The organism is Streptomyces sp. NPDC052721, assembly GCF_040678315.1.
Taxonomy (GTDB): Bacteria; Actinomycetota; Actinomycetes; order Streptomycetales; family Streptomycetaceae; genus Streptomyces.
This window is the reverse complement of record NZ_JBFATL010000009.1, coordinates 1-115343: the sequence shown is the minus strand read 5'-3', so window position 1 is coordinate 115343 and position 115343 is coordinate 1. Positions and strand designations below refer to the sequence as shown.

The 115343-nt window shown below is 71.1% G+C and carries 74 protein-coding genes and 1 pseudogene (1 of these 75 running past the window's edge); 44 read left to right on the top strand and 31 right to left on the bottom strand.

What is annotated here, in order from left to right; translation table 11 throughout:
- Both AB0L21_RS11810 and AB0L21_RS11805 read left to right on the top strand, forming a co-directional pair.
- A protein-coding gene (locus AB0L21_RS11810) for a hypothetical protein (protein ID WP_365701209.1) crosses the window boundary here: on the top strand, window positions 1–470 show its 3' end. It extends 1108 nt beyond the left edge of the window; the window shows 470 of its 1578 coding nt (coding positions 1109–1578); its start codon lies beyond the left edge, outside the window; it ends in the stop codon at window positions 468–470.
- Window positions 467–1207: a nucleotide-binding protein gene (locus AB0L21_RS11805; protein ID WP_365783604.1), complete on the top strand. Its 741-nt coding sequence runs from the start codon at window positions 467–469 to the stop codon at window positions 1205–1207. Before AB0L21_RS11810 ends, AB0L21_RS11805 begins: the two co-directional genes overlap by 4 nt.
- 85 nt (window positions 1208–1292) lie before the next feature.
- Here the strand turns inward: AB0L21_RS11805 and AB0L21_RS11800 are convergent, their stop codons facing one another.
- Complete coding sequence (locus AB0L21_RS11800) at window positions 1293–2207, bottom strand: macro domain-containing protein (RefSeq protein WP_365701213.1); 915 nt, start codon at window positions 2205–2207, stop codon at window positions 1293–1295.
- A gap of 101 nt (window positions 2208–2308) precedes the next feature.
- Between AB0L21_RS11800 and AB0L21_RS11795 the strand changes: the two genes are divergently transcribed.
- From AB0L21_RS11795 to AB0L21_RS11780, 4 genes are all read left to right on the top strand, one after another.
- Window positions 2309–3670, top strand: a complete 1362-nt coding sequence (locus AB0L21_RS11795; protein WP_365783602.1) for a macro domain-containing protein — start codon at window positions 2309–2311, stop codon at window positions 3668–3670.
- A gap of 165 nt (window positions 3671–3835) precedes the next feature.
- Complete coding sequence (locus AB0L21_RS11790; RefSeq protein WP_365783600.1) at window positions 3836–5077, top strand: arginine deiminase; 1242 nt, start codon at window positions 3836–3838, stop codon at window positions 5075–5077.
- Between the two features lie 54 nt (window positions 5078–5131).
- Window positions 5132–6154, top strand: a complete 1023-nt coding sequence (gene argF, locus AB0L21_RS11785) for an ornithine carbamoyltransferase (RefSeq protein ID WP_365701219.1) — start codon at window positions 5132–5134, stop codon at window positions 6152–6154.
- Window positions 6155–6264: 110 nt separating this feature from the next.
- On the top strand, window positions 6265–7710 hold the full coding sequence (locus tag AB0L21_RS11780) for an amino acid permease (protein ID WP_365783598.1): 1446 nt from the start codon (window positions 6265–6267) through the stop codon (window positions 7708–7710).
- On the opposite strand, the gene AB0L21_RS11775 is transcribed toward AB0L21_RS11780, so the two are convergent.
- The gene (locus AB0L21_RS11775) at window positions 7670–8122 is read right to left on the bottom strand and encodes an ATP-binding protein (protein ID WP_365701223.1); all 453 of its coding nucleotides are present in this window, start codon (window positions 8120–8122) and stop codon (window positions 7670–7672) included. The genes AB0L21_RS11780 and AB0L21_RS11775 overlap by 41 nt on opposite strands.
- A 308-nt stretch (window positions 8123–8430) precedes the next feature.
- On the opposite strand from AB0L21_RS11775, the gene AB0L21_RS11770 reads away from it, so the two are divergent.
- Both AB0L21_RS11770 and AB0L21_RS11765 read left to right on the top strand, forming a co-directional pair.
- Entirely contained in the window at window positions 8431–9258 is an 828-nt protein-coding gene (locus tag AB0L21_RS11770; protein ID WP_365783596.1) for an enoyl-CoA hydratase family protein, read from the top strand.
- Window positions 9259–9264: 6 nt separating this feature from the next.
- On the top strand, window positions 9265–11532 hold the full coding sequence (locus AB0L21_RS11765; RefSeq protein WP_365783594.1) for a bifunctional salicylyl-CoA 5-hydroxylase/oxidoreductase: 2268 nt from the start codon (window positions 9265–9267) through the stop codon (window positions 11530–11532).
- Window positions 11533–11782: 250 nt separating this feature from the next.
- Here the strand turns inward: AB0L21_RS11765 and AB0L21_RS11760 are convergent, their stop codons facing one another.
- Together AB0L21_RS11760 and AB0L21_RS11755 are read right to left on the bottom strand one after the other, a co-directional pair.
- On the bottom strand, window positions 11783–12595 hold the full coding sequence (locus AB0L21_RS11760; protein ID WP_365701229.1) for a PaaX family transcriptional regulator C-terminal domain-containing protein: 813 nt from the start codon (window positions 12593–12595) through the stop codon (window positions 11783–11785).
- 15 nt (window positions 12596–12610) lie between these two features.
- Entirely contained in the window at window positions 12611–14203 is a 1593-nt protein-coding gene (locus AB0L21_RS11755) for an AMP-binding protein (RefSeq protein ID WP_365701231.1), read from the bottom strand.
- A 208-nt stretch (window positions 14204–14411) separates the two neighbouring features.
- Between AB0L21_RS11755 and AB0L21_RS11750 the strand changes: the two genes are divergently transcribed.
- The 3 genes from AB0L21_RS11750 (at window position 14412) to AB0L21_RS11740 (ending at window position 16516) form a co-directional block, all read left to right on the top strand.
- Window positions 14412–15542, top strand: coding sequence for an acyl-CoA dehydrogenase family protein (locus tag AB0L21_RS11750; RefSeq protein WP_365783592.1), 1131 nt, complete (start codon window positions 14412–14414; stop codon window positions 15540–15542).
- On the top strand, window positions 15539–15937 hold the full coding sequence (locus AB0L21_RS11745; RefSeq protein WP_365783590.1) for a RidA family protein: 399 nt from the start codon (window positions 15539–15541) through the stop codon (window positions 15935–15937). Before AB0L21_RS11750 ends, AB0L21_RS11745 begins: the two co-directional genes overlap by 4 nt.
- A 147-nt stretch (window positions 15938–16084) precedes the next feature.
- Entirely contained in the window at window positions 16085–16516 is a 432-nt protein-coding gene (locus AB0L21_RS11740; protein ID WP_365701235.1) for a DUF6299 family protein, read from the top strand.
- Between the two features lie 19 nt (window positions 16517–16535).
- On the opposite strand, the gene AB0L21_RS11735 is transcribed toward AB0L21_RS11740, so the two are convergent.
- The gene (locus AB0L21_RS11735; protein ID WP_365701237.1) at window positions 16536–17354 is read right to left on the bottom strand and encodes a GntR family transcriptional regulator; all 819 of its coding nucleotides are present in this window, start codon (window positions 17352–17354) and stop codon (window positions 16536–16538) included.
- A gap of 302 nt (window positions 17355–17656) precedes the next feature.
- On the opposite strand from AB0L21_RS11735, the gene AB0L21_RS11730 reads away from it, so the two are divergent.
- From AB0L21_RS11730 to AB0L21_RS11690, 9 genes are all read left to right on the top strand, one after another.
- Complete coding sequence (locus tag AB0L21_RS11730) at window positions 17657–18937, top strand: extracellular solute-binding protein (protein WP_365783587.1); 1281 nt, start codon at window positions 17657–17659, stop codon at window positions 18935–18937.
- A 78-nt stretch (window positions 18938–19015) separates the two neighbouring features.
- The gene (locus AB0L21_RS11725) at window positions 19016–20014 is read left to right on the top strand and encodes a sugar ABC transporter permease (protein WP_365701241.1); all 999 of its coding nucleotides are present in this window, start codon (window positions 19016–19018) and stop codon (window positions 20012–20014) included.
- Entirely contained in the window at window positions 20011–20841 is an 831-nt protein-coding gene (locus AB0L21_RS11720; RefSeq protein WP_365701243.1) for a carbohydrate ABC transporter permease, read from the top strand. The genes AB0L21_RS11725 and AB0L21_RS11720 overlap by 4 nt, the downstream gene beginning before the upstream one ends.
- Window positions 20842–20849: 8 nt before the next feature.
- Window positions 20850–22361 (top strand): glycoside hydrolase family 3 protein, encoded by a 1512-nt coding sequence (locus tag AB0L21_RS11715; protein WP_365701245.1) that lies wholly within the window; start codon window positions 20850–20852, stop codon window positions 22359–22361.
- A 103-nt stretch (window positions 22362–22464) separates the two neighbouring features.
- Window positions 22465–23496: a phytanoyl-CoA dioxygenase family protein gene (locus AB0L21_RS11710; RefSeq protein ID WP_365783585.1), complete on the top strand. Its 1032-nt coding sequence runs from the start codon at window positions 22465–22467 to the stop codon at window positions 23494–23496.
- Window positions 23493–24782: a DUF6271 family protein gene (locus AB0L21_RS11705; protein ID WP_365701249.1), complete on the top strand. Its 1290-nt coding sequence runs from the start codon at window positions 23493–23495 to the stop codon at window positions 24780–24782. The genes AB0L21_RS11710 and AB0L21_RS11705 overlap by 4 nt, the downstream gene beginning before the upstream one ends.
- Window positions 24779–25978, top strand: coding sequence for a type III PLP-dependent enzyme (locus tag AB0L21_RS11700; RefSeq protein WP_365783583.1), 1200 nt, complete (start codon window positions 24779–24781; stop codon window positions 25976–25978). Before AB0L21_RS11705 ends, AB0L21_RS11700 begins: the two co-directional genes overlap by 4 nt.
- 1 nt (window position 25979) lies before the next feature.
- Complete coding sequence (locus AB0L21_RS11695; RefSeq protein WP_365701253.1) at window positions 25980–26483, top strand: GNAT family N-acetyltransferase; 504 nt, start codon at window positions 25980–25982, stop codon at window positions 26481–26483.
- The gene (locus AB0L21_RS11690) at window positions 26483–27658 is read left to right on the top strand and encodes an MFS transporter (RefSeq protein WP_365701255.1); all 1176 of its coding nucleotides are present in this window, start codon (window positions 26483–26485) and stop codon (window positions 27656–27658) included. Before AB0L21_RS11695 ends, AB0L21_RS11690 begins: the two co-directional genes overlap by 1 nt.
- A 278-nt stretch (window positions 27659–27936) precedes the next feature.
- Here the strand turns inward: AB0L21_RS11690 and sbnA are convergent, their stop codons facing one another.
- Genes sbnA through AB0L21_RS11665 form a run of 5 tightly spaced genes read right to left on the bottom strand, consistent with a single transcriptional unit; the run spans window position 27937 to window position 36953 of the window.
- Complete coding sequence (sbnA, locus tag AB0L21_RS11685; RefSeq protein ID WP_365701257.1) at window positions 27937–28959, bottom strand: 2,3-diaminopropionate biosynthesis protein SbnA; 1023 nt, start codon at window positions 28957–28959, stop codon at window positions 27937–27939.
- 37 nt (window positions 28960–28996) lie between these two features.
- A complete protein-coding gene (gene sbnB / locus AB0L21_RS11680; RefSeq protein ID WP_365701259.1) occupies window positions 28997–30067 on the bottom strand; it encodes a 2,3-diaminopropionate biosynthesis protein SbnB in 1071 nt (356 codons plus the stop codon).
- Window positions 30064–31068 (bottom strand): TauD/TfdA family dioxygenase, encoded by a 1005-nt coding sequence (locus AB0L21_RS11675; protein ID WP_365701261.1) that lies wholly within the window; start codon window positions 31066–31068, stop codon window positions 30064–30066. The genes sbnB and AB0L21_RS11675 overlap by 4 nt, the downstream gene beginning before the upstream one ends.
- Before the next feature lie 40 nt (window positions 31069–31108).
- Window positions 31109–34366, bottom strand: a complete 3258-nt coding sequence (locus tag AB0L21_RS11670; RefSeq protein WP_365783581.1) for an amino acid adenylation domain-containing protein — start codon at window positions 34364–34366, stop codon at window positions 31109–31111.
- A gap of 13 nt (window positions 34367–34379) precedes the next feature.
- On the bottom strand, window positions 34380–36953 hold the full coding sequence (locus AB0L21_RS11665) for a Pls/PosA family non-ribosomal peptide synthetase (protein WP_365783579.1): 2574 nt from the start codon (window positions 36951–36953) through the stop codon (window positions 34380–34382).
- Between the two features lie 366 nt (window positions 36954–37319).
- Here AB0L21_RS11665 and AB0L21_RS11660 point away from each other — a divergent pair.
- Window positions 37320–37755 (top strand): annotated as a pseudogene (locus AB0L21_RS11660) (oxidoreductase); the annotation flags it as partial.
- A gap of 114 nt (window positions 37756–37869) precedes the next feature.
- Window positions 37870–39525, top strand: a complete 1656-nt coding sequence (locus AB0L21_RS11655) for an N-6 DNA methylase (RefSeq protein WP_365783577.1) — start codon at window positions 37870–37872, stop codon at window positions 39523–39525.
- 19 nt (window positions 39526–39544) lie between these two features.
- Here AB0L21_RS11655 and AB0L21_RS11650 read toward each other — a convergent pair whose 3' ends face one another.
- From AB0L21_RS11650 to AB0L21_RS11640, 3 genes are read right to left on the bottom strand one after another with little or no spacing between them, the layout of a single operon-like run.
- Window positions 39545–41680: a UvrD-helicase domain-containing protein gene (locus AB0L21_RS11650; protein ID WP_365783575.1), complete on the bottom strand. Its 2136-nt coding sequence runs from the start codon at window positions 41678–41680 to the stop codon at window positions 39545–39547.
- A gap of 36 nt (window positions 41681–41716) precedes the next feature.
- Complete coding sequence (locus AB0L21_RS11645; RefSeq protein ID WP_365701271.1) at window positions 41717–42967, bottom strand: restriction endonuclease; 1251 nt, start codon at window positions 42965–42967, stop codon at window positions 41717–41719.
- Window positions 42964–44781 (bottom strand): AAA family ATPase, encoded by a 1818-nt coding sequence (locus AB0L21_RS11640; RefSeq protein ID WP_365783573.1) that lies wholly within the window; start codon window positions 44779–44781, stop codon window positions 42964–42966. The genes AB0L21_RS11645 and AB0L21_RS11640 overlap by 4 nt, the downstream gene beginning before the upstream one ends.
- A 304-nt stretch (window positions 44782–45085) precedes the next feature.
- On the opposite strand from AB0L21_RS11640, the gene AB0L21_RS11635 reads away from it, so the two are divergent.
- The 5 genes from AB0L21_RS11635 to AB0L21_RS11615 all read left to right on the top strand — a co-directional run bounded on the left by AB0L21_RS11635 (window position 45086) and on the right by AB0L21_RS11615 (window position 54221).
- On the top strand, window positions 45086–46534 hold the full coding sequence (locus tag AB0L21_RS11635) for a sigma-70 family RNA polymerase sigma factor (RefSeq protein WP_365783571.1): 1449 nt from the start codon (window positions 45086–45088) through the stop codon (window positions 46532–46534).
- A 36-nt stretch (window positions 46535–46570) separates the two neighbouring features.
- Window positions 46571–49720, top strand: coding sequence for a helicase-related protein (locus tag AB0L21_RS11630; protein ID WP_365783569.1), 3150 nt, complete (start codon window positions 46571–46573; stop codon window positions 49718–49720).
- Window positions 49717–51600 (top strand): DUF1998 domain-containing protein, encoded by a 1884-nt coding sequence (locus AB0L21_RS11625; protein WP_365783567.1) that lies wholly within the window; start codon window positions 49717–49719, stop codon window positions 51598–51600. The genes AB0L21_RS11630 and AB0L21_RS11625 overlap by 4 nt, the downstream gene beginning before the upstream one ends.
- A gap of 5 nt (window positions 51601–51605) precedes the next feature.
- A complete protein-coding gene (locus AB0L21_RS11620; protein WP_365701281.1) occupies window positions 51606–52718 on the top strand; it encodes a hypothetical protein in 1113 nt (370 codons plus the stop codon).
- 183 nt (window positions 52719–52901) lie between these two features.
- On the top strand, window positions 52902–54221 hold the full coding sequence (locus AB0L21_RS11615; protein ID WP_365783565.1) for a hypothetical protein: 1320 nt from the start codon (window positions 52902–52904) through the stop codon (window positions 54219–54221).
- Window positions 54222–54714: 493 nt separating this feature from the next.
- On the opposite strand, the gene AB0L21_RS11610 is transcribed toward AB0L21_RS11615, so the two are convergent.
- From AB0L21_RS11610 to AB0L21_RS11595, 4 genes are all read right to left on the bottom strand, one after another.
- Entirely contained in the window at window positions 54715–55095 is a 381-nt protein-coding gene (locus tag AB0L21_RS11610) for a hypothetical protein (RefSeq protein WP_365783562.1), read from the bottom strand.
- A gap of 165 nt (window positions 55096–55260) precedes the next feature.
- On the bottom strand, window positions 55261–59385 hold the full coding sequence (locus tag AB0L21_RS11605) for a DNA methyltransferase (RefSeq protein WP_365783560.1): 4125 nt from the start codon (window positions 59383–59385) through the stop codon (window positions 55261–55263).
- Window positions 59385–62333, bottom strand: a complete 2949-nt coding sequence (locus AB0L21_RS11600) for a DEAD/DEAH box helicase (protein WP_365783558.1) — start codon at window positions 62331–62333, stop codon at window positions 59385–59387. The genes AB0L21_RS11605 and AB0L21_RS11600 overlap by 1 nt, the downstream gene beginning before the upstream one ends.
- 41 nt (window positions 62334–62374) lie before the next feature.
- Window positions 62375–68710, bottom strand: coding sequence for a protein kinase (locus AB0L21_RS11595; RefSeq protein WP_365783556.1), 6336 nt, complete (start codon window positions 68708–68710; stop codon window positions 62375–62377).
- Between the two features lie 332 nt (window positions 68711–69042).
- On the opposite strand from AB0L21_RS11595, the gene AB0L21_RS11590 reads away from it, so the two are divergent.
- Window positions 69043–70083 (top strand): hypothetical protein, encoded by a 1041-nt coding sequence (locus AB0L21_RS11590; RefSeq protein WP_365783554.1) that lies wholly within the window; start codon window positions 69043–69045, stop codon window positions 70081–70083.
- A gap of 299 nt (window positions 70084–70382) precedes the next feature.
- On the opposite strand, the gene AB0L21_RS11585 is transcribed toward AB0L21_RS11590, so the two are convergent.
- Complete coding sequence (locus AB0L21_RS11585) at window positions 70383–71912, bottom strand: UDP-N-acetylglucosamine 1-carboxyvinyltransferase (RefSeq protein WP_365783552.1); 1530 nt, start codon at window positions 71910–71912, stop codon at window positions 70383–70385.
- A gap of 545 nt (window positions 71913–72457) precedes the next feature.
- Between AB0L21_RS11585 and acnA the strand changes: the two genes are divergently transcribed.
- On the top strand, window positions 72458–75175 hold the full coding sequence (gene acnA, locus AB0L21_RS11580) for an aconitate hydratase AcnA (RefSeq protein WP_365783550.1): 2718 nt from the start codon (window positions 72458–72460) through the stop codon (window positions 75173–75175).
- Between the two features lie 279 nt (window positions 75176–75454).
- Here acnA and AB0L21_RS11575 read toward each other — a convergent pair whose 3' ends face one another.
- The 5 genes from AB0L21_RS11575 to AB0L21_RS11555 form a co-directional block, all read right to left on the bottom strand.
- A complete protein-coding gene (locus tag AB0L21_RS11575; RefSeq protein WP_365783548.1) occupies window positions 75455–78184 on the bottom strand; it encodes a SpoIIE family protein phosphatase in 2730 nt (909 codons plus the stop codon).
- A gap of 319 nt (window positions 78185–78503) precedes the next feature.
- Window positions 78504–78953, bottom strand: coding sequence for a nucleotide exchange factor GrpE (grpE, locus tag AB0L21_RS11570; protein ID WP_365701302.1), 450 nt, complete (start codon window positions 78951–78953; stop codon window positions 78504–78506).
- 2 nt (window positions 78954–78955) lie between these two features.
- Window positions 78956–80839 carry a molecular chaperone DnaK gene (gene dnaK, locus AB0L21_RS11565; RefSeq protein ID WP_365783546.1) on the bottom strand — a complete coding sequence of 628 codons (1884 nt, stop codon included), beginning with the start codon at window positions 80837–80839 and terminating at the stop codon, window positions 78956–78958.
- A gap of 35 nt (window positions 80840–80874) precedes the next feature.
- Window positions 80875–81243, bottom strand: coding sequence for a J domain-containing protein (locus tag AB0L21_RS11560; protein ID WP_365783543.1), 369 nt, complete (start codon window positions 81241–81243; stop codon window positions 80875–80877).
- A gap of 74 nt (window positions 81244–81317) precedes the next feature.
- Window positions 81318–81722 (bottom strand): hypothetical protein, encoded by a 405-nt coding sequence (locus tag AB0L21_RS11555; protein ID WP_365701309.1) that lies wholly within the window; start codon window positions 81720–81722, stop codon window positions 81318–81320.
- 412 nt (window positions 81723–82134) lie between these two features.
- On the opposite strand from AB0L21_RS11555, the gene AB0L21_RS11550 reads away from it, so the two are divergent.
- Window positions 82135–85404 carry a GH92 family glycosyl hydrolase gene (locus tag AB0L21_RS11550; protein WP_365783541.1) on the top strand — a complete coding sequence of 1090 codons (3270 nt, stop codon included), beginning with the start codon at window positions 82135–82137 and terminating at the stop codon, window positions 85402–85404.
- 366 nt (window positions 85405–85770) lie between these two features.
- Here AB0L21_RS11550 and AB0L21_RS11545 read toward each other — a convergent pair whose 3' ends face one another.
- Window positions 85771–89574 carry a GH92 family glycosyl hydrolase gene (locus AB0L21_RS11545; RefSeq protein WP_365783539.1) on the bottom strand — a complete coding sequence of 1268 codons (3804 nt, stop codon included), beginning with the start codon at window positions 89572–89574 and terminating at the stop codon, window positions 85771–85773.
- 342 nt (window positions 89575–89916) lie between these two features.
- On the opposite strand from AB0L21_RS11545, the gene ngcE reads away from it, so the two are divergent.
- From ngcE to AB0L21_RS11495, 10 genes are all read left to right on the top strand, one after another.
- Window positions 89917–91362, top strand: coding sequence for an N-acetylglucosamine/diacetylchitobiose ABC transporter substrate-binding protein (gene ngcE / locus AB0L21_RS11540; protein WP_365783538.1), 1446 nt, complete (start codon window positions 89917–89919; stop codon window positions 91360–91362).
- 29 nt (window positions 91363–91391) lie between these two features.
- Window positions 91392–92318, top strand: coding sequence for a sugar ABC transporter permease (locus tag AB0L21_RS11535; RefSeq protein WP_365701317.1), 927 nt, complete (start codon window positions 91392–91394; stop codon window positions 92316–92318).
- Between the two features lie 4 nt (window positions 92319–92322).
- Window positions 92323–93249 (top strand): carbohydrate ABC transporter permease, encoded by a 927-nt coding sequence (locus AB0L21_RS11530; RefSeq protein ID WP_356341531.1) that lies wholly within the window; start codon window positions 92323–92325, stop codon window positions 93247–93249.
- A gap of 205 nt (window positions 93250–93454) precedes the next feature.
- Window positions 93455–94654, top strand: a complete 1200-nt coding sequence (locus AB0L21_RS11525; protein ID WP_365783536.1) for an ROK family transcriptional regulator — start codon at window positions 93455–93457, stop codon at window positions 94652–94654.
- A gap of 169 nt (window positions 94655–94823) precedes the next feature.
- Complete coding sequence (locus AB0L21_RS11520) at window positions 94824–95897, top strand: sugar ABC transporter substrate-binding protein (protein ID WP_365783534.1); 1074 nt, start codon at window positions 94824–94826, stop codon at window positions 95895–95897.
- Between the two features lie 201 nt (window positions 95898–96098).
- The gene (locus AB0L21_RS11515; RefSeq protein ID WP_171151880.1) at window positions 96099–96890 is read left to right on the top strand and encodes an ATP-binding cassette domain-containing protein; all 792 of its coding nucleotides are present in this window, start codon (window positions 96099–96101) and stop codon (window positions 96888–96890) included.
- Window positions 96887–98167, top strand: coding sequence for a sugar ABC transporter permease (locus AB0L21_RS11510; protein ID WP_365701323.1), 1281 nt, complete (start codon window positions 96887–96889; stop codon window positions 98165–98167). The genes AB0L21_RS11515 and AB0L21_RS11510 overlap by 4 nt, the downstream gene beginning before the upstream one ends.
- 194 nt (window positions 98168–98361) lie before the next feature.
- Window positions 98362–100290, top strand: a complete 1929-nt coding sequence (dxs, locus tag AB0L21_RS11505; RefSeq protein WP_365783532.1) for a 1-deoxy-D-xylulose-5-phosphate synthase — start codon at window positions 98362–98364, stop codon at window positions 100288–100290.
- A gap of 138 nt (window positions 100291–100428) precedes the next feature.
- Window positions 100429–101949: an amino acid permease gene (locus AB0L21_RS11500; RefSeq protein WP_365701327.1), complete on the top strand. Its 1521-nt coding sequence runs from the start codon at window positions 100429–100431 to the stop codon at window positions 101947–101949.
- A gap of 72 nt (window positions 101950–102021) precedes the next feature.
- On the top strand, window positions 102022–103476 hold the full coding sequence (locus AB0L21_RS11495) for a glycosyltransferase family 39 protein (protein ID WP_365783530.1): 1455 nt from the start codon (window positions 102022–102024) through the stop codon (window positions 103474–103476).
- A gap of 543 nt (window positions 103477–104019) precedes the next feature.
- Here AB0L21_RS11495 and AB0L21_RS11490 read toward each other — a convergent pair.
- Entirely contained in the window at window positions 104020–104415 is a 396-nt protein-coding gene (locus AB0L21_RS11490) for an NTP pyrophosphohydrolase (protein ID WP_365783528.1), read from the bottom strand.
- Between the two features lie 73 nt (window positions 104416–104488).
- Between AB0L21_RS11490 and AB0L21_RS11485 the strand changes: the two genes are divergently transcribed.
- The gene (locus AB0L21_RS11485; RefSeq protein WP_365783526.1) at window positions 104489–105505 is read left to right on the top strand and encodes a hypothetical protein; all 1017 of its coding nucleotides are present in this window, start codon (window positions 104489–104491) and stop codon (window positions 105503–105505) included.
- Window positions 105506–105515: 10 nt separating this feature from the next.
- Window positions 105516–105908, top strand: a complete 393-nt coding sequence (locus AB0L21_RS11480) for a hypothetical protein (protein WP_365701358.1) — start codon at window positions 105516–105518, stop codon at window positions 105906–105908.
- Between the two features lie 80 nt (window positions 105909–105988).
- Here AB0L21_RS11480 and AB0L21_RS11475 read toward each other — a convergent pair whose 3' ends face one another.
- The 5 genes from AB0L21_RS11475 to AB0L21_RS11455 form a co-directional block, all read right to left on the bottom strand.
- Window positions 105989–108118 (bottom strand): 3-hydroxyacyl-CoA dehydrogenase NAD-binding domain-containing protein, encoded by a 2130-nt coding sequence (locus AB0L21_RS11475; protein WP_365701335.1) that lies wholly within the window; start codon window positions 108116–108118, stop codon window positions 105989–105991.
- The gene (locus AB0L21_RS11470; protein WP_365701337.1) at window positions 108115–109332 is read right to left on the bottom strand and encodes an acetyl-CoA C-acyltransferase; all 1218 of its coding nucleotides are present in this window, start codon (window positions 109330–109332) and stop codon (window positions 108115–108117) included. Before AB0L21_RS11470 ends, AB0L21_RS11475 begins: the two co-directional genes overlap by 4 nt.
- Before the next feature lie 486 nt (window positions 109333–109818).
- Window positions 109819–111108: a ribonuclease D gene (locus tag AB0L21_RS11465; protein WP_365701339.1), complete on the bottom strand. Its 1290-nt coding sequence runs from the start codon at window positions 111106–111108 to the stop codon at window positions 109819–109821.
- Window positions 111109–111255: 147 nt separating this feature from the next.
- On the bottom strand, window positions 111256–111915 hold the full coding sequence (locus AB0L21_RS11460; RefSeq protein ID WP_014675646.1) for a response regulator transcription factor: 660 nt from the start codon (window positions 111913–111915) through the stop codon (window positions 111256–111258).
- Window positions 111916–112190: 275 nt separating this feature from the next.
- Window positions 112191–112868 (bottom strand): DUF3000 domain-containing protein, encoded by a 678-nt coding sequence (locus AB0L21_RS11455; RefSeq protein ID WP_365701341.1) that lies wholly within the window; start codon window positions 112866–112868, stop codon window positions 112191–112193.
- A 125-nt stretch (window positions 112869–112993) separates the two neighbouring features.
- On the opposite strand from AB0L21_RS11455, the gene hemE reads away from it, so the two are divergent.
- Entirely contained in the window at window positions 112994–114052 is a 1059-nt protein-coding gene (hemE, locus tag AB0L21_RS11450) for a uroporphyrinogen decarboxylase (protein ID WP_365783524.1), read from the top strand.
- A gap of 13 nt (window positions 114053–114065) precedes the next feature.
- On the opposite strand, the gene AB0L21_RS11445 is transcribed toward hemE, so the two are convergent.
- Window positions 114066–114890, bottom strand: coding sequence for a rhomboid family intramembrane serine protease (locus tag AB0L21_RS11445; protein WP_365701346.1), 825 nt, complete (start codon window positions 114888–114890; stop codon window positions 114066–114068).
- Between the two features lie 92 nt (window positions 114891–114982).
- Here AB0L21_RS11445 and AB0L21_RS11440 point away from each other — a divergent pair, with 92 nt between their 5' ends.
- Window positions 114983–115252 carry a hypothetical protein gene (locus AB0L21_RS11440; protein WP_365701348.1) on the top strand — a complete coding sequence of 90 codons (270 nt, stop codon included), beginning with the start codon at window positions 114983–114985 and terminating at the stop codon, window positions 115250–115252.
- Window positions 115253–115343 lie beyond the last annotated feature (91 nt).

Below are 115343 nucleotides of genomic sequence, written 5' to 3'. Positions count from 1 at the left end.
CCTGGCACACCCTGCGCGGCACACCCCACTCCGCGGTACGGTCGGCCGCCGCCAAGGCGGCGGGTGCCCAGCTGCTCCCGCGGCTGCCGTGGACCAAGGAGAAGATCCGGGTGCCGCAGCCGGCCGACAGCAGCGAGTTCGGCCTCGGCCGCTACGCGGACGCCCTGCTCAACCGCGGGGCGGTCACCAGCGTCCGGGAGATGGCGACCAGCCCCCACTTCCACGTCTTCTTCCAGGAGACCGACACCATCAAGTACACGCAGATCGTGGAGCGCCAGTTCCTCCACGTCGTCCGTGACTTCCTGTACGAGCACAACGTGGACCTGACGGAGCACGAGGCCCGTCAGACGAACATCCTCAACAACTACGGGCACAACAACAGCTTCGTGCACGGCGACAACAACACCACCAACTCGGGCACGCAGAACTTCGGCGGCCCGGCCGGCGGTCAGGGGGCGGGATCCGCATGACGCACACCTCCACGGGCGGCAACAGCAGCGACTACGGGAGCCGGAACGACTTCGGGCGCCACAACAGCTTCGTCACCGGGAACGACAACACCACCAACTCGGGCACGCAGCACTACTACGGCGCTCCTCCCGCCGCCGCCCGCGACACCGGCCCGGACCAGGACGGCCCCGCCCCGGACCGCCGACGCAACGTCTTCGTCGTCCACGGGCGGGACGAGGAGGTGCGCCTCAGGATGTTCGACCTGCTGCGCCTGCTCGATCTGCGCCCGCTGGAGTGGGAGGACCTGGTCAAGGCCACCGGCCAGACGGCGCCCTTCCTCGGCGAGGTCGTCGCCGGCGCCCCCGAGCTGGCCCAGGCGGCCCTCGTGCTGCTCACCCCGGACGACGTCGCCCAGCTCCACCCGGACCTGTACGGCCGGAACGAGCCGCCGTTCGAGACCGAGCCCACCGGTCAGCCCCGGCCCAACGTGCTCATCGAACTGGGCATGGTGCTGATGGCCTACCCGGAGCGCACCCTGATGGTGGAGGTCGGGGAGCTGCGCCCGATCGCCGACATCGCGGGCCGGAACGTCATCCGGTTCGACGGCACGGAGACCGCCCTGCGCAAGATCGCCGAGCGGCTGAAGCTGGCGGGCTGCGCGGTCGACGACACCCGCTCCGACTGGCTCCAGACCTGGCCGTACCGCCATCTGTCGGCGTACGGCCGCACCGGGCGGGCGACACCGCCGGCCCGCTGAGCCGCGGTACGGGCCCGGTGGTCGTCCACGGTCGGGGGACGGGCCCGTACCGCTCAGCGCCCCGTCACCGGGGCGTCGCCCGGCGTCAGACGTGGCGCCGGGCGCCCGCCGCCAGGCCGGCCAGGAACGCGCCGGTCTCCGGCAGGTCGATCCGCCCCAGCTCACCGGGGCGGAGCACCACATGCAGCTCACGGCAGACCGGCCGCTCCCAGGAGTGCACGACGAAGGACAGCAGGATCAGCCGCAGCAGGCTGTCCTCGTCCAGGTCGTGCAGCCGGGCCAGGCCCGCGCCCGTCAACGGCATGGTGAGGCGTTCCAGCTGGCCGTGCCGGTGGACGGCGTCCCACAGCCGGTCCAGGCCGAGCCACAGGTCCTGCACCTTGGAGGAGGCGACACAGTCGTTGCCCATCCGGCTGTAGGCGACGGCGAAGACCAGGTCGGGCCGGGTGCCGAGGACGGCGACCGTACCCACCGGGTACCGGGCGCGCTTGCCCCGCGGCTTGTCCCGCGCGCTCTCCCACGCCACCGGGGTCACCCCGGCCAGCGCGGCGGCCAGCTCCGCGTCCAGCCGCCGGGCGTCCCCCGCGTAGCGGCGGGCGAGCAACTGCCCCTGCACACTGGCGTCGTTGATGACGACGCCGTCGTCCACGACGGTGTCGAACGTGTCGGTGAACCCCACCACCAGCTGGCCGGGCTGCTCGAAGAGGTCGCCCTCCTCGACCACCACCGTCATCCCGGGGCGGGTGAACTCCTGCCGTACGACGGACTGCGGACGCGCCCGGGCCAGCCCCCAGGCCAGGCACAGGGTCACGGAGCCGGCCAGCACCGGTCCGGGCCGGGACACGACGCCCGGGAACAGCTGGCCGGCGAACTGCACGACGGCCGACACCCCGCCGAAGGCCGCCAGCACGCTCCCCGCGAACACCCGCCGTTCGCGCCAGGACCGCAGGAGACGGAGCCGCGCGGGCCGCGCCGGCGGGCGGGGACCGGTCAACCGCATGCTTGCCTCCCGAGCGCCTTGGTACGCTGACGGCACTGTTGACGGGACGTCACGCGGCGGAGGGGGCGAGGCGCGTGCAGACCCGCGCACCGTGCATACGGGTGAGCGTCCTGGGCCCCGTCCGGCTGGACGTGAACGGCACCGCCGTACGCCTCACCCCGCTCACCGCCCGGCTGCTGCTCCGGCTGGTCGCCGCCGACGGCGAGGCCGTCACCGCGCGCCGGCTGTACGGGGACGTCTGGCAGCCGACCGTGGAACTGCCGCACCAGGACCTGCGCAACCGCAACGAGGTGCAGAAACGGATCCTGGAGCTGCGGCGCGCGTTCGACCGGGCCGGGCCGGGACACGGCGCCCGGATCCTGCGCACCGGCCGGCTGCCGACCGCGCGCGGCGCCGAGAGCACCTACCGGCTCGACCTCGCCGACGACGAGCTGGACAGCGCCGAGTTCACGCGCCTGGTGGGCGACGCGCTGCGCGCGGCACCGGCCTCGGCCGTCCGGCTGCTCACGGACGCCCTGCGGCTGTGGCGCGGCCGGCCGCTGACCGAGGTGCGGGACGAGGAGTTCGCGCGCGCGCCGGTCCGGCGGCTGACCCAGCTCAGGGAGACCGCGCTGCGGGAGCTGATCGCCGGCCACACCGCGCTGGGCCGCTACGACCTCGCCCTGCCGGTGGCCGAACAGACCGCCCGGGAACGCCCGGACGACCCGGAGGCCGCCGCCGCCCTCGCCCGGCTGAACGCCCGGCTGCGCGAGCGGCACGGCGACGAGCTGCTGCGGCACACCCTGCGAGGGCTGCGGGTTGACGTCGTCGTGGTGCGCGGCGACCTGTTCGACCAGGAGGACGCCAACCTGGTCGTGGGGTTCTCCGACACCTTCGACACCTCCCCCGACGACATCGTCATCAGCCGGGAGAGCGTGCAGGGGCAGCTGGTCGACCGCGTCTTCGACGGCCGGCACCGGCTGCTGGACGACCACCTGCGCCGGGGGCTGAGAGAGGTCACCCCGCTGGCCACCGAGAGCGTCCGGGCCAAGCCGCGCGGCCGGCGCACCCGCTACCCCATCGGCACGGCCGTGCCGGTCCCGGCCGGCAAACGCCGGGTCTTCGCCCTCGCCTACTCCCGGCTGGGCAACGACCTGCGCGCCCGGTCCGCCCCGGCCGATCTGCGGCTGAGCCTGGAACGCCTGTGGCCGTCGGTCGCCCTGCACGGCCTGTTCAGACCGGTGGCGATACCGCTGATCGGCGCCGGCCTGTCCCGCCTCGTCGAACTCGACCACACCCAGCTGCTGTCGCTGATCGTCGAGACCTTCACCGAGAGCCTGCGCCAGGACCCGGCCGTCTGCCCCGAGCTGCGGATCGTCGTCCGGGACGAGGAGCTGGGGCGGACCGACCTCTCGGCGGTCGAGGCGTTCCTGCGCGACGCGGACGAGCGGGGCCCGGTACTCCCGCCGGCCGGCACGGTCTGACCTGTTCACCCCCCTAGCAAAGCCCCGCCCCCGCTTCCCCCGACAGTCACCGCCCGCTTCCGGAACGCTTCCGGGAGCGCTCGTCGCCGCCGGGCACGGAAATCGGCGGGCGCGGAAACCGCCGAGCGGCGGGTGAAGCGGGGCCCCGGTGGTCAGGATGGAGGCATGGGATTCCATGTCGACTCCGAGGCCGGGCGGCTGCGCCGCGTCATCCTGCACCGGCCGGATCTGGAGCTCAAAAGGCTCACCCCCAGCAACAAGGACGCCCTGCTCTTCGACGACGTGCTCTGGGTGCGCCGGGCGCGCGCCGAGCACGACGGGTTCGCCGACGTACTGCGCGACCGCGGGGTGGAGGTCCACCTCTTCGGGGACCTGCTCGCCGAGACCCTGGCGCTGCCCGAGGCCCGCGCGCTCGTCCTGGACCGGGTCTTCGACGAGAAGGAGTACGGCCCCCTCGCCACCGACCACCTGCGCGCCGCCTTCGACCGGATGACCCCGGGCGAGCTGGCCGAGGCCCTGGTCGGCGGCATGACCAAACGGGAGTTCCTGGCGGAGCACGCGGAACCGACCTCGGTCCGCTTCCACGTCATGGAGCTGGACGACTTCCTGCTCCGCCCGCTGCCCAACCACCTCTTCACCCGCGACACCTCGGCGTGGATCTACGACGGCGTCTCCATCAACGCCATGCGCTGGCCCGCCCGGCAGCGGGAGACCGTCCACTTCGAGGCGATCTACCGCCACCACCCGCTGTTCCGTGACGAAACGTTCCACGTGTGGTCCCGGGGGCAGGCGGACTATCCCTCCACCATCGAGGGCGGAGACGTCCTGGTGATCGGCAACGGCGCCGTGCTGATCGGCATGAGCGAGCGCACCACCCCGCAGGCCGTGGAGATGCTGGCGCACAAGCTGTTCGCGGCCGGTTCCGCGCGCACGATCGTGGCGCTCGACATGCCCAAGCGGCGCGCCTTCATGCATCTGGACACGGTGATGACCATGGTCGACGGCGACACCTTCACCCAGTACGCCGGCCTCGGCATGCTCCGCTCGTACACCATCGAACCTGGCGTCGGTGAACGGGAGCTGAAGGTCACCGACCATCCGCCGGAGCACATGCACCGCGCGATCGCCGCCGCGCTCGGCCTCGGTGAGATCCGGGTGCTGACCGCCACGCAGGACGTGCACGCCGCCGAGCGGGAGCAGTGGGACGACGGCTGCAACGTCCTCGCCGTCGAGCCCGGTGTCGTCGTCGCCTACGAGCGGAACTCCACCACCAACACGCATCTGCGCAAGCAGGGCATCGAGGTGATCGAGATCCCGGGCAGTGAGCTGGGCCGGGGCCGGGGCGGCCCGCGGTGCATGAGCTGTCCCGTGGAGCGGGACCCCGTAGGAGATCGCATAGAAATGTGAAGGGTCGTATAGACTTCCAGGGTCACCTGTAGTCGTACCTCTGGAGCGCCCCCCATGGCGACAGTCCCGACCGCCCTCGCCGGCCGCCACTTCCTCAAGGAGCTGGACTTCACCGAGGAGGAGTTCCGCGGCCTGGTCGAGCTGGCCGCCGAACTGAAGGCCGCGAAGAAGGCCGGGACCGAGACCCCGTACCTGCGGGGCAGGAACATCGCGCTGATCTTCGAGAAGACCTCGACGCGCACCCGCTGCGCGTTCGAGGTCGCCGCCGCCGACCAGGGCGCCCACACCACCTACCTCGACCCCTCGGGCTCGCAGATCGGGCACAAGGAGTCCGTCAAGGACACCGCGCGCGTGCTGGGCCGGATGTTCGACGGCATCGAGTACCGGGGCGACAGCCAGGCCAAGATCGAGGAACTGGCCGCGTACGCCGGCGTGCCCGTCTACAACGGCCTCACCGACGACTGGCACCCCACCCAGATGCTCGCCGACGTGCTCACCATGACCGAGCACAGCGCCAAGCCGCTACGGAAGATCGCCTTCGCCTACCTCGGCGACGCCCGCTTCAACATGGGCAACTCCTACCTGGTCACCGGCGCCCTGCTCGGCATGGACGTACGGATCGTCGCCCCGAAGTCCTACTGGCCCGCCCAGGACATCGTCGACCGCGCCCGCGCGCTCGCCGACACCAGCGGTGCCCGCGTCACCCTCACCGAGGACATCGCCGAGGGCGTCCTGGGCGCGGACTTCGTCGCCACCGACGTCTGGGTCTCCATGGGCGAGCCCAAGGAGGTGTGGGACGAGCGGATCACGGCCCTCGCCCCCTACGCCGTGACCATGGACGTGCTCCACGCCACCGGCAACCCGGACGTGAAGTTCCTGCACTGCCTGCCGGCCTTCCACGACCTCGGCACCGCCGTCGGGCAGCAGATCCACGAGACCCACGGCCTGGCGTCGCTGGAGGTGACGGACGAGGTCTTCGAGTCCGCCCACTCGATCGTCTTCGACGAGGCCGAGAACCGGCTGCACACCATCAAGGCGGTGCTGGTGGCCACACTCGCCCGGGAAAGCCTTGCCTGACCCGCCTCACCAGGCCTTATCCTGACCGGCGGCCCGGAGCCACCCCTTCCGCGGCCGTCGCCGCGCCCCTACGCCGGGCGCCCGCACCACCAGAAACGAGCACCACCCGCATGCCCGCTCCCCGCATCAAGTCCCCGCACCTGCTCGTCGCCGAATCCGGAGCCGACCGCGAGGGACACGGCCTGAAGCGCACCATGGGCCTCTTCCAGCTCATCTGCTTCGGCGTCGGCGCCATCGTCGGCACCGGCATCTTCGTCGGCCTCTCCGACTCCGTCGCACAGGCCGGTCCCGCCGTCGTCATCTCCTTCCTTCTCGCCGCGCTGACCTGCGTCTTCACCGCCTTCTCCTTCGCGGAGCTGGGCGGCGCCATCCCGGTCTCCGGTTCCTCGTACTCCTTCGCCTACGCGGGCCTCGGCGAGTCGACCGCCTTCCTGGTCGGCTGGTGCCTGCTGCTGGAGTACGGCATCTCCATCTCGGCCGTCGCCGTCGGCTGGAGCGAGTACGTCAACGAGCTGCTGCACAGCCTCACCGGCCTCCAGCTCCCGGCCGCCCTGTCCGCCGGCCCCGGCGACGGCGGCCTCGTCAACCTCCCCGCCGTGCTCGTCATCGCCATGGCCTCCGTGCTGCTGGTGCGTGGGGTGCGCGAGAGCGCCCGGGCCACCGCCGCCATGGCCGCCGTGAAGCTCGCGATCCTCCTGGCCTTCTGCGCCATCGGCTACAGCGCCTTCAAGCACGGCAACCTCACCCCGTTCTCGCCGGCCGGCCTCGGCGGCATCGGCGCGGGCACCACGGCCGCGTTCTTCTCCTACATCGGCTTCGACGCGATCACCACCGCCGGCGAGGAGGCGAAGAACCCGCGCCGGGACATCCCGGTCGCGATCATGGTGTGCATGGGCCTCGTGACGCTGCTGTACTGCGCGGTCGCGCTCGCGGCGATCGGCGCCATCGGCGGCGACCGGGTCGCCGGCCGCCCCGCCGCCCTCTCCTACGTCGTGAACGAGGTCACCGGCTCCACCGTCGGCGGCGGTGTCATCGCCTTCGGCGCGGTCGTCGCCATCGCCTCCGTGGTCCTCGCCGTGATGTACGGCCAGACCCGCATCCTGATGTCGATGTCCCGGGACGGCCTGATCCCGCGCGTCTTCGAGAAGGTCAGCCCGAAGACCTCCACGCCGGTCGCCGGCACCCTGATCGTCGCGGTCGTCTTCGCCCTCCCGGCGGCCTTCGCCTCCCTCGACGCCGTGATGAACCTGTGCACCATCGGCACGCTCGCCATCATGGCCGTCGTCAACATCGTGGTGATCGCCCTGCGCCGCCGCGAACCGGGCCTCGCCCGCAGCTTCCGGGTGCCGCTCTACCCGGTGGCCCCGCTGCTCGGCGTCGTCTTCTGCCTGTACCTGATGTACGAGACCGGCTGGCGGACCTGGCTCCAGTTCGCCGGGTTCCTCGCGGTGGGCCTGCTGGTCTACGGCGGCTACGGCCGCCGGCACTCCACGCTGGCGCGGCCGGCCGCCGAGGTCACGCCGGCCGACGCTGAGCGGGAACCACAGGCAGTCTGAACCACACCGCCTTGCCCGACGGGGTGGGGCGGTGACCGCAGGACGAGCTGAGGGCGCGGATCAGCAGCAGCCCGCGCCCGCCCTCCTGCCAGACGTCGGGCTCCTCGATGACAGGCCGGGTCAGGTGCCCGGGCGGCGCCGGGTCCGGGTCGTGCACCTCGACCCGGCAGCCGGTCGGCGCCAGCTCCACCACCAGCTCTATCGGGCCGCGCCCGGCGGTGTGCTCCACCGCGTTGGCCACCAGCTCGGCCGTGAGCAGCTCCGCCGTGTCGCAGTCGGCCACGTGCTCCACCTCGGTGAGGGCCGAGCGCACCAGGGCACGCGCCACGGGCACCGCCGCTGCGGTGTGCGGCAGCGCGATGCGCCAGGAGGCCGATTCGGCGGGGCGTTCGTGCAAGGCGAGTCCGTTCATGGAGCAGGCTGTCCTGCTTTCGACTGTAGGAATGGTACGGGCCCGGCCACTCAAGGCCGTCGCCGGGCTTCGTCCGGGACCCCCGGGCCCCGGCACCAGGCGACCTACCCAGGCGCACGGCCCGCCTCGCCTGCGCGTCCCCACTGTTACCGCGCTGTCGACAATCGGTGACCGACGCGACGGGACCCGGCCGATCGCGGCCCGCGGCCCGACAGGATGTCGCGTGCTGGTGACGACAGTCACGAACAGGTGATAACTTCAGGGGGTAGAGCAACGTACGGCACCGCCGCGCTAGGAGGCCGCACGTCATGAGTCCCTTCACCGGCTCCGCCACCCGCACCGCCGACTGGGCACACCTGCGGGTCGGGATCGCCGACGGGGTGGCCACCGTCACCCTCGCCCGCCCCGAGAAACTCAACGCGCTCACCTTCGGCGCCTACGCCGACCTGCGCGATCTGCTCGCCGAGCTGTCCCGGGAGCGCTCGGTGCGCGCCCTCGTCCTGGCCGGCGAGGGCCGCGGCTTCTGCTCCGGCGGCGACGTGGACGAGATTATCGGTGCCACGCTGTCCATGGACACGGCCCAGCTGCTCGACTTCAACCGGATGACCGGCCAGGTCGTCCGGGCGATCCGCGAATGCCCGTTCCCCGTGATCGCGGCGGTGCACGGCGTGGCGGCCGGCGCGGGCGCGGTCCTCGCCCTGGCGGCCGACTTCCGGATCGCGGACCCCTCGGCCCGCTTCGCCTTCCTCTTCACCCGGGTCGGCCTGTCCGGCGGCGACATGGGCGCGGCCTACCTGCTGCCCCGGGTCGTCGGCCTCGGCCACGCCACCCGCCTGCTGATGCTGGGCGAGCCGGTGCGGGCCCCCGAGGCCGAGCGCATCGGCCTGATCAGCGAGCTGGCGGAGGAGGGCCGGGCGGACGAGGCGGCCGCCGAGCTGGCCCGCCGCCTCGCCGAGGGCCCGGCCCTGGCCTACGCCCAGACCAAGGCCCTCCTCACGGCCGAACTGGACATGCCCCTGGCGGCCTCGGTGGAACTGGACGCCTCGACCCAGGCCCTCCTGATGAACGGCGAGGACTACGCGGAGTTCCACGCGGCCTTCACGGAGAAGCGCCCGCCGAAGTGGCGGGGGAGGTGAGGTCCGGTGCGCGTGGCGATCATCGGCGGAGGCCCCGGCGGGCTGTACGCCGCGGCCCTGCTGAAACGCCTCGACCCCACCCGCGACGTCACCGTCTGGGAACGCAACGCCGCCGATGAGACCTTCGGCTTCGGCGTGGTCCTCTCCGACGAGACCCTCGGCGGCATCGAACACGCCGACCCCGTCGTCCACGAGGCCCTGCGACGCGACTTCGTCCGCTGGGACGACATCGACATAGTGCGGCGCGGCATACGACACCGTTCCGGCGGCCACGGATTCGCCGCGCTCGGCCGGCACCGGCTGCTGGAGATCCTGCACGCACGCTGCCGCTCCCTGGGCGTGGAGCTGCGCTTCTCCACCGAGGCGCCGCCCATCGACCGGCTCTCGGAGGACCACGACCTCGTCATCGCCGCCGACGGTGTCCACAGCACCACCCGCGAGACATACGCCCATGTGTTCCGGCCCCATGTGGCCGCACACCACTGCCGCTATATCTGGCTCGCCGCCGACTTCGCCTTCGACGCCTTCCGGTTCGAGATCGCCGAGACCGAGCACGGCGTGATGCAACTGCACGGCTACCCCTACGCGGCCGACGCCTCCACCGTCATCATCGAGATGCGCGAGGAGGTGTGGCGGGCGGCCGGCTTCGACGAACTCGACGAGGAGGAATCGGTGGCGCGCTGCGCCAAGATCTTCGCCGACGCGCTCCGCGGACGCCCCCTGCGCTCCAACAAGTCCGCCTGGACCACCTTCCGTACCGTGGTCAACGACCGCTGGTCGCACGGCAACGTCGTCCTCCTCGGTGACGCCGCCCACACCGCCCACTTCTCCATCGGCTCCGGCACCAAGCTCGCCGTCGAGGACGCCCTCGCCCTGGCCGCCTGCCTGACGGAACAGCCGGACGTGCCCAGCGCGCTGGCGGCCTACGAGGAGGAACGCAAGCCCGTCGTCGCCTCCACGCAGCGGGCCGCCGGGGCGAGCCTGGAGTGGTTCGAGAACCTGCGGCTGTACCTGGGCCAGCCGCCCCGCCAGTTCGCCTTCAACCTGCTCACCCGGAGCCGCCGGGTCACCCACGACAACCTCCGGCTGCGTGACGCCCGCTTCACCGAGGCCGTGGAGCGCGAGTTCGGCTGCCCGCCCGGCACGCCCCCGATGTTTACGCCGTTCCGGCTGCGCGGCCTGACCCTGCGCAACCGGGTCGTCGTGTCACCGATGGACATGTACTCCGCCACCGACGGCGTCCCCGGCGACTTCCACCTCGTCCACCTGGGCGCCCGTGCCCTCGGCGGGGCCGGCCTCGTGATGACCGAGATGGTGTGCGTCAGCCAGGAGGGCCGGATCACCCCCGGCTGCGCCGGCCTGTACACCGGCCGGCAGGCCGAGGCGTGGCGGCGCGTCACCGACTTCGTGCACCGCCAGGCCCCGGGCACCGCGATCGGCGTACAGCTCGGGCACTCCGGCCGCAAGGGCTCCACGAAGCTGATGTGGGAGGGCATGGACGAGCCGCTGCCCAGCGGCAACTGGCCCGTCGTCGCCCCCTCCCCGCTGCCGTACAAGCCGGGCAGCCAGATCCCGCGCCAGCTCTCCCGCGCCCAGCTCACCGACATCCGCGAGCAGTTCGCGACGGCCGCCTGGCGGGCCGCCCGGGCCGGCTTCGACCTGCTCGAACTGCACTGCGCCCACGGCTATCTGCTCTCCGGTTTCCTCTCCCCGCTGACCAACCACCGCACCGACACCTACGGCGGCTCCCTGGAGAAGCGGCTGCGGTACCCGCTGGAGGTCTTCGACGCCGTCCGCGCGGTGTGGCCGGCCGAACGGCCGATGACCGTCCGGATCTCGGCGACCGACTGGGCGGAGGGCGGGACGACCGCCGAGGACGCCGTCGAGATCGCCCGCGCCTTCGCCGCGCACGGCGCCGACGCCATCGACGTCTCCACCGGGCAGGTGGTGGCCGAGGAGCGGCCGGAGTTCGGGCGGTCGTACCAGACGCCGTTCGCCGACCGGATCAGGCACGAGGTCCGGGTCCCGGTGATCGCGGTCGGCGCGATCTCCTCGTGGGACGACGTCAACTCGCTGATCCTGGCGGGCCGCGCGGACCTGTGCGCGCTGGCCCGGCCACACCTGTACGACCCGCACTGGACCCTGCACGCGGCGGCCGAACAGGGCTACGAGGGACCCGGCGCGGTCTGGCCCGCCCCCTACCGGGCGGGCAGCCGGCGCCCGCGCACCGGCCGCACGGACGCCCCGCGGCCCCGGCTCTCCCTCAACGGCTGAGACCCACCGGCCCGGCCGTCACGTGGGGCCGTCCACCGGGCCGATCAGGAGGCACGTGCCGGCCGGCCCGCCCGCTGCCCGGCTGCGGCGCGCTGACCGGCACCGGCGACAGCACGCCGTGGCGCGCGAGCGCCTCGCGAGCGGCGGATCCCGTCGCCGGCCAGGACCTCCACCCGGTGTCCTCCGGGCCCCGGCCGGTGCGTCCGTCCTCTTCCAACGCCTCGGCGTACGGCCCGTGGAACGCCGGGCGTCACAGCCCCGCGAACTCCGCGCCCGCGTCGCGCAGCCGCTCGTGCAGGCGGCGGAAGACCTGGGCCGAGCGGACGCCCGGCCAGTTCGCGGGGAGGAGGTGGGTGGGCAGGCCCGGGTCGGTGTAGGGGAGGTGGCGCCAGGAGTCGAGGGCGAGGAGGTAGTCGTGGTAGGCCTCCTGGGGCGGGGTGCCCGGCCGGCGCTCCCAGGCCTGGAGCACGGGCGCGTGCGCGTCCAGGAAACGCTCGTGCTCCTTGGCGATCGCGGCCAGGTCCCACCAGCGGCCCACCGCCTCGGCCGTGGCCGCGAAGCCCAGGTGTTCGCCGCGGAAGAAGTCCACGTACGCGTCCAGGCGCAGCCGGCGCAGGGTGTGTTCCGTCTCCTCGTACAGCCGGGCCGGGGCGATCCACACCCCCGGGGCCGCCGTGCCGAAGCCCAGACCGGCCAGCCGGGAGCGCAGCACGTGCCGCTTCTGCCGCTCCGACTCCGGGACGGAGAACACCGCGAGCACCCAGCCCTCGTCCGCGACGGGCGCGCCGGCGTAGACGCGCCGGTCGCCGTCCTCCAGCAACTGCCGTGCCTCCGCGGAGAGTGCGTATCCCGCCGCGCCGGACTCGGTGCGGGCCGGCAGCAGCAGGCCGCGCCGTTTGAGCCGGGACACCGAGGAACGCACGGAGGGAGCGTCCACGCCGACCGCGGCCAGGAGCCGGATCAGCTCGGCGACGGGCACCGGGCCGGGCATGAAGCGGCCGTACGCGCCGTAGAGCGTGACGATGAGGGACCTGGGGGCGTGTTGCTCGGACACGTTGATCATTTTAGGTCGTCGGCATCACTGCTGGTCACCTCCGGTGCGCAGCCGGAACCGCTGCAACTTGCCGGTGGCCGTGCGGGGCAGCGCGTCGAGGAAGACGAACTCGCGCGGGCATTTGTAGGGCGCCAGCTGGGAGGTGAGGAACGCGCGCAGCGCCTCCGGGTCGCGCCGGGCCCCGGCGCGCAGCACCGTGTAGGCGATCGCCACCTGGCCGCGGGCCTCGTCGGGGCGGCCGACGACCGCCGTCTCGGCCACGTCCGGATGGCGCAGCAGCGCCTCCTCCACCTCCGGGCCCGCGATGTTGTACCCGGCGGAGATGATCATGTCGTCGGCGCGGGCCACATAGCGGAAGTAGCCGTCGGCCTCGCGGACGTAGGTGTCGCCGGTGATGTTCCAGCCGCCCTTGACGTAGTCCCGCTGCCGGGGATCGGCCAGGTAGCGGCAGCCGACCGGGCCGCGTACGGCCAGCAGGCCCGGCTCACCGTCGGGCACGGGCTCGCCGTCGGCGTCCTGCACGCGCGCCTGCCAGCCCGGCACCGGCAGGCCCGTGGTCCCGGGCCGGATCCGCTCGTCGGCCGCGGAGATGAAGATGTGCAGCAGTTCGGTGGCGCCGATGCCGTTGATGACGCGCAGGCCCGTGCGGTCGTGCCAGGCCCGCCAGGTGGCCGCGGGCAGGTTCTCGCCGGCCGACACACACCGCCGCAGGGACGAGACGTCGTACGTGTCCAGCTCCTCCAGCATGGTGCGGTAGGCGGTCGGCGCGGTGAACAGGACCGAGACGCGGTGCTCGGCTATCGCGGGGAGCAGTTGCCGGGGGCCCGCCTGTTCGAGGAGCAGGGCGCTGGCGCCGGCCCGCAGCGGGAAGATCACCAGTCCGCCGAGGCCGAAGGTGAAGCCCAGCGGGGGACTGCCGGCGAAGACGTCCTCCCCATGGGGGCGCACCACATGCCGTGAGAACGTGTCGGCTGTCGCCAGCACATCCCGATGGAAGTGCACGCACCCTTTCGGGCGACCCGTCGTGCCGGAGGTGAACGCGATCAGGGCGACGTCGTCGCAGGCGGTGTCGACCGCCGGGTAGGGGTCGGCGGGGGCCGGCCGGAGCAGGAGGTCGTCGCGGGTGTCGCCGCCGTACGTCGTGATCCGCAGGCCGGGTATCGCGGCCTTCGCCAGGTCGTCCACCACCCGGATGTCGCACAGCGCGTGCCCGACCCGGGCGATCTCGCACATGGTCGCCAGCTCGTGCGGACGCTGCTGGGCCAGCACGGTGACCGCGACCGCGCCCGCCTTCAGCACGGCCAGCCAGCAGGCGGCGAGCCAGGGCGTGGTGGGGCCGCGCAGCAGCACCCGGTTGCCCGGGACCACGCCCAGGGCGCCGGTGAGCACGTGCGCGATCCGGTCGACCCGCGCGCGCAGATCGCCGTAGGTCCAGGTGGGGCCGTCCGGGGTGTGGAACACCGGGCGGGCCGGGTCGGCGTGGTCCAGGAGTTCGGCGGCGCAGTTCAGCCGGTCGGGGTACCGCAGCTCCGGCAGGTCGAACCGCAGCTCGGGCCACTCGTGCGGCGGGGGCAGATGGTCGCGCGCGAAGGTGTCGACGTGGGCCGAGAGATGCATGGCGGTCCGCCCCCTTGCCGTGGCAGAGGTCCGCGACATCCGGGACTGATGTCCGAACGGGCTTCCTGGTGGGCTCGCGCGCCCCCAGAGGGGGCGCCCCCAGCGTATCGCGTTGGTGACGGCAGTCAACTGTGCGCGATAACGTCAGGAGGTGGGTAGGGAAGGGCGTGGGGACGGCCACGCGCCGGCCCCGGAGGGAGGACCGCCTGTGTCCGCATTCTCACTCGCACCGGAGCAGACCGCCTGGTGTGCCGAGCTGCGCGAGCTGGCCGCCGAACGCCTGCGCCCGCTCGCCGACCGGGGCGTACCCGGCCGCGTCAACCGGCCGCTCCTCGCCGAACTCGGCGGGCTGGGCCTGCTCGCGCGACTGTTCGACTCCGGTGCGCTGGACCTGTGCCTGATGCGGGAGTCCCTGGCCCAGGCCTGTACCGAGGCCGAGACCGCCCTCGCCCTCCAGGGGCTCGGCGCCCACCCGGTGCACGCCCACGGCACCCCGGCCCAGCGGGAGCGCTGGCTGCCCCGGGTCGCCGACGGCAGCGCGGTCGCCGCCTTCGCGCTCAGCGAGCCCGGCGCCGGCTCGGACGCGGCGGCGCTCACCCTCGCGGCCGGGCCGGACGGCGACGGCTGGCGGCTCACCGGCGCCAAGTGCTGGATCTCCAACGCCCCCGAGGCCGACTTCTACACCGTCTTCGCCCGGACCACGCCCGGCGCCGGTGCCCGCGGGGTGACCGCCTTCCTCGTCCCCGCCGATCGGCCCGGACTCACCGGCAGCCCGCTGGAGATGATCTCGCCGCACCCCATCGGCGCCCTCGACTTCGACGCCGTGCCGGTCACCGCCGCCGATGTGCTCGGCGAGCCCGGCCGCGGCTTCGCCGTCGCCATGGGCACCCTCAACCTCTTCCGTCCCAGCGTCGGCGCCTTCGCGGTCGGCATGGCCCAGGCCGCGCTGGACGCCACCGTGGGCCACACCAGCCGGCGCGAGGCGTTCCACGGGAAACTGATGGACCTTCAGGCCGTGTCCCACCAGGTCGCCGAGATGGCCCTGCGCACCGAGGCCGCCCGGCTCATGGTGTACGCGGCCGCGGCGGCCTACGACGCCGGAGCCGCCGACGTGCCGCGGCGCGCCGCGATGGCCAAGCTGCTCGCCACCGAGACCGCGCAGTACGTCGTCGACACCGCCGTCCAGCTGCACGGCGCCCGTGCCCTGCGCCGTGGCCACCTCCTCGAACACCTCTACCGCGAGGTGCGCGCGCCCCGCATCTACGAGGGCGCCAGCGAGGTCCAACGCGGCATCATCGCCAAGGAGTTGTACGCCACGGCACAGAAGGAGGACCGGTGACGACCGAGCGCGTCAACCCGCCCGAGCTGTCCCCGCCCACGGGGTTCTCGCACGCCGTCGTCGCGGCCGGCTCCCGCGTGGTGTTCCTCGCCGGGCAGACCGCCCTGGACGCCGACGGCAAGATCACCGGAGACACGCTGCCCGAGCAGTTCGCGAAGGCCCTCGGCAACCTCCTCACCGCCCTGCGCGCGGCCGGCGGCACCCCCGCCGACCTCGCCCGGGTCACCGTCTACGCCACCGACGTCGCCGCGTACCGCGCCCACGCAGGGCAACTCGGCCGGATCTGGCGGGAGTCGGCGGGCCGCGACTATCCGGCGATGGCCGTCGTGCAGGTCGTCCGCCTGTGGGACGAGCGGGCACTGGTGGAGCTGGACGGGTTCGCCGTACTGTCGTAACCCCCCGGCGCCCTCCGGCCGCAACCCGTGTGACCCGGCCCGTTCGGTTTCATGACGTGCCCCCGATGGGGTGACGGTCACGTCCGCCGGCCCTGCCGCCCGGTACCAGTGGAAGCCCTCGAACCCCCTGGAACCGGGAGGTACCCCATGCCCGTACGCCGCTCCCTGCTCGCCACGGCCCTCGGTGCCGTGGCCCTGCTGTGCGCCGCCGTCGCCGCCCCGGCCTGCGCCGGCCCCTCCGAGCTGATCACCATCGACACCCTCGGCCGGATCGCGCCCGACGGCACGGTGACGCTGTCCGGCACCTACCGCTGCACCGGCGGCACCGGGCCGGTGTTCGTCAGCACCTCGGTCAGCCAGAGCGAGGCCCGCCCCCTGCACGCCGTCGGCGGCAGCACCGCCCGGTGCGACGGCGCCGAGCACCGCTGGGAGAACTCCGGCAAGGTCACGGCGGGGGCGCTGAAGGCGGGGACGGCGCGGGTGGAGGCCACGCTCACGGAGCTGCGTCCCCCGGGCCTCCTCCTGCTGCCGGCCGTCCACGCGGTGACGGACCGGACCGTCACGCTCACCCAGGAGTGACGCCGGGCGTGGCACCCCGTCAGGCGCGGCCGGTCCCGTCCCGGTCCGAAGGAGCCGTCCTGCGCCGGACCACCGGGGCACCCGGCCGGCGCAGGGCGGCCACGAACTTGTAGCGGGAGCCCCGGTACACCGAGCGCACCCACTCCACCGGGGTGCCCGCCGCGTCCCGGGAGTGCCGGGACAGCAGCAGCATCGGCAGCCCCACGTCGGTGCCGAGCAACTGCGCCTCGCGCGGGGTCGACAGCGAGGTCTCGATGGTCTCGTCGGCCTCGGCGAGATGGACGCCGTACACCTCGGCGAGCGCCGTGTAGAGCGACGGACAGGCGGCGAGGGAGCGGCGCAGGCCGGGGAAGCGCCGTACGGACAGATGGGTCGTCTCGATCGCCATCGGGTCGCCGCCGGCCAGCCGCAGCCGCTCGATGCGCAGCACCTTCTCACCGATGCCGATGCCGAGCAGGCCCGCCAGTTTCTCGTCCGCCGGGACCTCCCCGATGTCCAGCATCTGCGAGGCAGGGGTGAGGCCCTGTGCCCGCATGTCCTCGGTGTGGGAGGTGAGCTGGAGCGTGCGGTACAGCTTGGGCTGGGCGACGAAGGTGCCCTTGCCCTGGATCCGGTCGAGCCGGCCCTCGCCCACGAGTTCCTGGAGCGCCTGCCGGACGGTGGTCCGGGAGGTGTCGAACCGGACGGCGAGCAGACGTTCCGCGGGCATGGCCGAACCGGGCTGCAGCGCCTCGGCCATGGAGAGCAACTGCTGCTTGATCCGGTAGTACTTCGGCACGCGCGCGGTGCGGCCGGACGCCGCCCCGTGCGGCTGGGCGCTGCTGACGTCGGTGGTCATGCCTGCCTTCCCGGCTCTGTCGACGGTCTCCCGTTATAGCGAGCAACTGCCCTATGGTCTAGTCCAACTGAACGGTCCGGGCGAAAGGGCCGGAATGCGGACGGGTGCGCTCCGGTGACTTTCTCGTAACGGCCCGGACCGGCTTTCCGAACCACCCTTGACACTCCAAAAGGTCTAGGCCAAGCTCCACCGTACTGGTCTACACCATTAGTGGCCAGGTCCCGAGCCCTACGTGCAACAGCGTCGTACGCAGGTCACCGCCGAGGGCGTGGGGGGTTAGTGGCATCCCTGAGGAGGGTGGCGTGAAGCGCAAGCTTTCGGCCGCGATCGTGATCGCGGGCATGATGGTCTCCGTGTCGGCGTGCGGCGGGGACGACGGCGACGACAGCGGCAAGAACGCGGGACCGGACAGCTTCAAGGGCCAGACCCTGACGGTCTGGGCGATGGACGGCTCCACGCCGGACCAGTGGGTCAAGGACGTCACGGCCGCGTTCGAGAAGAAGACCGGCGCCAAGCTGAAGTTCGAGACGCAGAAGTGGGACGGGATCCAGCAGAAGATCACCACCGCCCTCTCCGAGTCCAACCCGCCGGACGTGCTGGAGGTCGGCAACACCCAGACCCCGGCCTACGCGGCCACCGGCGGCCTCGCCGACCTGAGCGACCTGAAGAAGGAGATCGGCGCCGACTGGACGCCGTCGGTCTCGCAGTCCTCCGTGTACGACGGCAAGCAGTACGCCGCCCCGTGGTACTTCGCCAACCGCGTCGTCATCTACAACAAGAAGATCTGGGCGCAGGCCGGCATCAAGGACACCCCGAAGACGCGGGACGAGTTCTTCAAGGACCTTCAGACCATCGACAAGAAGACCGACGCCGAGCCGATCTACCTGCCCGGCCAGAACTGGTACTTCTTCGACGGCCTGACCATCGGCCAGGGCGCCGACCTGGTGAAGAAGGAGGGCGACACGTACGTCTCCAACCTCGGTGACCCGAAGGTCGCCAAGGCCATGGAGATCTACAAGAAGTACGCCTCCTACTCCAAGGCCCCCAAGGACAAGGACGAGGCCACCCCGCAGCAGGCCGAGGTCTTCGCCAAGGGCAAGACCGGCGCCTTCATCGGCATGGGCTGGGAGGCCGGCACCGCCGTCACCGCCAACAAGGCGATCGAGAAGGACCTCGGCTACTTCACCATCCCCGGTGAGACCGCCGACAAGCCCGAGGGCGTCTTCCTCGGCGGCTCCAACCTGGCCGTCGCCCAGGGCAGCAAGAAGCAGGCCCTGGCGAAGGAGTTCCTGAAGATCGCCCTGTCCGACCAGTACGAGGGCCAACTGGCCAAGCTCAACGGCGTCATCCCGAACAAGAAGTCCCTGGAGACGAATCTCAAGGGCAACGCCGTCGCCGAGGCCGCCGCTCCGGGCGCCTCCGTCGGTGGCACCACCCCGCTGATCCCCGAGTGGGGCGCGGTGGAGAACAACCCGAACCCGATCAAGTCGTACATGACGGCCGTGCTGAACGGCAAGTCCCCGGCGGACGCCGCCAAGCAGGTCGAGGGCGAGATCAACAAGCGCCTGGCCCAGCAGAACTGATGACCGCGCCGGGGGCGCCGCGCCCGCGCCCCCGGCTCACCTGTGTCGTCCGTACGGCCACGGAAGAGATGGCAACTCATGTCAGTGCAGACCGAAGGCACGGACACGGCCGGGGAGCCCGCTGTCCGCAAGGCCCGGGTGCCGGCCCCGCCGCCCGGTGACAGCCGCACCACCGGCGACCCGTCCCGGCGCCGAGCCGCCGCCCCCTACCTGCTCCTGCTGCCCGCGCTGCTGGCCACCGTGGTGCTGCTCGGCTGGCCCCTGGTCAAGAACGGCATGCTGTCGTTCCAGAACCTCAACCCGCGCCAGCTCATCCAGCACCTCACCGAGTGGAACGGCGTCGACAACTACCGGGAGGTGCTGAGCGGCGGGGACTTCTGGCGGGTCGTCGAGCGCTCCGTCTTCTTCACCGCCGTCAACGTCGCACTGATCATGGTGCTCGGCACCCTGGTCGGCCTGCTGCTGGCCCGGCTCGGCCAGAAGATGCGGCTGCTGCTGATGATCGGCCTCGTCCTCGCCTGGGCCATGCCGGTCATCGCGGCCACCACCGTCTACCAGTGGCTGTTCGCCCAGCGCTTCGGTGTCGTCAACTGGGTGCTGGACAAGCTCGGCTGGCACTCCATGGCCGACCACAACTGGCTGCAGACCCAGTTCTCCACCTTCGCCGTGATCACCCTGCTCCTCGTCTGGCAGTCCATACCCTTCGTGGCGATCAACCTCTACGCGGCCACCACCACGATCCCCAGGGAACTCTACGAGGCGGCCTCCCTGGACGGCGCCGGAGCCTGGAAGAGCTTCACCTCGGTGACCCTGCCCTTCCTGCGGCCGTTCCTGTACGCCACGACCTTCCTGGAGGTCATCTGGATCTTCAAGGCGTTCCCGCAGATCTTCGCGATGAACGAGGGCGGCCCCGACCACCTCACCGAGACGCTGCCGATCTACGCCTACGTCGAGGGCGTCGGCAACCAGCACTTCGGAGTGGGCGCCGCCATCTCCTTCCTGACCATCCTGGTCCTGCTCGTCATCACCTCGTACTACCTGCGCATGGTGCTCAAGCAAGAGGAGGACGAGCTGTGAAGCGCTCGCTCTTCGGCCGCTTCTGGCCCAACGCGACCGCCGTCGTCCTCTTCGTCGGCTTCGTGTTCCCCGTGTACTGGATGTTCGCCACGGCCTTCAAGCCGACCGGCGACATCATCTCCGAGGACCCGGTGTGGTTCCCGACCGACGCCACCCTCGAACACTTCAAGAAGGCCGTGGACGCCGACCACTTCTGGACCCTGGTCGTCAACTCCGTCACCGTCACGGTCCTGTCGGTCGTCTTCTCGCTCGTCATCGCCCTGTTCGCCGCCTTCGCCCTCGCACGGATGCGGTTCAAGGGCCGGCGCGGCCTCATCGTGACGTTCATGCTGGCGCAGATGGCCCCCTGGGAAGTCATGATCATCGCCATCTACATGATCGTCCGTGACAACGACATGCTCAACAGCCTGGTCCCGCTCACCGTCTTCTACACGATGATGGTGCTGCCCCTCACCCTCCTCACGCTGCGCGGCTATGTCGCCGCCGTGCCCAAGGAGCTGGAGGAGTCGGCGATGGTCGACGGCTGCACCCGCACCCAGGCCTTCGTCAAGGTGATCTTCCCGCTGCTCGCGCCCGGCCTGATGGCGACCTCGCTGTTCGGCTTCGTCACCGCCTGGAACGAGTTCCCGCTCGTCCTGATCCTCAACAAGGACATCGAGAAGCAGACCCTGCCGCTGTGGCTGTCCCAGTTCCAGACCGCCTTCGGCGACGACTGGGGCGCCACCATGGCCGCCTCGTCCCTGTTCGCGCTGCCCATCCTGATCCTCTTCATCTTCCTGCAACGCAAGGCTGTCAGCGGTCTGACCGACGGCGCCGTGAAGGGATGACGCCCCCGATGACCACCACCGCCACCACCGCGTCCGGCAGCGGCTCCGCCGCGGGCGACACCCTCGCCCGGGACGCCCTCGCGGTGCTGCAGCCCGGGTTCGACGGCACCACCGCCCCCGACTGGGTGCGCCGCCGCCTCGGCGAGGGCCTCGCCTCCGTCGCCCTGTTCGGCCGCAACGTCGTCAGCGAGGAGCAAGTCACCGCCCTCACCCGGCAGTTGCGTGCCGAACGCGACGACCTGCTGCTCGCCATCGACGAGGAGAGCGGCGACGTCACCCGCCTCGACGTGCGCACCGGCTCCTCTTTCCCCGGCAACCACGCCCTGGGCGCCGTCGACGACCCCGGTCTCACCCGGGCCGTCTCCCGCGAACTCGGCCGGCGCCTGGCCGCCTGCGGCGTCACCTTCGACTGGGCGCCCTCCGCCGATGTCAACGCCAACCCCGACAACCCCGTCATCGGCGTCCGCTCCTTCGGCGCGAGCCCCGACCTGGTGGCCCGGCACACCGCCGCCTGGGTGGAGGGCCTGCAGTCCACCGGCGTCGCCGCCTGCACCAAGCACTTCCCCGGCCACGGCGACACCAACGTCGACTCCCACCACGCCGTACCCCGCATCGACGTCGACGCCGACACCCTGTACGAGCGCGAACTGCCCCCGTTCCGCGCGGCCATCGCCGCCGGCACCCGGGCGATCATGAGCGCCCACATTCTGGTGCCGGCCCTGGACCCGGACCGCCCCGGCACCCTGTCCCGGCGCGTCCTCACCGAGCTGCTGCGCGGCGAACTCGGCTACCAGGGCCTGATCGTCACCGACGGCATGGAGATGCGGGCGATCGCCGGCACCTACGGCCTGGAGCACGGCGTGGTCCTCGCCATCGCCGCCGGCGCCGACGCCATCTGCGTGGGCGGCGGACTGTGCGACGAAGACACCGTGCTGAAGCTCCGGGACGCGCTCGTGGCCGCCGTACGCTCCGGTGAACTGCCCGAGGAACGGCTCGCCGACGCGGCGGCCCGGGTCCGTGACCTGGCCGCCTGGACCGTCGCGGCCCGCGGCGACGCGGAGAAGACCCCGGCCGACCCGGAGATCGGTCTGGTCGCGGCCCGCCGTGCGCTGACCGTGACCCGCGCGGGCGCCGCCGCACCGCTCACCACACCGGTGTACGTCGCCCGGTTCAACCCCGCCCCGAACATCGCCGTCGGCGACCAGACCCCCTGGGGCGTCGCCGCCGAGCTGGAGCGGCGACTGCCCGGCAGCGCCTCCGGCTCCTTCACCGGCGAAGGCGCCGGGGCCGCCGTCCTCGACGCGGCGGACGGCCGCCGGATCGTCGCCGTGGTCCGCGACGAGCACCGGCACGACTGGATGCGCTCCGCGCTCGACACCCTGCTCGCCGCCCGGCCCGACACCGTCGTGGTCGAGATGGGCCTGCCCCAGGCACCGCCGCGCGGCGCCCTGCACATCGCCACCTACGGCGCCGCCCGCGTCTGCGGTGTGGCGGCGGCCGAAGCCGTCGTCGCGGGCTGACCCACGGGCTCACCGGCCGCCCGCCGCAGCGGGCGGCCCACTCGATCGTGCTCTTTTCCCGGATCTCAACCGCACACCTGTGTTCCAGTTCCAGAGGAATCGCATGCAGACGCCCCACCCCTTCCTCCACCGCGCGGCGACCGGCCGCCCCTACTTCAGCGCCGACGGCGAGAGCTACCTCGCCCCGACCCCCCTGCGCGACCTGGCGAAGACCCAGCCGCTGCGCGTGCTGTCCGAGGAGGACTTCGCCTTCTGGCAGTCGTACGGCTACGTCGTCGTACGCGAGGCCATCACGCCCGGTGAGGCCAAGGAACTCCTCGACTTCGCCTGGGAGTTCCAGGGGCTCGACCCCGACCGCCCCGACACCTGGTACGACGAACCGGAGTTCCGCTCCGAACTCGACCGGCACCTCTACATCTACGGCTTCGTCGAGGCCTACCACCACCAGCTCCTGTGGGACAGCCGGCAGAACCAGCGCGTCTACGACGCCTTCGTGGACGTCTGGGACAGCCCGGAACTGTGGGTCACCCTGGACCGCCTCAACCTCAACCCGCCCAACATCCGCACCCGTTCGCGCTCCCTCATCGAGCCCACCGACGAGGGCTTCGACATCGAGCTGCACTGGGACGTCGACACCACCCTCGCCGTCCTGCCGCAGCGCGTGCAGGGCATCATCGCGCTCACCGACACCCGCCCCGAACTCGGCGGCTTCCAGTGCGCGCCCGAACTCTTCCGCCGCTTCGAGGAGTGGCGCCTCGCCCAGCCGCCCGCCCGCGACCCGGTCCGCCCGAACACCGACCGCGCCGAGTTCCCGGTGGTCCGCCCCGACCTCCAGGCCGGCGACCTGCTGATCTTCAACGGGCTGCTCGCCCACGGCGTGGCGCCCAACCTCTCCGACAACGCTGTCCGAGCCGTCCAGTACCTGTCGATGATGCCCGCGCTGGAGGAGCACACGACCCTGCGCGACTCCCGCGTGCAGTCCTGGCGCACCCTCGCCACCCCCGACTGGAACGCCACCCTGCTCGGCGACGCCCGCGAGCCCGAAGCCCTCCGCTACGGCCCCGCCGAACTGAACGACCTGGGACGCAGGCTGCTCGGCCTCGATTCCTGGGCCGCCGCGGAAGGTGCCCGGTGAACCGCGTCTGCCTCACCCTGCCCACCAACCGGGCCTGCTCCGCCACCATCACCGCCCTGCACGCCGAAGCCGCCTACGCCGCCCGGCACTTCGACGCCGACGTCCAGCTGCTGATCCTGGACTCCGCCGACGACCGCACCCGGGCCGAGCACACCCGCACCGTCGCCGCCCTGCCCGCACACCAGGGCGTGACCGTCCACCACTACGACGAGGAGGCCCAGCGGGACTTCCTGCGCCGGCTCATCCGGAAGGCGGGCCTGCCCCAACCGGACCGCCTGCTCCACCTGATGCTCCCGCCCGCCGTCTCCTACGGCGCCTGCACCAACCGCGCCTTCCTGTTGGCCGCCGCCCTCGGCTGCGACTCGGTGCACCGCCGCGACTCCGACAGCACCTACCAGCTCCACGCCGGACAGCCCGTGTTCCCCGTCCACCACGAGCTGCCCTGGCTCGGCCGCCCCGCCGCCGACGCCTCGGCCGGAGTCACCCGCACCGACCTCGACCCGGCACTGGCCCACCGCCCGGTCTCCCTGGCCGGAGCCTCCTTCATCGGCGAACTCTCCGTGGACATCGGGGAGATACGACGCCTGGACCAGGCCGTCTACCACGACGTGGTCAGCCTCTGGGCCCCCGGCGACTGGCCGGAGGACCGCACACGCGCGCTGGTCGAGGAGTCCTTCACCGGCGCGGGCACCGCTCCCTTCACCGGGGACCACTCCACCCTCACCCTGGTCGACCCCATGCGCGTCGACATGTGCAACGTCGCCTTCGACCGCGCGGTGTACGAGCGCGTCCCCCTCCCGCCCGCCACCGACACCATCGGCAGCGACTACTTCCTCCTCCACCTCGTCCACGACGCGGGCCTGCCCGGCATCCTCCACAACCGCCACATCGAGAACTTCCACACCCCCGAACGGCGCACCGACACCGGCTTCCCGGCCTACCAGCGCCGGTTCGTGAAGTTCCTCCTCTCGATGCTCTACTTCCACGACGTGTACGACCGGATGGCGGCCGAGGGCGCGGGTCTGCTGGACGGCCGGCATCACGTGCGGGCCGATGCGGTCACCGGTTTCCTGCGCGAGAGCACCGGCCTGGACCGCACGGAGAACATCTGGCGCCTGGACCGGGTCGACACCGCCTACCGCAAACTGGGCGGTCGGTACGCGGCGTTCGCGGACCAACTCGCCGCGGACCGAGCCCGGTTACTGGACGAGGCCGAGCAGGACATCGCATCGTTCGCCGACCTGATCGAGGCCTGGCCCGCACTCATGGAAGCGACCCGCCCATGAGCGGCCTGAAGGGGCGCGGGGAACTGCGCGACCAACCACCACGCACCCGCACCGGCACCACCGACCGCCTCCTCTACGACCTCACCGGCATAGAGCACCAATACGACACCCTGCTGCGCGAACTACCCGGAACCCGCATCCGCTTCGCACTCAAGGCCTGCCCCGTCGACGAGGTCCTGCACAGCCTGGCCGCCCGCGGATCGGGATTCGACGCCGCGAGCCCCGCCGAGATCGAGCAAGCCCTGCGCGCCGGTGCGCACCCCGGCCACATCCACTACGGCAACACCATCAAGTCCGACCACGACATCGCCCAAGCCCACCGCCTGGGTGTCCGCACGTTCGCCACCGACAGCGTCGAGGACGTCACCGCCATCGCCGCGCACGCGCCCCGCGCTCGCGTGTTCTGCCGCCTCGCCACCAGCGGGGACGGCGCCCTGTGGGGCCTGAACCGCAAGTTCGGGTGCGCACCGGACGACGCCGTCCGCGTCCTGAGCACGGCCCGCGCCGCCGGCCTCGTCCCGGCGGGGCTGTCCGTGCACGTCGGCTCCCAGCAGATGACCGGCGAGGCCTGGCAGCAGGCCCTGGACACCCTCGCCGGAACCCTGACGGCGCTGGCCGCGCGGGGGATCGTACCCGACCATGTGAACCTCGGTGGCGGGCTGCCCGCGCTCGGCTATCTCGACCGGCGCGGCACCCCCCTCGACCCGCCGCTGGACAAGATCTTCACCGTGCTCCGCGAGGGCATGGAACGCCTGAACGCGCTGGCCGCCGCCCCGCTCGACTTCGTACTGGAGCCGGGACGTCACCTGGTCGCCGATCACGGCGTGATCCGCGCCCACGTGGTCCGGCTGACCGAGCGGACACAGCCGGACGGCGGGCGTGCCCGGTGGCTGTACCTGAGCGTGGGCAAGTTCAACGGCCTGTACGAGATGGACCAGGTGACCCACCCGCTGGTCTTCCCGGGGCGGGAGACCGAGGAGCACGTCCCCGCGATCGTCGCCGGACCCACCTGCGACAGCGACGACGCCTACGGCGACGGCCGGTACCCGGTGCGCGTGCCCCGGTCCGTCGGATCCGGCGACCCCGTCTGGATCCTCTCCGCCGGCGCCTACGCCGCCAGTTACATGACCCAGGGGTTCAACGGCATCCGCCCGCTGCCGACCGTGTGCACCCGTGGCCAGGAAGGACACCACTGACATGACAGCCCTCATACGGGGCATCACCGAGGCCGACTGGCCCCAGGTCGCCGCCCTGGAGGCCGGGGCGTACGCGGACACCCCGCTCACGGAGGGCGAGGCCGGCCTGCGGTCCCGGGCCTCGGCGGGCACCAGCTTCGTCCTGGACCTCGACGGCCGGATCGCGGGCTACGTCCTCGCCCTGCCCTACCGGCGGCTCCACTGTCCCGACCTGACCCGCCCGGAACCGGTCGCCCACCACGCCACCAACCTCCACCTGCACGACCTGGTCGTCAGCGCGCCCCTGCGGCGCCGGGGCCTGGGCACCCGTCTGGTCCGGCACCTCACGGACACCGCCCGCGCCCGGGGCTTCACGACCATGTCGCTGGTCGCCATCGCCGGCAAGGAGCCCTTCTGGCGGGCCAACGGCTACCGCCCCCACCACGAGGCGCGTGTGCCGGCCGGCTACGGCAGCGGCGCCGTGTACATGTCGGCACAGGTCGCCGCCCTGCGGAAGGCGAGCTGATGACCGCACCCTCCTTCCAGCGGGCCAAGTGGTCGATCGCGGCCCTGTTCTGCTTCCTCGGCCTCCAGTACGGCACCTGGGTGTCCCGGCTGCCCGCGCTGAAGACCCGGCTGGACCTGGGCGCCGGCGAGGTGGGTCTGCTGCTGATGGCCTGCGGGGCCGGCGCGGCGGCCTCCTTCCCGCTGGTCGCCGTCCTGATGCGGCGCCTCGGCTCCCGCCTGCTGTCCCTCGCTTCCGCCGCGGCCCTGATCGCCGTCCTGGCCGCCCTGTCCGCCGTACCGGACTACCCGCTCGCGCTGCTCGCCGTGTGCGCCGACGGCGTCGCGGTGGGCTGCCTCAACGTGGCCATGAACGCGCAGGGCGCCGCGCTGGAGAGCGCCCACGGGCGTACGGCCATGTCCCAGTTGCACGCCACCTTCAGCGGCGGGCTGCTCGCCGCCGCCCTGATCGCCTCCGGCGTGACCACCCTGACCGCGTCCGTCGCGGCGCACTTCGGCGTGGCCGGGGCACTGTTGCTGCTTCTCCTCGCCGGCGCCCGGCCGGGTCTGCTGACCCACCGGGAGCCGGACCCCACGACCCCGGACGGGCCGAAGCGCCGTACCCGCCGCGGCCTGCCCTCCGGCACGACCCTCCTCATGGGCTGCGCCATGGCCTTCGGCACGATCACCGAGGGCGCGATGAACGACTGGTCGACGCTCTACATGAAGGACGCCGTGAAGGCGTCGGCGACCGTCGCCCCGCTGGGCATCGCGGTCGTCTCCGTGATGATGCTGCTGGCCCGTGTGCGGGCGGACCGCTGGCGCACCCGCTGGGGCGACGGACGCGTGGTGCGGGCCGGCAGCGCGGTGGCCGCCGTGGGCCTCGCCCTCGCGCTGCTCGCCGGGGGAGTGGTGCCCACGCTGCTCGGCTTCGCCTGCGTCGGCCTCGGCGCGGCGGCCGTCACCCCGTGCGTCTACGTGGCGGCGGCCGGCCGCGGCGCGGACGCGCTGGCGCTGGTCGCCGCGATGGGCACCACGGGCCTGCTGGCCGGTCCGGCCCTGATCGGCTTCGTCGCCGGAGCGGCGAACCTGACCGTGGGCATGGCCACGGTGGCGGCCTCCGCCCTGATCGTCACGGCGACCACCTTCCGGATCCCGTGGCGGGCCCCTGCTCCGGAACCGGAACCGGTCGGCTGACACCGTTTCGGTCATGCCTGGCCGCACCGGCGTCCCCTCGGCCGTGGCCGTGAGCGGGGACGCCCCGCATGACTCAGCAGGTGCGCGACGGCCTCGGCGACTGGCGGGGCCGACTGGCGGGGCCACCCGGTGGCCGCCCGGCACGCGCGACGCGGCCATGGGCCTGTCCCGCCCTGGCCGGCGGCAGCGTCCAGCCGGCCGCCGCGAGGACGCCCGGATCCTCGGGACCACGCTGATCGGCCGGCCCCTCACGGTGGAAGCGCCGGCCTGAGCCGTCTCTACGATCTTCGGCGGCGGCCCGGCGCCCGTGACGCGGAGTTCTCCTCCCAGGCGGTGTGCACCTGGGCGGAGTCGAGCAGGTGTTCGCCGTAGAGATCCTGCAGCCAGTTGCTCTGGTAGATGGTGTCGAGGTAGCGCTCGCCGAGGTCGGGGGCTATCGCCACCGCCGTGAGGTCACGGGTGCCGTGCCGGGCCAGCCAGTCCGTCGCGGCGCTCACCACGGTCCCCGTGGAGCCGCCGAACAGGAAGCCCCGTCTGGCCAGGCGGTGGCAGGTGCGGATGGTGTCCGCCTCCTCCACCCGGATCACCTCGTCCACGTACTCCTCGTCGAGCAGCGGGGGGCGCATGCTCATGCCCAGGCCGGGGATCATCCGGCGGCCGGGGGTGCCGCCGAAGGCCACCGAGCCCACGCTGTCCACGGCGACGATCCGCACCGGCCGGTGCCACTTGCGGAAGTAGCGGGCGCAGCCCATCAGCGTCCCGGCGGTGCCCGTCCCGACGAACAGCACGTCCAGGCGCGGGAAGTGGACGGCGATCTCCGGTGCCGTCGTACGGAAGTGCGCCCGCCAGTTGCCCGCGTTGGTGTACTGGCTGAGCCACACATAGCGGTCGTCGGACGCGCACAGCGAGCGGACGTATTCGAGCCGTGTGCCCAGGAAGCCGCCGTTGGCGTCCAGGTCGGTCACGACGTGCACGTGGCTGCCGAGGGCTTCCATCAGCAGTTTCGTCGACAGGTTGCACCGGGAGTCCGTCACGCACAGGAACCGGTAGCCCTTGCTGGCGGCGATCATGCTGAGCGCGACGCCCAGGTTTCCGGACGAGGACTCCACGAGGATGGAATCCGGCGTCAGGGATCCGTCCCGCTCGGCGCTCTCCACCATCTCCTTCGCGGCCTTCAACTTGATGGAGCCGGCGAAGTTGAAGCCCTCGCACTTGAGGTAGAGGCGGTGTCCGAAAATCGACTCTAGATCGATGAAGAGACTTCCTTCGTTGAAGGCGTGGGGAGCGGAGATGACGGGCACGGCAGGCCTCCTGGTCCCAGGGCTGAGGGCAACGGCCTCAGCCGTACCGGCGCAGATCGTGGAAGAAGTCGTCGACGAGGCGGAGTTCTCCCGCCCGGGCCACTTGGTCGTAGACGTACTTGCCGACGGCCAGGTCGAGGACGCCGAGGCCGAAGGGCGAGAAGATGACCGGCTGGTCGTCGGGCGGCGCGGCCCGTCCCTGCAGCACGTCGTAGAGGGTCCCGTTGAGGAAGTCGCGGTTCCCGGTGTGCTGCTCGGCCAGGTGCGGGGAGGTGTCCGCCTTCAGACAGTGCTCCACGTCGTCCACGAAGTTGGCCGAGGCGAGCAGGATCTCGGGCGCGAGGTCGCGCAGCGACACGTGCAGCACCAGGGGGTTGTGGGTGAACCAGCCCGGGGCCGTGACATGGGGCCGGCCGGCGACGGTGGCGAAGACCACGAGGTCGCTGGAGCGGACGAGGCCCTCGGCGCTGTCGTGGACGGTGACCTGACCGGTGGCGCCGGCCTGCCGCAGATAGCCGCAGAAGCCGGCGGTGCTGTCGGGGGACACGTCGTGCACGCCGACGGCGTCGAAGGTCCAGCCGGATCCGGCCAGGAACGTGTGGATGTACCGGGCGATCAGGCCGGTGCCGAAGAACCCGACGCGGCGGGGGCGGCTCCGGGTGCGGCTGAGCCAGTCGGCCGCCAGCGCGGCGGAGGCCGCGGTCCGGGTGGCGCTGATGACGGAACTCTCCAGGCACGCGAACGGGTAGCCGGTGTCGTGGTCGTTGAGGATCAGGACCGCGGAGGCCCGGGGCAGCCCGGTCCGCACGTTGTCGGGGAAGCTGGAGATCCACTTCAGGCCGTCCACCCGCGTGGTGCCGCCGATGGAGGCGGGCAGCGCGATGATCCGGGCGGTCGGACGGTCGGGGAAGCGCAGGAAGTACGAGGGCGGGTTGACCGAGTCCCCGGCGCCGTGCAGCCGGTAGGTGGCCTCCACCAGGTCCACCAGCTCCTTCTCGCGCCCGCCGAGGGCCTGCTCCACCTGCTTGCCGGAGATCACCGCGAAGGTGGGCGCCGGTCCGGGGTGGGGCGTGTCCGGTTCGGCGGCGGTCGACAGCATGTCGGTCATCGACGGCTCGCCTCCCCCGTCGGGCAGGCGTCGGACAGGCGGCGCGGCTCGGCCATGGCGACCAGCACCTGCCGCTCGCCGGTGAACGCCTCCCGGCTGTGCGCGGTGCCGATGTTGTCCACGAGCATCAGGTCGCCGGCCTGCCAGGGTTCGCGCCGGGTGTGCTCCTCGTAGGTGGCGTTCAGGAGCTGGACGACGTCCTCGCCGATCGGGCTGCCGTCGCCGTACCGGGTGTTGAACGGCAGGCTGTCGGCGCCGTACTCGTCCACCAGGTACTCGCGCACCTCCGGGGCCAGCGTCCACTCGTTGAGGAAGGCGATCTGGTTGAACCAGCACCGCCTGCCGGTGACCGGGTGCCGTACGACGGCGCAGCGGCGCTGCTCGGTGCGCAGGGACCCGTCGTCCTGCCAGTGGAACTCGATGGCGTTGGCCCGGCAGTAGCGCTCGATCTCCGCGCGGTCGTCGGTGCCGAACGACTCGGCCAGGGACGCCCCGATCTCCTCGTTGTACGTACGGGTCAGCAGCCAGCCCTCCTGCTCGAACCGCTCCGTCAGCGCGGCGGGCAGGGCGTCGAGGACCTGCCCGGCGTCGGCGACCGCGGTCGCCCCGCCCTGCTCGGGCGCGGTCAGACAGGCGAACAGCAGCAGGCCGGGCACCTCCAGCGGGTAACTCAGCTCGTGGTGCATGCACATCGGCTGGTTGGCCGGCCAGGGCGTGGAGGAGTACAGCCCCCGGCCGTGGTCCTGCCGGGGGGCGAAGGCCTCCCGCTCCGGCATGAGCGTGCCGGCCAGCCGGGCGAAGACGGCACCGACCTGGTCCGCGTCCTTCAGTCCGAGCCCGCGGACGAGCAGCGCCCCGTGCTCGGTGACCTGTGCCCGCAACGCCTCGCGGTGTTCGGCCGCCCAGCTCGCGGCGTCGGCGGGCCGGTCCACGCGCAGCAGCGCGGGTCTGTCCGGCCGCAGCTCCACGTCGAGCGGTGCTGCCAGGGATGAGGACGGCATCTCGGTTTCCTTTCGGTCGCCCGTCGCGTGGACGTACGGGTCAGGTGGAGGCCAGGGGGACGGCCGCGCTCAGGACGGCCTGCGCGGCCTCGGCCGGACGGGTGCGGAGGAAGTAGTGGCCCCCGTCGGCCAGTTCGTGCAGATCCACGTGCTCGGCCAGGAGCAGCCAGTCACGGTGGTGGTCGGCGTGGCCGGCGGTGTGCGGGTCGTCGGCGGCGACCACCACCGAGACCGGCGCGGACAGCTTCACCGGCGGCGGGGCTTGAAGGACCGCCTGGAAGTAGCGGTGGGCGGACACGCAGTCGTGCCGGTAGGCGGCACCGATGTGCTCGGCGTGCCGCGCGTTCAGTTCGGCGAGTTCGGTGTAGCCGCTGTCCGCGGTCAGCCGCGCAGCGATCTCCGCGTCGCTCAGGCTCGTCAGCTCGGCGACGGCGGCACCGCGCTCCTCGGCGGTGCCGAGCAGCTGCGCCCCGAGGAACACCCGCGTGACCCGCACACCGCGCTCCTGGAGCGTCCTGGCCGTCTCCAGGGCCGGCGCGGCGCCCGACGAGTGCCCCCACAGCATGACCCGGGTCAGGCCGCGCGCCGTGATCTCGTCGGCGACCTGTGCGGCGACGTCCGCGATCGACGCGAACGGCTCCCGGTGCGCCGCCAGGTCGTGACCGGGCAGGTCCACCGCGAGGACCGCCGGACCGCTGCCCGCCAGCGCCGCCGCCATCGGCCGGTAGTTCACCGCGTTGCCGCCCGCGTACGGGAAGCAGACCAGCGCGCACTCCGGGGCGCCGTCCGCCTCCGACAGGGGCTGGAGCAGCTCCGGGCGCTGCCGGGCGGCGCCGTCGAGGAGGGCGGCCAGATCGGCGAGCACGGGGTGCCGGGTGATGTCCCGCAGGGAGACCGCGCGGTCGAGCGCGATGCTGAGCTTGACGGCCGACAGGGACGTGCCGCCCGAGTCGAAGAAGTGGTCCGTCCGGCCGATCCGGTGCTCGGGCACGCCCAGCAGCTCGGCCCAGGCCGCTGCCAGCCGCCGCTCGGTCGGGCTGAGCGCGTCCCGGTCCGCGCTGTCCGCCGCGTCCGGTCCGGTGCCCGTCCGCGCGGCCTCCGCGGTCAGGGCCTTCCGGTCGATCTTGCCGTTGCCGGTCAGCGGCAGGCTCTCCCGCCAGTGGAAGGCCGCCGGGACCATGTAGGCGGGCAGTGCCGCCGCGAGCGCCTCGCGCAGCACGTCCGGCTGGTGACGCCGGCCGGTGTGGAAGGCGATCAGCTGCGTGTTCCCGCCGCCCCGCTCGACGACGACCACCGCACCGTCCCGTACCCCGTCCACCCGCAGCAGGGTGTTCTCGATCTCGCCGATCTCGATCCGGAAGCCACGGATCTTGACCTGGCTGTCCCGGCGGCCGAGGAACTCCAGCTTGCCGCCGGGGTGCCAGCGCCCCCAGTCACCGCCCAGGTAGAGCCGCTCCCCGGGCCGGTACGGGTCCGTCCGGTAGGCCTCCCGGGTCCGCTCGGGATCGTTGACGTACCCCCGGCCCACACAGATCCCGGAGAACGCGATCAGCCCGGGAGCGCCCAGCGGCACCAGCGCCAGCTGCTCGTCCACGACGTACACGCGCACGTTGTTGACCGCGCGCCCCAGCAGCACGCGGTCGGGTACGCCGGCCAGGACCTCGTGGTTGGTGTCGTCCGAGGTCTCCGTCAGTCCGTAGGCGTTGAGCAGCCTGATCTCCGGCTGGAGCGCGAACCAGCGCTGCACCAGCTCCCGTTTCAGCGCCTCACCCGTCACCGACACCCACCGCAGGTCCGGCAACGCCCGCGGGTGCTGTTCCAGGTACGAGACCACGACCTCCAGGTAGGAGGGCACGAGCTGGGTCACGGCGACCCGGCCCCGCACCAGCGTGTCGACGAACCGCTCCACGTCCACGACCACGTCCTGGCCGATCAGCAGGGTCCGCCCGCCGACCAGCAGCGCGGACACCAGCTGCCACAGGGAGATGTCGAAGCACTGCGGGGCGGTCTGCGCCACCACGGACCCCTCACCGATCCCCAGGTCGTCGATCTTGGCGTACAGGTGGTTGAGCAGGCCCGCGTGCTCGCACATCGCGCCCTTCGGCTCGCCGGTGGAGCCGGAGGTGAAGAAGATGTAGGCCAGCTGACCGGGGTCGACCCGCACCCCCAGGTCGTCGTCGGCGTGCGGTTCCGCGTACGCCGTCTCCACCAGCAGCTTCTCGGCGCCCGGTACGGTGGCCAGCGCCTGGTCCAGGGTCTCGGTGCTCCCGGACTCGGTGAGGACCAGCCGGCACCCCGCCCGCGACAGCGTCGCCGCGACACGGCCCGCCGGGAAGTGCGGCTCGATCGGCAGATACGCCCCGCCCGCCTTGAACACCGCCAGCGTCGCCGCCAGCCAGTCCAGGTTCCGTTCGGTGACGACGGCGACCACGTCCTCCCGGCCCAGCCCGCGGGCCAGCAGCGCCCGCGCGAGCCGGTTGGCCCGCGCGTTCAGCTCCCCGTACGTCCACTCCCGCTCGCCGTGCACCGCGGCCACCGCCTGCGGATGCGCCCGCACCCGCTGCTCGAACAGTTCGTGCGCGCGTGCGTCCGGCAGCGCCCGGAACGGCCCCGCCAGCCCTTCCAGCTGCTCCCGCACCTCCACGGCCGACAGCAGACTCTGCTGGGCGTGGTCGGCGTCCGGATCGGCCGCCAGCAGCCGCAGCGCCTTCAGGTGGTAGCCGCCGACACGGTCCGCGCTCTCCGCGTCCAGCACGTCCGTGCGGTACCGCAGGCGCAGCTTCAGCCGGCCGCCCCGGTCGCACCAGCGCACCTGCAGGACACCGTCGTCGGCATGGTCCTCCTCGGCGCCCATGGGGCCGAACACGACCTCGTACGACGGCTCGCTCACCCCCAGCTCCCGCCGCAGCCCGGCCACTGGGAACTCCCGGTGCGCCAGCACTTCCGCCTCGGCGCGCTCGGCGGCCGACACCAGCGCCCGCCAGGAGCCCGGGGGCACGGTCAGGCGGCACGGCAGCGGCTCGCCGCGCACTCCGGCGGCGTACCCCGTCACCACCTCCCGCTCGCCGGACAGCGCGGCCAGCACCTTGGCGTGCGCCGCCAGCAGCAGCGCGCTCAGCGGCAGTCCCGACCGCCGCACCAGTGCGCGCACCGAGGTCACCACGTCGTCCGGTACCGGCGTCTCCTGCTCCGACGCTCCCGGAACCGGCTCCCGGACCCACCGCGGCACGGCGGTGCCGCCGCCCGCGGTCAGCACACGGCTCCAGAACTCCCGGTCCGCTTCCACGCGCGTTCCCATCGAATGGCCTTCCTCACCTCGTGACGGACGCGGGGGCGTCGGTCGCTTCCAGGGCCCGGCCCGTGCCGCCGGGCCGGCTGCCGGCCCCGTGCATGTCCACGGCCGGGTTGCCGCCCCACTGCGCGTTCGGGGGGACTTCCTCGCCTTTCATGAGGAAGGAATCGGGTGCCAGCACCGAGCCGTCGCCCATGGTCACGCCGTAGTGCACATGGGCGCCGACGCCCAGCGTGCAGCCGACGCCGAGCGTGGTGCCGTCGGACTTGAACGTGCCGTCCTCCTGGGAGTGGCACTGGATCTTGCTCCCGGCGTTGAGGGTGCAGTCGTCACCGATGGTGGCCAGGGTGCGTTCGGTGATGTAGCAGCCGTCGTCGAACACCCGGCGGCCGATGCGCACCCCCAGCAGCCGCCAGACCAGGGTCTTGAAAGGAGTGCCGTTGAAGACATTGAGATACTCGGTCGGCATTTTCCACACGCGCTCGTGCCACCAGAAAATCGGGTGGTAGATGGAACACAATTGGGGGGTGAGTCCACGGAACGACGTCAGGCAGCGCTCCACGAAAATGTAATACGCGGTGGAGAAGGCGAGCGTCACGGCCAGATACAGGGCGATCACCACGTGCCCGACCACGCCGTACAGGTCCACGGAGACGAGTCCGAACAGGGTGAGCGCGAAGACGTGGAGCCAGCGCACGCACAGCATCAGGGCCATCGTGCGCAGGTTGTAGCGGTTCTTCGCGGCGAGATGGCGGCGCAGTTCGTCGCCTTTCCGGAGATGGTCGAACCGGGCGTCCCGGTCCACCGAGCGGGGAATCTCGAAACACGGCGAGCCGAGCAGCCCCACGCCTTCCCGTACCTCACCGTCGAGGGGAATCATCACCTTGGTGGCGAGAAGGCAGTTCTCGCCCGTCCTGCCGCCCACGGGATAGGCGATGTTGTTGCCGAGGAAATTGCGTGGCCCGATCGACACCCGGGACACCCGGAAGGACGTACTGGAATAATCGGCGTTGATGACGGAGAGTCCGTCGGCGACCATCGTTCCGCTGCCGACCGTGACCAGGAACGGGGTCTCGTGCTGCATCTCGGTGCCGAAATTGGATCCGGTCTGCTCCACCCGTGACAGGTCGTAGCCGAGCCCGCGCAGATAATGCACGATGTACGAACTGTCGCCGAAAAGCCAGGCGAAGAACCTGAGGTTCGTCATGCGCGCCGCCGCCCGGTGCAGCGTGTAGTGGAATCCGTACAGCGGATACACCCGGTCGGGTTTGACGAACAGACCCAGCAGACGCGGAACGGTGTACAGGGCGGCGAGGCCCAGGACGAGGAAGCCGGAGAACAGGGCCAGCGAGACACCGAGCGCGTCCGGAATCAGCTCCGGCCGGGTCAGCACCGCCGTCTGCGGATCGAGTCGCTCGCCGATCGCCGGGACCTCGGTGAAGACCATGTACACGCCGCCGAGGGTGAGCGGCAGGTACAGGAAGAGCGTCTGCAGCAGCGTGAGCCCACCGAACCAGGCCCGGCGCACGGTGCCGCACCTGGCCGGCGCGACCCGCAGGTAGTCGACCTGGGCGGGCTCCGCCGGGGAGCCGTGCCAGCGCTCGCCGTCCGGCACCGCCTGGCCGCTGTGCAGCGAGGAGGCATGGCCCAGCTGTGCGCCGTCGCCCAGCGAGGTGCCGATGTCCAGGACGGTCTTCTCGCCGACGTACACGTCCCGGCCCAGTGTGACCCGGCCGGTCTGGATCCGGCCCGCGTGGGCCCGGTAGCAGAGGAAGAACGACTCCTTGCGGATCACCGTCCCGGCACCGATCGTCAGCAGGTCGGTGCAGACCGGGACGGAGCGGGAGAGGATCGTGACGCCCTTGCCGATCCGCGCGCCCAGGGCCCGCAGATACAGCACGTACAGCGGGGTCCCGACGAAGAACACCATCGGATTCGCGTGCAGCAGCACCTTCACGAACCAGAAGCGCAGATACGCCGCCCCCCAGATGGGGAACTCGCCCGGTTTCCAGCGGCCGACGAGCAGCCATTTCGCGATGACCGGAAATGTGCACAGGGCGATGAAACCGATGCCGCCGAACAGCACCGACCGCACGTAGATGGTGACGAACCCGGAACCGGCGGCGATCCACTCGTACCCGCGGGCGGTGCCGAATCCCCAGACGAGGGAATACACCAGGAAGATCAGCAGCTGGGCCGCCCCGCACAGCAGATGGTGGGCGCAGCTCGCGCGCGTCACCGGAGCGGGGGACGCCGTGGGCTCCGGCGAGGGCGTGGCCGCATCGGCGGCAGCGGTCTGTACGAGGGCCGCCGTCAGGCTCCGAATCGTGGGATGCCGGTAGATGTCCCGCATGGACGGCGAGGGGAGATCCGGGTTTTTCCGCAGGCGCGCGCAGAACTGGGCCATCACCAGGGAATTCGCGCCGAGGTCGTTGAAGAAGTGACTTTCGGCCGGGACATGGTCGGAGCCGGTGACCTCGGCCAGTGTTTCCGCGAGTTTCCGCTCGGTCTGCACCCTGCCGTACCCGGTGTCGCTCAGGGTGACGGCAGGTTCGTCGGGCCGGGATATGGGGACCTCGGACTGCTCCACCATTACATCTCCTGAGGACGTATGGATCGCCAATGGCCGGCCGGACGGTCCCTGATCAGGAACCATCGGTTTCAGTTTGGCGAGGCGGACAGCAGGCTGCCACTTCGCATCGATCCATTCGCCGCGCCCAGAACCGCCGACGGCTCCGTATTCCTTGGTTTCCGCGCGGTGCGGCCCCCGCCACGCCTCACCCGAACGGCGGCGGCCCCGGTTCCCCCCCATCCTCCGGAGCGCCGCGAGACAGGCCGGAGCGCCTGCCGGAGGCTCAGCCGCACGCTCCGGTCCGGTGACCCGCGTCAGCCCCGGCTCCTGTCGGCAATCGGGGCGCCGTCTCGTTCAAGGAGCACGCGAACGACAAAGGAGCACGCCATGAAGCACCGCATCGTCGTACTCGGCGCCGGCTGTGCCGGGGCCTTCGCCGCCGGGAACCCGGCCCGCCTGCTTTCCCCGGCCGACACCGAGATCACCGTCGTCAACGCCGAGCCCGACTCGTCGAGGGGATGGCCTCCACCAGCTCGCGACCGGCCAGAACCTCGCGTTCCGCAAGCTCGCCGGCATGTTCGCCGGTACCGGGGTGCGGCAGCCCACCATGGCGTCCCGGCGTGGCCGAGCACGCCTGCGAGGTGACCGGCCGCTCCGCGGCGCTGCGTCCGCGCGAGCGGCCGGTCACCTCGCCGGCCTGGGCGGGGGCGGCACCGTGCTGGTCGTCGGTGAGGGACTGGCCGGCATCGAGACCGCCACCGAGTTCGCCGAGTCCCGGCCCGACCTCCCGGTCGCCCTCGCCGCCCGCGGCGAGCCGGGGGCCGGTACCGGGCAGTGGATGGCCTCTGGGTATACGGAAGATAATGACAAATGCATGTGTACGTCGTCAACGGAGTCTATTCTGGAAACAATGTAACCGTCCGTGTACGCTGGGGCTATGACGGACACTGCCGCTTCACCGGTCGGACCACTGGTCACCGGCGCCGAGATCGCTCGGTTGGCCGGAGTCACCCGAGCTGCTGTCTCCAACTGGCGCCGGCGCTACGACGACTTCCCCGTGCCGGCGGCAGGTGCCGCGAACAGTCCGCTCTACGCGCTCGCGGAGGTCCAGGAATGGCTGGAAAAGCAACGCAAAGGCCAGGAGGTCTCACCCGAGGTCGAGTTGTGGCAGGCCATGCGGGCTGTGTACGGGGAGCAGATGATCGTGGGCCTGGCGCAGGTGGCCGCGGTGCTGACCGGAGAAGCCGGAACCGGAGTGCCGGACGACATCGCCACCCGTGTGCAGCGGCTCGTGCAGACCGAATCCCCCGCCGACCTCGTGAACGGCCTGACCGAACGGTTCATGGACTCCGCTCGGCGCGCCGGCTCCGACCAGGTAACGCCTGAGCGGGTGGTGCGTGCCGTGTGCCACTTCGCTCCCGAACTGACGTCCGACGCCACCGTCTTCGATCCCGCTTGCGGAATCGGGGTGCTGCTCCTGTCCGTCGCCTCCGAAGCCGGCACGCGGTGCCGCGGACAGGAGATGGATACCGACAGCGCCCGCTTCGCACAGCTCCGCGCAGACCTGCTGGGCCGATCAGGCGTGCGCATCGTGGCAGGTGACTCATTGCGCGCGGATGAATGGCAGGACCTCAAGGCTGATCTCGTCGTCTGTGATCCTCCGGCCGGCGTGACCGAGTGGGGGCGGGAGGAGCTGCTGCTCGACTCCCGTTGGGACCTCGGCACCCCGTCCAAAGCCGAAGGCGAGCTCGCATGGCTGCAGCATGCCTACGCGCACACCGTGCCCGGCGGCCACGTCCTGATGGTCATGCCGGCCTCGGTCGCCTACCGCAAGGCAGGTCGCCGCATCCGGGCGGAGCTTGTACGCCGGGGCATCCTGCGCCAAGTCGTCGCCTTGCCGCCTGGTACGGCGACCTCGCACGCTCTGCCTGTCCATCTGTGGTGTCTTCAGCGTCCCGAGAGCACGGCAGGCGCGGACACGAACCACACCGTGCGCATGGTCGACCTGACGGACAACAGCCCGGACGCTGATCTGGAACCACGCCCTGACCAGGTTGCCGACGTCCCGCTGATCGAACTCCTGGACGATACGGTCGATCTGACACCCGGAAGCCATCTCCTTCACCGGCACCGCGACTACCCCGGTGAGTACGCCGCCCTGCGCAAGGAACTCGAGGACCGGATCCGTCGCCTGGCCGCCCTCCTGCCCGAGCTCGCCGCGGGTGGCGGGCCGGGCTCGCTGGACGCCGCCACCACCAGCGTCGCGGATCTGGCCCGAGCCGGGCTCGTGGCCTACGACGGTCAGGAGCCGGTCTCGGCCAGCGAGCAGCTCGACACGGACTATCTGCAAGGATTCCTGCGCAGCTCCGCCAACGTTCGCAGGTCGACGAGCGCGAGCGGGACCTACCGCTTCGACGGCCGGGGGGCACGCATCCCCCGTATGGGCATCGCCGACCAGCGCCGGTACGGCTCCGCGTTCCGCGCCCTGTCCGCGTTCGAGGAGGGAATGCGCAAGGTCGACGAGCTGAGCCGGCAGCTCGCCGAGGTCGCCCGTGACGGTCTCGCGACGGGCGCCCTGGCACCGGAGGAATGAGGACCGGGCGGGTGGCCGATCAGGCGGTGTGCGGAAGGAACGGGCTCGCCGTCCCGCTCCACGTCACGCTCAGAGCTTCGCGAGCACGCGTGCAGGCGACGAAGAGCAGACAGCGCTCCCGGAGCAGATCGGCCTCGTGCTGGAGGGGGTCCGCCTCACGCGGGGTGATCTCACGGGCGAACGGGACGGTGCCCTCGGCGGCACCGAGCACGGACACCGCGCGGAATTCCAGCCCCTTCATCGCGTGCATCGTCGCCAGCCGCACGCCCTCGGTCCCCTGGGCGACCTGACCTCTGACCCGTAGCACCGGGATGCCGGCGGCGGCCAGCTTCTCCTCCGCCGCGTCCAGGGAGAGGTTGAAGCGTGCGCACACGCCGATCTCGTGGGGGGCGAGTCCCTCGTCGAGCAGCGCTCGGACCCGTTCCACCAGAGCCTCGGTCTCCGCCTTCTGGGTGGTGTACCCCTGTACCTGTGGCCGGCGGCCGTGGAGGAGGGAACGGTACCCGGACAGCGAGTCCGTCCCCTCGCCCTCGAGCGCGTCGACGGTGACGGGTGCGAGGAGGCGGGTGGACCAGGCGAGGATCTCCTCAGTGGAGCGGTAGTTGACGCGCAGCCGGAAACTGCGGCCACTCGTGGTGATGCCCAGCGAGCCGAGCGACACCCGGGAGTCGTAGATCCGCTGATGCGGGTCGCCGGTGACGAACAGGTCGTCGGGCCCGGGGGAGACGGCGGCGCGCAGCACACGCCACTGCGCCGGATGCAGGTCCTGTGCCTCGTCGACGACGACATGGGCGTACGGGGCCGGCCGGCCGGCGAGGAGTTCCGCCGCGCGGGCGCAGACGCGCAGGTGCGTGGTCTCACGGCGGTCCCGCAGGAACTGCTCGAACCGCTCCACGCCTCTCCACACCTCCCGGCGGCGTGTGGGACCGAGACCGGTGCCCCGCCCGCGGCGGCTCGCGCCGAGGTAGGCGTCAAGACCGCGGAGGTTCTGGCCGAGGATGACGTGCCGGTACTCCTGGGCCAGGAACTGGGCGGTGAACGGCAGGTCGAGCTGCTTGACCGCCTTTTCCCACAACTGCCGCTGTTCCCGGTCCCCGATCGGTTTCGGCGCGACAGCCGAGTCGGCGCGCACGATGCCGTTGGCGAAGGCGTCGACCGTTGTCACGTCCACCCGCGCCAGCAGCTTCTCGTCCTCGTCGAGGAGCAGGCCGAGCATGTCACGCAGTCCGGCGGCGAGCGCGTTCGTGTAGGTGGTGAGCAGGACGCGACGGTCCTCGGAGCGGCAGAGCAGGTGCTTGACCCGGTGCAGGGCGGCCACCGTCTTGCCCGTGCCGGGGCCGCCGGTGACCTGGACGGGACCGCCGTACGAGGCGCGGTAGGCGACACGGCGCTGGGAGGGGTGGAGGAAGACCCTCCAGGCGGCGAAGGGCTTCTCCAGGATCTCCTCCAGCTCCTGGGGTCCGGTGACCAGCCGGATGCGCGCGGGCGTGTTGGCGATCACCGTGGCCAAGTCCTCGACCGGTTCGGCGGGCGCGTCGGCGGGGCGGCGGACGGCCACGACGTCCCGGTAGACCTCCTCCGGGCTGAACCCCTCGGCGAGGTACTGGAGCACTTCCAGCTGGTCCTCCGGCAGGAGCGTGGAAAACGCCTCCAACTGGGCCTTGTCCACCAGGGAACGCGCGGCGCGCAGCACCTGGTCGTCGATACCGAGCTCGCGCAGCGTGCCGTCGGAGACATCCGCGAACAGCAGCCGGGGAGCGGTGCGTGCGGCCGTCTCGTACAGCGGCGTCAGCTCGTCCAGAGCGACGGCGTTGCGCACTTCCAGGGCCCGCGTGGCGGAGTTCGCGCTGTACAGACGCTTCGCCGCCCAGGTGTAGGCGTCATCATGCGGCAGGACGTTGACCAGCAGGAACATATCGCTGCCGTCGTCGGGGGCGAGGACGACACCGCGCCAGAAGCCGGTGATGCGAATGGTGCGCATCCGCGGGTCACGGGCGTTCTCCACGGACTCCAGGTGCAACCCCTTGTCCGCGTTGAGTTCGGCGACGCTCATGGCCTGGAACTTCGCCATGGCCTTGCGTACTCCGGCTCGGACCGGTTTCTCCAGGGTGTCGTAGCCGTCCCAGAAGCTCTGGGCGAAGGCGAGCCGGGGCATGAGGTCCCTTCCTTTCCGTCGGACGATGTTCCGTGATCACGAATGTGGGAGGTCCCCGGCCAGCCGCCCGGCGATCTTCCGGATGGCAGCGAGGAGTTGTCCTGGTTCGCGGGAGAGATCGAGGCTGTGCTGGTAGAGCCGCACTCCCCGCCCGTCCTGTCCCGCCGTTCCTCGCACTTCGTGGAAGCGCTCGGGCTGTCGCCCAGCCGCGTACACCAGGTGTGCCTCGCGCAGACCGAGCACGGTGGCGTAAGTGAGGGCCTGGTAGAGGTCGGCGTTGAGGAGCCCGTCGGCCTTCTCCACTTTGTATTTGGCGTCGACGACGGCGAGCGGGGTGCGGTCGTCGCCGGTGCGGACGACGAGGTCGGGACGCATCCGTACAAGACCCGCGGTGTCGAGGTGATGGGCGTCCTGGAGGCGCGCGGTCAGGCCGTGCTCCAGAAGGGCCTCGCGCAGCGCCACCGTGACGAAGTCCTCGAACAGCTTGTTCATGTCGAGGAGGAAGCCGTCCACGGCGAGCGCGTCGGCCCCGGCCGGCCGGTGTTCCGGCGAGGTGCCGCGCAGCACGGCCTCGGCGAGCCGCAGCGCGGGCCGGTAACGGGAGGTGAGGCGTGACGGCTGCCAACGTGGCAGTTCCTGCCCCCGTATCAACGGCTGAGCGTCGGCCAGACGGACGCGCTGATGAGCGAGACGGCGCCGGACAGTCCCGGGGACGTCCGGCAGCCGCAGCAACCGCTCGGCAGCGGCGCGCAGGATGCGATTCTCGGCGGTGTCGGCGGTGTACGCGTCGTAGACGATCTCCACGGGCGGGGTACGGCCGAAGTGCCGCCGGGTCTGCTCGGCCTCACGCAGCCTGCCGCGCATCACGAGCGCGGACTCCTCCACCTCCCGGTAGCCCTGGAGGACCCCCAGCCGGAGTGCTCGGTCGATCTGCCGCTCCACGGCGTGCGCGAGCGCGGGGACGATGTCGTCGTACGCGCCGGTTTCGATGGTGCCCTCCGCGCCGTCACGCCAGGCGCCGACCGGGTCAAGGCTGAACCCGAGGAGGAAGAACAGCCGACTCACCGGTGTCTTGGGCGTGATCCGTATGACCGGACCGCCGGGCACGCGTACGGCGCCCACCCGGCTGCCCGCACGCAGCAGCCAGTGCCCGCTCCGGCCGGGGTCGGGGGTCGCGCTCTGCAGGATGCCCGAGGCGGCCAGCGCCCGCCCGCCCTCGGCACTCAGCCGGACGGAGAGGGCCGGCCCGTGCTCGCGCAGCCACACCTCGGGCGCGGACACCGTCACGGGAGCTGTCCGCGCAGTGAGCCGAGGCCGTAGCGGGCGTCGACGTCGAGGCCCTCGCCGTAGTGGTGTTCCTCCAGCAGTGGCAGGATTTTCGTGCGCCAGACCCGTTCGAGGCCGCCGTCGCGGTACACGCCCGGTTTCATCAGGTACGACGGTCCGATGGCGAAGTCGGCGTCAGCGATACGGGCGTTGAGGGCGTCGAGGAGGCGGGCGGGCTCCAGGTCCCTGCCCTCACGCCGCAGCCAGCGGGCGAGGAGGCCGGCGGTCGGCTCGGTGCGCGGGGACAGCTCCACGAAGGCGAAACGGCGGCGCATCGCCGCGTCCACCAGGGCGATCGACCGGTCGGCGGTGTTCATCGTGCCGATCACGAAGAGGTTGGGCGGAAGCGCGAAGTCGTCCCCGGAATAGGTGAGACGGACCGACTTCGTCCGGTACTCCAGGAGGAAGTACAGCTCGCCGAAGACCTTCGCCAGGTTTGCGCGGTTGATCTCGTCGATGATCAGGAAGTGCGGGATGTGCCGGTTGCCTTCACGCGAGGCGAGATCGGCGAGTTCCCGGAGCGGGCCCGCCGTCAGCCGGAAGGCCACCTCCCTCGTCTCGGGGTCCTCCACGGGCCGGAACCCCTCGAAGAAGTCCTCGTAGGCGTACGAGGGATGGAACTGCACGATCTTGACTTGCTCCGGACCGCCACCGAAGTACTCGGCCAGCTTCATCGCCAGATAGGTCTTGCCCGTGCCCGGTGGGCCGTACAGAACGATCTGCCGCTCGTCGACGAGGAGTTCACGCGTCTCTTCCAGCCAGGCACGGTCATGGACGAGGAGGTCTGCGGCGAGCGCCTCGGTGATGTGCGGCAGCGACAGCTCCCGCGGCGCCGGGCGTTCCACGGGGAGGTCCTCACCGGGTGCCGCCGTGGCCGTGCGCTCCTGCTGTGCGGTGAGTTCGTCGAGCGCTTCGAGCACACCGGTCAGGTCGACGACGTCGTGCTGGACGGACAGCTTCTGCTGCACTTCCTCCGGCAGTTCCTCGTACGCATGGCTCCGCGGCAGCCAGTCGACGGTCCTTCGCAGATTGGACAACCCGCCCGGCGACGAGGTCTGCACGGCTTCCCCCGTGATCCGCCCGATGTGCAGCCACCCGTCGCCGATGGTGGCGACGGTGTCGCCGACGCGCATCTGCGTCAGGAAGGCGTGCAGTTCGTCGACGAGACCACGCTTCTGGTTGTACGAGGCCGCACCCTCGTACCCCTCCTCCACGAACCGGCGCAGCGTGCTCTTGGTCGGATCGGTCTCCTCCAGGGGCGGCAGATGTGCGGCCGCGAGAGAGACGAAGCCCTCCTTCAGCCACAGCCGGCGCACCAGGTTGTGGCCGGAGACATTGGAGCCGCGCACCAGCCACGCCTTGCGCGGGGGGCGCCAGCCGGTGGACAGGTAGTCGGCGAGCGGGTGGCCCTGCGCGGTGCGCCACGACTCGGGGCCGGAGGCGTCATAGCCGTACACGAGCGCGGCGGCGGCCGAGGAGGAGTTGCACTCGATGTTTCGGGTCGTCACCCAACGCAGTGCCGCCCGCGGCAGATCGGGATCGTAGGGAGCGTCGACGAGGGCCCCGCTCGCACGCAGGTCCGCGCGGTTGCGACGAGCGTGGTCCCCGAGCCCGGGCCATGCCTCGGCAGCCACCATGGAGCCCTCCCGCAGGAGGAACTTGTGGGTGCCGTTGCCACCGAACTCGGCGAGCAGATGCCCGCGCGCCTCACCGCCGTCCTTGGGCAGTCTGATGCGGAACTCAGGGGTACCGGGCAGGAGTTCGGGCTGGGACACGGGTGACCTTCCGGGAGTGCGAAGCCTGCGCCAACGGTGCCTCACCCTACCTGTTGACGCCGTCAAATGACTCTGAATCTAAAGGTAAACGTACCTGGTGAATCTGTTGACGATGTAAACGTGCTCGCTCTAGAGTGCTGGTTGTGCCCGACCGACTCTTCGCCGGAAGGCCGGGTGCTCGAACGCTCAAGTGGGGGGCACTATGGGTGGGGAGCCGACGGCCGAGGCCAGACGGCGCACTATCGAGGCGGAGCTGCCGTCGGTCATTGAGAGGCTCAGGCGTTCCGCGTCTCGTTCGGGCTCCGTGAGTCATCGAGCCTTCGCTCTGGAAGCGAACCGGCTGGGGCTCACGAGCGACGAGCAGCAGCGAAGGCTGCGCAACGGGCTTGCCGCTGTCGGCCTGCACGTGAAGCCCGTGAGCCGGAAACGGTGCCGGACCGCCGCCGCGGAGCTCGCCGCCGTGTCGGGCCCGCAAGCCTCGGGGCCCGTGCTGCCGCCCGAGGCGCAGCGGAAGGCCCCCGAACCCGCTCCCGTCCCCAGCGAAGCGGCCGCACGCCTGGCCCAGGCCCGGCGAATGCTGGCCCGCTACGCCGACAGCGACGGCAAGGTCGGCAAGCTGGCTCACGACGGCGTCGTGCGGCTCCACGGGCTCAGCCCCGCCGAGGCGCGTGAGCTGACTGCGGACTTCCCGATCACCCGACCCGGTGCGCCCCGGCCGACCGCCCAGGCGCGGACCGGTGGGCAGGCCGGCAGCCCCGCGCCACTCGCGTCCACCCCGGTGTCCCCTGAGCCACGGACGGGCAAGAGGCGCGCCGCTCGCTCCGCCGATTCCGCCACGGACGACGGACTCTCGGATGCCGTCCGCGTGGCCAGGGCCGTGCTGGAAGACGACCGCTGGCGCCGGAACCTGGGCAGGGCATTGCTCACGGCGGACGAGGAAGTCGGCCTCGCCGTGCTCCTGCGCGACGGCGCCGACCGCCTCGGCCGCGACGTTCCGGCGGACGAGATCAAAGCGCTGCCCCGGGACGGCGAGCGGTGGCGTGCCTACGAGTGCCTCGTCCTGCACAACCAGCGGCTCGTGTGGAAGATCGCACGCGGTTGTCAGGGGCACGGACTGGACATCGAGGACCTCGTCCAGCACGGAACCCTCGGACTGATGCGCGCGGTCCGCAAGTTCGACGCCACCAAGGGCTTCAAGCTGTCGACTTATGCGACGTGGTGGATCAAGCAGGCCATGACCCGGGCCATTGCCGACGAGGGCACCATGATCCGGCTGCCTGTGTACATCCACGAGAGAGTCGGCAAGGTCGCCGCGGCCGAGCGCAAGCTGCTGAGCGAGAGCCGCCCCAGGACCGTGGCCAACGTGGCCTACGCGACCGGCCTCACCTTCGCCGAAGTGGAGGAGGTACGCCGGATCAGCCGGCCCACCGACTCCCTGGACCGGATCATCGGCGAGGACGCGGCCCTCGGTGACCTGATCATCGGCCCGAGCCGGCTGCCCGGACCTCCGGTCGTGCTGCTCCGCAAGGAGCTTCAGGAGCGCCTGCGGCATGTCCTGGGGCACCTCACCGAGCGCGAGCGGCACGTCCTCGTCCGGCGCACCGGACTCGACGGCGATGAGCCGGACACGCTGGAGGACATCGGTGTCGTCTTCGGCGTCACCCGCGAGCGCATCCGCCAGATCGAATCCAAGGCCAAGGCCAAGTTCCGCGGCCAGCTGGTCCGCCACGGGCTGATCCCGTCACACCTCTGACACGGCCCCTCCCACCTGAACCGAAGGAACCCGCGCATGGATCCCCGCCAGGAGCTGGTCGACTACCTCACCCGCCAGCTCGTCGGCCCCGCCGGCGGTGACGACGAGGTGCTCGACGCCCCGCCGGACCGGCAGTACCTCATGGGCACGCTCTACCCGCAACAGGCGGATCGTCAGCGCCGGCTCGACCTCGCCGCAGACGAGCCCGAGGCACCCGGCGCAGAGCAGGACGCCCCCGACGTGAACCCGGCCCCGGATCCCGTGCCCGAGACCAACAGCTGGCTGCCCGCGTCCCTCGGCATCAGCTTCTACACCGATGCCGTGGACGTCGAGGCGAGCTGCGCCGCCGCCCGCTACGAGACGCAGCGGAACGAACCCGGGCGCGGGCGACGCTGGAAGCGCGTCCCCCTCACACCCGAGACGCACACGATCGGCCCCGACCGGGAGGAGGTGCCCGTCTTCAACGGGCACGCGAAGATCCAGGTGACCCGCCGCTCCTACGGGGCGGGGACCCTCATCACCGTGGCCCTGGTCAACGAAAGGCACCACGACGGTGCCGATGACAAGGCGCCGGACTGGGACGACATGCTGTTCCAGTGCGGACTCACCGTCCGCCCCGTCGACGGCTCCGTGCTGCCGTATCCCAGCGTCCGTCTCGCCAGCAGGGACCCTGAGGAACGTGAACTGCGCCTTCAGTACCGGCACGTCATCACCCATGCCGTCGGCCACGGCTGCGCCGTCCGCGAGGAGCGCGGCGAGGACGGCCGAGTCGAACGCCTCGCCTGCGAGGTGCTGCCGCGCGCCGAGGTGCCCGCCATCCGGGCCGGAGGCCCGCTGGACGCCCCCGCGCTCACCCTCTCCCATCTCGCCGACCCGGCCGTCGACAGGGACCAGCTCCGCGAGGAACTCGCCGAGTTCGCTGCCTCGTACCACGCCTGGTATGTGGGCCAGCGATCCGTCGAAGTGCCGCCTTGGGGCCGGGAAGCCGCAGAGCGGATCCTCGGACGCATCCGCACGGCGGTCACCCGCATCGAGGCCGGCGTGCGCACCCTGTGCGACCCCGGCCGGCCCGAACTGCTCGACGCCTTCCGTATCGCCCAGCGCGCCATGCTGCTGCAGATGCGGCACTCCGCTCCCGACCAGGCCGGTCAGCGGCGTCTCCGCTCCGACGACGTGGCCCTCGATCCGCCCGTCGATCCCCAGGCCGGTTGGCGCCCCTTCCAGCTCGCCTTCTTCCTCCTCGCCCTCGACGGCGTCGCCGACTCCGGACACCGCGACCGCGAGACCACCGACCTCATCTGGTTCCCCACCGGTGGTGGCAAGACGGAGGCGTATCTGCTCCTGGCCGCCTTCACCATCGCCCTGCGCCGGATCCGAGGCGAAGGCGGCGGGACCACCGTGCTCAGCCGCTACACCCTCAGTCTGCTCACCACACAGCAGTTCCAGCGCGCCGCCACCACGATCTGCGCCCTGGAACACCTCCGCCGCACGGAACCCGGACTCGGCCTCGGGGGCGAACCCGTCACCATCGGCCTGTGGGTCGGCGACTCCACCACACCGAACAAGTTCCAGGCGGCCAAGACCGCCTTCGACGAGCAGCGCGCGGCCAGCCACCCAGAGGACGTCTTCATCCTCGACCGCTGCCCGTGGTGCGGCACCCGCATCCTGCCGCCGACCCGGTCCAGCGTCCGCTCCGACTACGGGGTCCGCGCCGAGACGGACGAGTTCGCCTTCTACTGCACCCGTGACCAGTGCGCCTTCCACGACGTCCTGCCCGTCGCCGTCGTGGACCAGCACCTCTACCAGGATCCGCCCACCTTCGTCCTGGGCACCGTCGACAAGTTCGCCCGGCTCGCGTGGGAGCCCGACTCCGGCCGCCTCTTCGGAGCGGGCACCGGTCATCGACCCCCGTCCCTGATCATCCAGGACGAGCTGCACCTGCTCACCGGACCGCTCGGCACCACGGTCGGCCTCTACGAGGCGGCCATCCTGGAGCTGTGCACCGGCCCGGACGGCCGCCCGCCCAAGATCGTCGCGGCCACGGCCACCATCCGGCGCTCCGCCGAACAGGTCCGCGCCCTGCACCACCAGGACGTCCAGCTCTTCCCGCCGTCAGGACTCGACGCCCGTGACAGCTTCTTCGCCGTCCCCGACACCGGCCGCCCCGGCCGCCTCTACCTCGGTGTCATGGCGCAGGGCCACACCGCGGGCCGCGGCGCCGTCGCCACCACGGCGGCCATGCTCCAGGGAGTCCACCAGCTTCCCGAGGAACACCGCGACGACTACTGGACGCTCGTCGCCTACCACCACAGCCTGCGCGAGCTCGGCCGTACCGTCACCGCCGCCGGCGACGACATCCCCGCCCAGCTCCGCGGACTGGACGAAGGCACCGGCACCCGCGAGCTGGCGGGCGAGCAGGTACAGCAACTCGACAGCAGCGTGAAGCGCGCCGACCAGCCCATCCTCCTCGACCGCCTCGAAAAGCCCTGGACGGACCCCCGGTCGGTGTCGTTCCTGCCGTGCACCAACATGCTGTCCGTCGGCGTCGACGTGAAGCGGCTCGCGTACATGCTCATGCAGGGCCAGCCCAAGACCACCGCCGAGTACATCCAGGCCACCAGCCGCGTCGGCCGCCACCAGGTGCCCGGACTCGTCGTCACCTACTTCAACGCCACGCGCCCGCGCGACCGGTCCCATTACGAGACGTTCATCGACTACCACCAGGCGCTGTACCGCTACGTCGAACCCGCCAGCGTCACCCCCTGGTCCCTGCCCGCTCGTCGCCGCGCCCTGCACGCCGCACTCGTCATCCTGGTCCGCCACCGGCTCGGCCTGGCCGCCGAGAACCAGGCCGGGCGGATCACCGACCACAAGGAAGCGGCGGGGCAGATCGCCGACGCCCTCGCCGAGCGTGCCGCGACCGCCGAGCACCGCTCCGCGGGAGCCGGCGCCGGCACCGTACGCGCCGACGTACGAACGGAACTCGGCTACCTCCTGGACGACTGGTACCGGCAGGCCCGCACGGCTGCGGCCGAGGGCAAGGACCTTTACTACCGCGGCCAGGGGAAGGGCCAGTACAACCTGCTCAAGGCCTTCGAGCAGCGCTACGGCCTGTGGGACACCCTCAACTCCATGCGCAGCGTGGACCGTGAGTGCCAGATCACCGTGACGGGAGCAGGAAAGTGAAGCGCAAACTCCGGGTCCGCCAGGCGCAGACCGTGCTGCCGTTCGGTGTGGGCGCGGTGCTCGACATCCAGGGCGAGTCCTTCGTCGCCGCCGGCATCGAGAGGTGGCCGGACCTGAAGACCCCCGTCTCCTCCGAACGGCTCGCCGCGCGCCTCGGCGTCCAGGGCTTCTACGCCGCGCCGCACACCCTCAACGACCGCTACGACGACGCCGACCGCCCCGGCGTCCCCCATGTGCGCTTCCCCGGCTGGCTGTTCTGCGGCTCCTGCCGGGCCATGGTCCGCTTTCTGCGCGAGAACGAGAAGCCGGGCGAGCCGCCCGTCTGCACGTCCTGCGCCGCCGCACCCCGCCTCACCCCGATGCGGTTCGTCCGCATCTGCGCCGACGGCCACCTCGACGACGTGGACTGGTGGTATTGGGCCCACTCCAAGCTCGCGCCCGAACTGCGGGAATCCTGCTCGGAGTCGAAGAACGCCTGGAAGGCACGGCGGCTCAGCTTCCACGTCGCCGACCGCGCCTCGGGACTTGAAGCGCTTTCGGTGCGCTGCGGAGCGACCAGGGAGGGCAGCAAGCCCTGCGGCGCCGAACGCGACCTGCTCGACGTCCTCGGCCCCCAGGGCGGGCACTGCTCGGGCCGCAACCCCTGGCAGCGCTGGGACGCGAGGGCTTCCTGCGGCCAGCAGGCGCACATCGTGCAGCGCACCGCCGGCAACGTCTACTACCCGGTCGTCTACTCGGCCCTCGACATCCCTCGGACCGACGAAGCCCCGCGTGCTGAGCAGGACATGGCCGAGGCCGTCCTGGGGCACGGGTACTGGCCGATCCTGCTCGCCGCACTCGGCACGCCCAGGGCCGACACCTTCCGCGGCATGATCAAGGAGGACACAGACGCCCCGGACAGCCTCATCGACCAGCTCGTCGCGGAGGCCACGGGTGCCCCGGCGCCGACGCCTGCCGACCGGCCGGAGCCCGGAAAGTCCGGAAAGATCGACCTGAGCCGCGACGAGTGGTACGCCTTTGACGCCACCCGCTTCCCCGAGCCCACGAAGGAGTTCGCGATCCGCCGTGGCGGCCTCGGCCTGGACGGGGAGAAGGAGGAGCCCTGGGCCACCCTCGACGCGCACATCGGCGGAGTCGTCCTCGCCGACCGTCTGCGCGAGGTGCGGGCGCTGACCGGATTCCGCCGCCACTCCCCGAACGGCACCCTCGTCCCCGCCGACACCAGCGGCCGTCTGCGCTGGCTGCCCGCGACCGAGGTGTACGGCGAGGGCATCGTCCTCACCCTCGACGAGCAGCGCCTGACCACCTGGGAGAACGACCCCCGCGTCCAGGCCCACGTCCGAGGCATCCGCGCCGACCTCGACGCCTCGTTCCGCGCGGAACAGCTCGCCGAGACCGTGGGCGGCGAACTCTCCCCCCGCTTCCTGCTCCTGCACACCGTCGCCCACCTCCTCATCCGCCAGCTGTCCTTCGACTCCGGCTACACCACCGCCAGCCTGCGCGAGCGCGTCTACGGCCGCCCCGAGTACGGTCAGCACGGACTGCTCGTCTACACGGCCGCCGGCGACGCGGAGGGCACCCTCGGCGGCCTCGTCCGGCAGGGCGAGGCACCGCACTTCGCCGAGACGCTCATCCGGATGCTGGAGGCGGCCGCCTGGTGTTCCGCCGACCCGCTGTGCGCCGAGCACACCGGCCAGGGCTTCGGCAACCTCAACCGGGCCGCCTGCCACGCCTGCACCCTGCTGCCCGAGACGAGCTGCGAGACCGGCAACACCCTGCTCGACCGCGCCCTGGTCGTCGGCTCCGCCCGCGTCCCCGGCTACTTCACCGACGTCCTCACCGCGAGCCGCGAGTACGCCGCCGCCACCGCTCAGGGATGACACCCATGACCACCCCGAACACCCCCGTCCTTCACCCCGACCTCACGCCGGCCCAGCGCGACTGCCTGGATGCCCTGCCGCTGACCGGCAGCCACGTCGTCAGCGGGCCGCCCGGCAGCGGCAAGAGCCTGCTCGCCGCACACCGCGCCGTCCACCTCGCCCTCACCGGCCGGCCCACGCTGCTGCTGTCGCGCTCCAACCTCCTCCGTCAGCTCCTGCGCGACACGCTCCAGGGACTCAAGGTCCCCGGTGCCCCGGTCGAGGCCGTCACCGTGCACGGCTGGATCCAGCGCCGCTTCGGCCGGGACGCACCGCGCACCGAGGACGGCTGGTTCGACTGGACAGCCCTTACCCACCGGGCCGCGGACACCCTCGGTGAGGACGGGGCGGCCGCCCCCCACCTCGTCGTCGACGAAGGTCAGGACCTGTCCCCGGGCTTCTACCGGCTGGCCCGCCTCGCCGCCGCCTCCGTCACCGTCTTCGCCGACGAATGCCAGCGCCTCACCGAGACGAACTCCACCCTCGAGGAGATCGCAGACGCCCTCGGCCGTTCGACCGGACGGGCCGGGATCTCCGGCAATCACCGCAACACCCGCGAGATCGCCTCCCTCGCCGAACACTTCCGCACCGGCGGCACCCGTCCCGACTTCCCCTTCCGCAGCGGCGCCCGGCCCGTGGTCCGTCACTACACCGGCGGCAAGGACCTCGCCGACGACATCGCCACCATGGCGGCGAGGCAACCGCGGCACCGGATCGGCGTCATCGTCAACTCCCTGGGTACGGCCGCTGACCAGATGCGCCGCCTGGAACGCGCCGGCCTCGCCAACGAACCCCAGCTGTACAGCTCGGCGGCCTCCTCCGGCCGCTACCGCGACCTCGACCTCGCTCGCCCGGGCGTCGTCCTCGTCCACCGCGCCAGTGCGAAGGGCCTCGACTTCGACACCGTCGTCATCGCCGACGCGGAGTCCGACTCGGGCACCGATCCCACGTCGGCGACCCTGCGTATGGCGTACTACGTCATGATCACCCGGGCCCGGGAGCGGCTGGTGCTGGGCTGGCAGGGCAGCAGACTGCCCCGGCACCTGGAGGGGCTGGGCGGGTGGGTGCGCACAGGGTGACGGCGCGTCGTTGTGGCCGGGCAGATCCACCGCACCGAAGCCCATCGCCTCCTCCACGCCATGGTGGCCGGTGGCCGGCACCTCCGCGGCGTCCCGGATCGCGCCGAGCGGCTGCTGGACTGACGGGCGCCAGTTCTTGTCGGACGTCAGCCGTAGGCTGTCTCGGGAAAACAAGGGAAGACGATGATCGACTACCACAAGGCCACCGTTCCGGTGTGGACGCTGGCGACCGGTGACGTCCGGGTGCCCGACGTGACCGGAGACGGGCCGATGACGGCCGAGCGTGTGGCTGAACTGCGCAGTGTGCTGGCCGCCCTGGCCGACGAGCCGATCACCACCCTGGAGGCACATCCGCTGCCCGACGAGCTCGACCGCAGCCGAGGCATTTCCCTCGACGCCGCGAGTCCCTTGGCTCAGCACTTGTCGCAGCTCATCACGCAGTCAGCGCGCAGCTCCTCCACGGCGGCCAGGGCGACGGCTGCCGGCGAAGGCCTGTACCGCATGGTGGTTCCCGCCAAGGTGGCCGCCCAGTTGGGGCAGGGCGTCGTGCGCCCGATGGTGCCGAAGGGGTCGGCCAGTGGCATCTTCGGTGAACTCGTGAACTCGACGACGGGCAGAATCGCCGCCAAAGCGAGATTCGTACCGGTCGGAGGGGCGGCAGCAGCGGGCACGGCCGGTGGAGCCGGTGTGACAGCCGGCGCCGCGGCCGTCGGCGGAACGGCGCTCACCGTGGCCGCGCCGCTCGTGCTCATGGCCGTGGCGGTGGGCGTGAGCGCGCACGCCGACCACAAGCGCCAGCAGGCCATCGAGCACATCACGGAGCTGCTGGAGCAACTCCAGGAACACGAGCTGGAGAAGGAGTACAGCGCACTCGACGGCTGCCGCGATGCCATCGCCAAAGCCACCGCCGTTCTGCTCGACCAGGGCAAGCTCGGTGCCTCTCTGGGACTGGACTCAGCTGTGCACGCCATCAACACGGCGCTGGGCTCCGCCGACCGCCGCCTCGCCAAGTGGCAGCACGCACTCGACAAGCTGCCCGACGGCAAGGCCGTCGAGATCGGCACACTGACCAAGTCGTTCCCCGGCGTCGACGAGGACGGCGGCATGTTCCGCGCCCACCTCGAACTCGCCACCCTGGCCGTCGCGCTGAAGAGGCGGGTCAACGTCCTCCAGGCCGTCGAGCACGCCCAGAGCGACCCCGGCAACCTGTTCGAGAACTTCGTCCGCGCACTCAAGGTCGACCAGCATCGCCTCGACGCGATGGAGTCGGGCATCGCCGGTGTCCTGCAACGCCTGTCGGCGCTGGAGCTGGCACGCCCGAGCGGATTGCGACCCGTCTACACGACCAGTGAAGTCGATCGCCTCATGGTCGCGGCCCACCGCATTCACCGGCTGGGCGACGGCGCCGTGGTCGACAGCCGTGCGACGGACGTGGCGATCGAGATGGCCCGCGACAAGGACGGCTCGGTGGTGGTGTTCCCCGCGCTGCCCGCGGAGTCGTAGGGGCGCTCGGACTCACTTGGCCGCGGGTGCGGCAGTGCCCGCGACCTCGTGCGGGGTCGCGGCACCGCGAGCACGACGTGCCCGATGCCGGCGGAGGCGCGTGCGCGGACATGGGTGCTTGTCGAGCGGTGACGGCGCGGGCTGGAAGCCCGGAGGTCGGCCGAGTACGGAGCCCAGGCGGCGGCTGCCCCGCAGAACGCAGCTCCGCGGGGCCGTACCGCCGAGCCACCGCAGCACAACCGCCTGCCGTTCGAGGGGATCGACACCGCAGTTCGGTCACGGCGAGCAACCGGGCCGGACGGGCGCCGCGCCGCGTGGACGACAGCAGCTGCGTGAAGGGGCCGACCGGGGCGCCGACACTCCCTGCTGACGGATGGGCAGGTGGCGGCCGAGGTATGGCGCGAGCAGTTGGAGCACGTTCTGGAGCACTTCGCGTCGGAGCGCTGAGCGACTTGAGGGCGTGCCGTCCGCTGGAGTGGCGGGCGGCACACCCTCACCGCGTCCGGGAGCCCTTGGCCTCGTTCGTGGGGCCGTAGCCGAGGTTCGCGCGGTTGATGAAACGGTCACCGAGGTCGCGCACAGGTGCCGGCTTCGGCGTCTGTGCCGCGCTCTTGGCCGTGGACTTCTTCGCGGCGGGTTTCTTGCCGCCGGCACGCCCGACTGCTTTCGACTTCGCTTGCTGGGCCTTCTTGGCGGTTGGGGTGTTGCGTGCCGCGTACATCCTGCGGAGTGCCGAAAGCTGCTCGCGTTCCTGCACGGCTACATCGGCGGGGAGGGCGTTGGTGAGGGCCCGCGCCCGGCTGAGTGCGTAACGCGCCTCATGCCAGCGCTTCTTGTTGAGGGCAACGCGGAGCGCCTCGATGGTCTGCTGCAAAGCCCTGATCTTCGCAGGCTGCCGTCGGGGTATGGGTGACTCGGCCCCGCTGCTCCGCCGCTGCCCGGCTGCACGCGTGCCCCAGTCCGCGCCCGACGTCAGGACGACGATCGAGCGCGGGTTGCTGGTCTGGCTTCTGCGGACCACGAGGTGTTGCTTCCAGGATCAGTTGTGACGGGGGCCCTGGCCGGGGGGCGGGGTGAGGGTGGAGCGGTAGGTGCCGGACTCGCCCTCGACGAGCGGGTTCTCCAGGGTGAGGCCGGCGGCGGCCATGCGGTCGTATTCGGCGAGGATCAGGTTCTTGGTGCGGTACTCGCCGTGCGCCTTGATGTCGTTGTCGCGGGTGACGTTGAAGGTGTCCAAGATGTATGCGGTGTCGTTACGGTCGATCCCGTAAAGGTGGAAGAAGAAGGCATCCAGCTCGGCGCGGATGACTGTGCGCCGGTCTTCGTCCCAGCGGAACGGGGCCCCGGTGTCACCGAGGTCGCGAGCAAGGGGGCTCATGTCGTGAGCAGTGTAGGTGAGCTCAAGGAAGCGAGGGGTCACGAAGGAGGAATGCGGAGAAATTTGGCTTGGAGAAAGAACGGCGAATTGCTCGACGTAGTTGTATGTGAGGTTGGTTCCGCCCACCTTTTGCCGGACGCAGTAGTCACACACCATTGAGGACAGAACCGCACCCAAGAGAGGTGCGTTGCTGGTTGCGCGAGGAAGTGCAAGGTGGAAGGAGTTCTGGAATCCGCGGCGCGGTGCAGCAGAGACGATCATGGTGCGTTCATCTGTAGTGCGTGCAATGTTGCGCCACCCCAAAACCCACTCCCGATCCCATCCCTTTACAGTCAGGCGACTTCGCGCGCCTGCTGCCTTCGTCTCCTGTCCATTCCTGTCAAAAGCTCCCGTGGGGATGTCTTGCTCCGGAACCCAGTAGCGCGGCATCGGGACTGCCTCGGGATTCTCGTGCTGCTCCGTCGTGAAACGGGGAAGGGTGCCCACGGCGAGCTGCTTCTCGGTGGCGTTTTCGTATGTGGAGAAGCGATGGTCGTAATGGTGGAGCATTTTTCCCTCGTACAGCGGGAGCAGTCGCTCCTTGCCGCGAACCAGGACGTTCCCGTCGAGTTCCCAGCCGGCCTTGAGGAGGTCTTCGAAAGTTTCGTCGTTCTGGGCCCTCGGGCGGAAGAGATGGGAATCGGTAGACATGTCGAACATGCGCACGAAGTTGACGTCCCACGGGTTCACCGACGATCCGTCGGCCTGTTTGATCAGAACGGGAACGCGTCGATAGATGCCGAGGGTGATCTCCGCGTCGCGGCGACGTCGGAAGACGGGGCACGTTCCGGTGTTCGGATTCAGGAGCTGAATGTCGCGACCGGTCAAGGTGTAGGCACGCTCGGTGATCTGCGGCACTTGGCGGATTCGGAATGCGATGGAAATGGAGGCGTCGGGGGAGCCTGAGCCTGTCATGCAAAAAAGGGCGAAGTTTACGCTGTGGTGGACGCCGGGGAATACTTTTTCCTCGTTCTCGAAGCCGTAGAGCGCCGCGAGATTTCCCTTCGTTACCAGGTCTTTGAAGAAGAATTGCGTCGTTGCGTCCGTTGCAATTCCGGTCGGGACGATGACGCCCGTTCGCCCGCGCGTGCTGGTCAGAATACGGTCGGTTTCTGCGAAGACCGCATACGTGTTGATGTCGCCACGTCCCGTCAGGGGACAGCGGTTGCTGACCCGCAGAAAATGACTCTCGCCCTCCGAACGCCGCTTGGCGGCTTCGAACTCGTCGTAGAGTCGCGTGCCGTCCGGGTCCTTCTGCAAGGCGGCGATGAGCCGCCTGCGGGCCGCCGTATTCTTCGCTGCGGCGATCTCCGGGGACCGCTGAGCGAAGAACTCCTGCTCCTGAAGCTTCACCCGCTCCCACGGTGGGTTACCCACCACCGCGTCGAACCCCCCGGCCCACCCCGTCCCCGGCTGAACCCCCGCCCCCGACTCCGGAACGGAGAACACCTCCGGAAACTCCAGATGCCAGTGGAAGAAGCTGTACTGGTTCCGCAGCCGCAGAATCTCCGCATGCGTGGCATCCGGCACAGCCGACTGGTCACGCCCACGCAGCGCCCGGAACACCTGGTCGGTCGGCGCCTCCGGCGCACCCTCGTGCTTGGGCCACACGAACGCGGCGCACCACGCGTCGGCAGCGTGCAGGTCGTGCACGTACGCGGCCGACTCCGTGTAGGCACGGTAGGCGGACTCCTGCGCTCGCACCTGCTTCAGGTCATCGGCGGGGGCGGCGATGATGCGAGAGAGCTCGGCGGCGTACCGCTCGTTGCCGGGCAGCGTGTCCGTGTCGAACAGAAGCTCGTCCTGCCCGCCCCGCTGGGCCTTGTTGCGCTTGACGAGGCCGGCCGCGTGCTTCTTGTCGTCGCCCTCGATCGGCTTGAAGGCGTCGTCCGGTACACCCTCCGCCAGCAGCTTCGGCGTCGCGCCGATCAAGCCGTTCCCCTGCTTCACATGGGCGTCCAGGAAGCCGAGCGGCTTGCCCGGCTCCAGGGCCTCCAGCCACAGGGAAACCTTGGCCAGGTCCACGGCCATCGGGTTGAGGTCGACGCCGTAGATGCACCGGGCGACGACCTCGTGCAGGGCGTGACGCATCGCGTCGACCGTCGGCTCCGGGTTGCGCTCACGAACGGACGCCACCCGTTTGGCGATGCGGCGGGCCGACGCGACAAGGAAGTGCCCGGACCCGCAAGCCGGATCACACACCGTCAGAGACAACAGCTCATCGATCATGTCATCCGTCGGGTCGGGGTGGCCGGCCTCCGCCGCCCGCTGCTCACCCCGCTTGACGGCGTCGTCTATGACGGGGTCGAGCGTCGTGTCCAGCAGGCATTCGATGAGCGAGGACGGAGTGTAGTAACTGCCCGTCGTCTTACGGCTGTTGCCCGCCACCTCGATCAGCTCGAACGAGCGGTCCGTCGCCGAGTGCTTCGGCTCCAGCTCCAGCAGGGACTCGTACACCGAGCCCAGTTCCTCCGCGTCCAGGTGCCGGTAGTCGACCGCCCGCCAGCGGCGCGCGCCCGCGTCGCGGACCTGGGCCAGGTGACGTACGGCGGAGAGCAGCGACTCGTTGGACAGCTTCAGGCCGTCCAGCGGGGCATCGGCATCGGTGGGGGTGAAGAGACCGCCGAGACCGGGCAGGCCCAGCTCCGGACGTCCGTCCTCCGTGCCCAGCGCGTCGAGGACGATCCGCAGGGCCTCGTACTGGTCACCATGAGCCGTACCCTGACGGCGTCGCGCGCGCTCCCGCAGCCGCGCCGAGGAGAAGTACCGCGCGTACGCCTCACGCTGCGGCTCGCCGGCGTTCGGGTCGAGCAGCGCGTCGCGGTCCTCGGCGACGAAGACGAACAACATGCGGTAGACGAGCCGCAACAGAGCATCTCGAAGCGCCTTCGGATCGACGTCCTCCCGCAGCCGGACATTGTCCGGATGCCGCAAGAAGCCGGTACCGAGCACGGTCAGCGCGTTCTGCACGCCCAGCCGGAGCTGGTCCAGCGCCCGCGCCCCCGAAGTGACGGCCTCCGTACGCCACTTCTCCAGCCAGCACCCCGAAGGAGTCGCCTCCTCCGGCACCTCGAAGCGGGAGGCGTGCAGCAGGCTGTACAGCAGCACGAACTCGCTGAACAGCTCGCCGTCGAAGAGGGCCTCCAAGTCGAACTCGACGTAGGCGGCGGTCGAGAAGGAGGAGGAGTCGCGCAGCAGGCGCAGGCGGCGGCCGTTGGTGAGGATCGCCCACAGGTGGGCCTCGGTGCGGTTGAGGCAGTCCTGGAGCATGGACTGGGCCGGGACCTGTCCGGGTGCCGGACGCTTGTCCAGCTCCTGGTTCCAGGGAATCAGATGGATGAGTGCCGGGCCGTGGCGGTGGGAGACCGGGAAGCGCTTCTCCGGGTCCGAGTCGGCCGGGATGCCGGCCGCGCCGACCTCCGTCAGTGCGCCGAAGTCCAGCTTGCGGAAGAGCTGGGCCAGCCAGTCGGTGCCGGCCCGGCCGGTCGGGTCCGCGGCCGGGGCACCGGTGTTCGGGTCGGAGGGCAGGGCGGTGCGCAGGTCGCGCCAGAGCGGCTTGAGGTACTCCCAGGCGCGCTCGGCCTCGTCGCGCACGGGTACCGACGCGGGCAGGCCGTAGTCGGCGGATTTGGTGCCCGGCAGGTTCCGCGCCTCGGCGATGCGCAGGAGCATGTCGGCGGGGAGCAGTCCGCCGACCGTGGTGACGGCGGTGAAGGCCAGGGCGGTGCGGGTGGCGGCGACGGGCATCAGGCTTCGGCTCCGGACACGGTAGAGGCGGGCTGCTGCGGCAGGTAGACGTACACGCCGAGGACGTCGGCGGGCTCCTGCGGGACGACCTTCAGGCCACGGACGATCTCCTCGTTGGCCTTGCGCACGCGGCGGTGCGAGGCGTCGAGTTCGGCGGCCAGACGCGTGCCGTACTCGGTGAGGTGGCCGGAGAGGTCCGGCAGGCCGTCCAGGGTGCGGGTGATGTGGTTGCGGGCCGACTGCTCGTGTGTGTTGGCGGTGGCGCGGGCCGCGAGGAGCGCGCTGGCCGCGTCCTCGTCCAGCCAGCGGGCGCGCGACGGCATGCCCTCGTAGGCGAGCAGACGGGCGTCCTCCGCGACCAGCTGGCGCTCGCCGGTGCGGGACGGCAGGGCGAGGTGGAAGCGGTAGCGGACCAGGAGGAGTGTCGTGCGGATCGTCACCGCGTCCGTGGTGACCACACCGCAGCGGCGGGCCGGGCGGGGGCCGGGGGTGTTCGCGTCGAGCGCCGAGTCCAGGACGTACGACGCGATGGCGCCGATCGCCGGGTCCGTGCGGACCAGCGCGGCCTCGCCACGGGCGATCGCCGGTGACGCACGGAACGGGATCTCCCGGTCCTCCTCGATCAGCCGGCCGCCGAGCGTGGCGGCGAGCGCGTCGCGCAGGCCGGCGGGGGCGCCACCGAGCTGGGCGGTGAAGTCGCCGCTGCCGTCACGCGGGTCGCGGACCAGTGCGTCCAGGTCGCGCAGTGCTTCCAGCGTGAACTCGCGCACCTCTTCGGCGCCGCCGAGTGCGGCCCGTACGGCGGCGACCTCGCGGGCCACCTCCTCCGGGTGGATGGCACGCTGGGCGTACTTGGAACGGGAGGTCTTCTCGCGCTCCGCGGCCGAGGTCCACTCGCGCTCGACGCGGTCGAAGGACTCCTGGTGACCGGGCAGTTCGAACAGGCTCTCCTGGCTGCCCTGCCGTCCGTGCAGCAGCAGCCACTCCACGACGGCGTCGGTGACGCCGGAGGCGGTCTCGTCGGGGACGGAGACGGAGATGCCCAGGTCCTTCTTGATCTGCCGGTGCTTCTTGAACAGCACCTCGAGGACCTTGCCGTCGATGCCGTTGTCCTCGCCGTACATGGTGATGACGCGGACCTGGTCCCGCTTCTGGCCGTAGCGGTCGACGCGGCCCTCCCGCTGGTCGTGGCGGGTGGGGTTCCATGCGAGGTCGTAGTGGACGACGGCGTCGAAGTAGTGCTGGAGGTTGACGCCCTCGGAGAGGCAGTCCGTCGCGATCAGCACCCGGCGGACGGCGGGGTCACCGGCCTCCTCGGCGCACTCGGCGGCGAGCTGCTCGATCCGCTCCAGACGCTGTTGCGGGGAGAGGGTGCCGGTCACCGCGGCGATCTTCGTCTTCTTGCCGAGCTTGCCGTCGAGCTGCTCGGCGAGGTACTCGGCGGTGGGGATGTAACGGCAGAAGACGATCGGGTGGTAGCCGTCGGCGATCAGGCCCTTCAGATGCCGGGTGAGCGCCTTCAGCTTCGCGTCCTCGGCCGGGCCGGTCAACTGCGCCGCCCGCTCGGACAGTTCGAGCAGCCGGGCACCCGCCTCCTCCGACTCGGCGGCGCCCGGCGCGACGTCCATGCCTTCCAGCCGGTCGTTCTCGGCCGAGTCGGCGGCCACCGGGGCGCCCAGCACGTCCGCCTCCTGCGCGGTGCGGGCGGCGGCGGACTCGGAACGCGTCTTCAGGGTCTGGGCCGCGGCCGCGGGTGAGGACACCATCGAACGCAGCAGCGCGATCACCGACCACCAGGCGATCCGGGCCTCCCGCCTGCCCTGCTCCCCGGCCGCCTCGACGCGGTCCCGCGCATAGGCGATGGCGTCATCGAGGAGCGCGCGGTAGGCGGGCGTCAGCTTGTACGGCTCATCCTTGGTCCAGCGGTCGGACGGGAAGACCGTCCGCTCCGCAAGGGAGTCGTCCGCGAGGCCGTCCTCCTTGGTGAGGTAGTCGCGTACGTCAGCGCGCTTGCGGGCCACGAAATGCTCAGCGAGCTTCGCGCGCCCCGCCGGGGACTCGAGGTCCAGCGTGGCGAGTTCGGGCCGTACCAGGCCGAGCAGGTTGCGGAACGCGGACTCCTTGCCGGAGTGCGGCGTCGCGGTGAGCAGGAGCAGGTGCCGGTCGGCGTTCGCGGCGACCCTGCGCAGCAGCTCGTAGCGGAGCTGGTTCGCCGCGGACGACGTACCGCCCTGCGTGGTGTCGTCGGCCGCCACGCAGGTGTGGGCCTCGTCGACGATCACCAGGTCGGGGCAGTGCCGTACGAAGTCCTCGCGGTGCCGGGTCGACTTGATGAAGTCCGTCGAGATGATCGTGCAGGGGTGCTTGTCGAACAGGGACAGGCCCAGCTCCAAACCGCGCTCAAGGCGGGTCACGGTGGAGGCCAGGACCAGCTCGGCGTCGATGCCGAACTTCTCCCGCAGCTCGGACTGCCACTGCTCGGCCAGGGCGGGAGAGCACAGCACCGCCAGTCGGGAGGCCTCGCCCTGGGCGAGCAGCTCCTTTGCGATCAGGCCTGCCTCGACGGTCTTGCCGATGCCGACATCGTCCGAGATCAGCAGCCGCACGGTGCGCTGCCGCAACGCCATCAGCAGCGGGACCAGCTGGTAGGCCCTGGGTTCGACAGCGATCGACGCGAGGGAGCGGAAGGGGCCCGCACCCGAGCGGAACCCGATGCGCAGCGCCGTGCGCAGCAGACCGGCGGCCCGCTGGTCGCCCAGGTCGGCCGGGCTCGGTGCCGCGAACTCGGCCGGCCGCACCTCCTCGAAGGCGGGGAAGACCGCCGCGATGTCGTCCTCGCTCCCGCCCAGGGGGCGCAGCACCAGCATGCCGGGGGCGCTCTCGGGCAGCACCACCCATTCCCGGCCACGGGCGGCGACCAGGGAGCCGGCTGTGTACGTCAGGCTCATGAGATGTCTCGGTTTCCTTGGGGTCGAGAGAGGCGCGGCGGTCAGCGCAGGTGGAAATAGGCGGCGTTGTGCTCGACGAGGGTGTCCCAGTCCGCGTCCGTGGGGAACCGCAGGACGTCCCAGCCGGCGTCCTCCAGGCGGTAGCCGGCCTCCAGGTCGCGGGTGGAGTCGGCCGTGCGGCCGGGGACGTCGACGAACACCGCGAGGTTGGCGCCGTCCAGGCGGAAGACGAGGTCGGGGCGCGCTGCCGCCCCATCGACGAAGGCATTGACCTCGTCCGGCAGCCGGTAGCCCTTCGCCTTCAGCCAGCCGAGCAGATCACCCCGGGCGACGAGAGCCGCCAGATCGGCCTCCACCGGGGTCGGCGAGGCGGTGTTCTGGGACGCGGCTGTCGGGGCGAGCCTGCGGAAGCGCTCGCTGCGGGACTCGCCACGGTCCTCCCGCCGGGTCCGAGCGTGGGCCAGCCGCACGAGGAGAGGGTGGGCGGCGTGCCGGCTGAGCTGGCGGTGGTGGGTCTGGTTCGCATAGGTCAGCAGGCAGGCGTAGCAGCCGCGAGCGCACTTCTCGCCGTCCTCCGGACCACCTTCGTCCTCGCCGGTGTCCGGATCGAAGTGGCAGATCTCCAGGGCGGTTCGGGCGGCTTCGGCAAGGGCGTCCTTGTCGTGCTGGACGCGGCGCAGGACACCGGCTCCGCCCTCGGCGGCCTCCGTGAACAGCATGCGGCGGCGCGGGCCGTCATCCGGCGGCAGCAGCTCCGCGGTCAGCTCGGAGTCCTCCAGCTCGAACGCCGCCTCGATGCCCCGCTCCAGCGCGTACAGGAACGACAGGGCCACCGGCTCCGGCAGCGGCTCCTCCAGGGTGACCACGAGAATGTTGCGGCGGTCCTCGACGAAGGGCAGGACGCGTTTTTTGCGGCGCTTCTCGTTGCCGTCCTCGTCGACCACCGGCATGCCGGTGCCCTCGATGGCGTCCGCGGCGGCCCGGTCGTTGAGCCAGCGGCCGTCGCCCAGGTCCAGCCAGTAGCCGTCCGGCTCCCCCTCCTTGTCGCGGACGCGGCCGAGGTTGGTGATCCGGACGGTGGCGGAGTCGCCGTAGTCCAGGTCGAGGAGGGGCGCCCCGTCGGCGTCGGTGACATGCGAGGTCAGGCGTCCCTTGCGGGCACCGTGATCCTGGAACGCGTACGAGGTCTCCAGGCGGAAGCCGGCCCGGCGGCGCTCCTCCTCGTCCGAGGAGATCCGCTCGCGGGGGGTGGTGTACACGGTGTGCAGGTGCAGCAGGCCGGTGCGCTTGCCGCGCAGCTCCTCGCCGCACATCGTGCACGTGTCGGAGCCGGGCCTGACGGCGTAGTGGTAGCCGCAGCCGTCGCACCGCCTGGCCTCCGCCGTCGCCAGCTCGCCCGAGGCGTCCGGCGGCAGCTGCACCCGGGTGACCTGGTAGCGGGCGCCCTCGTGGTAGATGAGCGCGCCGGGGCCGAACTCGCGGATCGCGAGGAACCGGGGACGCTGGAGGTAGTCGCCGTCGGCGTTGCGGCGGTTGCCGGAGCGCGGGATGTAGGCGGCCAGCGGCAGCCGCGGGAAGCTGTAGCCCGGCAGGAAGCCCTCGGAGGCGAGATAGCGGTACGGATTGAAGTCGCTCATCACCGACTTGCTGTCAACGGAGCGGTTCAGCAGCAGGTTCGTCTGTGTCTCGGCCTCCCGCCGACGACTGCGTGCCCGGCTCTGCTCGCCCGGGGAGAGGGTGTGGTCGACGACGCGCTTGTTCTGCTCGTACTGGTCGATGACGGCTGCGCGGAACAGCTCGCGCCACCGGTCGAAGGCGGCGTCGAACTCCTGTGGGGCCCGCTCGATGCGGTCCTCGATCCACTCGTCGTACCACCAGGTGGTCGACTCGAAATCCGCGATCAGCGGGGCGAGGACGGTACGGGCGGTCGTGGCCGCGCGTCTGCGGGCGTCCTCGTCCAGGGACTTGCTGAGGATGTCGGGTCGGAGCGGCAGCGGCATGTGCGGATCGGGGCGGTCGTTGCCGTCGGGGTCATAGGCGACGTCGATGACCTCCGGGATCGCGGTGCCGAGCTTCATCCCGGTCTCCGCCAGCCAGATGCCCTGCAGATGGGAGCGGACCAGATCCTCGTTGGCCAGATCCAGGCGCGGCGGGGCCACCTGTCCCGCCACCATGTCCTGGGACCGGCGGAAGTAGTACTGGTCATGGCTGTTGCCGGTCGCACAGTACGTTGTCACCAGCGCGGGCTGACCCGAACGGCCCGCCCGGCCCGAGCGCTGCGCGTAGTTGGCCGGGGTCGGTGGCACGTTGCGCATCAGCACGGCGTTGAGCGAGGAGATGTCCACGCCCAGCTCCATCGTCGGTGAGCAGTACAGCAGGGGCAGTTCGGCGTCGCGGAACTGCCGCTCGCGCTCCAGCCGGTCCTCGGGGGTGACCTGCGCCGTGTGCTCCCGCGCGTAGAGGCCGGCCAGTTCAGCGGCCGCGGTGCGGTACAGGTCGCGGAAGAACGGGTTGACGCGGGGGCCCTCGCCGCTGCTGTAGGTGCGCGCCAGTGGGTCGATCGCGCCCCGCTCGCCGTCCCCGGCCCGCCAGATCAAGGCGGCGGCCGACACCCGGTGACCGGTGCGCTTCTCCGCCGCGCGGCGACGGTATGCGGGGCCGGAGTGCTCGGGGGTCGCCTCGACTTCGCGTACCAGGTCCGCGTCCCGCAGCACCTTCAGCAGGTCTTCGATGACGCACTGCACGTCGTCGAGGGGAAGGTCGCGCAGCTCGGGCATGTTTCGCCGCAGGTACTTGCCGAACTTGCCGCGTGCCGACAGGAACAGCGCGGAGCGCTCCATGCCGGGGCGTGAACCGTACGGATAGGCCGTCCCGACGACGGGGCGGTCGCTTTCGCTCAGCACCCATGGTCCGGTGAGGCGCTCCTCGCTCGCCCGCTGCAAGACGTCGAAGTCGTCGCGGAAATACTGCACGTCGATGGCGAGGGCACGCCGCATGTGGTCGAGCAGGGTACGGGCGACCTCCTCGCGCAGCGCCGGGTCGGCGTCGCGCAGCACGGCGTGCGCGGACTGCCAGCGCTCGGCGCGGGCGGCGATCCAGTCCAGGTCCTCGTAGTCGATCCGCAGCAGGCCCGTCTGTTCCAGGTTCGGCATGGTGATGCGCCAGCCCCGCTCCAGGTCGCGGTACAGGCGGTAGCCGACGACGTCCCGGAAAGCCTTCGTCGCCCGGCGCTCCATCGAGGGGGGCAGGTCCGTGCCGGCCGCGTACTCCCGGGGCGTGAGGCCCATGACCTCGGTGACGGCCTCGGCGAGGTCGTCATGACGCAGCCCCTCCTCGCCGGTCTGCACCGTGGCCTGGTACAGGGCGCCACGCAACTGGGTCACCTGAGCGAAGTCGTTGAAGTGTCCGGCCTGGAGCGAGGCGTCCTGCCGGTTGTCCACGAAGGTGAGGAGCTTGCGCGCCTCCTTGCTCAGGCTCTCCTCCGGTACCGCCCGCAGGGACTTCACGATCGACGCGGAGATCAGCGAGGTCGCCGAGGAACGTCCCTCCTGATCCAGGGTGGCCAGCTTGGCGAAGTCCCGTCCGCGGGTCTGCTCGTAGGAGACCTGGCAGTGCACGCAGAACAGGAACGGCGCCGGGACGAACGCCGCCACCAGCCCCTCGCCCGACTCGTTTCCGTAGGCGTCCACGACGACACGCTTGGGCAGACGAGGCTTGTAGGACTTCTTGACGACCGTCACACCCTGGGCGTCCGACTCCAGCCACGACTCCGGCAACCGCCGGTCGTCCACGGCCTTCTGCGGGTCGGCCGGCCACTCGTAGTCCTCGCCGGGCATGCCCAGGTACAGATAGCCCTCGCCCTCGCGGCCCCCGGAGGCGGAGGTGTCCCGGCGCGGCTCGTACCGGAACGCTCCGCCGTCCTCGGTGCGCCAGACGGTCAGGTACTCCTGGCCGCACTCCCGGCAGAACGCCAGGGGGAACAGGGGCTTGCCGTCGCTGTCCGGCTGCTCCAGCTGGTAGGTGCGGGTGAGCGGCCGGGTCAGCGGATCTTCGAGCGTCGTGTAGACGGTGTCGCCCTTGGAGAGGAACTGGTGCAGCCGGAAGGCGAACAGCGGCCGCTCCGTGACCGGGTGCTTGGCCTGCGCGCCCGCCTCCAGGGTCGTGCGGATCGCCTCGCGCACGCTCTCCTCGGGCACTGCGGACTGCGCGGCCAGCTCGGCCGCCGCCTCCTCGACGGTGCCCGGGGCACAGCGACGCAGCCGCCCCGTGCCCGCCTCGCGCTCCAGACCGAACCGGGACTCCACCCAGCGGGCCAGCGGGTCCTTCGTCAACGCCTCGTACGAGCGGGGCGCCGCCGGCACCCGCAGCCGCTCGGCGGGCACGGACTCGGGGGCCTCTTCGGTCGCCCGGACCAGGGTCTCGCCGATGACCCGCTTCGGCAGCACCGTCGTACCGAAAAGCCGGCCGGCGACCTTGGCCACCTCGCGCTGCTGGTCCTCCCACGATCCCTCGGTGGACATGGTCGCCGAGGTGCCGATGCACTGGAGGGTCGCGGACGCGCGGCAGGCCTCACGCACCCGGCGGATCAGGAACGCCACGTCCGCGCCCTGCCGGCCCCGGTAGGTGTGCAGCTCGTCGAAGACGAGGAACTGCAACCCCTCGGCCATGCGGATCAGGCTGGACCGGTCGTCCGGCCGGGTCAGCATCAGCTCCAGCATCACGTAGTTGGTCAGCAGGATGTCCGGCGGGTTCTTGCGCAGCTGCCGCCGGTCCTCGTCGGACTCCTGGCCGGTGTAGCGGGCGAAGGTGACCGGCTCGCGACCCTTCCCGAAACCGTGGCGCAGATACTTCTCCAGCTCTCCGAGCTGCGAGTTGGCCAGCGCGTTCATCGGGTAGACGACGATCGCGCGCACCCGGCCGCCGGCGTCCGGACCCGCCGCCTGACGCTCCTTCAGCACGTGGTCGACGATCGGGACGATGTACGACAGCGATTTGCCCGAACCGGTGCCCGTGGTGAGCACGTAGGAGTCTCCCGCCTGCGCGGCCTCGATCGCCTGCCGCTGGTGCAGGTGGAAGGTCAGCGGGCGGCCGTCGGGGCGCGGCGACGTCTCCTTCTTGCCGGCCTGGAAGATCTCCGCGCACTTCGGGTGCAGCACTCCGTCCCGCACGAGGTCGGTGACCTGGCCGCCGTCGGCGAAGAACGGGTTCAGTGACAGCCACGGGTCGGGCCACTGCGACTTCGCCCGCAGGTCGTCCTCGACGAAGCCGGAGATGCGGGCGTCCCGGATCACCGTCGCGCTCTTGGTGAAGTCCTCGTACTCGCTGATCAGGTCGGCATGGATGCCGAAGACGTCCATCGCTTCGGGCAGGCGCGGCTCCCTGCGCGGCGCGGGGGCGGGGGTGGCGGGGGCAGGCTCTGGGAGCAGGGCGCGCAGCCGTGCCACGGGGTCCATCACCTCCCAGTGCGGCGCCAGGAGGGCGGCCGTGTCGTCCGGTGCGAGCGCGAGCGGGACCAGCGCCTCACGGACCAGGGCTGCGTTCTCGGGCCGGTTTTCGGCCTCCTTCTCCAAGAGGCGTTCCACCAGCCGGACCAGCTCGGCGGGCAGGTCCGGACGCACCAGGGTGAGCCGCGGCGGCTTCTCGTGCTGGTGCTGCTCGGAGAGCTCGTAGGGGGTTCTGGCGGAGAAGGGCGGCCGTCCTATCAGCAGCTCGTACAGGATGCAGCCGAGCGCGTAGAGGTCGGCCGGTGCCGAGACCCGCTCGGCGCGGAACTGTTCGGGTGCCATGTACCGGGCCGTGCCGACGCTGACCCCTGTGCTGGTCAGCCGCGTCTGGTCGGGATCGTCGACGACGGAGCCCATGCCGAAGTCGAGGATTTTGACGGTGCCGTCGCGGGTCAGCATCGCATTGGCCGGCTTCAGGTCGCGGTGGACGACCCCGGCGGTGTGCGCCGCGGCGAGTCCCGCGGCGATCTGCGCCCCAATGGCCGCGACCCAGGAGACGGGCAGCTGAGGCTCTTCGTCGATGAGGTCCGCGAGCGGATGGCCGTCCAGCAGCTCCATGGCCAGGTAGGGCAGGCCACTGCCGCCTGCTGTCCGGTCCACGCCACCGTCGATCAGCAGGGTGAGGTTGGGGTGGCCCTGCGAGAGCATGCGCATGATCCGCACTTCGCGGCGGAACCGGTCGATTTCCTTGCTCGCCCCCGATGCGTCGACGGCGACTCCGGTCCGGGCACGCAGCACGGTTTTGACCGCGACCTCCTGGTGAGGGGAGTCCGGGGCGGCCTGAAGATCCTGGGCCCGGTGCACCTCGCCCATGTTCCCGCGCCCCAGGACCCCGGTGATCCGGAACCGTCCGTCGACCGTCTCCTGGCCCACTGGCCCTCCCCGCTTCACCCGTCGCACACAAGGTGGGTACATTGCGTAGAGAGCGTATACCTTCACCTGTTGATGAGCATCACATCTTTCTGTTGACGATGTCAACACGAAGAACGCTCCCCGCACGCCGGCGGTACTGGATGCGGACCGTGTCAGCCGCGAGCAGACGCCCGAGGCGCGTGCCGAACCTCCTTCCGAGCCGGTCGGGAGGCAGGTTCGAAGCGGTAAAGGCGAGAGTTGACTGATTGGCGCCCTTTTCGGGCCTCCTCGATGGTTTCACCCTGAAGGAACGTGACTGAAACCGTGCACGGGCAGTGCCGAGGGGGACGCCCATGTCCGTACCGCTGTACGTTCCCGTGCTGCCGACTCGGCCGCATGCCGTGTCCGCCTACCGGGCGTTGTCGCCGGACATACGACGCCGGACCGCTCCGCTGTGGACACTGCCACCTCGTCCCGGCTTCCTGCCGAGGCCGCTGACCCAGCGGATCAGGAAGGAGGCTGGTGACATCGCCACCGCACACCGCCATGGCTCCGGCTGGCTTGATGCGCCGTTCGCCGACGACGTCGAAGCCGGCATTCTGTCCGACGCGCTCACTCCCGGCTGGTGGGACCACCGCAACCTGTGGCCCGTCACGGGACCGGGCCGCCCAGGAGCACAGCAGTCGCTGGCCCTCGCTGTGGCACGACGACGCCAGGACGGACTTGGCATGCGTGTGCGGATTCCCGCCGCCTGGAACGACGGCACGATGTCGGAAATCCTCGGACTGCTGGATCTACTTCCGCCGAGTTGCCCCGTCGACCTGCTCATCGACCTCTGCACCGTCCTGCCGGACCGTCCCGATGCCGCAAAGGAGGCGCTGCGCGCCCTGGACGCCCTCGTCCCGCTCATCTCATGGCGCACAGTGACTGTCATGGCCGGTGGCTTTCCCGATCCGCCATCCGACTTCCGGGAAGGTGTCCTGTACGAGGCGGCGCGCTCGGACTGGGAGACCTGGGAGGAGATCCAGCACAGCGGCCGTACCTATCTTTCCCGACTGACGTACGGCGACTACAGCGTCCATCCCGCCACCTATGCCGCACAGGTTCCGCCCGCTCGCAACGGGGGCCCGCCATGGGGTGTCCTCCGGTACACGACCGCCCGCTCCTACCACTTGTCGAAGGTGCCGCACGGTACGCAGTACGACGACAGCAACCGGGAGGCCGCACGATGCCTCACCCGCCTCACGGACTTCCGAGGCCCAGGGGCAACCGCAGGGGAGCGGTGGCTGCGAGACCGGAGCCTGGGCATGACCAGCACGGGCAACCACACCGTCTGGAATCGCGTGGGGAGCGTTCAGCACATGACCTATGTGGCTCGAAGCCTCGCACGCTGATGGCCGCTTCGGTCATCCAGGAGGCGAATGGCGTGAGTCGCCGAATCTCACCCTGGGTCGGCGAGCCAGGGGGCGGCGGTCCCCGTGAGGGATTGAACCCTCCCTGGTTTCGCCGCGCGCCGTGCCGCCAAAGCCGCCCAGCAGCGCTTGGCGCGTGCGCGTGAACGCCGGAGGCATCAAGGTGGACCTGCTAGGCAGGCGTGCCCACGCCGCCTCGGGTGGGTGGCGCCGCCACACCCCCGCCCGCCTCGCCTGCACGCGAGTCAGGAAGGGGATGACGGCGCTGTTTCCGACGGCCCTCAGATGTCCCGGAAAATCTCGATCTGCGCCCCGATCGAGTTCAGGCGCTCGGCCAGGTCCTCGTAGCCGCGGTTGATGACGTACACGTTGCGCAGCACCGACGTGCCCTCGGCCGCCATCATCGCCAACAGCACGACCACCGCGGGACGCAGGGCCGGCGGGCACATCATCTCGGCGGCGCGCCAGCGGGTCGGGCCCTCGACCAGCACCCGGTGCGGGTCCAGCAGCTGGAGCCGTCCGCCGAGGCGGTTGAGGTCGGTGAGGTAGATCGCCCGGTTGTCGTACACCCAGTCGTGGATGAGGGTCTGACCCTGCGCCGACGCGGCGATGGCCGCGAAGAACGGGACGTTGTCGATGTTCAGTCCGGGGAACGGCATCGGGTGGATCTTGTCGATCGGCGCCTCCAGCTTGGAGGGGCGGACCGTGAGGTCGACCAGGCGGGTGCGGCCGTTGTCCGCGAAGTACTCCGGCGACCGGTCGTGGTCGAGGCCCATCTCCTCCAGGACCGCCAGCTCGATCTCCAGGAACTCGATGGGCACCCGGCGCACCGTCAGCTCCGACTCGGTGACCACGGCGGCGGCCAGCAGGCTCATCGCCTCGACCGGGTCCTCGGAGGGGGAGTAGTCGACGTCGACGTCGATGTCCGGCACGCCGTGCACGGTGAGCGTCGTGGTGCCGATGCCCTCCACCCTGACGCCCAGCGCCTCCAGGAAGAAACACAGGTCCTGGACCATGTAGTTGGAGGAGGCGTTGCGGATGACCGTGACGCCGTCGTGCCGGGCGGCGGCCAGCAGCGCGTTCTCGGTCACGGTGTCGCCGCGCTCGGTCAGCACGATCGGCCGGTCGGGGCGGACCGCGCGGTCGACCTGCGCGTGGTACTGGCCCTCGGTGGCCGCGATGTCCAGGCCGAACCGGCGCAGCGCGATCATGTGCGGCTCGATGGTCCGCGTGCCGAGGTCGCAGCCGCCGGCGTACGGCAGTTTGAAGTGGTCCATGCGGTGCAGCAGCGGGCCGAAGAACATGATGATCGAGCGGGTGCGGACGGCGGCTTCGGCGTCGATCGCGCCCATCTCCAGCTCGGCGGGCGGGACGAGTTCGAGGTCGACACCGTCGTTGATCCAGCGGGTGCGCACGCCGATGGAGTTGAGCACCTCCAGCAGGCGGTACACCTCCTCGATCCGCGCCACCCGGCGCAGCACCGTGCGCCCCTTGTTCAGCAGCGAGGCGCACAGCAGCGCCACGCACGCGTTCTTGCTGGTCTTGACGTCGATGGCGCCGGACAGACGGCGACCGCCGACCACGCGCAGATGCATCGGTCCCGCGTAGCCCAGCGACACGATCTCGCTGTCCAGGGCTTCACCGATTCGGGCGATCATCTCAAGGCTGATGTTCTGGTTGCCGCGCTCGATGCGGTTGACCGCGCTCTGGCTGGTTCCGAGCGCCTCCGCGAGCTGCGCCTGTGTCCAGCCCCGGTGTTGCCGGGCGTCACGGATGAGCTTGCCGATGCGTACGAGGTAGTCGTCTGACATGAGCTTGAGGCTATCTCAGATATGAGATGGCGCCCGTCAGGGGGTCCATTCGGGTGATGCCGGTGACGGACCGTCAGGACCGGTCGGAGGAAGGCACGCTGCGTGACCGGAAAGGTCGGGCAAATCCGTCGATGTCATATGACATCGGACGGAGTGGGGAAGGGCTCGGTGCGGGCTCGTTGTGGACCGTACGGCGCGGCCTCGCGCGGAGGCGGCGGCCGTGCGGTGCCGGATCGCGGTCGCCGGGCGGTGCGCCTGGGGAGCGAGAAGGGGCGGTGCGCCCCGGTCGGCGGGGCCTCGCCGGCCGGGAGGGTCCGCGGCTGCGGGCGCGACGCGCGACGTGCGGGCGTCCCGGGGCCGGGTCGGGCATGACCGAGCCGCGCCCATGTACTAGAGTTATCTCGACATCGAGATATCTGCCGAGGCGCACCGTAGCCGCCACTCCAGTAAGGCAAGCCTAACTTAGCCTCACCTCACTGGTTCGGCCAAGCCGGCGTGGCGGCACGATTGACGGTGGTACGCGCACATCAATGAAGGAGACTGTCGTGTCGGCGAACAGCTTCGACGCCCGCAGCACGCTGCAGGTGGGCGACGAGTCGTACGAGATCTTCCGGCTGGACAAGGTGGAGGGCTCGGCCCGCCTGCCGTACAGCCTCAAGGTCCTGCTGGAGAACCTGCTCCGCACGGAGGACGGCGCGAACATCACCGCCGACCACATCCGCGCCCTCGGCACCTGGGACTCCCAGGCCCAGCCCTCCCAGGAGATCCAGTTCACGCCGGCCCGCGTGATCATGCAGGACTTCACCGGCGTGCCCTGTGTCGTGGACCTCGCCACGATGCGTGAGGCCGTCAAGGAGCTGGGCGGCGACCCGGCCAAGATCAACCCGCTGGCGCCGGCCGAGCTGGTCATCGACCACTCCGTCATCGCCGACAAGTTCGGCACGAACGACGCCTTCAAGCAGAACGTCGAGCTGGAGTACGGCCGCAACAAGGAGCGCTACCAGTTCCTGCGCTGGGGCCAGACCGCCTTCGACGAGTTCAAGGTCGTCCCGCCGGGCACCGGCATCGTCCACCAGGTGAACATCGAGCACCTGGCCCGTGTCGTCATGGTCCGCGACGGCAAGGCCTACCCGGACACCCTGGTCGGCACCGACTCGCACACCACCATGGTCAACGGCCTCGGCGTCCTCGGCTGGGGCGTCGGCGGCATCGAGGCCGAGGCCGCCATGCTCGGCCAGCCGGTCTCCATGCTGATCCCGCGCGTCGTCGGCTTCAAGCTCACCGGTGAGCTGCAGCCCGGCACCACCGCCACCGACCTCGTGCTCACCATCACCGAGATGCTGCGCAAGCACGGCGTCGTCGGCAAGTTCGTCGAGTTCTACGGCGAGGGCGTGGCCGCCACCTCGCTCGCCAACCGCGCCACCATCGGCAACATGTCGCCGGAGTTCGGCTCCACCGCCGCGATCTTCCCGATCGACGACGAGACCCTGAACTACCTGCGCCTGACCGGCCGCTCCCAGCAGCAGGTCGCCCTGGTGGAGGCCTACGCCAAGGAGCAGGGCCTCTGGCTGGACCCGGCCGCCGAGCCGGACTTCTCCGAGAAGCTGGAGCTGGACCTCTCCACCGTCGTCCCGTCCATCGCCGGCCCGAAGCGCCCGCAGGACCGCATCGTCCTCGCGAACGCCGCCGAGCAGTTCAAGCAGGACGTCCGCAACTACGTGGACAGCGTGGACGAGGCGGGCCAGGAGTCCTTCCCGGCCTCCGACGCGCCGGCCGTCGCCCCGAACGGCGCGCCGAGCAACCCGGTCCCGGTCACCGCCCCCGACGGCACGACCTACGAGCTGGACCACGGTGCGGTGACGGTCGCGGCCATCACCTCCTGCACCAACACCTCCAACCCGTACGTCATGATCGGCGCCGCCCTGGTCGCCAAGAAGGCCGTCGAGAAGGGCCTCACCCGCAAGCCGTGGGTCAAGTCCACCCTCGCCCCGGGTTCGAAGGTCGTCACCGACTACTTCGAGAAGGCCGGCCTCACCCCGTACCTGGACAAGCTGGGCTTCAACCTCGTCGGCTACGGCTGCACCACCTGCATCGGCAACTCCGGCCCGCTTCCGGAGGAGGTCTCCAAGGCCGTCAACGACCACGACCTCGCCGTCACCTCGGTCCTCTCCGGCAACCGGAACTTCGAGGGCCGCATCAACCCCGACGTCAAGATGAACTACCTGGCGTCCCCGCCGCTGGTCGTCGCGTACGCCATCGCGGGCTCCATGAAGGTGGACATCACCCGGGACGCCCTCGGCACCGACCAGGACGGCAACCCGGTCTACCTGAGGGACATCTGGCCGAGCGAGGCCGAGGTCAACGACGTCGTCGCCAACGCCATCGGCGAGGACATGTTCGCCAAGTCCTACGAGGACGTCTTCGCCGGCGACGCCCAGTGGCAGTCGCTGCCGGTCCCGACGGGCAACACCTTCGAGTGGGACCCGCAGTCCACCTACGTCCGCAAGCCCCCGTACTTCGAGGGCATGGGCATGGAGCCGGCCCCGGTCGAGGACATCGCCGGCGCCCGCGTCCTCGCCAAGCTGGGCGACTCGGTCACCACCGACCACATCTCCCCGGCCGGTGCCATCAAGGCCGACACCCCGGCCGGCAAGTACCTGACGGAGCACGGCGTCGAGCGCCGCGACTTCAACAGCTACGGCTCCCGCCGCGGCAACCACGAGGTCATGATCCGCGGTACGTTCGCCAACATCCGCCTGCGCAACCAGATCGCGCCGGGCACCGAGGGCGGCTACACCCGCGACTTCACGCAGGAGGGCGCCCCGGTCTCCTTCATCTACGACGCCTCGCAGAACTACCAGGCCGCCGGCATCCCGCTGGTCGTCCTGGCCGGCAAGGAGTACGGCTCCGGCTCGTCCCGCGACTGGGCGGCCAAGGGCACCGCGCTGCTCGGGGTCAAGGCCGTCATCGCCGAGTCGTACGAGCGCATCCACCGCTCGAACCTCATCGGCATGGGCGTGCTCCCGCTCCAGTTCCCGGAGGGCGCCTCGGCCCAGTCCCTCGGCCTGACCGGTGAGGAGACCTTCTCCATCTCCGGCGTCACCGAGCTGAACGAGGGCCGCACGCCGCGCACGGTCAAGGTCACCACCGACACCGGTGTCGAGTTCGACGCGGTCGTCCGCATCGACACCCCCGGTGAGGCCGACTACTACCGCAACGGCGGCATCATGCAGTACGTGCTGCGCAGCCTGATCCGCAAGTAAGCGGTACGGCACGGCACAGCTGTTCAGGGCCGTATCCCCGGTGCCGGGGGTACGGCCCTTCGCCGTACGCGCGCCGGGCGGCGGACAGGCCCGGGCAGCGCCCCCCGACCGGCCCGCGGGGCACGACGCCCGCGTGCACACCCCGCCCGGTACGACCGGCACCGTCACCCTGGAAGGGCACGGTGGGCGGCCACACGGTCCGTGCCCGTGGCGACGGCCCCGGCATCCCGTGCACAGCGCACCGGCCGCAGGCCGCCCCGCAGGGCTCCGCGCGCACCGTCAGTCCCCGAGGTCCCCGAGGTCTTCCAGGTCCGCGAAGTCCCCGAACACCTGCGTGAGATCCGGCGCCGCCAGCTCCGCCCAGATCACCTTGCCCTGGGGCGTGTACCGGGTGCCCCAGCGCTCGGCCAGCTGCGAGACCAGGAACAGACCCCGGCCGCCCTCGTCGGTCGTCGCCGCGTACCGCAGATGCGGTGAGGTGCTGCTGCCGTCGGCCACCTCGCAGATCAGCGTGCGGTCATGGATGAGGCGCACATGGATCGGGTCGGAGCCGTACCGGATGGCGTTGGTGATCAACTCACTCAGCACCAGCTCCATCCCGAAGCCCAGCTCGGACAGCCCCCACTCGGCCAGCTTGGCCGAGACCGCCCCGCGCATCCCCGACACGGCGGCAGGGTCGCGCGGCACGTCCCAGTCGGCGACCCGGTCGGCCGGCATGGCCCGGGTGCGGGCCACGAGCAGGGCGACATCGTCACCGGGACGCTCGGGCAGCAGCTGCTCCAGCACCGCCTGGCAGCTCTCCTCCGGCGACCGGCCGGGGTGACCCGCAAGGGCCCGGCGCAGCAGCTCCATGCCCTCGTCCAGGTCGCGCCTGCGGTCCTCGATCAGACCGTCGGTGTACAGGACGAGCTGGCTGCCCTCGGCCAGCTCCAGCTCGGCCGTCTGGAACGGCAGGCCGCCCAGGCCCAGCGGCGGCCCGGCCGGCACATCGGGGAAGGTGACGCTGCCGTCGGGATGGACCAGCGCGGGCGCGAGATGCCCGGCCCGGGCCATCACACAGCGGCGCGTCACCGGGTCGTAGATCGCGTACAGGCAGGTGGCGCCGACGATCTCGCCGGGCGTCTCCGGACAGGGCTCGTCCTGGTCGAGGCGGCCCACCAGGTCGTCCAGGTGCTGGAGCAGCTCGTCGGGCGGCAGGTCGAGCGTGGAGAAGTTGTGCACCGCGGTCCGCAGCCGGCCCATCGTCGCGGCGGCGTGCAGACCGTGCCCCACCACGTCACCGACGGCCAGCGCCACCCGGCTGCCCGGCAGCGGGATCACGTCGAACCAGTCCCCGCTCACCCCGGACTGCGCCGGCAGATAGCGGTAGCCGACGTCGAGGGCGCTCTGCTCGGGCAGGGCCCGGGGCAGCAGACTGCGCTGCAGGGTGACCGCGAGGGCGTGCTCGCGGGTGTATCGGCGGGCGTTGTCGATGCTGACCGCCGCGCGGGCCACCAGCTCCTCCGCCAAGGTCAGCTCCTCCGCGTCGAAGGGCTCCCGCTTGGCCCGCCAGAAGTTCGCCATGCCCAGGACGACACCGCGCGCCTGGATGGGAGCGGCGATGAGCGAGTGGATGCCGTAGTCCAGGATCCGCCGGGTCCGCTCGGGGTCCTGCGCCTTCCAGCCCTCGGCCTGCGACAGGTCGGTCACCAGCTCCGAGCGTCCGGCGCCGTAGCCGCGCGCCTGCGGGGTGCAGGGCAGGAAGTCGATCAGCCGGCCCAGCTCGTAGAGGGGATGATCGTCCTGGATGCCGCTCACGGCGACCCGGCGGATGTCCTGCGCCGTCGGCGCCGGTTCCTCCCCGTGCAGGACGGCGTCGGCCAGGTCCACGGTGACGAAGTCGGCGAACCGGGGGACGGCGACCCGCGCCAGCTCGTCGGCCGTACGGACCACATCCAGGGTGCTGCCTATGCACAGCCCCGCGTCGTACAGCAGCTCCAGCCGCTCACGGGCGGCCTCGGCCCGGCCGGACACCGCCTGCAGCTCGGTGGAGTCGCGGAGCGTCACGACGGTGCTCCGGGGACCGCCCGCGTACTGCGTCGGCCGCTGGTTGACCGCCAGCAGACGCCCCTTGGCGAAGTGCACCTCGTCGCTGGCCTCGCGCCCCGAAGCGAGCAGCTCCACCGTCGCCGGGTCGAGTCCCGGCAGCTCCCGCACCGTGCGGCCCTCGGCGTCGGGGGGCAGGTCCAGCAGGCGCCGGGCCTCGTCATTGGCGAGCAGCAGCCGGCCGTCGGCACCGACGATGAGGACGCCCTCCCGCACCGAGTGCAGGACCGCGTCGTGGTGCTCGTACATGCGGGTCATCTCGTCCGGCCCCAGGCCGTGGGTCTGCCGCCGCAGCCTGCGGCCCACCAGGGCCGTGCCGCCGGTCGTCACCACGAGCGCGCCGCCCCCGGCGGCCAGGATGATCGGCAGCTGCCGGTTCAGCTCGCTCGTGACGTGCTTGACCTTCAGCCCGGCGGAGACGAGCGCGACCACCCTGCCGTGGGCGTCGCCCACGGGCACGGTGGCCTGGACCTCGTGGCCCAGCGGACCGTGGACGCTCTCGGTGTAGACCTTCCCGGCCAGCGACGGCTCTATGGTGCCCACGAACCGCTTGCCGATCCGGCTGGGCAGGGGATGGGTGTAGCGGATGCCGTGGGTGTCCATGACCACGATGAAGTCCACGCCCGCCGATCTGCGTCCCGCCTCGGTCAGCGGCTGGAGGACACGGGACGGGTCAGGGCTCTCCAGGGCGCGCAGCAGGCCCGGGGCGTGGGCGAAGGTCTGCGCGACGGCTATGGACCGGCGCGTGGCCTCGGTGCCGGTGTCCCGCTTCGACTGGAGCACGAGAGCGACGACGGCGCAGAGCACGAGCAGCACCACCAGCGCCACCTGGAGCAGGAAGACCTGTCCAGCGACGCTACGGGGGCTCTTGCCGATCACGGTGCGCCATGAGAGACGCGCGAATCGGCCAGATGCGTCCGACATGCGGCATTTGTAGCACCGCGTTCCGCCGGGTGGCTATGGTCCGTCCACGAGATGGACACGGGGGGCCTCCGGCCTGTCAGCGGGACCGGGCTCCGTGGGCGGGTGGCTACGGCGGGCCCGTGGCCGGTCGCCCCGCCCCCGCCCGCGGGGTCACCGCCGCCCGCTCACCGTGATGCGTGTCGGTCGTCCCGGCCCTGCCCCGGGGTCACCGCCGCCCGCTCACCGTGACGCGTGTCGGTCGCCCCGCCCCTGCCCCCGAGGTCATCGCCACCCGCTCACCGTCACGTGTGTCGGTCGTCCCGGCCCCGCCCCCCGGAGTTCACGGCGGCCCTGTCACCGTCACGTGGGCGGGGCGCAGCAGGCGGTTGCCGATGCGGTAGCCGGGGCGCAGGATCTCCGTGCAGACCAGCCGCTCCGCGCCCGGCGCCGTATGGTGGACGATCGCCTCGTGGCACGCCGGGTCGAACGGCTCGCCCTCCTCCCCGAACGCCTGCAGCCCCAGCGAGCCCAGCTGGGTCCGCAGCGTGTCGGCGATGTCCTTCAGGCCGGGGGTCAGCGGCTCGTGCGCGCACGCCCGGTCCACGGCGTCGACCACCGGCAGGAGGGCCGTCAGCACGTTGGCGACGGCGATCTCCCGCACGGCCATGCGGTCCCGCCGCACCCGCTTGCGGTAGTTGTCGTACTCCGCCTTCACCCGCTGGAGGTCGGCGGTGCGCTCCCGCAGCAGGCGCTCCACCTCGTCCGAGCTTCGCGTCCGCGCCCCGTCCATCGTCAGCCCGCCTCCGGCTTGTCGTCGTCGACGATCTCGGCGTCCACCACCTCGTCGTCCCCGCCGGAGCCCGCCGTACCGCCGGCACCGGCCTGGCCGGCCTGGCCTGCCTGCCCGGTCTGCCCGGCCTGCTCGCTCCGCGACCGCTCGTACAGCGCCGTTCCGATCTTCTGCGCGGCCTGCGCGGCACGGTCCAGGGCCTGCCGGATCGCCGCCGTGTCCTCGGACTTCAGCGTCTCCTTCAGCTCGGCCAGCGCCGTCTCCGTCTCGGACTTGGCGTCGGCCGGGATCTTGTCACCGTTGTCCTTGATCAGCTTCTCGGTGGAGTAGACGAGTTGCTCGGCCTGGTTCCGCGTCTCCGCGGCCTCCCGCCGCTTGCGGTCCTCCTCCGCGTGCTGCTCCGCCTCCCGGACCATCCGGTCGATGTCGTCGCGGGGCAGCGCCGAACCGCCGGTCACCGTCATCTTCTGCTCCTTGCCGGTGCCGAGGTCCTTGGCCGAGACGTGCATGATGCCGTTGGCGTCGATGTCGAAGGCCACCTCGATCTGCGGGACCCCGCGCGGAGCGGGCGCGATGCCGGTCAGCTCGAACATGCCGAGCTTCTTGTTGTACGCGGCGATCTCCCGCTCGCCCTGGTAGACCTGCACGGTCACCGAGGGCTGGTTGTCCTCGGCCGTCGTGAAGATCTCCGCACGCCGGGTCGGGATCGTCGTGTTCCGCTCGATGAGCTTGGTCATGATGCCGCCCTTGGTCTCGATGCCGAGGGACAGCGGGGTGACGTCGAGCAGCAGGACGTCCTTGACCTCGCCCTTGAGCACACCGGCCTGCAGGCTCGCGCCGACGGCCACCACCTCGTCCGGGTTCACGCCCTTGTGCGGCTCCTTGCCGGTCAGCTCCTTCACCAGCTCGGTGACGGCCGGCATCCGCGTCGAGCCGCCCACCAGGACGACATGGTCGATGTCGGACACCTTGATCCCGGCGTCCTTGATCGCGTTGTGGAACGGCGCCTTGCAGCGCTCCAGCAGATCGGCGGTCAGCTGCTGGAACTGCGCGCGCGTCAGCTTCTCGTCCAGGTGCAGCGGACCCTCTGCGGACGCGGTGATGTACGGCAGGTTGATCGAGGTCTCGCTGGACGACGACAGCTCGATCTTGGCCCGCTCCGCCGCCTCCCGCAGCCGCTGCACGGCCATCTTGTCCTTGGCCAGGTCGACGCCGTAGTTGTTCTTGAACTGTGTGACCAGGTGGTCGACGACCCGCTGGTCCCAGTCGTCGCCGCCGAGGTGCGTGTCGCCGTTGGTGGCCTTCACCTCGATGACGCCCTCGCCCATCTCCAGCAGCGACACGTCGAAGGTGCCGCCGCCCAGGTCGAAGACGAGGACCGTCTGCTCGTCGCCCTTGTCCAGCCCGTACGCCAGTGCCGCCGCCGTCGGCTCGTTGATGATCCGCAGGACGTTCAGGCCCGCGATCTCACCGGCTTCCTTGGTGGCCTGACGCTGGGCGTCGTCGAAGTACGCGGGCACGGTGATCACCGCGTCGGTGACGTCCTCGCCGAGGTACGCCTCCGCGTCCCGCTTCAGCTTCTGCAGCACGCGCGCGGAGATCTCCTGCGCGGTGTACCGCTTGCCGTCGATGTCCCCCTGGTCGGGGAACCGCCACGCGTGGTCCCCCACGTGCCGCTTGACCGAGCGCGCGGTGCGTTCCACGTTCGTCACGGCCTGCCGCTTGGCGACCTCGCCGACCAGCACCTCGCCGTTCTTGGCGAACGCGACGACCGACGGCGTGGTCCGTGCGCCTTCCGTATTGGTGATGACGGTGGGCTCGCCGCCCTCCAGGACGGAGACCACCGAGTTCGTCGTACCGAGATCGATTCCGACCGGACGCGCCATCTGCGTGCTCCCTCTTCCTCTTCGGCCCGTGTGCCCTACGGCCGCTCACCGGGTTCCCAGTGCACCGGTCCCGCGCGCAGCGGCGGCTCGGGAGCCGTGCCGCCCGGCACGAAGAGGTACCGGAGGCGGGACAGCGGGCCCGTCGCGGCGGCGCCGGACGGGGCGCGGTGCCGCCGGGACGACCGCTCGTACGCCCGGTCGTAGGCCGCGCGCCGTACCGGGTCCCGGAGCGTCTCGTACGCCGCGCGCACCTCGTCGAACCGGGCCGCGGTGACCGCGTCCACCCGGGTGTCCGGCCGCAGTTCCCACGCCCTGCGGCGGAAGGCGGAGGCGATCACCTCGGCCGTGGCGGAGGGCGCCACACCGAGCACCGCGTACAGGTCCGGCTCCACCGTGCGGGTCACCTCCTCACCCACCGCGAACTGCGCGTTCGAACCGAATTGCCTATCAATCGGAATAAAACTTGAGTGGACCCATGTCAAGTGTGGTCGGCCGCCGGAGCCGGAGCCGGCCGCTCCGGCACCCTCCGTCGCCGCAGGACCCCGAGCAGCTCGCCGGCCTCCTCGGGCGGCACCGAGACCGCGACCCGTGAGAGAGGAGCGGTGGAGGGGGTGGGCCACAGGTCGACGAGAACGGCCGGGTACCCACTTCGCAGCGCGACGAAGTCCCGTCCGCCCGGATGCCGCCACTCGCCCAGAGGGCGGGCGGGCCGTTGCCGGCCGCGCTCCGGCACCCCCCGCAGCGCGCGCCACCAGTCGGGCTCGATCCGCGCGTCCTTGATCACCGCGTCCGGCAGCCGGACCTCCCCGCGCCGCGCCCGGAGCCGCTCGCTCCAGGACAGCCGCACCACGAGGTCGTCGCCGTCGATCAGCAGCCGTGCCACGGGAGACCTCCCGACAGCGGAACTCCGACGTGTCTCTCCGTCGGGTTCCCCGCTCCCGGCTTCGCCCTCACGCTCGGTCGGGTCGCTCTGGGCGGACCCGGTGGCATAGGCGCCGGGTCCGCGAGCCGGACAGGCGAGGGGGTGGGCTGCCTGTCCGGAGGGAAATGGCCTGGAACCGCGTGGCTTGTGCGGCGAGACAGTGCACGACATCGTTGTCAATCGGCGTGCACATGACTCTACCGCCTCAACCGACAACGATGTCAAGACACTTGGCTCGTCCGGCCGGGTGACGAGGGCGTGCGCCTCCCGGCGCGTACGCGGTCTTCCGTGGTACCGGTGGCGCACGTTACTGTCCCTGCGGCTTGTGCGACCTGTGGTGCGCGACCCGTCCGTTAGGAGGAAGGGCCGCGTCATGCGTTTCAGACCCACGTCCCTGCTGCTGGCCGCGCTCCTCGCGACCGCAGGCACCGCAACTCCCGCCCTGGCGGCGACCGCCGCTCCCCCCGGCCTCGTCAAGGACCCGACCCCGTACGTAGATCCGCTGATCGGCACCAGGAACGGCGGCGACGTCTTCCCGGGCGCCGTCGTGCCGTTCGGCATGCTCTCCTGGAGCCCGGAGAACACGCGCGGCGACGCCACGCGAACCGCCGCCCCCGGTGGCTACCAGTACGACGCCACCCGCATCCGCGGCTTCAGCCTCACCCACATGTCCGGCACCGGCTGCGCCGGCGGCAGCGGGGACATCCCGTTCTTCCCGTACGCCGGCGAGGTCACCTCCTCCCCGGCGAGCGACACCAAGGACGCCGTCTACGCCTCCGACTTCCGCCACGCCGACGAGGCCGCCGAGCCCGGCCACTACAAGGTCGGCCTGGCCTCCGGCGTCACCGCCGACCTCACCGCCACCGCGCGCACCGGCTCGGCCCGCTTCACCTACCCGGCCGGCAAGCCCGCCTCCCTGCTCGTGCGCACCGCCAACTCCGAGGTGGGCTCGGAGGACTCGACGGTCACGATCGACCCGGACACCCGGACCATCTCCGGCTCGGTCACCTCCGGCAACTTCTGCGGCTACCTCGACCCCGAAGGCCAACGCGCCTACTACACCCTCTACTTCACCGCCCGCTTCGACCGCGCCTTCCAGACCACCGGCACCTGGCACGACGACCGGCTGGACCCCGGCTCCCGCCAGGCGTCCGGCGGCACCGGCGGCTTCGCGCACGGCGGGCGGCCGGTCGCCGGGAAGGGCGCGGGCGGGTATGTGCGGTTCGCGCCCGGCGACGGCCCGGTCAACGTCAAGGTCGGCATCTCCTACGTCAGCCGGGAGGCGGCCGAGGCCAACCTGGCCGCCGAGAATCCGCCGGGGCGGTCCTTCGACGCGGTCCGAGAAGCCGCCCGGCGGGCCTGGCGGGAGCGGCTCGGGGCCGTCCGGGTCGGCGGCGGCACGGACGCCGAGCGGACCACCTTCTACACCGCGCTCTACCACGCCCTGCTGCATCCCAACGTCATCAGCGACGCCGACGGCAGGTACCGGGGTGCCGACGGCCGCGTGCACACGGTCGACCGTCGCCGGCACGCCCAGTACGGCACCTTCTCCGGCTGGGACGTCTACCGCGACCAGGTGCAGCTGCTGACGCTGCTCGACCCGCGCACGGGCTCGGACATCGCGCAGTCCCTGTACGAGCTGGCCCGGCAGAACAACGGCGTCTGGGACCGGTGGCTGCACGGCGCGAGCGGCACCCACGTCATGAACGGCGACCCCTCGCCGGCCGCGCTCGCCGGCATCCGCGCCTTCGGCGGCACGGACTTCGACCTCAAGGGCGCCCTGAAGTCCCTCGTGCGGGCGGCGACCGTCCCCACACCGCAGGACCTGTCCCCGGCCGGCAAGCCGGTGCTGTCGGCGGGCCAGCGCCCCTCCCTCGACAAGTACCTCAAGCTGCACTACATGCCGAGCGTGTCCAACGCCTGGGGCGGAGCCGCCGAGACCCTGGAGATGTCCACCGCGGACTTCGCCATCTCCCAACTCGCGCGCGCGGCGGGGGAGGAGGGCACGGCGGACACCTTCGCCCACCGCGCCCAGTGGTGGCAGAACAACTTCAACATCGCCGCCGCGCCGGACGGCGGCTACATCGCCAACCGCAAGGCCGACGGCAGCTGGGTCACCGGCTTCACCCCGGACACCGGCAACGGCTTCGTCGAGGGCACGGCCGCCCAGTACACCTGGATGGTCCCGCACGACCCGGCGGGCCTCTTCGCCGCGCTGGGCGGCCGGGAGGCGGCGCTCGCCCGGCTGGACGACTTCTTCCACGACGCCGACGGCGGCTGGGCCTTCACCGGCAACGGCGGCACCAAGTCCGAACTGGACAACGAGCCGTCGATCAACGTCCCCTACCTGTACGACTACGCCGGCGCCCCCTACAAGACGCAGGAGACCGTCCGCGCGGCGATGCGGCAGCTGTGGTCCACCGAGCCCGGCGGCATCCCGGGCAACGACGACCTCGGCGCGATGTCCGCCTGGTACGTCTTCTCCGCCCTCGGCATGTACCCGCAGGTGCCGTCCCGCGCCGAACTGGTGCTGGCCTCACCGCTGTTCGAACGGATCGAGATCGACCGGCCGCACGGCAACGACATCTCCGTCCGCGCCACGGGAGCGGCGGCCGACGCGCCGTACGTCCGCTCCCTGAAGGTGAACGGCCGCAGCAGCGACCGGCCGTGGCTGCCCGCGTCCTTCGTCCGCGACGGCGGCCGGCTCGACTACACGCTGTCCGCCACCCCGGACCGCGACTGGGGCGCCAGCAGTCCGCCGCCGTCCTTCCGGGAGGGGGAGCAGCCGTACCAGATCGGCGTCGGGCCCACCACGGCCACCCTCGCCCCCGGTGACAGCACGAAGATCGGTGTCCGCGCGCTGTCGCTGACCGGCGGCACCGGTCCCGAGGTGCGCTTCCGGGTGGAGACCCCGGCCGGGGTGACGGCCACGCCCGCCGAGGGCACGGTCACCGACGGCTCCCAGGAGATCACCCTCACGGCGGCCCGGGACGCCCAGCAGGGCTTCGCCGACGTCCGGGTCACGGTGACCTCGGGCGACTCCTCCTACGAGCAGCCGGTGGCGCTCACCGTGGCCGCCCCGGGCACCCTGCTCGCCGCCTACAACAGCACCGGCGTCTCCGACGACGACGGCGACCACGACGAGGCCGACTACGACGGCGGCGGCTGGAGCTACTCCCGGCAGGCCCTCGCGGCGGCCGGCCTCACCCCGGGCAAGCAGGCCACGGTCGGCGGTCTCGCCTTCACCTGGCCCGCCTCGCCCGCCGGCCGTCCCGACAACGCCTCGGCGTCCGGCCAGACCATCCAGCTGACGAGCCCCGCGGGCACCTTGTCCTTCATCGGCAGCGCCGTCAACGGCAACCAGCAGACCAAGGCGACCGTCACCTACACCGACGGCACCACCGACACCGTCGACCTGTCGTTCACCGACTGGACCGTGGGCGGCGGTGGCGGCTCCGTCCAGTACGGCAACGAGGTCGTCGCCAAGACCGCGTACCGCAACGTCGCCGGCGCGGACAAGGACCCGGTGGCGACGTACGTCTTCGCCACCAAGCCGTACCAGGCCCCGGCGGGCAAGCGGATCGAGTCCGTCACGCTCCCGCGCAACATGGACCTGCACGTGTTCACCCTCGCGACGGGCTGAGCCTGCGCAGCCCGAGCGCGCCGAAGCGGCCCGCACCCGGTCTCCCGGGGCGGGCCGCCTCCTCATCGCTCGATCCGCACGCCGTCCGGCCGTGGGAACGGCATCATGTCCCAGCCGTCGGGCCGGCCCCGGTACAGCGGCTCACCGGGTTCCGCCGCCGGCAGTCGCGGGAACGCGCCCGCGCCACGACAGGACGTCCTCGTCGTGGCCCGGCCACGGGACGGGTGGCGCGGAACCGGGCGCCCCAGCGGTCGAACACCGGGCGCGCCGGCAGTAGCCGTCCTCCACGCCCGCGACGAAGCCGGCCCACTGGGTGAGGAGCCGGTGAACGGGCCCCCTTCCATGGGCCGGCTGTCGCACAGCCGGTCAGCCCAGCAGTTCCACCTCCGCCAGGGTCGACTCGCCGTCCAGGACCAGGCGGTACTTCGTGTAGGTGCCCGGTGCGGCGATGGTGAAGGCGCGCGTCTGGCGGTCCCAGGTGAACGTTTCCCCGGAGCGGTGGTCCAGGGTCTGCCAGGTCGTGCCGTCGGCGGAGCCCTGCAGGGTCCAGCCGGTCGGTGCCTTCGTGCGGTCGGCGCCCGAGGTCAGCGTGTACTGGACCGGACGTGCGTCGCCCTTGGCCGGCAGGTCCGCCGAGGTGACCGTCGCGCTCGTCGCCGAGGTGTCGTCGAAGAGCGGGCCGTCACCCTTCAGCACGTCCGCGCGGGGCGTCGGCACCTTGTCGTCCTGCGTGACCGAGACCGGCGCCGCGTCCTTCCCGGTGCCCCACGCCGACGGCTTGGAGCCCATGAAGAAGTCCAGCACCCCGCCCTTGGACAGCAGCGAGTGGGGGAGCGACGTCGACTTCCAGGGGCGGCCGTTGACCATGACGCCCTGGACGTAGACGTTCTTCGCGCTGTTCCCCGGCGCCCGCACCACCAGGTCCCTGCCGTTCTCCAGATGCACGGTGACCTTCTTGAACAGCGGGGAGCCGATGGAGTACTCGCCGCTGCCCATCACGAGCGGGTAGAAGCCGAGCGCGGAGAAGAGGTACCAGGCCGACTGCTCGCCGTTGTCCTCGTCGCCGTGGTAGCCCTGCCCGATCTCGCTGCCGGTGTAGAGCCGGGAGAGTGCCTCGCGGACGTACGCCTGCGCCTTCCACGGTTCGCCGGCCGCGTCGTACATGTAGATGACGTGGTGCGCGACCTGGTTGGAGTGGCCGTACATGCCCATCCGGACGTCCCGCGCCTCGGTCATCTCGTGGATGACACCGCCGTAGGAGCCGACGAAGTCCGGGGAGGCCGTCTCCGGGGTGGCGAAGTACTCGTCCAGCTTGTCGGCGAGGCCCTGCCGGCCGCCGTACAGGTTGGCCAGGCCCCGGCTGTCCTGCGGGGCGGTGAAGGCGTAGCCCCAGCCGTTGGTCTCCGTGTAGTCGTAGCCCCACACGCGCGGGTCGTACTTCGCGGAGTCCACGCGCCAGCCGCCCTTGTCGTCGCGGCCCTGGAAGAAGCCCGCCTTGGCGTCGAACAGGTTCACGTAGTCCCGGGCCCGGTTGAGGAAGTACTCCGACTCCTCCCGGTAACGCTTCTCGCCGGTCTTCTTGTAGAGCGCCTCGCCCATCTTCGCGATGCCGTAGTCGTTGACGTAGCCCTCCATCGCCCAGGACAGGCCCTCGTGCGTGTCGGTCGAGGTGTAGCCGAGGAACGGCGAGGTCGACATGCCCTTGCGGCCCACGCCCGACATCGGCGGGACGACGGTCGCGTTCTTCACGGCCGCGTCGTACGCCGCCTTCGCGTCGAACTTCACGCCCTTGACGTAGGCGTCGGCGAAGGCCACGTCCGAGGAGGTGCCGGTCATCAGGTCGGCGTAGCCGGGGGAGGACCAGCGGGAGGTCCAGCCGCCGTCCTTGTACTGCTGCACGAACCCGTCGACCATCTCGCCCGCCTGGGACGGCGTCAGGAACGAGTACGCCGGCCAGGTGGTCCGGTAGGTGTCCCAGAAGCCGTTGTTGACGTACACCTTGCCGTCCACGATCTTCGCGCCGGTGTGCGTCGGGGTGTCCGGACCCGGCATCGGGGAGAACGGCGAGGCGTACCGGTCCTTGCCGTCGACGCGCTCGAAGCCGGAGTTGGGGTACAGGTACAGCCGGTACAGGCCGGAGTACAGCGTGGTCAGCTGGTCCGGGGTCGCGCCCTCCACCTCGACCTTGCCGAGCAGCTTGTCCCAGACCCGCTGGGCATGCTCCTTGACCGTGTCGAAGGAGGTGCCGTCCGGGATCTCCTGGCGCAGGTTGTCCTTCGCCTGGTCGACGCTGATGAGCGAGGTCGCCAGGCGCAGGGTGACGGTGCGGTCGGCGCCCGCGTCGAAGCGCAGGAATCCCTTCACCCCGCTGGAGCCGCCGTCGGTGACCGGCTTGTCGAACTCGCCGTACACGAACAGCCGGGTCGCGCCCGTGGACAGGCCCGACTTCACGTCCGAGTAACCGGTGACGGTCCCGTGCTCCTTGTCGAGCGTGAGGCCGGCCTGCTCGGTGACGTTGTCGAACAGCACGCTCGCGTCGTCACCGGGATAGGTGAAGCGGAGGGCGGCAGCGTGGTCGGTCGGGGCCATCTCCGCCTTGAGGCCGTTCTCGAACCGGACGCCGTAGTAGTACGGCCGGGCTGTCTCGTTCTCGTGCCGGAAGGGCAGCTCCCGCGCCTCGCGGCCGGTGTCCGGGGTGCCGGACGCGGCCGACGGCATCAGCTGGAAGGTCTGCCGGTCGCCCATCCAGGGGCTCGGCTCATGACTGGCGCTGAACGCCTGGATCGTCGGCAGGTTGTCCGCGTTGTTCGCCCGTGCGTACTCGTACAGCCAGCTCAGCGAGGACGCGTTGGTCACCGGGGTCCAGAAGTTGAAGCCGTGCGGCAGGGCCGTCGCCGGGAAGTTGTTGCCGCGCGAGAAGCTGCCGCTGGAGTTGGTGCCGCGAGTGGTCAGCGCGTAGTCCGACAGATGCGCCTTCGGCTTCTCGGGCGCCACCGGCTTCAGGGTCACGTCGTCCAGCCAGCCGCGGAACTTCGCCGGGCCGTCGGGGGAGTCGTACGCCACCAGGATCCGGTCGACGGTCCTGCCGGCCGCGACCGAGCCGATCCGCGCGGCCACGTTGTTCCACTGGTTGACGTACAGGGCCTTCGACGCGCCCTGCCCGCGCGGGGTGAGCGGGAAGCCGTGGCTGTCCAGCGCGCCCAGGCCGCTCAGATAGGTGCCGTCGGTGAAGGCCAGGTCGACGGAGACGTTCGTGGCGTCGTAGTCGCGGTCGCCGTCGGCCATCGACGGGAAGATGCGGTACGACAGCTGGGTGTCGCCGCCGACCTTCACGTTCACGTCGAAGACCTTGTTGTACGAGTAGGCCCGGCCGGCCGCCGTGTGCCGGCCGGCGTAGCGCAGGGCACGCGTTCCGGTGAACCCGGCCCGCGCCTTGGCGGTCGGCGAGCCGCTCGGGCCCTTGTCGACCAGCGTCAGCATGTCCTGCGGGACCGGGCCGCCGCCGCTGCCGGTGGAGAACTGCACATCGGCGAGCTGCAGGATGTCCGGGGCGCCGGCGTTCTTCGTCACCTCCAGCCGGAAGTGCTGGTACTCGGCCGGCTCGGCGAGGTCGTACGACTTCGTCTGGAACCGCTCGGCGAAGTCCTCGCCCGAGCGGGTGTCGACCGTCTTCCAGTCCTTGCCGTCGGTGGAGCCCTTCAGGGTCCAGTCCTTGGGGTCGCGCTCGCCGAAGTCGTTGGCCGAGGTGAGCGCGTACGTCGTTATCTTGATGGGTTTGTCCAGATCGAACTCCACCCAGCCGGTGGGCTCGAAGGTCAGCCACTTGGTGCCGGGCTCGCCGTCGACGAGGTTCTCCTTGACCTCGCCGGCGCCCGTGTTCTCGCCGCTGGCGCGGACTTCGGCGACATGGTCGGTGACATTGCCCGGAATACCCGTGCTGTAGCCGCCGTCGACGCCCGAGGCGCGCTTGGTGCCGTCCCGTCCGGTGTCGACGGTGTTCAGCCAGTCCGGCGCCGGGTCGCCCGCCTCGAACGAGGATGCGAACTCCCGGTCGGCCGCCGGGGCTTTGGCGGGCAGGGCGACCGCCGCGCCCTGCGAGCCGACGGCCATGACAAAGGCGGCCGTGAGGACGGCCGCCGGACCCCATCTGTGCCGCGTTCTCCGCTGCATCTACCGGTTTCCCCTCCTGCGCCCCCTCCGGACAACGTTGTCAGCTACGGGGCGCAGGAACCAGTAGGTGGTCAAGTGGCCCGGGATGTCAAGGGTGTTGGCTGTGGCATTCAGGGAGTTATGTCGCGACTTTTTCCGGCGGGCCGTTCCGTGGGCCCTCATATTTCCGCGAGGTCTCAACTCGGAAAAGACCCAACGCGAACCCTGCATTCGATCTTGCTCAGTTGGCGGGAAGTGGACTATACCTGTCGGCGTTTCCAGCACGACCCAGCACTACCCGACAGCGGTGCCGGGGAGGATCCGGTTCACCGCCTGAGTCCTGGAGAAGGCGAGGACTTGAGCATGGGATCCACTGCGCACCACGATGCCGAAGGTGTGGGCCGTCGTGATCTGATCAAGCGGTCCGCGGCGCTCGGCATGGTCGCGGCCCCGGGAATGGGCCTGCTGTCCGCCTGCGCGAGCGGCGGCGGTGACGGACAGGACAAGGCGAAAGCGGGCAAGAAGACCGCGAAGAACCCGCTCGGCGTCAATGACACCGCGGGCATGGAGTTCGTCCTCTTCGACGGCGGCTTCGGCAAGGAGTACGCCGAGGACGCGGTGAAGGTCTACGAGAAGGACTTCCCCAAGGCCAAGGTGAAGTTCGCCGCCACCCAGAAGATCCAGTCCACCCTGCAGCCCCGTTTCAACCAGGGCAATCCGCCGGACCTCATCGACAACTCCGGGGCCGAGCAGATGGACATGGGTGTGCTCGTCGGCAAGAACCAGCTGGCGGACCTCACCCCGCTGCTGGACGCGCCGTCGTACGACGACCCGGCCAAGAAGGTCCGCGACACGCTGCGCCCGGGCATCGTGGAGATGGGCCAGTTCGACGGCAAGCCGGTCTGGATCCTGTACTACGCCTACACGGTCTACGGCGTCTGGTACTCGCAGAAGGCCCTCGACTCGCTGGACGCGGAGTACCCGCAGACCTGGGACGAGATGCTGGCGGTCTGCCAGAAGGCCAAGAAGAAGGGCATGGCGGGCTGGACGTACGCGGGCAAGTACCCGTACTACATCCCCTTCTCGCTCTACCCGATGATCGGCAAGGTGGGCGGCCGAGAGGTCCTCGACGCCATCGACAACCTGGAGCCGAACGCCTGGAAGCACCCGGCGGTCAAGGCCTGCTTCGAGGCCTACTACGAGCTGTACAAGAAGGGCTACATCCTGAAGGGCACGCCGGGCCTGGACCACATCCAGTCCCAGACCGCCTGGGCCAAGGGCGAGGCGCTGTTCATCCCGAACGGCTCCTGGGTGGAGAACGAGTCGGCCAACGTCATCCCGGCCGACTTCAACCTCGCCGTGTCCGCCCCCAGCGGCCTGGACTCCTCCGACAAGCTGCCGTTCGGCACCATCTGGGCCTCCGGTGGTGAGCCCTTCATCGTGCCGGCCAAGGCGAAGAACGCCGAGGGCGGCATGGAGCAGCTGCGCATCCTGCTCTCCGAGGCGTCCTCGAAGAACTTCACCGCCAAGGTCAAGTCGCTGACCGCGTACAACGGAGGCACCAGCGGCATCAGCCTCACGCCGGGTCTGAAGTCGGGCGTGGCGGCGCTGGACAAGGCGGGGTCCAACGTGATGAATCCGCGTCTGCAGGACTGGTACGTGCAGTTGCAGAAGGAGAAGATCGGTGTGGCCGGTCTCGGCGAGATGATGGCCGGACGGCTCACCCCGGCCGAGGCCATCAAGAAGATCCAGGGCTTTGCCGACGAGGCGGCCAAGGACACCTCGATCAAGCACTACAAGCACCAGTAATCCAGCACCCTGACAGCACCGGAGTGGCGATGCAGCACGGCAAGTACCGGTTCATCGTGGGGTTTCTGGCACTGCCCCTCGGACTGTACGCGCTCTTCGTGGTGTGGCCGTTCATCCAGTCCATCTACTACTCGTTCACGGACTGGACGGGCCTCAGCCCCGAATTCAAAATGGTCGGCTTCGACAACTACAAGAGGATGCTCGACGACGACATCTTCTGGAAGTCGCTCCAGCACAGTCTGCTGTTCGCTCTGGTGCTGCCGGTGGTGACGATCGGGCTCGCGCTGTTCCTCGCTTTCATGATCAACGTGGGCGGACGACGCAGAAGGGGCGGCCCCGTGATCTCCGGGGTCCGGGGCTCGTCCTTCTACAAGATCGTCTACTTCTTCCCGCAGGTGCTGTCCATCGCGATTGTCGCGCTGCTGTTCGCCTTCGCCTACAACCCGGACAGCGGCGCGATCAACTCGCTCCTGCGCGGCATCGGCCTCGACGGCGTGCAGCCGCTGTGGCTGGGCGATCCGAGCCTCGCCCTGTGGTGCGTGATGGCGGTGCTCGCGTGGTCCACGGTCGGCTTCTTCGTGGTGCTGTTCTCCGCGGGCATGGCCTCGATCCCGGCCGAGCTGTACGAGGCGGCGCTGCTGGACGGCGCCAGCCGCTTCACCACCTTCTTCCGCGTCACCCTGCCGCTGCTGTGGGACACCGTGCAGTCCGGCTGGGTGTACATGGGCATCCTCGCCCTCGGCGCCGAGTCGTTCGCGGTCGTACAGATCATGACGACCGGACCGGGCGGTCCCGACTACTCGACCACGGTGATGGTCCTGTACGTGTACCAGAAGGCGTTCCGGGACGGTCAGGCCGCCTACGCCACCACCATCGGCGTCGCCCTGCTCGTCGTCACGCTCGCGTTCGCGGCGATCGTGATGAGGCTGGGCCGTCGCGAGCGGCTGGAGTACTGAAGCGATGAAGACGACCGAGACCCCCGCACCGCTGCCGGCCGAGTCCGGCGCCGGCGTGACCAAGGTGGACGTGCCGCCGGCCGTGCCGTCCCCCGGGCGGAAGAGGGAGGGAAACGTCCTCAACGTCTTCTCCCACGGCATCCTGGTCATCTGGGCGATCATGGTGGTCCTGCCGCTGGTGTGGGCCGTGATGACGTCCTTCAAGGACGACAGCTCCATCTTCGGTTCGCCCTGGTCCCTGCCCGACAGGCTGCACTTCGACAACTGGGCGCGGGCGTGGACCGACGCCAACATGAGCGACTACTTCCTGAACACCGTCCTGGTGGTCGGCGGCTCATTGATCGGCACCCTGGTGCTCGGCTCCATGGCGGCGTACGTGCTGGCCCGCTTCGACTTCCCGGGCAACCGCTTCGTCTACTACCTGTTCGTCGGCGGCATGAGCTTCCCGATCATGCTCGCGCTGGTCCCGCTGTTCTACGTGGTCAACAACATGGGGCTGCTGAACACGATCCACGGCCTGATCCTGGTCTACATCGCCTACTCGCTGCCGTTCACGGTCTTCTTCCTCACGGCGTTCTTCCGCACCCTGCCCACCTCGGTGGCGGAGGCGGCCTTCGTCGACGGCGCCTCGCACTCGCGTACGTTCTTCCAGATCATGCTGCCCATGGCGAAGCCGGGTCTGATCAGCGTCGGCATCTTCAACTTCCTGGGCCAGTGGAACCAGTACATGCTGCCCACGGTGCTCAACACCGACCCCGACAAGAAGGTCCTCACCCAGGGACTGGTCCAGCTGGCAGCCAGCCAGGGTTACAAGGGCGACTGGTCGGGGCTCTTCGCGGGCCTGGTCATGGCGATGCTGCCGGTGCTCGCGGCGTACATCGTCTTCCAGCGCCAGGTGGTGCAGGGGCTGACCGCGGGGGCGCTCAAATAAGGGCTCGACCCGGCGCGGTCACGCCCCGCGGTCACTCCAGGACGCACACCGTCCCCTCCCCGGGGGAGGTGTGCGTCGGTGTGTCCATGTACCCGGAAACGGTTCAACCTCTTGACGGGAGTCGCCCCGAACGGCTCAGCTTAGAGTTCACTAGTTGGACATACACGGGGCCCCGCCGAAGCGGCCCCGCGCTCAGGAGGTCGTCGTGGAGACTCCAGGGTCGCAGTCGTCACTGCACCGAGCCAACCTGGAGCGGGTGGTCCGGGCCGTACGGCTGGCCGGGTCCCTCACGCAGGCGGAGATCGCGCGGACGACCGGGCTGTCCGCCGCCACCGTCTCCAACATCGTGCGGGAGCTGAAGGACGGCGGAACCGTCGAGGTCACGCCCACGTCGGCGGGCGGGCGGCGGGCCCGCAGCGTCAGCCTGAGCGGGGACGCCGGCATCGTGATCGGGGTCGACTTCGGGCACACGCATCTGCGGGTCGCGGTCGGGAACCTCGCCCATCAGGTGCTGGCCGAGGAGGCCGAGCCGCTGGACGTCGACGCCTCCGCCGACCAGGGCTTCGACCGGGCCGAACAGCTGGTCAACCGGCTGATCGCGGCGACGGGCGTGGACCGGGCCAAGGTGGCCGGCGTGGGGCTCGGCGTGCCGGGTCCGATCGACGTCGAGTCGGGCACGCTCGGCTCGACCGCCATCCTGCCCGGCTGGGGCGGCACCAAGCCCGCCGAGGAGCTGCGCGAACGGCTCGGCGTGCCGGTGCACGTCGACAACGACGCCAACCTCGGCGCCCTGGGCGAGCTGGTCTGGGGCAGCGGCAAGGGCGTCCGGGATCTGGCGTACATCAAGGTCGCGAGCGGTGTCGGCGCCGGTCTGGTGATCGACGGGAAGATCTATCGCGGCCCTGGCGGCACAGCGGGCGAAATCGGGCATATTACACTCGATGAATCCGGCCCGGTCTGCCGCTGCGGGAACCGCGGCTGCCTGGAGACGTTCGCGGCGGCGCGTTACGTGCTGCCGCTGCTCCAGCCCAGCCACGGGTCCAGCCTCACGATGGAAGGCGTCGTACGGCTGGCCAGGGACGGTGACCCGGGCTGTCGTCGGGTGATCGCCGACGTCGGCCGCCACATCGGCAGTGGAGTGGCCAATCTCTGCAATCTGCTGAACCCGAGCCGGGTGGTCCTCGGCGGTGATCTCGCCGAGGCCGGTGAGCTGGTGCTCGGGCCGATCAGGGAGTCCGTCGGCCGCTACGCCATTCCCAGCGCGGCGCGCCAACTGTCCGTTCTTCCGGGTGCACTTGGGGGCCGCGCGGAGGTGCTCGGAGCGCTCGCCCTGGCCCTCAGCGAGATGGGCGATTCGACCCTTTTGGAGGGTGTACTGCCCATCGCGGCCCCTGCCTTCACTTAGAGAACGGATGGCACCGTTGCCATCTCGTTAAGGATTTACTTCTTGACGTCGCACGTGTGGCCGAGTTGACTTCCAGCCACCTCGGCCGCAACGACGCGGCCTCGTCAGGGAGGTTTGAAGAGTGAACAAGCGCATGCGTCGTGCTGCCTTTGCTTTCTGTGCCACCGCAATGACCGTCTCGCTCGCCGCCTGCGGCAGCGCGAAGGAGTCCGGCGGCAACGGTGACAGCGGTAAGACGGCCACCCACAAGGGTGACGACATCACCGTCGGTCTGCTCCTGCCGGAGAACCAGACCGCCCGCTACGAGAAGTTCGACAAGCCCATCATCGAGAAGCAGATCTCGGAGCTGACGAACGGCAAGGGCAAGGTCGACTACCTCAACGCCAAGCAGGACGCGACGCTCCAGTCGCAGCAGATCGACACGATGATCACCAAGAAGGTCGACGTGCTGATCCTGGACGCGGTCGACTACAAGGCGGTCGCCCAGGGCGTCAAGAAGGCCAAGGACGCGGGCATCCCGGTCGTCGCCTACGACCGCCTCGCCGAGGGCCCCATCTCCGCCTACACCTCCTTCGACAACGTCGAGGTCGGCAAGACGCAGGGCGAGGCCCTGCTGAAGGCCCTGGGCGGCAAGGCCAAGTCCGGCAAGATCGTCATGATGAACGGCTCCGTGACCGACCCGAACGCCGCGCAGTTCAAGAAGGGCGCGCACGACGTCCTCGACGGCAAGGTGAACATCGGCAAGGAGTACGACACCAAGGAGTGGAAGCCGGAGAACGCCAACGCCAACATGGAGGGCGCCATCTCCGCCCTCGGCAAGGACAAGATCGTCGGCGTCTACTCCGCCAACGACGGCATGGCGGGCGGCGTCATCACCGCGCTCAAGGGCGCGGGCCTCAAGAAGCTTCCCCCGGTCACCGGCCAGGACGCCGAGCTCGCGGGCGTGCAGCGCATCGTGACCGGCGAGCAGTACATGAGCGTCTTCAAGTCGTACCCGCAGGAGGCCGAGACCGTCGCCAAGATGGCCGTCTCGATCGCCAAGACCGGCAAGGTCGACAGCTCGCTCGGCGCCAGCACCGTCGACAGCGGCACCGAGAAGGGCATCCCGGCCGTCATCGTCCCGGTAGTCTCGCTGACGAAGGACAACATCAAGGACACGGTCGTCAAGCAGGGTTACTACACGGTCAACGAGATCTGCTCGGCCAAGTACAAGGCCGCCTGCGCCAAGATCGGCCTGAAGTAACACCCCCAGGGGGCCGCCTCGGCGGCGGTCCCACCGGCCTGCACGGGAGACGCGCGCGCCCACTGTCCGCGCGCCCCGTGCCGGCACGTCCGGCGCCCCGCCGCCGACAGCCCCGCAGCACAACGGCGGGGCGCCGGACGGAACGCCCCTCACTCTTCATGTTCAACCTCCCGCCGGGGTCAGGCTCGGGCGGCGAAGGAGATGGTTCACGTGTCCGCTACGCCCGTGCTGGCGTTGCGCGGGGTCTCCAAGCGATTCGGTGCCGTTCAGGCGCTCACCGACGTAGAGCTTGAGGTCCACGCCGGAGAGGTGGTTGCCCTCGTCGGCGACAACGGCGCCGGCAAGTCCACCCTTGTCAAGACGATCGCGGGTGTGCACCCCATCGATGACGGTGTCATCGAGTGGGAAGGCCGCCCCGTCACGGTCAACCGGCCGCACGACGCTCAGAACCTGGGCATCGCGACGGTCTACCAGGACCTCGCCCTGTGCGACAACATCGACGTCGTCGGCAACCTGTTCCTCGGCCGTGAGATCAAGCGGCGCGGTGTCCTGGACGAGGTCGAGATGGAGCGCCGCTCGCGCGAACTGCTCCAGACGCTCTCCATCCGCATCCCCAGCGTGCGCATCCCGATCGCCTCGCTCTCCGGCGGTCAGCGCCAGGTCGTGGCCATCGCCCGCTCCATGCTCGGCGAGCCCAAGCTGGTCATCCTCGACGAGCCGACCGCCGCCCTCGGCGTCGAGCAGACCGCCCAGGTCCTCGACCTCGTCGAGCGGCTGCGCGAGCGCGGCCTCGCGGTCATCCTCATCAGCCACAACATGGCCGACGTGAAGGCCGTCGCCGACAAGGTCGCCGTCCTGCGGCTCGGTCGCAACAACGGCGTGTTCGAGGTCAAGACGACCTCGCAGGAAGAGATCATCTCCGCCATCACCGGCGCCACGGACAACGCCGTGACCCGTCGTGCGGCGCGCACCACCGCGGAGGCTCAGAAGTGAGCATCGACAAGACCCAGGCCGAGCCCGTCGACGCGCCCGCCGTCGCGGCCGACGCCGCCCCCGCCGTCGACCCCCGCCTGCTCGTGCGCGAACAGGGCTTCGCGGGCTATGTCGTCGAGTTCAAGCGCAAGATGCGCGCCGGCGACCTCGGCGCCCTGCCGGTCGTGGTCGGCCTCATCGCCATCTGCGCGATCTTCCAGAGCCTGAACTCCGCCTTCCTCGGCGCGGAGAACCTGAACAACATCTTCGTCGCCATGGTGGCCACCGGCATGATGTCGGTCGGCATCATCTTCGTGCTGCTGCTCGGCGAGATCGACCTCTCCGTCGGCTCCGTCTCCGGTGTCTCCTCGGCGATCACCGCCGTGATGAGCGTCACCCACGGCGTCAACGAGTGGCTCGCCGTCCTCACCGCCCTCGCGGCCGGCGCCGTCATCGGTGCCGTGCACGGCTTCTTCTTCGCCCGGATCGGCGCGCCCGCGTTCGCGGTGACCCTGGCCGGTCTGCTGTTCTGGAACGGCTTCATGCTCCAGATCCTGGGCTCGAACGGCACGATCAACCTCGACGGCGACGGCGTGGTCGGCAAGCTCACCACGTACTACTTCTCGGACGTGGCCGCCGCCTACACCCTGGCCTTCGTCGCGGTCGCCGGATACTTCCTGTCGGCCTTCCTCGGCAACCGCCGCCGCGCGGTCGCGGGCATCCCGTCCCGCCCGCTCAGCGACATCGTGCTGCGCACCGTGCTGCTCGCGGTCCCCGCGTTCGCCGTCGCGGTCATGTTCAACCAGTACAAGGGTCTGCCGCTCGCGGTGCTGCTCTTCGCGATCGTCCTGGTCGGCAGCGACTTCGTACTGCGCCGCACCGCGTACGGCCGCAAGGTCTTCGCGCTCGGCGGCAGCGTCGAGGCGTCCCGCCGCGCCGGTATCAACGTCACCCTGGTGCGCGTCTCGGTCTTCGCCATCGCGGGCTTCTTCGCCTCGGTCGGCGGTCTGTTCTGGGCCTCCAAGATCGCTGCCGCCAACCAGAGCGCCGGCTCCGGTGACCTGCTGATGAACGTCATCGCCGCGGCCGTCATCGGCGGCACCAGCCTCTTCGGCGGCCGGGGCCGCACCTGGAACGCGCTGCTCGGTGTCCTCGTGATCACGTCGATCCAGTACGGCCTCGCCCTCCAGGGCATCGCCACCCCGATCCAGTACATGATCACCGGTGGCGTGCTCCTCGCCACGGTCGTCATCGACTCGATCACCCGCAAGACCCAGAAGTCGGCCGGCCGCGCCTGAGCGCGCCCGACGCACCACGCCCTTGCCCGGCACCGGCCCACGGTGCCGGGCAAGGGCGTGTCCGGGCGGGTCACACGGGTACAGCCGTTCGCCCGAGTCATGACCCCCCGCCCGGCCATCGGGCGTGCGGACGGAACATTAGACTCGTCCAAGCCCGGCAACAGCTCGATCAGCTCTACTGCAAGGAGGCACGGGTGCCGCTGCTGACCCGCATCAGGGGACCGCGCGATCTGGACCGGCTCAGCCTGGAGGAGCTGGACCAGCTGGCGGAGGAGATCCGGACCTTCCTCGTCCAGGAGGTCTCCAAGACCGGCGGGCACCTGGGCCCCAACCTCGGTGTGGTGGAGCTGACCATCGCCCTGCACCGGGTCTTCGAGTCGCCGAAGGACAAGGTGCTGTGGGACACCGGCCACCAGTCCTATGTGCACAAGCTGCTCACCGGCCGGCAGGACTTCTCGAAGCTGAAGATGAAGGGCGGCCTGTCGGGCTACCCCTCGCAGGCCGAGTCCGAGCACGACGTCATCGAGAACAGCCACGCCTCCACCGTGCTCGGCTGGGCCGACGGCATCGCCAAGGCCAACCAGCTGCGTGAGCGGGACAGCCATGTCGTCGCCGTCATCGGTGACGGGGCCCTGACAGGCGGTATGGCCTGGGAGGCGCTCAACAACATCGCCGAGGCCAAGGACCGGCCGCTGGTCATCGTCGTCAACGACAACGAGCGCTCCTACGCCCCCACCATCGGCGGGCTCGCCAACCATCTGGCGACCCTGCGGACCACCGACGGCTACGAGCGCTTCCTGGCACGGACGAAGGACATCCTCGACCGCACCCCGGTCGTCGGCAAGCCCCTGTACGAGACCCTGCACGGCGCCAAGAAGGGGCTGAAGGACTTCATCGCCCCGCAGGGCATGTTCGAGGACCTCGGGCTGAAGTACGTCGGCCCGATCGACGGCCACGACATCGAGGCACTGGAGTCGGCGCTGGCCCGGGCCAAGCGGTTCGGCGGGCCGGTGATCGTGCACTGCCTGACCGAGAAGGGCCGCGGCTACCAGCCCGCCCTCCAGGACGAGGCCGACCGGTTCCACGCCGTCGGCAAGATCCACCCCGACACCGGGCTGCCGATCGCCTCCTCCGGCGCCGACTGGACCTCGGTCTTCGGCGAGGAGATGGTCAGGCTCGGCGAGGAGCGCGAGGACATCGTCGCCATCACGGCGGCCATGCTCCAGCCCGTGGGTCTCGACAAGTTCGCCAAGCGGTTCCCCGAGCGGGTGTACGACGTCGGGATCGCCGAGCAGCACGGCGCCGTCTCCGCCGCCGGCCTCGCCTACGCCGGGCTCCACCCGGTCTTCGCCGTGTACGCCACCTTCCTCAACCGCGCCTTCGACCAGGTCCTCATGGACGTGGCCCTGCACAAGTGCGGCGTCACCTTCGTGCTCGACCGGGCCGGCATCACCGGCACCGACGGCGCCTCGCACAACGGCATGTGGGACATGTCGATCCTCCAGGTGGTGCCCGGGCTGCGGCTCGCCGCGCCGCGCGACGCCGACCAGGTGCGGGCCCAGCTGCGCGAGGCCGTCGCCGTCGAGGACGCGCCGACCGTGGTGCGCTTCTCCAAGGGCGCCGTCGGCCCCGCCGTGCCCGCCGTGGGGCGGATCGGAGGCATGGACGTGCTCCGGGAGCCGGGCACCGACCGGCCGGACGTGCTGCTGGTCTCCGTCGGCGCCCTCGCCCCGATGTGCCTGGAGATCGCCGGGCTGCTGGACAAGCAGGGCATCTCCACCACCGTGGTCGACCCCCGCTGGGTCAAGCCCGTCGACGAGGCCATGGCCCCACTGGCCGAACGGCACCGGGTCGTCGTCACGGTCGAGGACAACAGCCGCGTCGGCGGTGTCGGCTCCGCCGTCGCCCAGGCCCTGAGGGACGCGGGCGTGGACGTGCCGCTGCGTGACTTCGGCATCCCGCCGCGCTTCCTCGACCACGCCTCCCGCGCCGAAGTCATGGCCGAGATCGGGCTGACCGCCCCCGACATCGCCCGCCAGGTCACCGGGCTCGTCTCCAAGCTGGACGGGCGGTTCGACCGTACGGCCGGTGCCGTGGACTCCGTGGAGCCCGCCCGCGACTAGGAAACGCCCCCACGGGCCGGTTCCGCCGCTTCTCCCGGTGGCGGAACCGGCCCGTTTGCGTGAACCTGCCTTTGCCGGGGAATACGCACCGCGGCCCTCTCGATCATGTCGAGGTCGACAAGCGTGGGAGGTAGGTACGTGAGCAACGCGCTGTTCCGGACGAAAAACGTCGAGCAGTCCATCCTGGACACCGAGGAACCCGAACATTCGCTCAGGAAGTCACTGACCGCCCTTGACCTGACCGTGTTCGGCGTCGGTGTCATCATCGGCACCGGCATCTTCGTCCTCACCGGCACGGCGGCGAAGAACACCGCCGGCCCCGCCGTGTCCCTGTCCTTCGTCGTGGCCGGTGTCGTCTGCGCGCTCGCCGCCCTCTGCTACGCCGAGTTCGCCTCCACCGTCCCCGTGGCGGGCTCCGCCTACACCTTCTCCTACGCCTCGCTCGGTGAACTCCCCGCCTGGATCATCGGCTGGGACCTCGTCCTGGAACTCGCGCTCGGCACGGCGGTGGTCGCGGTCGGATGGTCCGGCTACATAGCCTCGCTGCTCGACAACGTGGGCTGGCACCTGCCCCAGGCCCTCTCCGGCCGGGACGGCGCCACCGGCTTCGGCTTCGACATCCTCGCCGCGGCCCTCGTCCTGGTGCTCACCGCCATCCTCGTCGTCGGCATGAAGCTGTCCGCGCGGGTCACCTCCGTGGTCGTCGCGATCAAGGTGACCGTGGTCCTCGTCGTGATCATCGCCGGTGCCTTCTTCGTGAAGAGCGGCAACTACGACCCGTTCATCCCGAAGGCGCAGTCCGCCGAGGCGGCCGGGAACCTCAAGGCCCCCCTGATCCAGCTGATGTTCGGCTGGGCGCCCTCGGACTTCGGCGTCATGGGCATCTTCACCGCGGCCTCCGTGGTGTTCTTCGCGTTCATCGGCTTCGACGTCGTCGCCACCGCCGCCGAGGAGACCCGCAACCCGCAGCGCGACGTCCCGCGCGGCATCCTGGGCTCCCTGATCATCTGCACCGCCCTCTACGTCGCCGTGGCGATCGTCGTCACCGGCATGCAGAAGTACAGCGCGCTGTCCGTGAAGGCCCCCCTCGCCGACGCGTTCAAGGCCACCGGGCACCCCTGGTACGCGGGCCTGATCAGCTTCGGCGCCGCCGTCGGACTGACCACCGTGTGCATGATCCTGCTGCTCGGCCAGTCCCGGGTCTTCTTCGCCATGAGCCGCGACGGGCTCCTGCCCCGCTTCTTCTCCCATACCCACCCGCGGTTCCGCACCCCGTACCGGTCCACCATCCTGCTCGGCGGCGTCATCGCGATCGTCGCGGGCTTCACCAGCCTCAGCGAACTCGCCGAACTGGTGAACATCGGCACGCTGTTCGCGTTCGTCGTCGTCGCCCTCAGCGTCATCATCCTGCGCAAGTCCCGCCCGGACCTGCACCGCGCCTTCCGCACCCCGTGGGTCCCGGTCGTCCCGATCCTGTCCGTGTGCGCCTCGCTGTGGCTGATGCTCAACCTGCCCGCCGAGACCTGGATCCGGTTCGCCATCTGGATGGTCATCGGCTTCTTCGTCTACTTCCTCTACGGCCGCTCGCACAGCCGCCTCGGCCGGCACGAGGAGACCACGGTCAGCGAGGCCATGCGCCCGCCGAAGACGACCGAGTAACCCGCACACTCGCGCACCGGCCCCGTATGTCCCGCTTCGGCTGGGACGGCGGGGCCGGATAGCGTGCGGACCATGCTTGCCGCCCCGCTCGCCCCCGCACGGACCACGGTCACCCGGACGGCGTACTGGGCCCGGCTGCTGCCCCTCCTGGCGACCCTGGCCTGCGTCACCCGGATCCCCTCCTTCCGCCGGCCGCTGTGGAACCCGGACGAGGGCTTCCTCGCCGTACAGGCACGCCTGCTCGCCCAGGGCGGGGAGCTGTACGACACGGTCGTGGACCGCAAGCCGCCCCTGCTGCCCTGGCTCTACCAGGCCGCGTTCATGCTCTGCGGCTCCGGCTCCCTGACGCCGCTGCGCGTGCTCGCCGTCCTCGCCCAGCTGCTCACCGCCGCCCTGCTGGCCTCCCTGGCCCGCCGCCGCTGGGGCGAGCGCGCCGGCCGCACCGCCGGGGTGCTGTATCTGCTGGTCTCCGTCGGGCTCAACCCCGAGGACGCGCAGGCCGCCACCTTCGAGGTGTTCATGCTGCCCTGGACGGCCGCCGCCCTGTGGTTCGCCGACCGGGGCCGCTGGGGCGCCGCCGGGGCCGCGGTCGCCGCCGCGTTCCTCACCAAGCAGACCGGCGGCGCGGTGCTGCTGCCGGTGGTCTGGCTGCTGCACCAGCGGGGCGGCACCCGCGCGGGCCTGCCACGGCTCGCGGCCGGCTGTGCCGCACCCGTGCTCGCCGCGGCCCTGGCGACGGACCCGGCCGGCTTCCTGTTCTGGACGGTGACCGGCTCCGCCGCCTACGCCTCCGTCACCGGCTCCGAACTCCACGTCCTGGCCCGCGCGCTCACCAACGCGGGGATCCTGGCGGTGGCGTCGGCGGGGCTGCTCCCACCGGTCGTACGGGCCCTGCGGGACGTCCGGGCCGGAGCGGCCGAGGTGTGGCTGTGGCTGTGGCTGGCCTCCTCGGTGGCCGCCGTGGCCCTCGGCTGCCACTTCTTCGGCCACTACTACCTGCAACTCACCCCACCGCTCGCCCTGCTGGCCACCGCCGCGCTGCACGTCCTGCCCCGCGACGGGCACACGGCCGCCGTGCTCACCTCGGCCTGCTGCTGCGCCGTCTTCGTCGGCTGGGGCCTGCTCGCCCCGCGCCCCGAACTCGCGCACGCCGAACGGCTGGCGGCGGCCCTCGCGCACCGCACGGCACCCGCCGACCGGGTCCTCGTCTGGGGGATACACCCGGAGACGTACTGGCTGGCCGGCCGCACCCCCGCCACCCGCTACCTCACCGCGGGCCTGCTCACCAACTACAGCGGCGGCCGGGACGGCCCCCAGGTCGGCGAGAAGTACGCCGTCGCCGGCGCCTGGCCGGTCTTCCGGCGCGAGATGACCGCGCACGCCCCCGCCCTCGTCGTCGACGACTCCCGCGGCAAGCCGTACGCCCCCGCCCGCCTCCCCACCCTGCACCGCCTCCTGACGGCGGGTTACACGGAGGTGGCCAGAGTGGACGGCGCCGTGCTGTACGCCCGGGTACCGGAGGGCTAGCGGTGGCCTCCCGGCTCCGGGACCGGGTGCCGGTGGGCGGGCGTGCTCCGGACCTGTACCGGGGGAACATGGCTCGGCGCAGGCCCGTAGGCGGGCGGAGCCCGGCCGGGGCCGATGGCGGCCCTCCGGCGTCAGGACCGCCTGCCGGTGGGCCGATGGTGGCTTTCCGGCTCTGGGCCCAGGTGCCGGTGGGCGGGCGGGTTTGCTTTGGGCCTGTGCTGCGGGCTGGCCGGGGACCGCTGGCGCGGCGGGCGGCCCCTGGGTGCGGGTGGACAGGGGGGGCAGGGGTCGGCGTAGGGCCGTAGGCGGGCGGAGCCTGGCCGGGGGGGGGCTGGTGAGGGTCTCCCGGGCGCCGGGCCGGCGTTCGGTGGGCCGGTGGTGGCCTTCCGGCTTCGGGACCGGGTGCCGCGTGCTGGGTCCGAGAGGGGGCGAGCAGCGGGACAGGGGTCGGCGTAGGGCCGTTGGCGCGCGGACGCCGGCCGGCGGGCCGGCGGTGGTCTCCCGGGCGCCGGGCACCGGCTCCCGGTGGGCCGGCGGCGCCGGTCAGTTCAGGACCGTGCGGGGGCCGGTCACCTCCGCGCCCAGGGCCGTCACGCGGCGGCGCAGTTCGCGGTCGGCGGTCACCACCAGGCGGGACCGGCCGGAGTTCTCGGCGGTCAGCTCCACGATCCGGTCGTCTCCGCTGCCCGGCGCCGACTCCACCCGCACGCCCGGTACGGATGTCACGCCCCGGGCCGCGCCCTCGACCACGAGCACGATCTCCACGGGCCCCGTACGCCCGGGCAGGCCCTCGCTCGCCAGCCGGTCCCGCAGCCGCTCGGCCGCCCCCTTGCGGTCCCGCCACCAGCCGTCGGGCCGCGAGCCGACGACGTTCGCGCCGTCCACCACGACGAGCAGAGGGGAGGAGGAAGGGGAAACGGGGTCGAGGGGGTCGGTCATGGACCCAGGGTCCCATGCCCCGTGGCCGGGGGCCGGGCCCCGGGGGCGGTCCCGAGCGCCTTAAAGTGAACCGGTGAACGGCGACTGGCTCCTACGCGGCCGAGACGGCCGGCTCAGTGCGTACCAGCTGTCGGGCGACGCCGTCCTGTGCCGGGCGGAGCGCGGCCCCCGCGGCCCCTGGTCCGCCCCGCGCAAGGTCGGCGGCGAGCAGAAACTGCACACCGTCCTGGCGGTCGGCCAGGGCGCCGACGGCTATGCCCACCTGGTCTCCTGGCGGCCCACCGTCAAGGGCGAGTCCGGGCTGGTGCACTCCACGCACTTCCGCCCGCACCTGGCGGCCCTGGACTGGAACCCGATCGGCCACCCGGACAAGAAGGGCGACCGCACCGGCACGCCCGCCGTCGCGGTGGACGCCCAGGGCCGCGCCCATGTCTTCGTCCGCAACAAGGGCGGCGGAGTCAGCCTGCTCGCCCAGAAGGAGAAGGGCGGCTGGGACCCCTGGCGTGACCTCAAGGGCAAGGAGGTCCAGGACGGACTCGCGGCGGTCACGGGGGAGTCCGGCAGGGTCGAGCTGTACGCGGCCGTGCCGCAGGGCCTGCTGTACTGGCGTCAGGAGGAGCCGGGTGCCCAGCCCGTGCTCCAGGAGGCGCTGCAGGCCCCGGTCCGCCCGGGCACCCTGCGCGCCCTGGCCACGTCCCCGGACCGTACGACCGTGTTCTACACCGACACCTCCGGCGACCTGTGCGCCTGGCGTCCGGGCGGCAAGCCGGTCACCCTGCTGCCCGCGGCCGGCCCCGGCCCGGTGTCGGCGGTCCGCTGCGGCCTGGACGGCCACGACTGCACCCTGCTGGTCCAGCGGACCGTGAGCCGCCGGGTCGCCTTCGCCGCGTACCCGACCGAGCTGGAGTCGGCGGGCGCCTGGTGGACCGAGTCGGGCCCCGAACTCCCGCTGGACGCGCTGGTGTCCCTCACGACGGACGAGGACGACCGGGTGGTGGCGGCAACGCTGTCCCCGTCGACCGGACGGCTCCTGCTGACCCGGCGCAAGGACGAGCCGGGGCTGGCGCTGGAGGCGTGGCGGGAGATCTGAGTGCGCCATGATGGCCGTCGTGGACACCGAGACACTCATCGACGCCTGGCGGCGTCTCCTCGCCGGATCCGGAAAACCGTGGGTGCTGTTCGAGCACGGCACGTGCGTGGTGCTGGAGGAGCCAGGGGGAGGGCTCGCTGACCGGGCCACCGAGATCCTGCGCGAGTACGGTCCCGTGAGCGTGGGCGGTCCGGCGGGCGACTTCCGTGTGCTCGAACTGAAGAACGGTGAGGGCTGGCTGGTGACGGGCCACCATCCCGACGTCGTCACCTTCGTCGCCCTTGAGGAGTCCGAGGACCCCTCGCACCTGGCCGTGGGCATCCTCGGGCGCTCCCGCCGCGACCGGGACGGCAGGGATCTCCACGTCGTCCACGTCGAGGACGGCCGCCCCGCCGAGGGCTGAGCCTGAAGACGGTACACGGAGAACGCCGGGTGCCCGCACCCCGGCGGGAGTGCGGGCACCCGGCGTTCACCGGCGGAGCGTCACGCCGGGACGCTCGCCACGCCCGGAGCCAGGAACCGCTTGCCGTTGACGCGCTCGCTGACACCCTCACGGTCCAGGTACGGCGTGATGCCGCCCAGGTGGAAGGGCCAGCCGGCGCCCGTGATCAGGCACAGGTCGATGTCCTGGGCCTCGGCGACGACGCCCTCGTCGAGCATGAGCCCGATCTCCTGCGCGACCGCGTCCAGCACCCGCGCCCGTACCTGCTCCTCGGTCAGCACGACATCGCCCTGCTTGAGCAGCGCGGCGACCTCCGGGTCCAGTTCCGGCTTGCCGCTGTCGTAGACGTAGAAGCCGCGCTTGCCCGCTTCCACGACCGCCTTGAGGTTCGGGGAGACCGTGAAGCGGTCCGGGAACGCGCCGTGCAGCGTCTCGGAGACGTGCAGACCGATCGCGGGGCCGACCAGTTCCAGCAGCACCAGCGGGGACATCGGCAGACCGAGCGGCTCGACGGCCTTCTCGGCGACCTCGACCGGGGTGCCCTCGTCGATGACGTTCTGGATCTCGCCCATGAAGCGGGTCAGGATGCGGTTCACGACGAACGCCGGGGCGTCCTTGACCAGCACCGCGGTCTTCTTCAGCTTCTTGGCGACGGCGAACGCGGTCGCGAGGGACGCGTCGTCGGTCTTCTCGCCGCGGACGATCTCCAGCAGCGGCAGGACGGCCACCGGGTTGAAGAAGTGGAAGCCCACGACCCGCTCGGGGTTCCTGAGCTTCGAGGCCATCTCCGTCACCGACAGGGAGGAGGTGTTGGTGGCGAGGATCGCGTGCGCCGGGGCGACGGCCTCGACCTCCGCGAACACCTGCTGCTTGACGCCGATCTCCTCGAACACGGCCTCGATGATGAAGTCCGCGTCGGAGAAGCCCTCCGCCTTGTCCAGGACGCCGGTCACCAGCGCCTTGAGGCGGTTGGCCTTGTCCTGGTTGATCCGGCCCTTGCCGAGCAGCTTGTCGATCTCGGCGTGGACGTAGCCCACACCCTTGTCGACCCGCTCCTGGTCGATGTCGGTCAGCACGACCGGCACCTCCAGGCGGCGCAGGAAGAGGAGCGCCAGCTGGGAGGCCATGAGGCCCGCGCCGACCACGCCCACCTTGGTGACGGGGCGCGCCAGGTTCTTGTCCGGGGCGCCGGCGGGACGCTTGCCGCGCTTCTGCACGAGGTTGAACGCGTAGATGCCGGCGCGCAGTTCACCGCCCATGATCAGGTCGGCGAGGGCCTGGTCCTCGGCGTCGAAGCCCTGCTGGAGGTCCTCGTTCTTGGCGGCGGCGATGATGTCGAGGGCGCGGTAGGCGGCCGGGGCCGCGCCGTGCACCTTGGAGTCCGCGATGAACCGGCCCTTGGCGACGGCCTGGTCCCAGGCCTCGCCGCGGTCGATCACCGGGCGTTCGACCTTGACGTCGCCCTTGAGCACCTGGGCGGTCCAGATCAGCGACTGCTCCAGGAAGTCGGCACCCTCGAAGATCGCGTCGGCGATCCCGAGGTCGAAGACCTGCTGGCCCTTGAGCTGCTTGTTCTGGTTGAGCGAGTTCTCGATGATGACCGAGACGGCCTTCTCGGCACCGATCAGGTTCGGCAGGAGCGTGCAGCCGCCCCAGCCGGGCACCAGGCCGAGGAAGACCTCGGGCAGCGAGAACGCCGGGATCGCCTTGGAGACGGTGCGGTAGCCGCAGTGCAGGCCGACCTCGACGCCGCCGCCCATGGCGGCACCGTTGTAGTAGGCGAAGGTCGGCACGGCCAGACCCGCGAGGCGCTTGAAGACCTCGTGGCCGCCCTTGCCGATGGCGAGCGCGTGCTCGTGCTCCTTCAGCAGCTCGACGCCCTTGAGGTCGGCGCCGACCGCGAAGATGAACGGCTTGCCGGTGATGCCGACACCGACGATCTCACCCTCGGCCGCCTCCTTCTCGACCTGGTCGATCGCGGTGTTGAGGTTCGCGAGCGAGGCGGGGCCGAAGGTGGTCGGCTTGGTGTGGTCCAGGCCGTTGTCCAGGGTGATCAGCGCGAAGCGGCCCGCGCCGAAGGGGAGGTCGAAGTGGCGCACGTGCGCGCTGGTGACGACCTCGTCGGGGAACAGGTCCGAGGCCTGCTTCAGAAGCTCGGCGGTGGTGCTCACTTGTCCCCCTCGAAGTGCGGGTTCTCCCAGATGACCGTCGCGCCCATGCCGAAGCCGACGCACATGGTGGTCAGGCCGTAGCGGACGTGCGGCTGCTCCTCGAACTGGCGGGCCAGCTGCGTCATCAGGCGGACGCCGGAGGAGGCCAGCGGGTGGCCGAAGGCGATGGCGCCGCCGTACTGGTTGACGCGCTCGTCGTCGTCCGCGATGCCGTAGTGGTCGAGGAAGGCCAGCACCTGCACGGCGAAGGCCTCGTTGATCTCGAACAGGCCGATGTCGGAGATGGACAGGCCCGCCTTGGCGAGGGCCTTCTCCGTGGCCGGGATCGGGCCGTAGCCCATGACCTCCGGCTCGACGCCCGCGAAGGCGTACGACACCAGGCGCATCTTGACCGGCAGGCCGTTCTCGCGGGCGAAGTCCTCGCTCGCGATGATCGACGCGGTGGCGCCGTCGTTGAGACCGGCTGCGTTACCGGCGGTGACCCGGCCGTGCACGCGGAACGGCGTCTTGAGGTTCGCCAGGCTCTCCAGCGTGGTCCCCGGGCGCATCGGCTCGTCGGCGGTGACCAGGCCCCAGCCGGTCTCGCCGGCCTCCGCGTTGGTCCGGCGCACCGAGATCGGCACCAGGTCCTGCTGGATCTTGCCGTTGGCGTACGCCTTGGCGGCCTTCTCCTGCGAGCGCACCGCGTACTCGTCGGCGCGCAGCTTGGTGATCTGCGGGTAGCGGTCGTGCAGGTTCTCCGCGGTCATGCCCATGAACAGGGCCGACTCGTCCACCAGCTTCTCGCTCACGAACCGCGGGTTCGGGTCGACGCCCTCGCCCATGGGGTGGCGGCCCATGTGCTCGACGCCACCGGCGATGACGGCGTCGTAGGCGCCGAAGGCGATCGAACCGGCGGTGGTCGTCACGGCGGTCAGGGCGCCGGCACACATGCGGTCGATGGAGTAACCGGGCACGGACTGCGGCAGTCCGGCGAGGATCCCGGCGGTACGGCCGAGGGTCAGACCCTGGTCACCGATCTGGGTGGTCGCCGCGATCGCGACCTCGTCGATCTTCTTCGGGTCCAGGCCGGGGTTGCGGCGCAGCAGCTCCCGGATCGCCTTCACGACAAGGTCGTCGGCGCGGGTCTCGTGGTAGATGCCCTTCGGGCCCGCCTTGCCGAACGGGGTACGGACGCCGTCGACGAAGACGACGTCCCTGACGGTACGAGGCACGATGGCTCTCCTCCTGTGCGGGATGGCACTGCTGCGTTGCGCTGAGCGCGCGCTCAGACCCATGCTACTTATGAGTAACGTAGCTGCACAGTCCCCGAGGCGCGAGCGGCGAAGGTCACACGAGGACACCGGCGCCGAAGCGTCCCCGAGGGGTGCGCGGGGCTGTGCCGTTGCGCGGCGCCGCCGCCCGGGCACGTCGAGCGGCGTGGCACGGCATGCGAGTGGGGCGGCGCAGCCAGGGCGCGCACCCCGTCGCCCGCGCCTCCGCGTCCGAAGGGGAAGCCGGTCGCCGTTCGAAGGGGAAGCCGGTCGCCGCCTGCCACGCCCCGGCCGGGAGCGAGCCGCCGATGGGCCCGCCACGCCGCCGCACCTCAGGATCTTGGCGTGATCTCGACGTCCCTTTCCCGCTTCCGCGGAACCGGGGACGCCGACGGGGAGATCATCTCCGCGGGCACGGTCCCGGAGACCGGGCGCCGAGGCGACGCCTCACGCGCCCTTCGCCGACAGCGCGTCCACCAGCACCGGCGTGACCAGCTCGATCTGCCAGGGCCGCGCGCCGTACCCGGCCAGCGCGGCACCCACGGACTCCTCGTCGGGAGACGTCGGCGGCTCCCAGCACAGCCGCCGCACCGTGTCCGGAGAGATCACGTTCTCCTGAGGCATATTGAGCCGCTCGGCCAGCGATGACACCCCCGCCCGGGCCGCGGACAACCGAGCCGCGGCGGCCGGATCCTTGTCGGCCCAGGCCCGGGGCGGCGGAGGCCCCGTCACGGGCTGCCCCGGCTGCGGCAGCGCACTGTCGGGAAGGGCCTTGGCCCGGTCCACCGCGGCCTGCCACTGCTCCAGCTGCCGCCGCCCCATCCGGTGCCCGAACCCGTTCAGCCCGGCGAGGACGTGCACATTGCCCGGCAGGGCCAGCGCCGCCTCCACGATGGCCGTGTCGCTCAGCACCTTCCCCGGCGACACGTCCCGCCGCTGCGCGATCCGGTCCCGTGTCTGCCACAGCTCGCGCACGACCGCGAGCTGCCGGCGCCGGCGCACCTTGTGCATCCCGGACGTGCGGCGCCAGGGGTCCTTCCGCGGCTCGGCCGGCGGCGCGGACGCGATCGCGTCGAACTCCTGGAGCGCCCACTCCAGCTTGCCCTGCCGGTCCAGCTCCTTCTCCAGGGCGTCCCGCAGGTCGACGAGCAGCTCGACGTCGAGCGCGGCGTACCGCAGCCAGGGCTCGGGCAGCGGGCGGGTCGACCAGTCGACGGCGGAGTGGCCCTTCTCCAGCACGAACCCGAGGACGCCCTCCACCATGGCGCCGAGACCGACCCGGGGGAAGCCGGCGAGCCGGCCGGCCAGCTCGGTGTCGAACAGGCGGGTCGGGACCATGCCTATCTCGCGCAGGCACGGCAGGTCCTGGGTGGCCGCGTGCAGCACCCACTCGACGCCGGACAGGGCCTCGCCGAGGCCGGACAGGTCGGGGCAGGCGACGGGGTCGATCAGCGCGGTACCGGCGCCCTCGCGGCGCAGCTGCACCAGGTAGGCGCGCTGCCCGTAGCGGTAGCCGGAGGCGCGCTCGGCGTCCACGGCGACCGGCCCGGTGCCGGCGGCGAAGGCGGCGGTCACCCGGTCGAGGGCCGCCTCGTCGGCGATCACGGGCGGAATGCCCTCGCGCGGTTCCAGCAACGGAGTCGGCGCCCCCGTCACAGAAGAACCCGCGTCGTCCGGAGGGGTGCCTCCGGTGGTGCGCAGGGAACTGTCTGCTGCGGTGTCTTGGGCGTCGGTCACCTGTCAAGGGTATCCGTGTGTGGACCGCGCCCGTCGACGGAACGTTCCGTCGACGGGCGCGAGAGGGGCGTAAACCAGTCAGCTCGGGGCAAGGGCTGGTTCACATGAGTGAATGCCGGATCCGCCGAAGGGGGGCGTCCGGTGGGCTCAGTGGATGATCCCGGTGCGCAGGGCCACGGCCACCATGCCGGCCCGGTCGCCCGTCCCCAGCTTGCGGGCGATGCGGGCGAGGTGGCTCTTCACGGTCAGGGCGGACAGGCCCATGGAGACGCCGATCGCCTTGTTCGACTGGCCCTCCGCGACCAGCCGCAGCACCTCGACCTCGCGTCCGGACAGCTCCCGGTAGCCGCCCGGGTGGCTCGGGGCACCCGGGGGGCGGCGGTGCATACGGGCGGCGGCGCCGAGGGGAGCGGCGCCGGGCCGGGCGGGGAGCCCGATGTTGGTGCGGGTACCGGTGACGACATAGCCCTTGACCCCGCCGGCCAGCGCGTTGCGGACCGCGCCGATGTCGTCGGCGGCGGAGAGCGCGAGTCCGTTGGGCCAGCCCGCGGCGCGGGTCTCGGACAGCAGGGTCAGGCCGGAGCCGTCGGGCAGATGGACGTCGGCGACGCAGATGTCGCGGGGGTTGCCGATGCGGGGACGAGCCTCCGCGATGGACGAGGCCTCGATGACATCACGCACGCCGAGCGCCCACAGATGACGCGTGACGGTGGAGCGGACGCGCGGGTCGGCCACGACCACCATGGCGGTCGGCTTGTTCGGGCGGTAGGCGACCAGGCTTGCGGGTTGCTCGAGGAGAACGGACACCAGGCCTCCTGGGTGGGGGGACGGGGCCGGCTTGTGGGGATGAAGCCGGGACGAACTGTGCTTTCAAGGTCACAGTCGTCTTCGGCAGCAAACTCGTCCGCCTTTAGAGAATGATCACGATCTAGTGAGTAACAATCTGGGCAATTCGGACACACGGTCGATCATTCGAGGATCAAGTCGGTTCGAGCGGGTGCGATTCGAGTGCGGAAAATGGCCGTATCGACAAAGAGATGGTCAACGGGGAGTCGCGCGGCGACCTGTCACCGGGACTGCGGTCACCTGGACTGAGGGCCCCGGCGCTGCGGCAGGGTCACCACCGACGCGTCCCCCGGCCCGGCCGGCGGCAGACCCGCGACCTGCGCCAGCAGATCGCACCAGGAGGCCAGGTGGGCGGCCGCGTCCGGCACCCCGCCCAGGCCCTCGCGGGGCGTCCAGGACGCCCGGATCTCGATCTGCGAGGCCGCCGGCCGCTCGGCCAGCCCGCCGAAGTAGTGCGAGCTGGCACGCGTGATCGTGCCGCTCGGCTCGCCGTAGCCCAGCCCGCGCGCCGCCAGCGCCCCGGTCAGCCACGACCAGCACACCTCCGGCAGCAGCGGATCGGCCGCCATCTCCGGCTCCAGCTCCGCGCGCACCAGCGTCACCAGGCGGAACGTCCCCCGCCAGGCGTCGTGCCCGGCCGGGTCGTGCAGCAGTACCAGCCGCCCGTCGGCCAGCTCCTGCTCGCCGTCGACCACCACCGCCTCCAGCGCGTACGCGTAGGGGGCGAGCCGCTGCGGGGCGGGCGTCGGCTCCACTTCGACCTGCGGCCGCAGCCGGCTGCCGCGCAGGGCCTCGACCGCGGTGCGGAAAGCCGGCGGACCCGAGGCACCGGAGTGCCCGTCCGCCTCCTCGGTGTCCTTCACGTCGCCCGTTCCGTCAGCGCTGTCCGACATTCGTCCGTGAGCCGCAGCCATGCGGGGAAGAGTAAGGGGAACCGGGGCGTCGTGCAGGGCAAGACACCCCCTGCGGCCTTCGCGGCTGCGCCCGGCCGGCGGGACACCGGCCGGGTCCCTGTGCGACGGCATGCGAAACTTGCCTCGTGACCGCCAATGACACCCCGCAGCCGACAGCGACGTACGACAGCGCCTTCCTCAAGGCGTGCAGGCGCGAGCCCGTGCCGCACACCCCGGTGTGGTTCATGCGCCAGGCCGGCCGCTCCCTGCCGGAGTACCGCAAGGTGCGCGAGGGCGTTCCCATGCTGGAGTCCTGCATGCGGCCCGAGCTGGTCACCGAGATCACCCTCCAGCCGGTGCGCCGGCACGACGTGGACGCGGCGATCTTCTTCAGCGACATCGTCGTCCCGCTGAAGGCCATCGGCCTCGACCTCGACATCAAGCCCGGCGTCGGCCCGGTCGTCGAACAGCCGATCCGCACCCGCGCCGACCTGGCCCGGCTGCGCGACCTCGCGCCCGAGGACGTCCCCTACGTCACCGAGGCCATCGGCCTGCTCACCCGCGAACTGGGCGCCACCCCGCTGATCGGATTCGCGGGCGCGCCTTTCACCCTCGCGAGCTACCTGGTCGAGGGCGGTCCCTCGCGCACGTACGAGAACGCCAAGGCGATGATGTACGGCGACCCCGGGCTGTGGGCCGACCTGCTGGACCGCCTCGCCGACATCACGGCCGCCTTCCTGAAGGTCCAGATCGAGGCCGGCGCGAGCGCCGTCCAGCTCTTCGACTCCTGGGCCGGCGCCCTGGCCCCGGCGGACTACCGGACGTCGGTCATGCCGGCATCCGCGAAGGTCTTCGACGCGGTCGCCGGATACGGCGTCCCACGCATCCACTTCGGCGTCGGCACCGGCGAGCTGCTGAAGCTCATGGGCGAGGCCGGCGCGGACGTCGTCGGCGTCGACTGGCGCGTCCCGCTGGACGAGGCCCAGCGCCGCGTCGGCCCCGGCAAGGCGCTCCAGGGCAACCTGGACCCGACCGTGCTGTTCACCGACAAGGACACCGTCGCCGCCAAGGCCCGCGAGGTGCTCGACGCCGCCGCCGGCCTGGAGGGCCACGTCTTCAACCTCGGCCACGGCGTCATGCCGAACACCGACCCGGACGCGCTGACCCGGCTCGTCGAGTACGTCCACACCGCCACCGCGCGCTGAGCCGCCCGCCGGCTCACCACGTGTAATGGGGCCGCGCCCGCCTGCCGAACAGCAGGCCGGGCGGCTCCGGCGGGGGCGGCGTGCCCGGCTTGAGCGGCCAGGCCAGCAGCATGCCCGCCACGAAGCCGACCACGTGCGCCGCGTACGCCACCGTGCCGGCGCCGGCCACCCCGTGCCCGGACGAGTACACCGCCTGGAGCCCGAACCAGAAGCCCAGCACCAGCCAGGCGGGCAGCCTGAGCGGCAGGAAGACCAGGAACGGCACCAGGACCCACACCCTGGCCCGCGGGTACAGCACCAGATAGGCGCCGAGGACGCCGGCGATCGCGCCGGACGCGCCGATCAGGGGGTCGGAGGACGAGGCGTTGAGCAGCGCGAAGCCGTAGCCGGCCGCGTAACCGCAGACGACGTAGAAGAGGAAGTAGCGGATGTGGCCCATCCGGTCCTCGACGTTGTTGCCGAAGATCAGCAGGAACAGCATGTTGCCCAGCAGGTGCAGCCAGCCGCCGTGCAGGAACATCGCCGTGAAGACCGACAGCGGCGGGGACTTGTCGTAAGAGGGTGGCCCGACGACGCAGCCCGGGCCGCCGGGGCCCACGCCGACGTCCCCGGTCGGGACGAGCCGGGGCATCTGATGGTGGATCAGTTCCCGGGGGACCGCGGCGTAGTGGTCCATGAAGGCCTGCAGATGGCAGAGCTGCGCAAGCTCACTGCTGCCGGCCACGGAACCGGCTGTGCCGGGCGTGGTGACGAACACCAGCACATTGGCGGCGATGAGGGCGTACGTCACCCAGGGGGTGCGGCGCACCGGGTTCACGTCATGGACGGGGATGACCACACAGAAGTAGTGCCCGCGATCGGGCGTACGAATCGGTGAACGCCGCCGGGCACGTGTGCGTATCTCTGCTCAACCGACGTGAGGAACAGGCGATGACGAACACTCCGCAGGTTTCGGCGATGCATGCTCTGCCCGACGGTGAGGCGGAGATCTCTCTGGTCGTACGGCTCCCCTGGGAGGACGTCGCGCGGCTCGGTCAGGAGGCGGGCCGGCTCGCCTCGCAGATGCAGCGGCCCGTGACGCTGGACGAGGCGGTGAGTTACCGGCTGCGGTCCACCCGGCCGCCGGCGTCCCACGCGAAGCCCTCCGGGGAGCAGCCGGCGGCGGTTTCGGCCCTGCCGCGGATCACCGGGACGGCCTAGGTGTGCTGTCCCGGGACGTTGGTGACACGCGTGCTGGGTGCTTGAACAGGTGAGGGCCTTCTGGGTTCGGTGTGGATTGCGAAATCTGCAC

Coding starts and splice junctions, on each gene's coding strand:
- AB0L21_RS11805 (WP_365783604.1), top strand. CDS start 467: ATGACGCACACCTCCACGGGCGGCAACAGCAGCGACTACGGGAGCCGG.
- AB0L21_RS11800 (WP_365701213.1), bottom strand. CDS start 2,207: ATGCGGTTGACCGGTCCCCGCCCGCCGGCGCGGCCCGCGCGGCTCCGT.
- AB0L21_RS11790 (WP_365783600.1), top strand. CDS start 3,836: ATGGGATTCCATGTCGACTCCGAGGCCGGGCGGCTGCGCCGCGTCATC.
- argF (WP_365701219.1), top strand. CDS start 5,132: ATGGCGACAGTCCCGACCGCCCTCGCCGGCCGCCACTTCCTCAAGGAG.
- AB0L21_RS11780 (WP_365783598.1), top strand. CDS start 6,265: ATGCCCGCTCCCCGCATCAAGTCCCCGCACCTGCTCGTCGCCGAATCC.
- AB0L21_RS11775 (WP_365701223.1), bottom strand. CDS start 8,122: ATGAACGGACTCGCCTTGCACGAACGCCCCGCCGAATCGGCCTCCTGG.
- AB0L21_RS11770 (WP_365783596.1), top strand. CDS start 8,431: ATGAGTCCCTTCACCGGCTCCGCCACCCGCACCGCCGACTGGGCACAC.
- AB0L21_RS11760 (WP_365701229.1), bottom strand. CDS start 12,595: ATGATCAACGTGTCCGAGCAACACGCCCCCAGGTCCCTCATCGTCACG.
- AB0L21_RS11755 (WP_365701231.1), bottom strand. CDS start 14,203: ATGCATCTCTCGGCCCACGTCGACACCTTCGCGCGCGACCATCTGCCC.
- AB0L21_RS11740 (WP_365701235.1), top strand. CDS start 16,085: ATGCCCGTACGCCGCTCCCTGCTCGCCACGGCCCTCGGTGCCGTGGCC.
- AB0L21_RS11735 (WP_365701237.1), bottom strand. CDS start 17,354: ATGACCACCGACGTCAGCAGCGCCCAGCCGCACGGGGCGGCGTCCGGC.
- AB0L21_RS11725 (WP_365701241.1), top strand. CDS start 19,016: ATGTCAGTGCAGACCGAAGGCACGGACACGGCCGGGGAGCCCGCTGTC.
- AB0L21_RS11715 (WP_365701245.1), top strand. CDS start 20,850: ATGACCACCACCGCCACCACCGCGTCCGGCAGCGGCTCCGCCGCGGGC.
- AB0L21_RS11710 (WP_365783585.1), top strand. CDS start 22,465: ATGCAGACGCCCCACCCCTTCCTCCACCGCGCGGCGACCGGCCGCCCC.
- AB0L21_RS11700 (WP_365783583.1), top strand. CDS start 24,779: ATGAGCGGCCTGAAGGGGCGCGGGGAACTGCGCGACCAACCACCACGC.
- AB0L21_RS11695 (WP_365701253.1), top strand. CDS start 25,980: ATGACAGCCCTCATACGGGGCATCACCGAGGCCGACTGGCCCCAGGTC.
- AB0L21_RS11690 (WP_365701255.1), top strand. CDS start 26,483: ATGACCGCACCCTCCTTCCAGCGGGCCAAGTGGTCGATCGCGGCCCTG.
- sbnB (WP_365701259.1), bottom strand. CDS start 30,067: ATGACCGACATGCTGTCGACCGCCGCCGAACCGGACACGCCCCACCCC.
- AB0L21_RS11675 (WP_365701261.1), bottom strand. CDS start 31,068: ATGCCGTCCTCATCCCTGGCAGCACCGCTCGACGTGGAGCTGCGGCCG.
- AB0L21_RS11670 (WP_365783581.1), bottom strand. CDS start 34,366: ATGGGAACGCGCGTGGAAGCGGACCGGGAGTTCTGGAGCCGTGTGCTG.
- AB0L21_RS11665 (WP_365783579.1), bottom strand. CDS start 36,953: ATGGTGGAGCAGTCCGAGGTCCCCATATCCCGGCCCGACGAACCTGCC.
- AB0L21_RS11655 (WP_365783577.1), top strand. CDS start 37,870: ATGACGGACACTGCCGCTTCACCGGTCGGACCACTGGTCACCGGCGCC.
- AB0L21_RS11650 (WP_365783575.1), bottom strand. CDS start 41,680: ATGCCCCGGCTCGCCTTCGCCCAGAGCTTCTGGGACGGCTACGACACC.
- AB0L21_RS11630 (WP_365783569.1), top strand. CDS start 46,571: ATGGATCCCCGCCAGGAGCTGGTCGACTACCTCACCCGCCAGCTCGTC.
- AB0L21_RS11620 (WP_365701281.1), top strand. CDS start 51,606: ATGACCACCCCGAACACCCCCGTCCTTCACCCCGACCTCACGCCGGCC.
- AB0L21_RS11615 (WP_365783565.1), top strand. CDS start 52,902: ATGATCGACTACCACAAGGCCACCGTTCCGGTGTGGACGCTGGCGACC.
- AB0L21_RS11605 (WP_365783560.1), bottom strand. CDS start 59,385: ATGCCCGTCGCCGCCACCCGCACCGCCCTGGCCTTCACCGCCGTCACC.
- AB0L21_RS11600 (WP_365783558.1), bottom strand. CDS start 62,333: ATGAGCCTGACGTACACAGCCGGCTCCCTGGTCGCCGCCCGTGGCCGG.
- AB0L21_RS11590 (WP_365783554.1), top strand. CDS start 69,043: ATGTCCGTACCGCTGTACGTTCCCGTGCTGCCGACTCGGCCGCATGCC.
- AB0L21_RS11585 (WP_365783552.1), bottom strand. CDS start 71,912: ATGTCAGACGACTACCTCGTACGCATCGGCAAGCTCATCCGTGACGCC.
- AB0L21_RS11575 (WP_365783548.1), bottom strand. CDS start 78,184: ATGTCGGACGCATCTGGCCGATTCGCGCGTCTCTCATGGCGCACCGTG.
- grpE (WP_365701302.1), bottom strand. CDS start 78,953: ATGGACGGGGCGCGGACGCGAAGCTCGGACGAGGTGGAGCGCCTGCTG.
- dnaK (WP_365783546.1), bottom strand. CDS start 80,839: ATGGCGCGTCCGGTCGGAATCGATCTCGGTACGACGAACTCGGTGGTC.
- AB0L21_RS11550 (WP_365783541.1), top strand. CDS start 82,135: ATGCGTTTCAGACCCACGTCCCTGCTGCTGGCCGCGCTCCTCGCGACC.
- AB0L21_RS11545 (WP_365783539.1), bottom strand. CDS start 89,574: ATGCAGCGGAGAACGCGGCACAGATGGGGTCCGGCGGCCGTCCTCACG.
- ngcE (WP_365783538.1), top strand. CDS start 89,917: ATGGGATCCACTGCGCACCACGATGCCGAAGGTGTGGGCCGTCGTGAT.
- AB0L21_RS11535 (WP_365701317.1), top strand. CDS start 91,392: ATGCAGCACGGCAAGTACCGGTTCATCGTGGGGTTTCTGGCACTGCCC.
- AB0L21_RS11530 (WP_356341531.1), top strand. CDS start 92,323: ATGAAGACGACCGAGACCCCCGCACCGCTGCCGGCCGAGTCCGGCGCC.
- AB0L21_RS11520 (WP_365783534.1), top strand. CDS start 94,824: ATGACCGTCTCGCTCGCCGCCTGCGGCAGCGCGAAGGAGTCCGGCGGC.
- AB0L21_RS11515 (WP_171151880.1), top strand. CDS start 96,099: ATGGTTCACGTGTCCGCTACGCCCGTGCTGGCGTTGCGCGGGGTCTCC.
- AB0L21_RS11495 (WP_365783530.1), top strand. CDS start 102,022: ATGCTTGCCGCCCCGCTCGCCCCCGCACGGACCACGGTCACCCGGACG.
- AB0L21_RS11490 (WP_365783528.1), bottom strand. CDS start 104,415: ATGACCGACCCCCTCGACCCCGTTTCCCCTTCCTCCTCCCCTCTGCTC.
- AB0L21_RS11480 (WP_365701358.1), top strand. CDS start 105,516: ATGGCCGTCGTGGACACCGAGACACTCATCGACGCCTGGCGGCGTCTC.
- AB0L21_RS11455 (WP_365701341.1), bottom strand. CDS start 112,868: ATGGCTGCGGCTCACGGACGAATGTCGGACAGCGCTGACGGAACGGGC.
- AB0L21_RS11440 (WP_365701348.1), top strand. CDS start 114,983: ATGACGAACACTCCGCAGGTTTCGGCGATGCATGCTCTGCCCGACGGT.